This is a genomic window from Enhygromyxa salina, from assembly GCF_002994635.1.
Taxonomy (GTDB): domain Bacteria; phylum Myxococcota_A; class Polyangia; order Nannocystales; family Nannocystaceae; genus Plesiocystis; species Plesiocystis salina_B.
In genome coordinates this window covers 230,686-346,028 of sequence record NZ_PVNL01000135.1, presented here as the reverse complement: position 1 = coordinate 346,028, position 115,343 = coordinate 230,686, and the positions used below count along the sequence as shown (strand labels likewise).

Genomic DNA, 115,343 nt, shown 5'->3' with positions numbered 1-115,343 from the left:
GTGTGGCCCGGGTGGGTTCGCCTTCGACGGCAGCAGCTTCGGCGACACGGGCACCGGGTTCGGCAGCGAGACAGCGACCTCCAGCGACGATCCTGCATCCTCCAGCGCCAGCTCCGCCAACCCCGACCCGGGCACGGACACCGACTCGAGCGACGATTGGATCGAGACCGAGACCGACACAGGCGAGCCCGAGCCGCCCGAGCCGCTCGATCCGCCCGAGTGCGAGCGCACGTGGACGCACCTCGACACCACCCCGACCCACGGCCACCTCGGCAACACGCCGATCGGCGGTCGGTCCGACGGCGGCTTCGTGAGCGTCAACCCGGTCATCGGCGCGGGCAACGACGAGGTCAACGTCGACGCATGGTTTCGCAGCTGGTCCGCGACCGGCGTGCTCGAGTGGGAGCGCTACGTGTCCTGGGCGGATCACCGCGACGACCCGCTGGTGATCGTTCAAGACGACCTCGCGGACCTGTTCATCGGCGGCCGCACCAACGCCAACATGGTGTTCGAAGACGCGATCGTGGCCGCGCTCGACGGGCTCAGCGGTGACCTGCGCTGGACCCACCATCGTGGTGATGGTGGCGCCTACACCTCGCTCCTGCACACTGGCGCGGCGCTGCTGGCCGTGGGGCAGATCGGCAGCTTTGGCGCGCTCGGGCTCGAGCTCATCGCGTTCGATCCGGACACTGGCGCGGTGCTGTGGTCGGTGGCGCCGGAGCTTGATCTTGTCGACGTCGCCACGCGCGGGGTGGTCATGAGTGGTGGTCTGATCGACGTGCTCGTGGCCGACTCGAGCGGCGGCGGTGAGCTGCAGATCCTTCGCTTCGAGCCGCCAAGCACCGCGACCACGCAGCTGGTCAGTCTCGCGACCGGCGACCCGTTCACGCCCCACGCCCTCGCGCAGCTCGACACCGACTCGCTCGTCGCGCTCTACAGCGTCGGGGCGAACGAGACCTCGTCGTTCTTGGCGGTGGTCGAGCGCGACAGTGGGCAGCAGCTCGACAGCCTGGCGTTTGGTGACCTGATCCAGCTGCTCCCCGACGATCTGGGCGAGGCCACGAACGTCGAGGCTACGCAGCTGGTCATCACGCCCGACGGCCTCGGCGTGGCGGGGACGCTGTGGGGGGAAGACAACGAGCGCAAGACCTTCGTGCTGCGCCTGGACTCTGAGCTGAACCCACTGTGCGTGGGTGTGATGGGCAAGGACGACGTTGAGGGCTTGTTTCACCCGCCGCTGCTGCGTGGGCTGACGGTCGGTCCCACCGGGGAGCTGGTCACCGGTAGCTTCGCTAGCAATCCCCGGCGCAGCGTGTTCGCTCGCTGGAACTGAGCGACTCCAGCCGAGCGCCTCGTCTTCAGCGTCGATGCCACGTTAGGCACAACACGGTGCGGACAGTGGGGCCTGATGACGAGCCCACGTCGCCGCGGTGAAGGGGTGTGACGCGGGAAACGAGCCTACATCGGAGCGATCTCGGCCAACGAGCCGGGTGAGAACCCGTGCAGACGCCGATACATGCGCAGCGCCTCGGTGTCGGTCATGTTGGCGATGATGTCCGCTACCGTTCGGACCTGGCGTTGCTTTTGGTCCAGCGGGCCGTAGACTTGATCAGCGAGCGCTCCACTGAGGTAGTCCTGAAACCGGGGCGGGAGCACAGCCGGACGGGTAGATACAGCCTCCAGGTATGCCTCGAACAGGCCACGAATAATCTTGCGATGTCCCATCTGTTGGGTCGCCAGTGTCGGGCTCTCTATCACGTATTCCCACGTTAGGCCCTTGAGCAACTCGATCTCGTGGCGAATGTTGGCCGGAACCGTGAATGCTGGCCGGCCATCGTTCACGCTCACGTCGACTGCCTGCACATAGCGCTGGATCATCTGGGATGTCCAACTCCGGACTGCTGAGCGGTGGGTAGCGGTGCCCGTGTACCGGCGGTCGAATGCAAACGGCAGCGCCGACTCCCACGCGACGACCAATTGTTGCTGCGTAAAGCCGGTCCTCTCCTGTACTCGTTTGATCACTCGGTCGATCTCGGGCCCATCGGACACCAGGAACTCCATTGGGATCAGTCCAGCCCGATAGAAATCCTCGGCGTCGTGGATGGAGTAGGCGACATCATCGGCAAAATTCATCAACTCGGCTTCGAGGGTCCGGTCGCTGTGAGTGTTGCGCCGAGCGAACTCAAAATCATCCTTCTCCTCCGGGTAGGCACCCCACTTCTTCCTGTGTTTGCCGATTGACGCGTATTGCCAGGGGTATTTGAGCACGGCGTTCAACGTCGCCCGCGAGAGGTTGAGACCCGCATAGTTCTCCGACCTAACGGCGAGCTTGGCCAGAATACGAAAAGACTGCGCGTTACCCTCGTAGCCGGCGTCTAGCCCCTGTTCGCGGCATAGCCTGTGCAACTCTTTCTCTGTCACATGACCGAAAGGGGGATGCCCGAGATCATGTGCAAACCCAGCTGCCTCCACGACTTCGGGGTCAAGACCTCCGAGCGCTCGTACGGCGTCGGGGAAGCGTGTCTGGACATGTTCCGCAAGGCGGCGACCGATCTGGCCGACCTTGAGGGAGTGAGTTAGACGGTTGTGAAAGACATGACCCTCTTCGGGTGCAACGACCTGAGTGACTCCCGCCAGCCGTCGCAGCGCGGAACTATGAAGTATCCGGTCTCTGTCGCTCGCTCCTGCGGATCGCTGATCGTCACGCTTGATCAGGCCGTGCCGGCGTTCGTCTCGCATGTCATGCGGTCGCGCGCGCTGCCGGCATTGGCTCCGCCGGCCTAATTTTGCCGTCGATGCCGAACTCCACTGAGCCGTCGTTCATGAGTTGTAGAAGGGTGGTCCGTACGTCTCGAACGGGCTGTGGACCCCTCTCGAGCGTCCGGATCAGCGCCAGTGGTGTCTGGGCCTCGACACCGACAAGCGCGAGGATTCGTTCTCGGGTTGGCACATGGCGATCGTACTCCGGCCGGCTCCGAGCGTCCAGGCGAAGAACTCACGAGCGCATCGGGAGCAAAACAGTGCTGGCGACGACACGCGTGCCAGCCCACGCCAAGCCGGGCTGAAGGCGCTTGGCGCGGTCGATGTGCGACACGGCCCGTCCGGTCGTGCCCCTCCGGCGCGAAATCAAGCTGAGCACCTAAGCCGGCGGATTACAAGCCACGTTGTACAGCGAGCCGCCGGTCATGTCCGAATACGTATACGCCCCAACAAACCCACTGATCGACTGAAAGCTGAGATCATCCGGGTCAACCCGATACGCCCGACTTTGATTATCAGGGATCGCCCAGATATACCCATCCACGTCGACGCTGATCCCCTTCGACTGGATCGTCTCGTTCGGAAACAGCACCTGGGGCCCGAACGCCATGGACTCGGCGTCGAAGGCCTGAATGCCGCCGTTGATGCCGACCCACATGCGGCCCTGCTTGTCCTCGGCGAGACCAACCCCGGAGTTCATGATCGAGCCATTGATGCTCGTCCAACTGTTGAGGTTGGGGTCCCACTTGCCGGGCACACCGGTGCCGCCCCAGATCTTGCCCTGGTGATCAACGGCGATCCCGTAGCCGTAGAACGACCCCATCTCGGTGTGGGTCAACGTGTCAAAGTCGATGCGCAGGCCGCCGGGGCTGCCCTCGAACAACCGCGTGATCCAAAAGTCATTGTTGGCGTCGACGACCCCACCATACACGCCAAAGGTCGTGCACGGGTACATGAGCTCGATCGTGTCCTCGATCTCACCGGTGTCGCCGTCGAGGCGGTGCACGTAGATCCGGTCGTCACTACAAAACGCCCCGCCGTTGCCGCCGCGGCCTTCGGCGGTCCAGATCTTTTGATCGCTCCATTCGCAGGTGACCTCGTCCATCACCCCAGTCGTCCACGCGACCGGGCGCTGGCTCGCGGCCTGCGGGAAGTCGGTGTACCAGGCCACGCAGTCGTCCTGGCCCCAGGGCTTGACGTCGTTGGGCCCGGTCGAGGTGTTGGGGCCGGCGCAGTCGTCCGCGCGCGCCCAGATCTTGATGATGCCGCCGCGGCGATTGGCGACCGCGACGGCGCGGCCGTCGACGCTGACCGAGGTTCGCGAGGGGTTGCCGTTGGCGTCGGCCTTGGTCAGGTAGCGACCCTCTTCCATCATGGTCCGGGTGTTGACCTTGCTGACCGTGCTCTGGCTGCTGTTGGCGATCCAGATGTAGCTGAACTCGGCCTCGCCGCAGCACTCGCCAACGTCGCCGTCGCCGGTGTCTTCGGGGATCACGTCGAAGATCGTGCCGCCGTCTGCGTCTGCGTCGCCGTCGCCCGCAGGGTCGCCGTCACCGTCGCCCTGGTCTGCGTCGCCGTCGCCCTGGTCTGCGGTGTCGCCGTCGCCGTCCCCGGTGGTGCCCGCGGCGCTGGCGCCCTCGCCGTTGAAGGTCAGGCCGTCGCTGTCGGTCGCGTCGACCGAGCACGCGATCGCCATGGGGAGCAACAACACCGCGGGGATCCAACGTCTGCGCGTCAACATCATCGTCACCGGTCCAACGATAAAACCGTCGCACATCGCTGGGGCAATGTCGACGGTGCGTTGCGCAGGTGTGGCCTGCTGCTACTGGGCGAGCTCTTTGCGGAGCAGCTTGATCACCTGCTCGACCTGTCGCTTGCGTCGCTTGAGCTCCGCGTTGCGCTCGCTCTTTGGCAGCCGCTCGACCTGTCCGCAGAACCGCTCGAGGTGGGCCAGCGCCTGACCCTTGCCGCCGACCTCGAGCAGCGCTCGCGCGAGCCCATAGTGAGCCTCTAGCTGATCCGGGTCGTTGCGCAGGACCTGACGAAAGCCGCCGATCGCGAGCACGAAATCGCCGCTGCGCAGGGCCAGCTCGGCCAGGTTGCACTGGGCCTCGGGCTGATCGGGATCGCTGCGCAGGGCCTGGTCAAAGCAGTCGCGCGCGCGGTCGATCTCGGTGGTGAACGCCAGCAAGCTGCCGAGGTTGGTCCACGCGGCCGCGAAGCTGGGGTCGAGCTCGACGGCCTGCTCGTAGTGACTGAGCGCGGCCAGGAACTCGGGGGCGCCCAGGGTGACCCCGTCCCACTGCTCTTCGGCGGCGAGCCCGGCTTGAAACGCCTCGTAGGAGCTGGTCGAGCCCAGCGCGGGGGCGCGGCGATCGGGGTCTTTGCCCTCGACCCACGGCAAGGTCAGGACCTCGGCGACGTGATCGCGCAGCTTCTCGAGGTCGAAGTCGAGCAGCAGCTGACCGGTGGTGGCCTCGAAGGTGTTGTCGCCGTCCTCGACCAAGATCCGGTCGCAGTCGCTGCGGATCCGCAGGCGCGCGAGCGGAGCGTCGACCCGGGGCAGGTGGCCACGCAGGGCGTCGAGGCTTCGACGAACCCGCTGAAGCGGCAGCCCAGCGTCGAGCAGCTCCTTGGCGACCTTGATCGAGATCAGATCCTTGAAGGTGTAGAAGCGCCGGGCCCCGTTGCGGGCCGAGGGCGAGATGAAGCCGGTCTGCGACCAGTAGCGGACCCGGCTCTCGGGCAGCTCGAACAGGCGCGCGACCTCGGCCACGGTGTAGTGATGCTCGGTGCCGGGCTCGGAGCCAGCCTCGTTCAGCTCGAGTTGGTCGTGGGCCTCGTTCATCCGTGCACCTCGTACACCTTCTTGATGGGGGATCGTAGCGAGACGACTGCGTCGCCGTCGATCAAAATTCGTGCGCCGGACACTCGCACGACCGGGAGCAGCTCGATCCTCAGCGAGCGCGGCGCCGCGTCGAACAGCTCGGCGAGCTTGGGGCGCGCGAGCTCGATCAGGCGCCGACGGACCTCGTCGCTGCCGCGCATCAGCTCCGCGACGCGCTCGGCGGTGGCCTCGTCGGGGCGCTCGCGCAGCAGCGCCGCGCTGCGCGACAGGTCCAGGGTCAACATGACCGTGGCGTAGACGCGCTCGGCGTCGCTCAGCGAGGGCCGGGTCTCGAGGTCGCGGTCGCCCTCGATCAACAGCTCGGCCGAGCAAAACAGGATCTCGAGCGCGTTGTCCGACAACGACTCGCGCACCTCCCGACGGATCAGGGGGATGCGTCGAACCCGGGGCCAGGTCGGCTGTAGGAGCTCGCGGGCGAGCGCCGCTGCAGATTTGGGATCAGGTGTAGTCACAGGCCCTACAAGTATGCCTGGCCAAACCCAGGTCCCCCAAGATTTAGAGATCTTGGCCAAGCCCGAGCGCGGGCACAACTACCCGCCGGATTGGGACCGGAGCAAGTGCTCAGGTCGCGATCACGGGGGCGCGCGAATTGTGGTGCGGGGTGCGTGCGAGTCATCCACAGGTCGTCCACAGATCTGCCCACAGGCCCACCCACGGCGCGGCCCGGTTTTCGAAGTACCTTGGCGCCGATGGCCGACGTCCTGTTCGTTCTCGACCCGCTCTCGCTGATCAACCCCCGCGCCGACACCAGCTACGTGATGATCACGGAGGCCCTGCGCCGCGGTCACCAACCTCACTACGTGACCCTCGATGGGTTGTCGCTGTCGGGCAGCGTGGCGTGGGCGCGAGCTCGCCGGCTGGGACCCGCGAGTGACGAGCCGCTCGCGCCCATGGTCGATCGCGGCGAGCCCAACGCCCGGCCGCTGAGCTCGTTCGCGGTGGTGTTCATGCGCAAGGATCCCCCGGTCGATCCGAGCTTCATCGCGGCGACGTGGATCCTGGATCGGGCCGGGACCCTGGTGCTCAACAACCCCGGGGGGCTGCGCGACCTCAACGAGAAGCTCAGCATGCTCGAGTTTCCCCAGCTGATCCCGGACACCCGGCTGCTTCGGAGCATCCCGGATCTTCGTGCGGCGCTCGACGACATGGGCGGCAAAATGATCGTCAAGCCGCTGTTGGGCTACGGCGGCCGTGAGATCCTGCAGGCCAAGCGCGGCGATCCCAACCTCTCGACCGTGCTCGAGATCGCGACCGCGGACGAGACCCGCTGGACAGTGGCGCAGCAGTTCATCCCCGAGGCCAGCGCGGGCGACAAGCGGATCTTGCTGATCGAGGGCGAGCCGATCGGGGCGGTGCTGCGGGTCCCGGCGTCGGGTGAGCTGCGCGACAACTTCCACGCGGGCGGCCAGGGGGTGGCGACCGAGCTGACCGAGCGCGAGTGGTACATCTGCTCGATCGTGGGCCCGTGGCTGCGCGATCGTGGCCAGCTGTTCGTCGGGCTCGACGTGATCGGCCCGTACCTGACCGAGATCAATGTGACCAGCCCGACCGGCATGCAAGAGATCAACCGCCTCAACGAGCTCGAGGGCGACGCGACCATGCAGGCAAAATTTTGGGACGCCGTGGATGCGCGGCTGTCCCACTGACGCGGCCCAGAGTTGTTTCGGCGCGGGCCAGGACGCCTGAACGGAAGGGAGCGTCGGGGTGCAGCAAACAGTGATAGCCTGGACTCCGCATGTCGAGCCCGCCCCAGACCGTCCGCGAGCTGCTGACCCAGGAGCTCCCCAATCTCTACGCCTTCGCCTACCAGATGTGCGGCGCCCGTCGTGACGCGGCCCGCTTCCTGGAAGAGCTCACCCAGCAGGTCGCCAAGCTCGACGATCAGAAGTTGCTCCATGACGGCGACCCCGCGCGCACGCTGCTCGGGATGATGGCGCGGACCATGGAGGAAAACCTGGGGCGTCGCTCTGATCACAGCTTCGAGTCGCTCGACAACGTGCTGCGCTCGGACATCACGCGGCCGATCGATCTGAGCAACGTGGGCATGGGTGACGATCCGACCAAGGTCCACCTGATGCTGTGGGAGCTCAAGCGGACCTGCCTGACCTCGGTGCTGGGCTGTCTGCCGCCGGGCGTGCGGCTGTCGTTCGTGCTCACGGATCTCGCCGGGCTGTCACCGAGTGAAGCGGCGGAGATGCTGGGCATCAAGGAGAGCGCGTACCGGGTCCGGCTCACGCGCGCGCGCAAGCGGATCGAGGACTACCTGGCGCCGCGCTGCTACCACGTGGATCGCGAGAACCCGTGCACGTGCACGGGCCGGCTGATGATCGCCGTCGACGCGGGGTTCGTGAAGCCGCCGACCAACAACGCCGACATCCCGCACGAGCCACACGACACGGGCGGGCCGCAGCGGGATGTTGGGAGCTTGTATCGCGGGCTGCCCAACGTGGTGATGGGCCAAGGCGAGTTCACCCGCCTGCTCGAAGGCTTCTAGCTGGACCGTGTGTGCAGAGCCCCCTCGTAGGGGGCACACATGCGGATGCGAACGAACGGCCCCGAGGAGCGAAGCGACCAGACGCGTCAGCGGCTGCAGTCGGCGAAGGGCCAACGTCTCTGTGGGGGTCAAAGATAGCGGCGCAGCACCTCGCGGTGCAGCGCGGCGTAGTCGGCCCCCATGCGCGCGGCACAAAACGCCTCCCGCGCGAGCGCGACGGCGTCACGCGAGATCCCCAGCATCGCCTCGGGGTGCTCGCACAGCTCGTGGACCGCCTTGACCACGCCCTGCGGGCCGATCGTTGGATCCACGCGCGCGCCGATCTCCCGCCCGCGTCCTGCTGCGGTGGTGAACAGCTCGCGGATCGGCGCACGATCCAGCGCGATCAGGGCCAGCCCCTCGCGCATGCCCTCGAGCAACACCAGCGGGATGTCGAGGCGCCGATGGACCTCGTCGGCCACGAACAGCTGGATCGCGCAGCGGCGCAGCAGCGCGGGCATGTCGTCGACCTCGCCGCGCAGCTCCACCCGGCCCGCACCGATCGCCCCGGCCAGCTCGCGCGACAGCCGGCTGCGCTCGTCATGCTCGATGATCTGATCGGGACGGCAGGCGATGATCAGGGTCCAGCCTCGCAGCGCTGGCTCGCTCAGGGTCCGCGCCAGCTCGATCAATCGATCGGCCGCGCCCGCGTCGAGCTCACCCGCGTAGATGATCGCGCGACGCTGCTGCAACTCGTCCGGGCTCTCGATCGCGGCCGCGGTCGAGACGTCGACGCCCGGGTGGATCATGTGCACGCGCTCGGCCGCGACGCCGCTGCCGATCAGCCGATCACGAGTGTGAGCGGAGAGCGTGACGACGCCGTCGAGGACCTCGAGCATGTGCGCGCAGGCCTCGAGCCCGGTCGCGCAGGTCAGCGTTTGCAGCACCGGAGCCGGCCGCTCGTGGGTGCGCTTGCGGCCGCGCAACACCGACGACGCGACGGTGAAGATCGACCGCGCGCCCGAGGCCGCGCGCCGGGTCAGGCTCATCGTGTTCGAGGCCGGCTCGGGGGTCGCCGCCACGCCCGCCGCGAACCGCTCGGTCAGAGGCCCGGGCGAGAAGAACAGGTGAACCGGCTGGCGCCGATGCTCCCGCGCGATCAAGGCCGCGCCGATCGCCGCGCGCTCGAGCACTTGCGCGCCGCGCCCACCGGGCAAGCGTGGGACCCGAAGCAGACCATCGCCGCAGGTGCGCGCCCGCAGCGGACGGCGGGGATCTCCGAAGTAGTCGCAGGGCTCGGCGGGCAGGGCCGGGATCAGCTCCCGCAACAGGGCCGGCCCGCCGTCGAGCACCGGACCGACGACCGGACGCGAGACCAGCAGCCAGCGGGTGCTACTCGACGACGCCATGTGAGCCGCAGAGTAATGCGAGCGCCTCGCAATTCCCACGCCGCCCGCCAGCGTGCGATGCGCAGCACGGTCTGCTGGCACTGTGTGGGGATCCCGTCGGGAGGTCCCCATTTTTGTTCGCGAGCGCGCGGGCATCGAGGTCAACCCGCGACGGCCGAACGCTGGGGGCCTTCGGACCTCCCCGAAGCACCCAGCCGTGGGCTGATCACCCGCCGCGTTTGACGGGGCCGACCGCCCTCCCTATCGTTCGGCGCACGGGCCCATAGCTCAGTCGGTTAGAGCGGCCGGCTCATAACCGGTTGGTCCCAGGTTCGAGCCCTGGTGGGCCTACTCCCGTCCCAAACCGCGCGGCCGTCCTCTGACGCCGGGTGCGTTGGGAGTGTACCCCCCCCGAGAAAAGGCATTCAAGACCCGATGAAGGATCAGATCGAGGCGCTCCACCGCTTGCAGACGCAAGACCGTCAGCTGGTGTCCATCGAGCGCAAGCTCCGCTCGATACCCCGTCGCAAGCAGGAGATGGACCGCGACCTCGCCAAGCTCGAGGCGATGCTGCAGTCCGAGACCAGCAAGCTCGACGAGAGCCGAGCGTTTCGCATGGATCAAGATCGCCAGCTCGAGGATGAGCGCGATCAGATCCGCAACAGCAAGGCGCGCATCTCCAACGTCAAGACCCCGCGCGAGCTGAACGCGGCCCAGCGCGAGCTCGACGGCACCCGGCGCTTGGCCGAGAAGCGCCAGACCGAGCTGACCAGCATCGACACCGCGATCGCCGAGGCCGAAGATCGGATCAAGGCGATGGAGGGCGGGCTGACCGAGCTGCGCGAGAGCTTCGTCGGCGAGCGCGAGCGCCTCGACGAGGTCGAAGCCAAGCTGACGCGGACCTACAAGAAGGCTCGCAAGAACCGCCAGGGGCTGACCGCGAAGGTCGAGAAGGTCACCCTTCGCCGCTACGAGCGGGTTCGCCAGCGGGTCGGCGGCATCGGCTTCGTGGCCGTGCGCGAGCGCAGGTGCACCGCCTGCAAGATGGCGGTGCCGCACCAGACCTACGTGTCGCTGCGCAACGCCGAGCTCATCGCCCTGTGCGAGAGCTGCGGCCGGATGCTCTACTGGGGCGGCCTGTTCCCCGACGAGAACAAGCCGAAAGAGACCGAGCGCAAAGAAGCGCCGGCCGAAGCCTCAGCCGACTAGCGCCGACTAGCGAAGGCCGCAGCCGCTGTTCTTGTCTTCGGGTGGGTACAGCGGTGGCGGCACCATCGTGACGCGGGGCTCGACGTCTTCGGTGTCGTCGCAGGAGATCCGGCGAAACACGGTGGGGACGTCGATGTAGCGGCCGCCGTCGTTGTTGACTGTCTGGAACTCCTGGATCTCGTGGTCGATCACGCCCGAGAAGCGGTCGAGGTTGTAGCCGAAGCCACCGTCGATCCCGCACAGCGGGTCCTCCATCTTCCAGCTCAGGCCGTGGAATTCGACGGACTCGCCCGCGTCGCTGTAGCTGCCCTCGCCGGGCATCGAGACGATGTACTGCAGCCGCCCGACACACGGGCCGCGCACGTTCTCGGTCTTGGGGCCGTACCAGCTCTCGTTGACGATCTCGCCCTCGAGCAGGGTCGGGCTGTCGGGGACGCGGCGGATCGTGAGCGTGAACCGGCCCCACTCTTGATACATCTCGTTGAACGAGTGTGACTGCCACACGCCCGAGACTGGATCCTTGCACGCGGCTGGGGGCGGCAGGCGGGCGCGCTGCTCGGCGATCGTCGCGCGGCCTCGGCCGGGCGCCAAGGTCAGGGAGATCGTCAGCGCGACCAGCAGCGCTGGCGCGAGCCATCGAGGCCTCGACATGCGCAAGACGATACCAGGAGTAGGTGTTGGATGGCGATGTTTGGAGGCCGACGCCGCTGGTGGGCGCGCAGGTCGTGCACGGCCCCGTGGAGGACACACTCGGTGCCTGCACGATCGTGACCCGCCCGAGCGCGCAGGTTCGGCGCCCCGGATCCGCGCCGGGTCCGAGGCAACTGGCCGAGGTGGCGGTACGCGGGCAACTAGGCGGCCTGCGCTTCATCACGGGGCGCCGGTCGGATCGAGCGGACGCCGAAAATGCGGGGACCCGATATTTGACAATAGGGGGACCCCGAATAGAGTGACAAGGCGAATAGCGCAAGAACCAGGAACTGACCGTAATGACTGCCAATGGACACGCAGGCTCATGACCAAAGGATTCGTATTATGTTGACAATGGTGTCGCGAACATCGGAGTCGGTTCATTTAATCATGTGCCGTGAATCACTGTAATTGCCCCTCGGATACTCCCCGCTGAGCCGCCCGAAAGCCCGATCCATGCTGCCGCAGACCCCCTTACAGACCCCGAGGACGACCCGCTCATCGACCATGCGCGCGGCGGTGCTGGTCGAGCCGGGGCGATTCGAGATCCAGCGTCGACCGATCCCCGAGCCTGGCCCCGATCAGGTGCGTATCCGTCTCGAGGGCTGCGGGGTGTGTGCGTCGAATCTCCCGCCGTTCGAAGGGCGTGATTGGTTCGAGTACCCGTTCGAGCCGGGCGCGCCGGGCCACGAGGGCTGGGGCGTGATCGAGGCGCTCGGGCGTCGGGTCCAGGGCCTGGCGGTGGGCGATCGCGTGACCGCGCTCAGCTACCACGCCTACGCGACCCACGACCTGGCCGCGGCCTCACACGTGGTCAAGCTGCCAGACGCGCTGGCCGACACGCCCGTGCTCGGCGAGCCGCTCGGCTGCGCGATCAATATCTTTCGCCGCGCCGCGATCGAGGCCGGGCAGACCGTGGCGATCGTCGGGATCGGCTTTCTCGGTGCGCTGCTGGTCCAGCTCGCGGCCCACGCTGGCGCCCGGGTCCTGGCCCTGTCCCGCCGACCCTGCGCCCTCGAGGTCGCCCGTCAGTGGGGCGCCGCGGAGGCGCTGCGGATCGGTGATCACTCGGCCCTGATCGCGCGGGTCCGCGAGCTCACGAACGGTGAGCTGTGCGAGCGCGTGATCGAGGCGACCGGCGAGCAGCTGCCGCTGGATCTGGCGACCGAGCTGACTGGGATCCGCGGCCGCCTGGTCATCGCTGGCTACCATCAAGATGGGCCGCGCCAGGCCAACATGCAGCTGTGGAACTGGCGCGGGCTCGATGTGATCAACGCCCACGAGCGCGACGCGGCCCGCTACCTCGAGGGCATGCGCGAGGGCGTGGGCGCGGTCGTCGAGGGGCGCTTCGTCCCGCGACCGCTGCTGACCCACCGGTTCGAGCTCGACGCCCTCGGCGACGCGATGAAGCTGGCGGGCGCGCGTCCACCCGGATTCATGAAAGCGATCGTGACCCCATGAGCGGACCTACGCCGACGAGGACCAGCGCGAGCACGGTTCAGCGATGCACACCTGTGGCGACGAGCCGACCGCGGCTCGGCTGCGTGGGCACCGGGTGGATCGGTCGCCACCGGATCACCAGCCTGGTCGAGGCTGACGCGGCCGAGATCGTCGCGCTGTGCGACGTGGAGCCGCGGTCGCTCGTGGCCGCGGGTGCGCTCGCTCCCGGCGCGGCTCGCTACTCCCTGTTCGAGCAGATGTTGGCGAGCGAGGAGCTCGACGGGGTCGTCATCGCCACGCCCAGCGCCCTCCATGCGGATCAGTGTCTGGCGGCGCTCGAGCGGGGACACGCGGTGTTCTGTCAAAAGCCGCTGGCGCGCACGGCCGCGGAAGCCCGACGGGTGGTCGGGGCGGCCGCCGACGCAGATCGCCTGCTCGGCGTCGACTTCTCGTACCGGCACCTCCGCGCCGCTCGTGAGCTGCGGCGGCTGATCGCCAGCGGCGAGCTCGGTCAGATCTTCGCGGCGGACCTGGTGTTTCACAACGCCTACGGCCCCGATCAGAGCTGGTTCTACGACGTCGAGCGCTCGGGTGGTGGCTGCGTGATCGACCTCGGCGTGCACCTGGTCGACCTCGCGCTGTGGATGCTGGACTGGCCCTCGCTCGATGCGGTGCACAGCCGCTGCTACTTCGAGGGCCGCCCGCTGGACGACCGCTCGACCCACGCCGAGGACTACGCGGTCGCGCAGCTGGATCTGGCTGGTGGTCGCTGCATCCGGATGGCGTGTTCATGGCGCGCGCACGCGGGTCGGGACTGCGTGGTCGAGGCGAGCTTCTTCGGCACCCGCGGCGGCGCTTCAATCAAGAACGTCGACGGCTCGTTTCATGACTTCGTGGGCGAGCAGTTCCGCGGGACCTCGCGCGAGCTTTTGGCGTCGCCACCCGACGCCGCGTGGGCGGGCCGAGCGATCGTCGACTGGGCGACCACGCTGGCGATCGATCCGAGCTTCGACGTGGGGGCCTGGAACGTGGTCGAGGTGTCCGAGGCCCTCGATCGCATCTATGTGGGGGGCGCCGAGGGAACGTCTGAGGGCAGCGCCAAGCGAGAAGGTTCGACATGGCCAGCCGTATATTGATCACGGGCGGGGCAGGCTTCATCGGCTCGCACCTGGCCGACGAGCTGCTGCGCGCGGGCTACCGCGTGCGCGTGCTCGACAGCTTGTCACCGCAGGTCCACGGGGCGGTTGATGGTCCCACGCACCGGCCAGCCTACCTGGCCAAGCGGGTCGAGCTGATCCGCGGCGACGTGCGCGACCCCGCGGCGGTCCGGCTGGCCCTGCTCGACGTCGACGCCGTGTTTCACCTCGCGGCTGCCGTCGGGGTCGGGCAGAGCATGTACGAGCTCGTCCACTACACCTCGACCAACAGCCTGGGCACGGCGGTGCTGCTCGAGGCGCTGCTCGAGCGCCCGGTCGCGGCGCTGATCGTCGCGTCGAGCATGAGCCTGTACGGCGAGGGCCGGTATCTCACCCAGGCCGGGGCCGTGATCGACGACGTGTGCCGGACCCGTCAGCAGCTCGAGCGCGGCGAGTGGGAGCCACGCGACGCCGACGGCGAGGCCCTGCAGGCCACGCCCACGCCCGAGCACAAGCCACCCAACCTGGCCTCGGTCTACGCCCTCAACAAGTACGACCAGGAGCGCATGTGCCTGTTGATCGGCGAGGCCTACGGGATCAAGACCGCCGCGCTGCGCCTGTTCAACGTGTACGGACCCCGGCAGGCGCTGTCCAACCCGTACACGGGTGTGCTGGCGATCTTCGCCGCGCGGCTGCTCAATGATCGCGCGCCGATCGTGTTCGAGGACGGCGAGCAGCGGCGCGACTTCGTCCACGTCCACGACGTGGCCCGAGCGTTTCGGCTCGCGCTCGAGCTCGACGCTGCGGCCGGGCAGACCTTCAACATCGGCAGCGGGCGCAGCTTCACGATCCGCGAGATCGCCCGGCGGGTCGCGACCGCGCTGGGCAAGTCCGGTCGTGAGCCGCAGATCACGGGCGAGTATCGGGTCGGCGACATTCGCCACTGCTTCGCCGACATCTCGCGGGCCCGACGGCTGCTGGGCTACAGCCCCAGCGTCGAGTTTGAAGACGGGCTGGCCGAGCTCGCGGCGTGGCTGCGCGGGCAGGCGGCCGACGACAAGATCGAGCGCATGCGCAGCGAGCTGGCGTCACGCGGGTTGACGCTGAGCCGCTGAGCCGCTGATCCACTGATCCACTGATCCACTGATCATCGAAGGGACCACACACGATGGCGGAGCACGCACCCAAACCCCACGCGAACCACAGCCCGAGCACGCAGTCGATCCAGGTCGGGGTCGTCGAATGGTTCCCGTTCGAGGCCTACGTCGGGGTCGAGGACTCGATCGAACGGCTCGAGCGCCTGGGGGTGTCGCAGCTGCGCACGGGCGTGTCGTGGGCCGACTGGAACCGACCGGGCGGCCCGGCGTGGCTGGAGTGGTTGCTGCCCCGACTGACCGAGCGGTTCGACTTGCTGCCCTGCTTTCACTATGTGCCGCCGAGCCTGGGTGAGGTCCCCTCGACCTCGGCGCCGCCGATCAACCTGGATCTGTTCGCGCACTTCGTCGGGCACGTGATCGAGCAATATGGCGAGTCGTTCGAGTATGTCGAGCTGTGGAACGAGCCGAACAATCGGGTCGAGTGGGACTACACGCGCGACCCCGGCTGGATCAAGTTCTCGGCCATGGTCGGGGCCGCCGCGAGCTGGTCGCGCGAGCTCGGCAAGCGGGTGGTCCTGGGTGGCCTGAGCCCGATCGACCCCAACGTGCTCGAGATCTTGTTCGAGCGCGGCCTGATGCGCTTCATCGACGTGGTCGGCGTCCATGGGTTTCCCGGCACGTGGGACGCGAGGTGGAGCGGCTGGCCGGCCGAGATCCAGCGGATCCAGGCCGTGCTCGATCGCCACGGCAGCGACGCCCCGGTCTGGATCACCGAGGCCGGCTACTCGACGGCGCGCCACGATGAGCCCGCCCAGGTGCTGGCGTTTGTCGACGCGACCGAGGCGCCCGGGGTCGAGCGTCTGTACTGGTATGGCCTGCGCGACCTCGAGCCCGAGCGCTCGGCCCAGACCGGCTTTCACCTCGACGAGCACGACTACCACTGCGGTCTGGTCCGCAACGATGGCACGCCCAAGCTGCTGTATCGCGCGTGGGAGCGCGGTGGGTTCGACGCGGTCCGCGAGCTGGCCGGCTGGCAGCGCGAGCGCGTGTCGGTCGAGGACGGGCAGCCGCTGGTGATCGTGACCGGCGGCGCGGGGTTCATCGGCACCAACCTCGTCGATCGGCTGCTGACCGACGGTCGCGCGGTGGTGATCGTCGACAACCTGGCGCGCAGCGGCGCCGAGACCAACCTTCGCTGGCTGCGCCAGCGCCATGGCGGCCGCGCGCAGTTCGAGGCCGTGGATCTGCGCGATCCGTTCGCGCTGCGCCGCGCGCTCGAGCACGAGATCGACGCGGTGTATCACCTCGCGGGCCAGGTCGCGGTCACGACCAGCCTCGTCGATCCGATCAGCGACTTCGAGATCAACGCCCGCGGTACGCTCAACCTGCTCGAGCTGCTGCGCGCCCGGCCCACGCCGCCGCCGCTGATCTTCACCTCGACCAACAAGGTCTACGGCGCGCTCGAGGATCTGAAGTTCGTGGCCCGAGGGCCGCGCTACGAGCCCGCCGACACCAGGCTGCGCGAGCACGGGATCGACGAGCGCCGCCCGCTGGATCTGCACAGCCCCTACGGTTGCTCGAAGGGCGCGGCGGATCAGTACATCCTCGACTACGCCCGCAGCTACGGCCTACCGACCGTCGTGTTTCGCATGAGCTGTATCTACGGGCCGCGGCAGCTGGGCACCGAGGATCAGGGCTGGGTCGCCCACTTCATGCTCTCGGCGATCGATCGACGCCCGATCACGATCTATGGCGACGGCAGGCAGGTCCGCGACGTGCTGGCCGTCGGCGACCTGGTCGACGCGCTGGTCCTGGCCCGCGAGCAGGTCGAGTCGCTGCGGGGCGAGGCGTTCAACATCGGCGGGGGTCCGAGCCGCACGCTCTCGCTGCTGCAGCTGTGTCGTCGGATCGAGCGGCTGCACGGCGCCGCGCCCAAGCTGAGCTTCGAGGACTGGCGGGTGGGGGACCAGCGCTACTACGTCAGCGACACGCGGCGGTTCGCGGCGCGCACCGGGTGGCGTCCGCGACACAGCCTCGACGCTGGCCTCGAGCAGCTCTACGCGTGGCTGTGTCAGCTGCGTGGGGTGAACGCCAAGCGGCCGCGCGCCGCTGCGTTCGCGGCCCAAGAGGAGGCGGTCCGGTGAGACACCAGACTGGCCAGACCGAGCGCGTGCTGATGACCACCGACACGCTCGGCGGGGTCTGGACCTACGCGCTCGAGCTGTGCCGCGCGCTCGCCCAGCACGGCGTCACGGTCACGCTGGCGGCGATGGGCGGCGAGCCGAGCCCGGCCCAGCGAGCCCAGGCCAACGCGGTCGCGGGGCTCCGGCTCGAGGCCCGGCCCTACAAGCTCGAGTGGATGACGGATCCCTGGGACGACGTGGCCCGCGCGGGCGACTGGCTGCTCGAGCTCGCGGCCGCGGCCCAGCCTGACCTGGTTCATCTCAACGACTACGTCCACGCCAACCTCGACTGGCAGCGGCCCGTGCTGGTCGTTGGTCACTCGTGCGTGTGCACGTGGTTCGAGGCGGTCAGGCGCGAGTCGGCGCCGGCCGAGTGGTCGCGCTACCGAGATCGGGTTGGCGCGGGCTTGGGCGCGGCCAACGGCGTGGTCGCCCCCACCCACGCGATGCTGCGCGGGCTCGAGCGCCACCACGGTCGGCTGCCCGGCGCCCAGGTGATCGCCAACGCGCGTCGAGCTCGAGACTGGCCGGCGGGGGCCAAGGCGCCCTACGTGCTGGCCGCCGGGCGGATCTGGGACGAGGCCAAGAACCTGGCCGCGCTCGCACGGGTCGCCCCGCGGCTGGCGTGGCCGGTCGGGATCGCGGGCCAGGCACGCCACCCCGAGGGCGGCGGTCCGCTGCTCGAGCAGGTCGAGCTGCTCGGCTGCCTGACCCCGCCGCAGCTCGCCGCTCAGATGGCGCGGGCCTCGATCTACGCGCTGCCTGCTCGCTACGAGCCGTTTGGACTGACGGCGCTCGAGGCCGCGCTGGCTGGCTGTGCGCTGGTCCTGGGTGACATCGAGTCGCTGCGCGAGGTGTGGGGCGACGCGGCCACGTTCGTCGACTGCGACGACGACGACGCGCTGGCGGCCGCGATCACGGCGCTGATCGACGCGCCTCCGCGCCGGGCCGACCTGGCTCAGCGGGCGCGTCGCCGGGCGCGGCGCTACGGCCCAAGCGCGATGGCCGATCGCTACCTCGATCGCTACCGCCAGCTGTGCGACGCGCCTGCCCGGACCCAGACCCAGACCCAGACCCAGGCCCACAGGAGCGTGACCTGATGCGCGTCGCCGCGTTCTATCACTCGCTGGTCTCGGACTGGAACCACGGCAACGCCCACTTCTTGCGGGGGGTCGTGCGCGAGCTGATCGCCCGCGGTCACACCGTCGAGGTGTTCGAGCCGCGCGGCGGTTGGAGCCGCGCGAACCTCCAGCGCGAGCCCGGTGGTCCCGCGGCGATCGCGAGCTTCGTGGACGCGTTCCCCGGGCTCGAGAGCCGCGAGTACGCGCTCGAGCAGCTGGATCAAGACGCGCTCGACGACGCGCTCGACGGCGTCGAGCTGGTGATCGTGCACGAGTGGAGCGACCACGAGCTGGTCCGCCGGCTCGGCGCACACCGACGCGCTCACGCCAATTGCCGGCTGCTGTTTCACGACACTCACCACCGCAGCGTGACCCGGCCCGAAGCCATGGCCGCCTACGACCTATCGAGCTACGACGGCGTGCTGGCGTTCGGCGAGGTGATCCGCGAGCTGTACCTTCAGCGCGGCTGGGCCGAGCGCGCGTGGACGTGGCACGAGGCCGCCGACACCCGCTTGTTTCGCCCGATCGCGGGCGAGCGGCGGGCCGGGGATCTGATCTGGATCGGCAACTGGGGCGACGAGGAGCGCAGCCAAGAGCTGCACGAATTCGTGCTCGAGCCGGTCAAGTCGCTGGGGCTCGCGGCGATGTCTCACGGCGTCGGCTACCCGCAGCACGCCCTCGACGCGCTGGCCGACGCCGGGATCCGCCATGGTCGCTGGCTGGCCAACTACCAGGTGCCGCGGGCCTTCGCGCGCTACGCCCTGACCGTGCACGTGCCGCGTCGACCGTACGTGACGCAGCTGCCGGGGATCCCCACGATCCGCCCGTTCGAGGCGCTGGCCTGCGGGATCCCGCTGATCTGCTCGCCGTGGCACGACAGCGAGGGGCTGTTCGAGCCGGGCGTCGATCACCTCGTCGCGCGGGACGGCAAACAGATGGCCGCGCACATGCGGGCGCTGCTCGCCGATCCAGCGATGGCCGCCGAGCTGGCCGCGCGCGGGCGGGCGTGCATCGAGCGGCGGCACACCTGCGCGCACCGAGTCAACGAGCTCATGTCGATCTGCGCCGAGCTCGGGCTCGACACGACCACCCACAACCCGCCGCGCGAGCAGGCGCTGGAGGATCACCCATGAACATCGCGTTTTTTGGCTCGAGCTTGGTGTCGGCCTACTGGAACGGCGCCGCAACGTACTACCGCGGGATCATCCGCGCGCTCGCGGGCCGCGGCCACACCGTCACGTTCTACGAGCCGGACGCCTACGATCGCCAGACCCACCGAGACATCCCGGACCCAAGCTGGGCGCGGGTCGTGGTCTACGGCGCGAGCGACACCGCGGAACTCGAGCGGGCGCTCGACTCGGCCGCTCGCGCCGACCTGATCATCAAGGCCAGCGGCGTGGGGGTGTTCGATGAGCTGCTCGAGGCGGCGGTGCTCGAGCTCCGCCGCGCGTCGAACACGGTGGTGTTCTGGGACGTCGACGCGCCAGCGACCCTCGAGCGAGTCAGTCGCGACGGCCACGATCCCTTCGGCCCGCTGATCGCTCGCTACGACGCGATCTTCACCTACGGCGGCGGACCGCCCGTGGTCGAGGCGTATTTGGCCCTCGGCGCGCGCGCCTGTCACCCGATCTACAACGCCGTCGATCCCGACACCCACCACCGGGTCGCCCCTGATCCGCGCTTCGAGGCCGCGCTGGGGCTGATGGCCAATCGCCTGCCCGATCGCGAGGCGCGGGTCGAGTCGTTCTTCCTCGATCTGGCGCGGGCGCTGCCAGACCAGACCTTCGTGCTGGGCGGCAACGGCTGGAGCGACAAGCCGCTGCCCGACAACGTGCGCGCGGTCGGGCACGTCTACACCCGGGATCACAACGCGTTCAATTGTTCGCCGCAGGCGGTGCTCAACATCAACCGCGAGAGCATGGCGCGGTGCGGCTACTCGCCGGCGACCCGAGTGTTCGAGGCGGCTGGCGCGGGCGCGTGCCTGATCAGCGACGCGTGGGTCGGGATCGAGCAGTTCCTCGCGCCCGGTCGCGAGGTGCTGATCGCCGAGTCCTCGGCGGGTGTCGCCGAGCACCTGCGAAGCCTGTCACCCACGCGCGCGGCGACGATCGGCGAGGCCGCGCGCCGCCGCGTGGTCGCCGAGCACACCTACGCGCACCGAGCCGCCGAGGTCGAGGCGATCTTGGGCGGCCAAGACAGGCTGTCTTCACCGGGGATCAGCTGATGCGCACCGAGCTGGACATCGTGATCCTGGGCCTCTCGATCACATCGTCGTGGGGCAACGGCCACGCGACGACCTATCGCGCGCTGATCCGCGAGCTCGACCGCATGGGCATGCGCGTGCACTTTCTCGAGCGCGACACCGCGTGGTACGCCGCGAGCCGAGATCTACCGACGCCGCCGTTTTGTCGGACCAGCCTGTACGCCAGCTTGGAGGAATTGCGTGACGTCCACGCCGAGGCCGTGCGCGACGCGGACGTGGTCATCGTCGGCTCGTACGTGCCCGATGGCGTCGAGCTCAGCCGCTGGGTGCTCGAGCGAGCTCGCGGGCTGCGGGCGTTCTATGACATCGACACCCCCGTGACGCTCGCCAAGCTGGCCCGGCGTGACTTCGAGTACCTGCACCCCTCGCTGATCCCACGCTTTGACCTGTACTTGTCGTTCACGGGTGGCGAGACCCTGGCGACGCTCGAGCAGACCCACGGCTCACCCTGCGCCCGCGCGCTGTACTGCTCGGTCGACCCCGAACACTACGCGCCTCGGGCCGACGTCGCGACGCGCTGGGATCTCGGTTACCTCGGCACCTACAGCGACGATCGCCAGGTCCGGGTCGAGTCGCTGCTGTGCGAGCCGGCCCGGTCGCTGCCCGATCAGCGGTTTGTCGTCGCGGGCTCGCGCTACCCAGCGCAGCTTCGCTGGCCGAAAAACGTCGAGCGTATCGAGCACCTGCCGCCGCCCGAGCACAGCAGCTTCTACAACGCCCAGCGCTTCGCCCTCAATGTGACCCGCGACGACATGATCCAGGCCGGCTACTCGCCGAGCGTGCGCTTGTTCGAGGCCGCCGCGTGCGGCGTGCCGATCATCAGCGACATCTGGCCGGGGATCGAGACGATCCTGACGCCCAACGAAGAGCTGCTGCTGGTCCGCTCGGGCGCGGAGGTGGGCGAGCTGTTGGCGAGCCTGCGCGAGGATCAGCGCCGCGCGATCGGTCAGCGTGCGCGCGCGCGGGTGTTGAGCGCCCACACTTGCGCGCACCGTGCCCGTCAGCTGCTCGGCTACTGCCGCGAAGCCGCCGCGATAAAGGGGCGTGCGCGATGAGCCCCGAAACCCTGCAGTCGAGCGGCGCGCGAGCCAGCGGACCGCTCGAGCACGAGATCCGTCAGCGCGGGCCATGGTTTCACAACCTGCACCTGCCCGACGGCTCGCGGACCGCCCCCGACCACCCGCTGGGCGACTTCCCGGCCTACAAGTGGCGCCAGCTCGAAGCCAGCCTGCCCGCGGATCTCTCGGGCACCACCGCGCTGGACATCGGCTGCAACGCCGGCTTCTACAGCTTCGAGCTGGCCCGCCGCGGGGCCCAGGTCGACGCGGTCGACGTCGACGAGCACTACCTCGAGCAGGCCCGGTGGGCGCGAGGGCAGCTCGGGCTCGACGCCCAGGTCTGCCTGTTTCCGAGCAGTGTCTACCACCTCGCCCGGCGCGACGTGACCTACGACCTCGTGTTGTTCATGGGGCTGTTTTACCACCTTCGCTATCCCCTGCTGGCGCTCGACATCGTCGCGCGTCGGTGCGCCGACACGCTGATCTTCCAGTCGCTGTCGCTGCCCGACGCCGCCGAGCCGGCCCGCACGAGCGGTCTGCGCTGGCAAGAACGCCAGCTGATGACCCGCCCCGGCTGGCCGAGCATGGCCTTCATCGAGCACGACCTGGCGGGCGACGCCACGAACTGGTGGGTGCCCAACCACGCCGCGATCGAGGCGATGTTGCGCACCGTCGGGTTCCGGGTCGATGCCCGGCCCGGGCATGAATTGTACGTGTGTCGACGCGATCCAGCGCTCACCCAGGCCGCGCGCTGGCTCGACGATGAATACCGAGCGGCCTGCGGGCTCGAGTGAGTCGCGCCAGAGCACGAGGTCCACATGAGCCACAACAACTTCAAGACAGCGAACCAACTCCTGAACCGAGGGCAGGTGAAGGGCCGCGCGCTGGTGACCGGCGCCGCCGGGTTCATCGGCTCGCACCTGTGTGAGCGACTGATCGCCAGCGGCTACGCGCTGCTGGGTCTCGACAATTTCGTGACGGGTCGCCCGGACAACCTGAGTCGGCTGTGGCGCATGCCCCGGTTTGGGTTCGTCGAGCACGACGTGATCGAGCCGCTCTCGCTCGATCTCGAGGGCGCGCTCGGGGGCAGGCTCGACTGGATCTTTCACCTCGCGAGCCCGGCCTCGCCGCCGCAGTATCAGCGCCATTCGATCGCCTGCATGCGCAGCAACGCCGAGGGCTCGTTTCATCTGCTCGAGCTCGCCCGCCGTCACGGCGCGGGCTTCTTGCTGGCCTCGACCAGCGAGATCTACGGCGACCCGGAGGTTCACCCGCAGCGGGAGTCGTACTGGGGCAACGTCAACCCGATCGGTCCCCGCGCCGTCTACGACGAGGCCAAGCGCTACGCCGAGGCCATGACCGTGGACTTCCAACGCCGGTTCGGGGTCGACACGCGGATCGTCCGGATCTTCAACACCTACGGCCCACGCATGGCGCCGGACGACGGTCGGGTGATCTCGAATTTCATCACCCAGGCGCTGCGGGGCGGGCCGTTGACGGTCTACGGCGACGGCACCCAGACCCGCGCGTTCCAGTACGTCAGCGATCTGCTCGATGGGATCATGCGGCTGACCGAGGTCGCCACCCACGAGCCGATCAACCTGGGCAACCCCGACGAATTCACCGTGCTCGAGCTCGCGAAGCTGACCCGGGAGCTCGTCGACGCGCGGGTCGACATCGTGTTCGAGCCGCTGCCAATCGACGACCCCAGGCGCCGCCGGCCGGACATCAGCCGCGCGAAGCAACTGCTGGGCTGGCAGCCGAGGGTCCCGCTGCTCGACGGCCTGACCCGCACGCTCGCGTACTTCAGGGCGCAGCTGCGGGTGCCGCCGATCCCACGTCGGAGTCAGGCGCCGCGCCAGGGTCTGTGACGCCAGCAACCGGGGCCGCGGCGCCATTCGCGACTCGCGACCCTGACGCGCGGCCCCTACACCCGCCCGCCGAGCTGTGCTAGATACCGGGGCGGAAGCGAAAGGGTTCAGAGGCTGAGGTGATCGCGGTCGGAGCTGCTCACGCGGCTCGCAGATCGAGGAAAGTCCGGGCCCCACAGGGCAGGGTGCTTGCGAAACGCAAGTCGGGGTGACCCGCAGGAAAGTGCCACAGAAAGCAAACCACCGGCGTTCGCGTCGGTAAGGGTGAAAGGGTGCGGTAAGAGCGCACCGGGCTCTCGGTGACGAGGGTCGCATGGTAAACCCCACTCGGAGCAAGGCCGAACAGGGACATGTCCGAGACCTTCGGGTCGAAGACGAGGGGTGGCCCGCCCCGTCCCGGGTAGTGCCGCGAAGAAGAATGATCACCACCTGAGCGAGGCAACGAACTCAGGGACAAAACCCGGCTTACGATCCTGTGGGCCCCTTCGTCTTCCGCTTTTTTCATAGACCGATCGCTTCGTCGGTCATGAAGTCCATCTTCCCGGTCGAGACGTCGTAGAGCGCGCCAACAATGGCGATGCGGCGCTCGGTGACCAACCGCGCGAGGGTCTCGCTGGAGCTGACGATCCCCTGGACCACCGCGAGCACGTTGCGGCGCGCGACCTCGTCGATCAGCGCGCGCTGGCGCTCGCTCGACAGCTGGGTGAACCCCTCGATGACGCTTGGATCGATGTTGCGCTGGATGTCGTCGAGGATCGTGTGAAGGTGCTGGCAGTCAGCCGCGTGCTCGGGCGGCGGCGGTGACACGGCCTGGTGGACGGCGGCGGTGACGGCCCCGCAGTGGGTGTGACCGAGCACGACGATCAGGCGTGAGCCCGCGACCCCACACGCGAACTCCATGCTGCCGATGACCTTGGGGCTGATCACGTTGCCGGCCACCCGCACGCTGAACACGTCGCCGATGCCGAGGTCGAACAACAGCTCGGCGGGGGTGCGCGAGTCGATGCAGCTGAGCACGACCGCCAGCGGATGCTGGCCCTGCGCGGTCGCCCCGACCTGGCGCGCGAGATCGCGGTTGAGTCGCTGACCGTCGACGAAGCGGTGGTTGCCCTGACGCAGGATCTCGAGCACCTGCGCGGGCGTGACCTGATCTTGCAGCTCGCGCGTCGAGTAGTCGACGAACAGCACCTGGTCCTCGAGCTCGTACTTGTCAGCGAAGCCGACCATCGACAATTTCACGCCCCGGGCCGGGGCCGTCACGTCGCGATACTCGCGGATCAACGCCAGCACGTCAGGATCGATGTAGGTGCTGGCTTGCGCATCCAAGAGCACGTGGCTGCCGCGAGGGACATCCTCGAGCACGCGCTCGAGCGCGCTCTGGTTGAGAAAGCTGACCTGCTCGGCGAGCTCGATGTGCAGCACCTCGTTGGCCAGGTGCTTCTCCGTGATCTTCCGAACCGGGCGGTGGACCTGACGGTGAAGGACGAACAGCAGGCTGACCCCCATGCCGATGCCCAGACCGATGAGCAGATCCGTGAGCACGATCCCGAGCACGGTCGCCATGAACGGGACGAACTGGTCGCGCCCGCCGTCCCACATCTGCCGCACCACCTTGGGGCTGGCCAGACGAAAGCCTGTGACCAGCAGGATCGCCGCCAGACACGCCAGCGGGATCCGGTTGAGCGCCCACGGCAAGCCAACGACGGTGACCAGCAGCAGCACCGCATGCACGACCGCCGAGAGCTTGGTCTTGGCCCCATACTGAACGTTGACGGTGCCGCGAATGATCACCGAGGTGATCGGCAGGCCGCCGAGTAACCCGGCCACGATGTTGCCGGCCCCCTGCGCGAGCAGCTCGCGGTTGGGCGGCGAGCTGCGCTGCTGCGGATCGATGCGGTCGACGGCCTCGAGGTTGATCAGCGTCTCGAGCGAGGCGACCAGGGCGATCGTCACCGCCGCCACGTACACCGCCGGGTTCGACCACTGCGAGAAGTCGGGCAGGGTCAGGAGATCGACGAAGCCGGTCAACCCCTCGACGACCGGGACCTGAACCATGTGGCTGGCGGAGATGGCCCAGGGGCTGCCGAGCGTCTCGAACGAGAGCGCCAGGCTCACGCCCAGGATCCCGACCGCCAGCGGCGCCGGAAACCGCTTCAGGCTCTCGACGCGACCCCACATGAACATCAGCGCGAGCGACAGCAGGCCGATCACGGCGGCGCCAACGTGCAGATCGCCCGCGATCTCGAGCAGCTCGGAGAAGGTGTTCTCGCGGTCGGGCTGGGCGAACGACATCTCGCCCTCGGGATCGGTGTCGTGCCCGAGCACGTGGGGGATCTGCTTGAGGATCAGGATCACGCCGATCGCCGCGAGCAGGCCCTTGATCACGCTGGTCGGCACAAACGACGCCAGCGCGCCGGTCCGCGCCAGACCAAAGCCGAGCTGCAGCACCCCCGCGATCGCGACCGCGAGCAGGAACGCGTCAAAGCTCCCGAGCGCGGCGATCTGGGCCAGGACCACGGCCACGAGCCCCGCCGCCGGGCCGCTGACGCTGGTGTGGGAGCCGCTGAGCGAGCCGACGACCAGCCCACCGACGATCCCGCTGATCAGCCCCGAGATCAGCGGCGCGCCCGAGGCCAGCGCGATGCCCAGACACAGCGGCAGCGCGACCAGGAACACGACCGTGGCAGCCAGCAGATCGCTGGCCACCGTGGCGCCCAGCTTCGGGGCCGCTGCGGGTGGGTCGCCGTGATTACCCACCGCTCAGGTATGCACGAACTCGTGCACACACGAGGCAGCCCGCGGCCGGTGCCGGCCGCGGGCTCGTGTTGTTCGTCAGCTAGCGCCGCTCAAACGCAGCCAGAGCGCTCGCGGAAAAGTGTGCAGCGTGACCGCGAGCGGCCCGGGGACCCTGACGTCGGCGCGCGCGCGCGGCTGGTTGGGCCGTGGGGGCGCGCGCGACGTCAACCGCCGCGCGCGGCGTCACTCAGCTCGGGCGAGCTGAAAACCCTCGTCCGTGTGAGCGGCGAGGCCGATGGCGTCGTCGACCATGAACTCCATCGTGCCGGTCGACACGTCGTAGAGGACCCCGACAATCGCGATCCGCTGCTCGGCGACCAGCTTCGCGATGGTCTCGCTGGAGCTGACCACCCCCCGCACGGTTGCGAGCACGTTGGCGCGCGCGACGTCGTTGATCATCTCGTCTTGGCGCTCGGACGACGCAGCCTCGAACTCTCGCACGACGTCCTCACCGACGCTGGCCTCGATGTCCTCGAGGATCGTGTGCAGGTGCTGGCAGCGCGGTGGCTCGTCGGCTGGCGGCGGCGAGACGGCCTGCTTGACGGCGGCCGTGACGGCGCCGCAGCGGGTGTGGCCGACCACCGCGATCAACCGCGAGCCGGCGACCTCACACCCGTACTCCATGCTGCCCAGGACCTTGGGGCTGAGCACGTTGCCAGCCACACGCACGCTGAACACGTCACCCAGGCCCACATCGAACAACAGCTCGGCGGGGGTGCGCGAGTCGATGCAGCTGAGCACCACGGCCAGCGGGTGCTGACCCTGGGCGGTCGCCCCAACCTGACGCGCGAGGTCGCGGTTGAGCCGCCGACCCTCGGCGAAGCGCTGGTTGCCCTGCCGCAAGATCTCGAGCACCTGATCCGGCGAGACTTGGTCCTGCAGCTCGCGGGTCGAGTAGTCGACGAACAGGATCTTGTCCTCGAGCTCGTACGCGTCGCGGAAGCCGATCATCGACAGCTTCACACCCCGGGCGGGGGCCACCACGTCGCGATAGTCGCGGATCAACGCCAGCACGTCGGGGTCGATATAGACGCTGGCTTGGGCATCCAGCAGCACGTGGCGGCCGCGTGGGAGCTCCTCGAGCACCCGCTCGAGCGAGGTCTGATTGAGGAAGCTGACTTGCTCGGCCAGCTCGATGTGGAGCACCTCGCCGCTGAGGTGCTTCTCCGAGATCTGGCGAACCGGGCGGCGGAGCTGGCGACTGAGGATGAACAGCAGGCTGACCCCCATGCCGATGCACAGACCCACGAGCAGATCCGTGAACACGATCGCAACCACGGTGACGGCGAACGGAATGAACTGGTCGCGGCCCGCCGCCCACATCTTGCGAATGATCGCGGGGCTCGCCAGCCGATACCCGGTGAGGAGCAGGATCGCGGCCAGACACGCCAGCGGGATCCGGTTGAGCGCCCACGGCAAGCCGACCACGGTGACCACCAGCAGCACGCCGTGGATGATCGCCGAGAGCTTGGTCTTGGCCCCGGACTGGACGTTGACCGAGCCGCGGATCACCACAGACGTGATCGGCAGGCCACCGACCAAGCCCGCCACGATGTTGCCGGCCCCCTGGGCCAGCAACTCACGATTCGGCGGTGAGCTGCGCTGCTCGACGTCGAGCCGATCGACGGCCTCGAGGTTGAGCAGGGTCTCGAGCGAGGCGACCACCGCGATCGTCACCGCGGCCACGTAGATCGCCGGGTTGGACCACTGCGTGAAGTCTGGCCAGGTCAGCAGGCCGACGAAGCCCGAGACACCTTCTACCTCCGGGACCCGGACCATGTGACTGGCGGAGACCGCCCAAGGCCCGCCCAGCGCGTCAAACGCGAAGGTCATGCCCACGCCGAAGATCACGACAGCGAGCGGGGCCGGAAACCGCTTCACCGCCTCGATGCGAGTCCACAGCAACAGCAGCGCCAGCGACAGCACGCCGATCACGGCCGCGCCCACGTGCAGGTCACCCGCGATTGCGAGCAGCTCGGAGAAGGTGTTCTCGTGATCGGGCTGCTCGAAGGCCATCTCGCCCTCGGGATCGGTGTCGTGCCCGAGCACGTGCGGGATCTGCTTGAGGATCAGGATCACGCCGATCGCCGCGAGCAGGCCCTTGATCACGCTGTTCGGCACGAATGATGCCAGCGCGCCAGTCTTGGCCAGGCCCAGGCCGAGCTGCAGGACGCCCGCGATCATGACCGCCAACAAGAACGCCTCGAAGCTGCCGAGCGTCGCGATCTGCGCGAGCACGACCGCCACGAGCCCCGCCGCCGGACCGCTGACGCTCGTGTGTGAGCCGCTGAGCGACCCCACGACGATGCCGCCGACGATGCCGCTGATGATGCCGCTGATCAGCGGCGCGCCAGATGCGAGGGCGATTCCCAGACACAGCGGCAGCGCGACCAGGAACACGACGGCGCCGCTGAGGAGATCGCTGCTCAGCGTCTTGCCGAGACCGGCTGGGGTGGATTCGGATGTGGGTGTGGGTGGAGACGATTGCTTTTTCATGCGAACAACAACAACAGGACTAACGACACGACAGCGGGGGGCTGCGACCCGTGCTCATTGCACGTCAGTGCGTGGGAGCGAGGTGAGCCGCAGCGGCGATGACTAGATCGCGCCGGAGTCGGGGTCGGGGTCGTCGTCTGTTGCTGAGATTCGCCGAAGTCGGCGACTGATCGCAGGCGCACGCGGTGTGGGTGCGATCACCCGTGGCACGAAGAACCAATTGCGCGAGCGCGCGTGGGGTTCGAGGTTGGATCGGGCCCGACGTGCGTCGCACATCTCCAGGGCCTCGTACTCGCCCGACTCCGTGTCGCGCGACGGTTCGGTCAGATCCTCGTGGGACTCCTGACCGTGCTCGCCGAACTCGCCCCGCTCACCCTCGCCCTCACCCTTGACCGATGACGCGTTGGCGGTGCCCACCAGCGAGAGGGAGATCACCACCAAGATCGCGGCATGCAGCACGCGAGCGACGACACGGGCGACCGCGGCGATCCCCGAGGGACGCGAGCGCTGAAGCAGGGGGCCCAAGGAGCGCGGACTGTATCACCAACCGCGAGCTCGAACTACGAGTCGGGGGTTGTCGGCGGCGACAGCCCCAGCGCGACCGCGACCGCGACTCACCGCGCAGCAAACGCTACACGCCAGCGCAGGGCCCAGTCGCAGCTCGATGGGTTCGGACCCCGAGTCGGCACTGGGAACAGAGCCCGACGAGCAAGCTCACGGTGGAGGCTGACCTCGTCGTCGGGCTCGAGCGAGAACTCGAGCGGGCTACGGGCCTGGTCGTCGGGCACGCCAACACACCCAACGGCCTCGACCTCCTCTCGCCCGCGTCGAACTCCGCAAGCGCGCGGATGCGCCGGTTTCGCGCGAGCCCGCGTGGCTTTCGAGGCTGCCCAGGGCTCGAGCCCGAGCATTCGGCAGCTGGCGATCAGCGGCAGCCGGGCCCAGCACCAGAGCCGCCCCTCATTCTTGGCTGCAAGAATGCCCCAGACGGCCCCCAAAAGGGATCCGCGCCGGTATCGGTCTGACCGATGGGAGAGAACAACTCGGTTGAGTGGCCGGCGATACGCGCCCTCCCATACTCCCCTCCTCGACCGCTGAGGCCGACGTTCCGAAGCCACAGCAGACCCATACAAGCCTATGAAGACCTCCACAGAACTTACAAATCGTCACTCGACCAAATTGCTCGGGTTGGTGTGTTTACTCGGCCTCGTCGCTTGCAGCGAGGAGGTGGATACGAGCGAATCGACCGCGTTCGAGTCGGTCGAGATCACCCGTGTCGAGCTCGGACGCGACCTCGAGCCGGCCTTCCTCAACGAGCGAATCCCGATCACGATCGGCATCACGGCACACAGCGGCGTCCCCGGGGAGGAGCCAACCGAATCTGTGCCGCTGGTGGTCACCTTTGTCGACCCGCAAGACCCCGACGAGGTCGGGTGCAGCTCGAACGGGATGCTGTTCGATCTGGTCGGCGACGGCGTCGAGCACGAGTACGAAGGCTTCATCTGGCCACCCAACAACTGCGCCCACCTCACGGGCAAGACCGTGACCCTGCAGATCGAGCTGGACCCGACCGCCGAGCAGCCGTTGATCGAGCCCCTCGTGCTCTCACAAGCGCGGGCGGAGGAGCCTGCAAACGCCGCATGCCGCAACCCGGAGCCGGGTTGTGTGCAGGAGTTCCGCCTCGAGATTCCTGAGTCCAATCAGGTCGACATCGAGTTCGCCGGCTTCGATTCGGAGTCGTCGGTGGGCGTGATCCCGCCGCTCGCTCTCCCCACCGAGGGCACGCCGGAGCGGGCGACGCCTATCCTGGTCGCGCAGAACCTGCTCGTCTTCAACGGACGCGACCCCTACGAGTCGCCGATCGACGCCGACACGATCCCCGCGGAGCTGTTGGCCGCGAACCCGGACATCGCCGAGGAGCTTCGCTTCGGTCGCTCGCCGGACCAGGTCGAGACGCTCGACGATCTGCCGGGTCCGCTCCACCTCAGGTACGAGATCACGGCGGCCGCGGACGGCGAGACCTGGCTGCCCTTGGGCATCGGCGAAGGCGACGCGACCGTCGACGAGGCGGTGCTCACCGAGCTGCTGCCCGGGACGCCCAACGTCATTGCCCATGACCTGTACCTGGAGGGGGCGGCCTACGACGCCGTGCTCGATCCAGAGCAGTGGCTCGGCGAGGAAGCCTTCGTGGTGCGCAGCTGCTTCACCACCGACTTCCCGCAGTTTCGCGCGCTCGCGGACGAAGCCAAGTGCCGGACGATCGACGTGCTGCTGGTGCCGCAGGGCGACGTCGAGAGCGGTGCGACCTCGTTCGGGTTTGACAGGGAGAGCAACTCCAGCCACGGCAACAGTCGAATCAAGCTGGAGTCTCGCTTCGCGACCAGCAACCACGTCGGCCTCGACGGTGTGTTTAGCAACACCGAGGCCAACTTGACCGTGAAGGGCGACATCGGGAAGAGCTTCACGCTGGATCTCGTGCGGGCCAACGCGACGCTCGACGCTCCCCTGCTCGGGGACCGCTCGGTCGACGTGGGCCTGAGGATCTTCAACGACGACGTGTTTAGCTTCGCCGAGCAAGCGTCGGGTCTCACCGTCAGCGAAGACGTGGTGTTCAGCAGGAGCAAGACGATCGTCAGGGCCCGGTTCATGTTCGGCCCGGTCCCAGTCAGCTTCAACCTCGACGCGGGCGGGGCGGTCGGCATCCTCGCCGAGGGCAGCGCGACCTTCCTTCAGGGCGAGGAGGCGTGCCGGCCCCACCTGCCGCTGGCCTCTGCGGAGGACTTCGAGTCTCGCGCAGCGCAGGAGCAGGTCATCGCGAATATCGAGTCGACGATCGAGCAACTCCCAGCCGGACCTGTGAAGACGCTGCTGCGGCAAATTCTTCTGGCCCCGCTACGCAACGTCGTCACCGGCAACCCCTTCGACCCCGGCGAGTCGAGCCTCTCGGAGTGCGTCGCCCTCGAGGCGTCAGTGGGTCCGACGATGAACCTCACGGCCAGCGCGTTTGGTGGGATCGACATCGGCATCGCGAAGGCGGGCGTGCAGCTCGACCTGGTCCTTGCCCAGGTCGACCTGCCGCTGACGGGCAAGCTGAGCCTGGGGCGCAACGAACAGTCCCAGTTTCTCGCCTTCGCCAGCACCCAGCTCGACCTCATCTTTCAACCGCTGGACGGCGACCTGAAGCTCGTCGGCAAGCTCAAGCTCGGCCCCTTCAAGAAATCGAAGTCGGTCTCGATCGTGAAGTTCCGCGTCGACCCGATCGAGAAGAGCTTGCTGAGTCGTAGCACCCTCGCTGCCGAGGTCCTCACGCCATGAAACCCATCGTTGTCGGAGCTCTGGGCTCCTCGATCGTCATGTGCGCGACCGCAGCGTACTTCTTGCTAGCGCCCACGGCTCCCGCGGCTTCCTCTCGGCCCTCCGCCTCTCAGGCGGGGGGCCGCCCCATTGGCTGCACGTTCGAGCCGGGCTCGACCGTGGCCTACGACCTGAGCTCGACGGTGTCGGCGCGTGGCCAAGACGGCGCGCTTCACCCCGAGACCGACGAGTTCTCGGCGGTCGTCAGCGCCCACGTGGTCGCGGCCAGCGAAGCACGAGCTTCCTTGCAGATCGCCTTGTCCGAGGTCGAGCTGCGCCAGAACCTGGCCCAGCCCGAAGACCGCATTCACCAGCCGCTCGGCGATACGTTTGAGATAGACGTCGCGCCCTCGTGTCGAATCGTCGAATTCCGCTTTCCTCAGGACTGGTCGGACGCCGCCCAGCGCCTCGTGGCCGGCGCGCTGCGAACCCACGAGCACGTGCTGCAGTCCGACGCCACCTGGGAGGTCGACCAGACCGACACCCTGGGGCGATACCGGGCCCAATACACACGTACGGACAATGCCGTCAGCCGACGCAAGGTCCTGTATTACGACGACAACGGGCTCGCGGCGTTTGGCATGAAGATCCTGGTTCCGCATGCTTCGGCCCGGGCGAGCTTCGACGCTGAGGGCATCGTTCGCTCCGATGTGCGCGAGCGGGTCCAGATTCGAGTGGGCAGTGAGACCCGCGCGGACCTCGACCAGCGCTCGCTGCTCGTGCGCGACGACTCGAAGTACCAGGCACCCGCCGCGGCCGAGGTGCTCGCGGTGGCCGACCCCTTCGTCGTCCACGAGGCGGGGACCCCCGCTCTGCCCAAAGCACCGGCCAGCCTGGCCGAGGCGCGGGCGCTCTATGAAGCGTTGGCGGCGGTCCTCGATCCCTTCACCGTGAGCCAGGCACGATCGCTGGCCGGGCTCATCGCGGCCTACCCGAGCCTCGCCGACGATCTGGTGGCACGCCTCGAGGGGGACGAGCTGGGCGAGGTGGCCCGCTCGTCGATCTTTTGGGCGCTCGAGCTGGCCGCGACCGACCACGCACGGGCGCACCTGACCTCGCTCGTCGACTCGCCGCGGCCGAACGACCGGATCCGGGCTGCGGTCGCGCTGTCCGCCGTCGCACCGACCCTCGAGGTCGGTCAGCGGCTGCTGGACATGTACTACGAGGACTTGCAGCCGACCGCCGCCACGGCAGGTCTGCTCGCGCTCGGCGTGGTCGGGGCGAACGGCGACGAGTCGGCGCAACGCTTCGCACGCGAGAGCATCGGCGCCGCCTTCGAGGACGCGCAGACCCATGGCCAGACGCTCGCAGCGCTGTCCGCCATGGGAAACACCGGCGATCCCGAGTTCATGCCGCAGCTGGCCATGAGCCTGCACGACGAGGATCCGAGCGTCCGGGGCAAGGCCGCCGAGGCGATGCGCCACCTCGGCGATGACGCCCGCCCGCACCTTCAGGCGGCGCTCGAGATCGAGGTTGAACCGGGGGCGGCGAAATCAGTCATGAGGACGCTGCGCGAGATTGGCCCGCCGCGTCGCGACGATCTGGGTTGGGCGGCCGAGCGCCTCGACGCGGCGCCGTCCATCGCCGTCCGGGGTGAGCTCATCGCGTGGCTGGCCGCGGACCCCACGGCCGAAGGCTCGGCGATCCTCATCGACCGCTTCCACACCGAGCCGTCGAGCGCCCTGCGTCAGCTGATTGGCCGCTACGTGCCGGCCTCGGAGCTGCGATGATGAACGGCGTGATGCGGGTGCTGGGCGTCGTCGCGCTCAGCCTCACATCGACCGGGTGCGACTTTGCCGGGTCCGACGGGGCTGGCGACAGCGAGTCGCAGGCCGACGCGTCGGCCTGGACCTACGTCGGCGAGTTCGCCTACGCCCCGCACGACGACGAGCTGCTGACCCTGCCGGTCGAGCTCGCCGACGCTGGGCAAGGCTTCGCGCTGTTCGCCGAGGTCGACGGGTGTGCCCAAGTCGCGAGGCTCGAGGACGACACGAGCACCTGGGTCAGCGCGCTGGAGAGCGGCGCCTCGTGTGCCGCGTGTGAGGAACGGTTCTCGGTGATCGCGGGGGCCGGGCTGCTGGTCCACGCTCCCCCCGAACCCCGCTCCGGCCCCGCGCGGCTGCGGCTCGGCAAGATCGATTGTGGAACCCTCAGCCGTGTGCGCCCGAGCGCCGACGCACCCGCGAGCAGCGTACGTCTGTGGGTCCGTGAGCTGCCCACGCTACCCAACGAGCTGGTGGTGCCGCTTCGTTTTCATCACGGTCCCTTCTCGTCGCGGGCCTCGGATGCCGAGTCCGAGGCCCTGCTGGCCGAGGTCGCTGCCCTGCTCGCCCCGACGGGTGTTCGGGTCGTACTCGACGGCTCATCCAACGACGACACCCTGCCCGATTCGATCCACTGGTTCGAGGGTGACCCGAGCGCGCTCGAGCCCCACGTCGAGCCCGAGGACGGCGTGGTCGACGTGGTGTTCGCCGGCTGTCTGGAACACGTGCACCCCGAGCTCGGAACCCACACCCTGCTCGACGGCTTGGTCCCGCGAATCCCTGCCCAGGCAGCCCCGGGCGCCGGGATCTTCCTTCGCGGTCGAGCGTGCACCGCAGCCTCGCTCGGCCCCACGTCCGTGTCCGTCGAGGTGCAGGCCCGCGTGCTCGCCCATGAGCTGGGGCACTACCTGGGGCTACATCACGCGGTGACGACCGACGGCCAGGCAGCCACCCTCATGGCCCCCAACCCCTCGCTCGTCGTCGACCCGCGATTCAGCCCCGCGCAGGCCGAGCGCATGCGGCTGCACGCGGCGCTGCTCAGCGAAGCCATGCCCGATCGCTGACGAGCCGCGCGATGAACCATGCGCCGACTTCATCCCGCCAAGACCATCGCGACGATGTGCCCCGAGAGCACGAGACAGACCAACACCCCGACCAGGTAGAAGCGGTTTCGCAGGGGCTGGGTCGGCCGCAGGAAGGTCAGCGTGTGACCGATCCGAGCGAGCACGAAGATCGGAAAATAGACGTGCACGCCTGTCTCCCAGCAGCCGAGTTGCACGTAGGCGAGCGCGAGGAACGAGAACATCGGGATGTTCTCGAGATCGTTGCGGAGCGCTCGCTGGCCTCGCTCGGCGAGCGGATGATCGGCGGCGCCCGCCGTCCCACCGAACGCCGCCGCGTCCTCGGGGTAGGCGAAGGTCTTCGACTTCATCCGCGCGACCCCTTGCACGAACGCGGTGGCGAACATCTTGAGAAACAGCGCGACAATCGTGAGGGCGAAAGCCTGCCAAGGCGAGAGCATCGGCGCCAATCGTAGTCGCTCGAGTGTTCGTCGGCGAGCGCCTCGCCAGTGGGGGCTGCGCAGACCGGATGCGCGAGCTCGCGGGCGATGGAGCGACCGACTCAGCCCTTGCGGCGGCGCAGCGCCAGAATCGGGAGCCCGACGGGCACCGCCAACATGCAGACCCACAGCGACGCGACCGACTGCAGCCTGATCCCGCTGTCGATGCTGACCAACACGGTCGCGAGCAACCCAGCGGCCAGACCCGCGCGCACCCGTAGATGCGAGAGCGGCTGCGCGTCGACGTCCCCGAGCGAGCGCGGGCGTGGGTACAACCCAGCCGCGATCGCGCATAGCCCCGCGATCGTGGCGAACACGGGCGAGTGCGCCGGGAGCCCGAGCGGCGCGATGCCGACGATGATCCGCGCGACGACGACCAGCGCCAGCGCCCCCGCGAAGCCAAGGTGACGTCGGCGTTGCTGCTGCTCGCCGGGGACCGGCAGCAGCGCGTCGAAGCCGAGCGCGAGCACGCCGACCACACCCAGCGTCCAGCTCACCAGCCACGTCCCGGCTGCGAAGCCGATCATCGCGATCACGGAGTCGCCGAGCTCCGCCGGCTTGCCGGTGCTGCGGTTGAGCAACCGCGCGGCGAGCAAGGCCATCGCCAGGATCAACAGCGACTGGGCCCCGACGCGCGGCCACACGGCGAGCGCCAGTCCGACCGCGATAAACGCCGCCAGGTTGTCGTCGGGTGACAGCTCTCGCGTCAGCGCCCAGGTCAAGAACACCGTCAGGGTGACGTTGAACCCGGCCTGCATCGCCTCGCCAACAGCGACACCGTCGAGCAACGAAGTCACCACCCAAAACACCAGCACCAGCGGCACCAACACCAGCACAGCCTTGTTGGTCGCGTAGGCCGGATCGACTGGCCGGGCGATCCCCGACATGCGATAGGCCGGACGCAGCGGCGGTTTCTCGCTCTTGGGCTCGGTCATGGTGGAGCTTAGCTCGTATTGAGCCCGCAGCCGCCGCGCATTTGTTGGACTGAGCCGTCTGAAACGCCGAAATTCTACATTACGTGCTTGGTGCTCGTGGTCGACGCGGCCTGTAGCGGCGTCAATGGGGCGTCGCGTGCGGGTCGGGTCAAGCCAATCGAGTTGACGCCTCGTGGTCGTGATATTCAGATGTGGCCCGTGGCTCCCGTATCATGGCGGCCGGCCACGAACTCGAGGCGGTCGAGCGATTCGTGCACGGCTGGCCTCACTCCCCTTCGCCGCGGCAGCGAGGGATCGTCATCAGGCCCCACTGCCCGCGATACTCGAACACGTCGCTGACCTCGAACCCGGCGACGGGCGCCTCGGGATCATCGCTGACCTCTATCACGTTGATGATCTGATAGATCCGCAAGTCGGGACAGCGGTCGACCCAGTAGGCGATGAAGCCGTCATCGTCCATTGGCGCGTTCTTGCCGGCGACCCGCGCCTTGACCTCGGTGAGGAAGGTGTCCTCGTCGATCGGCGCAAACACTTCCTGACAGTGCGCCGCCGCGGCGTCGAGATTGGTCTCCGTATAGGGCGTGACCCCGACCGTATAATCGTGGCACATCGACTCGATCTGGCCTTCGGTCGCGATCGTCGGCCGGACCGACCCGGGGTCGCCCCTGCGCATCGCATCGAGCACCGTGACGAGCAGCTCGTCGGCGCTCGGGTAGAGCACCATGTTGTCGGCGCTCTGGGGCTCGACGGTCGGCGCGGACGAAGAACCATCACAGGCGGCGATCAGGGGCAGGACGCTGACGAGCGAGAGCAGGCGACGCATGCGCTCGGTGATGCCCGAGCGAGGCTGCGCCCGCAAGCGCGCGGATGCGCCGATGGCCTTCGAGGCTGGATCGGGCCCGACCGCGAGCTCGAACTACGAGTCGGGCGTTGTCGGCAGCGCCAGCCCGAGCTCGTGCGCGACCTCGACTCGCCTCACGGCAAACGCGACACGCCAGCGCAGGTCCCAATCGCAGCTCGAGGCGTCCGGATCCCAAGTCGGCACCGGGATCAGATCCCGGCGGGCAAGCTCCCGGTGGAGGGTGACCTCGTCGTCGGGCTCACGCGAGAACTCGAACGGGTTGCGGGCCTGGTCGTCGGGCAAGCTGGGGTACTTGCCGTCGTCTCGCTCGATCAGCTCGAGCAGCTCGAGCCCACGCGCATGCATGTGCGCCAGGAACTCCGGAGAGAACGGCGTCGGTGGTCGGGCGTGCAGCGAGGGCTCGCGCGCGACCCACTTGGCCCAGTCGAACCCGTACACGAAGTCGTGCACGTACGAGAAGTTGATCGCGGTGGCCTGACCGTACAGATGCTGGAGCGTGGCCATGCGCTGGAACTGATCCTCGACGTGGGCGATCGCGTCTTCAAATTCGAGCGCGCGGGCCTGGCTGACGATCGAGGTCGCGATGAGGTCGAGATCCCAAAATAGGTTGCCAGGGAACGCGTCGAGCTGGGCCAGGGCCAGCGCGCACAGTCCATGCGCGACCGGCCCGGCGAGCCTCTGCGTGAGCGCGTCGCAGCCAGGCCGATCCGCCAGCTCGACCAGCGCCCGTCGGTGGACCTCGAGCAGCGGCGTCGCGTGCTCTCGCTCGGGGTTGAGGCTGCGCAGCGGCCCGGCCCGGCGCTCGAGCGCCTGATTCGTGGCCCGCAGCTTCGCGTGGAGTTCCCGGTTGAGCGGATCGGCGCTCACCCCCATCAGCCACGCCACCCGAGCACGGTCAGGCCGATCAGAGCGATCGAGAGCAGCACGGCGCTGCGCCACTGGGCCTGGTGAAGAAAGTGCTTGTAGCGCCGCTGGGCCGCGAACTCGTTGGTCTTGGCGTCGGGGCTGACCGCTCGCAGCCGCCGCCAGTTGACCAGGATCACGATCACCGCGAGCGCGCCGATCGGGCCCGGGATCACGCCGCTGATCCGCATGCTCACCGCCCAGACCAAGCACGCGGCCAGGACCAGGCGCTCGATCAGCGCGCGGGCGGCCCGGTTGCCGTACTCGCTCGCGTAGGTCCGCTTGCCGCCGCGACGGTCGCTCTGCTCGTCGGCGAGGCCGCTGGCGATCGCGCTGGCGGTCGCCAGCAGGAAGAAGCCCGGCACCAGCCACAGCTCTCGAACCCACACCGACGCGCCGCTCTGCATGAACATGTGAAAGCAGGGCAGCGCGAGCCCGACGCCCAGGCCCTCGAGCCACTCGCCGCCGCCGCGGTAGTTGAGCCGCAGCGGCGCGAAGCTGTAGGCCAGGAACATCGACTGCAGCCCGAGGGCCGCCCAGCCCAAGCTCGGGCGCGCGAGCAGCAGCTCGGCGGCCACGGCCACGCCGACCGCGGCGAGGCCCGCGATCACCCCGGCCGTCAGCAGCGACGAGGCTGGCAGGATCTCGTCGGGGATCGTCTTGGGCGAGCAGTCGTCCGGGAACATCTGCCGCTTGATCCGATCGACGCGGCGGTCGCCCCAGTCGTTGAGGAACACGATGAACAGCAGCTCACAGATCGCGAACGCGAGCCCAAGCCCGAGCGCGAGCGCCGACACGCGGCCCGCCGCCGCGACGCCGAGCGCCTGGCCGAACAGCATCGGCACGAGCAGCTTGGGCCAGCTGTCGAGCTTGGCGGCGTAGATCCAGCGGCCGATCAGGCTGCGCGAGGCTGGGTGCACGCCGCGAAGGTAGCAGAGCCGCCCTGGCCACGGGAAATGTGGCTGCAGCACCCGCTTGGGAGCCCACCCAGATGCGATGACGACGCGGTAGCTGTCGGCGCCCGCGAGACGATCGCCGCGTTGCTCGCCGTGCTCGCGTTGCGCCAGCGCCTGCCACGAGCCGCCGAGTGCGGGTGAACCGTGCTCCGGTCCGGGCAGCTGTGGCGTCGCTCTCGTGTCGCTCGACCGATCCGACCGCGCTCGACCTCAGCGCTCTCTCGGCGTCGGTCCTGCCGGTCCGGCCATCGCGATGCCACTGCAGTGGTCATGGCTGGCGGTGGAGCCGTGCGCACGGCGTGCCGCGACCCCTCAGGCTGCTCACCCGGGATTGATCGACTCGCACCCGAATTCCACGCTGATCGCCCCCATCTCGTAGCCCTGCGCCTTCATGCACGTCTGCGGACACAGGGCAATCTCCACGGGGTCGAGCGGATCGTCGTAGTACCAGCCCTCGGGGTGGTTCACGCAGTCGGCGAGGTCGTCGACGCGCGGGATCACTTCTTGGTTGTTGTTGCCGTCGTCGATGACGACGTTGACCAGGTCCGGATCGAGCATCATGCCCATCGGCGGCGGTGGAATCTGGAACTGGCACGACAAGGGAACGCCCTGAATCACCGCGGCCGCGATCTCATCGAATACGGTCTGGAAATCCTGCGCGCATAGATCGCCGAGCACCCCGCCGGTTTGGTCGATCAGGTCCATGTAGATGTCACCGATATCCGCCGCCTCGGGGCAATCCCAGGGGCAGACGATCGCGTGAAACACGAAGGGATCGTAGCTGGGGTCGAGGTCCAGAAACCCGTTGTTGAAGGCGTTGACGCTCATGTTGGACTCGTCGTCGGAGACGACGACGATGTGCTTGACTGAGTTTGGCCGAATGGAGTCCTGCCAGTCTGAATGGGTTGAAATCAGCTTCGCAAGCGCGTTGCTGCTCCCGATGCGCTCGTCGACGTGGCGGTACACGGGCAAGTTGTCGTCGTCATTGGGGCAGCCACCGCCACCGAGCGGGGGCTCGAGACAGATCCCGTTGCCGTTATTTGGATACGATGAGATCAGAACGACGTGATGATCAATCCCACTATCTGCGATCTGCGCCGAGAAGCCGTTCATCTCCGTCTGTACGAACTCGGCTTCTTGCGACATGCTGCCAGAATTGTCGACGATGAAGATGATATCGGCTGGGACCTCGACGAAATCGGCGAGCTCCGACACCGACGCACAAGCCTCATCGCCGTCGCCATCGCCGGGGCCACCATCGCCGTCGCCATCACCATCACCGTCGCCATCGCCGTCGCCGTCGCCGTCGCCGGGGTCACCATCCCCGTCTCCGTCGCCACCGTCGGCGGTCGTGCCACCATCCCCGTCGCCATCCGCCGAGTTTCCCTCTGCGGTGCCGGTCTCACTATAGCCGGAGCTAACTCCGGGCTCCCCGGCCGAGAACTCGGTGTCGGCAGACGTGTCGTCGGCTCCGCACGCGAGGCCGAGCGTCATGGTCAACGTGAGGGGTACGATGTTGCGCTGCATGTCTGGTCTTTCCACACCCTCAGACGTAGCGATTTGCGCGATGTGAGAGGGGGTGTCTCATCGGTTTCGTCGCGTGGCTCGAATCACTTCGATGCTACACGATCAGGTAGCGCTTCACCACAGCAATGAGTGACCCTCGACTCTCCCGCGGTGCCACCGCAGCGACATATGTCTAACCTGCGATCTCGAACATGTTGCATCGAAATTTTGCAATAGCGTGGATCTCACGCGCGAATATGGGCCTGCGCAACACCCCCTGATACTTCCGGTGGCGAACCAGACACGACTGGCGCGATGTCGGCTCGACGCCCGGCGAGCGCTCGAACGCACCAGCGCGAGCCGCCGGCAACTGGCCGCGCTCGCACCGGTGTCGGTTCGGCATGCAAGCGCACAGAGAGATCCGCTGAGCGGCAGGGATCTGCGCGTACTCGCTCGGGCGGTCGCCAGCAGGAAGAAGCAAAGTGCGAAAGCGAGCCCGAGCCGGAGCCCGAGCGCGGACATCCGGCCCGCCGCCGCTGCGCGAGCTAAGTGCACGCCGCGAGATCGGCGAGGTCCTGGTCGGTCAGCGAGATTCGCGTGCCAGCAATGTTTTCGCGCAGGTGCGCTGCCGACGAAGTGCCCGCAATCAATAGCACGTTGGGCGACCGCTGGAGCAGCCACGCCAACGCGATGGCGATGGTCGTCGTGTTGTGCCGGGACGCGACCTTGCGGAGTGCCTCGGACTGGAGGGGGTTGAAGCCTCCCAAGGGAAAGAAGGGGACGTAGGCGACCCCGTTGTCAGCTAGGCGGTCGATGAGCTCGTCGTCGTGGCGGTGCGCGAGGTTGTACATGTTCTGCACGCAGACGATCGGCGCGATCGCCTGCGCTTGTGCGACCTGAGCTGCCGTCGCGTTGCTCACGCCGAGATGTCGAATCAGGCCTTGTCCCTGCAACTCGACGAGCGCCTCGAACGGCTCCGCGAGCGACTCTTCCCGAGGACCCTCGGCGTCGCCGAGCCGGAGATTGACCACGTCCAGAACATCGAGCCCGAGTGACTCGAGGTTGTCGTCGATCTGCCGGCGCAGCTGATCGGGCTGCCGAGCGGTGGGCCAGCCTCCTTGCGCATCCCGGTTCGCGCCGACCTTGGTCACGATGCGCAGTGAAGCTGCGTACGGGTGCAGCGCCTCACGGATCAGCCGATTGGTGAAGCGTGGGCCATAGGCGTCGCTCGTGTCGATGTGCGTGATTCCGAGGCCAACGGCGTCACGGAGAAGCGCGCGCGCACCGTCGGGGTCGGCGGGTGGCCCCATGGCCCAAGGACCCGCGAGTTGCATCGCACCGTAGCCAAAGCGAGTGACGGGCTGATCCCCGAGCGTCCAAGAACCGCCAGGAAGTGATGATGGAGGAGTACTCATGTTGACCTTTCGTGTCCAGCCGGGTGAATCTCGGCTCCTTGCAACATCATGACGAGCGACTCCCGAAAGGGAAGACGGCACCTCAAAGTGGGTTGGGCACCTCCGGGTACGTGGATCGAAGCATGGCAACCAAGACAGCAGCACAGAAACGAGCACAAGCCAAAGCGCAGTACGACGCGTTCCTCGCAGTGTGCCCGAGCCGGAAGTTGCTCGAGCGCATCGCTGGAAAGTGGGTGACCTTGATCCTGTGCGCGTTGGGTGGATCTCATCCGCCGAAGACTGCACCTGCCAACGGATCACGCCCGATGCGCCACTCCGAGCTGACCCGCCAGATCGCAGGCGTCAGCCAGAAGATGCTCACGCAGACCCTCCGTTCCCTGGAACGCGATGGCCTCGTCACGCGCACGGTGACGGCCACCGTACCGGTCACGGTCACCTACGAGCTGACAGACCTCGGAGTGTCCCTGCACCACACGGTTCGCAGCCTCAAGTCGTGGGCCGAGACACACATGGGCGAGATCGACGCGCATCGCACGGCCCAGGACGCCAGTGACTGACCAATATCAGGCCGATCGAAGCCCTCGAGCGCCGGCGCCGAGCCGCCCTCGGCGATCGCGGCAGAACCCCCTGGTGCGAGCGCGGGGTTGGCAGCGGCCGTCTGTGTATGCACCCTGCGCGTGATGAGCACCTCCACTGCACGCATCCTGCACGTCAGCATCGAACGCCCGTGGCGCGAGGTCTATCGCTTCGCGGCCAATCCCGAGAGCATGCCGCAGTGGGCGTCCGGTCTCGCCGACGGGCTCACCCGTGATGGCGACGAGTGGGTCGCGGGAGGTGGACCTCTCGGCCCCGCCCGCGTGCGCTTCACACCGGTGAACGAGCTCGGCGTGCTCGACCATCGCGTCACGCTGCCCGACGGCACGGTGGTACACAACGCGCTGCGCGTCGTGCCCAACGGCGACGGCGCCGAGGTCATGTTCACCTTGATCCGCCAGCCGGGGCCTGCCTGTCGAAGCGCGTCCCTTCGTTCCTTGGCCAGCTGCGCGCGGAGGGTGTCGACCACCTGATCGATGCTGACGCTATCGACGTGCTCGTCCGCGAGTGGGCCGACGCGCAGGCCTGCCCACTCCACGAAGCATCCGTGTTCGGCGGCACGGACGATGTCCACATCGAGGCCGGTGAAGGGCTCGGGACCCAGGCTTCGTACGATCGACATGCGCGTGACTCTACTACATGCCCGCGTCGTTCCTGACCCCGGACCGGATGCTCCGTTGCGCTGGCCAGACCGCAAACTGATTGGTGCTCGAGGGAGCGCCGATCAGAGCCAGTCATGATCCTCGGGTGGCGGCGTGCCTTCAGGCACTCCGTTGGCGTGGCAGTTCGTGCACGCCTGGCCGCCGCCGGGAGGGGGGGTGTCTTGGCACGAGGGATTGGTCCAGTCGGGCATTGTCCAGTCGCAGGGGAGGGTGCCCCCATCCGAGCAGGCCGGGTCGTCCCAGTCGGGCATTGTCCAGTCGCAGGCGCCGTCGTCCGGCTCATCGTTGGTACAGTTCCCCCATGAGCCGTTCGGCTGGCACTGGCAGTATCGCCATACACAATGGCCGCACTCCAGCCACGCCCCCTCTTCTACGCTCGCACCTTGCCAGAAGCAGGTGCCAGACGCCAGCGGGGTCACGCCGATAGCCTGGCTCGGCCCAGCTGGCGCCGGTCCAGAACACGCCGGGAGCAACAGCGCCCAGCCCAGTATCAGCAACGCGCTTGCATTCGCATATAGATTGTTCACAGTGCCACTCCTTGCTCGGGTAAGCGGAGAAAAACCACGACTCCTCGTCAATAGCTCGTGCATGCTTCGGCGGAACCCGAACAGCTTGCGTTTGCGCTTTTTGCTCGGTTTCGCCGTACGGCGTGCGCCCGTGGACACAGGAAAGTGTGCTCGGAGCCCGCTCCCACGCGTCGCGATTCTCGCGGTCGACACCAACCTCGGTCGAGCGCCGGCTGATCTCGTGGGCGCGCGCGCGAGCGCGATGGCGAGCGTCCCCCGCACTTCGGGCGAGGGGTGCCCCTGGCCCGGAGTCACGCCGGGACAAACTGATGATCGGATCCTGGGGTGAAGGTACCTCCCCACTGAACCACTCCAGAGCGCCATGAACACCAAGCTAATCGCTTCCACAATCGCTGTCTGTACCCTGCTGCTCCCCGCCACGGCACTCGCAGCGCCCGATCTCATCGTCTCGGATATCGACGCCAACTACGACGCCGCGACCGACTTGATCACCTTCGAGATCACGGTCAAGAACAACGGCACGAGCGTGGCTGCCAGCTCGTTCTGGGTTGACATATTTGGGGCGGAGAAGGGTAACTGGGACGAGTGCGCCGAGGTCGACTGGGACTGGGCCCTGGTCCAGCCCGGCCTGGCCCCCGGCGCCGAGGAGCAGGTGGTCGTGGAGATGGATCGCGACTACACCACGCTCGGCGCGGTGTACTTCTTTGTCGATATCGATCAGCGTGTCGTCGAGGCGAGTGAGATCAACAACGAGGGACAGGCCCTGGTCTTGGCTACGGACCCGAACGAGCCGCGGGTGGCGATCGGCAACTTCTTCAAGCCCAACCCCGAGTGTCTTCAAGACGCGGTGTTCGACGCGCTCGGGATCGTGATCCCGGACTGGGCACAGATGTTCTTCGCCAAGCTGCGCATCATTTGACAGGTTCGCCGTCGGCTCGCGAGCTGAGCGACGCGACCCCGAACAGGTCGGAGTGGCGTCGCCGTGGCTCGAACCGTGACGATCACGCGGGAGTGAGGGGGCGGCTCTACTTCTTGCCGTCGCAGGTCTCGAGCGCAGCCATGGTCTCGGCGTCGCGCATGCACTTGAGCTTCTTGACCCAAGGCCCGCGGCCGAACTCCGGCGGCGTGCCGGCCCGCTTCTCGCAAGTCTTGCGCAGCTCGGTCTTCATCGCGTCAGTCGCCTCGACGCCCTGCGACTTCAGCTCGGCGAGTGTCAGCTTCTCGACGTTGTCACAGACCTTCTCGGGCGCCGGGGGCCGCAGCCAGCCGAGGTAGAACACGACGATCGCGAGGACGATCGTTGCCAGGATTCCGCCGATGATCTTCATTGCCTTCATGGGGTGTTTCGCTTTCACCCGGCAAGACGAGCCGTCCTCGCGGTTGTCGGGCGCCCCGACGAACTTTTTTCGAGTTTTTTCTCAGCGCCGCGAGGCCGCGCGCGCGCTCGCCGGATCGTCGGCGCCGCGCTGCGCGACGAGCTGGCGTTGAACGGCGCCGTAGAGCCCCGCGGCGTAGCTGTGGTCGCCGAGCTCCCAGGCCAGGTCGGCGCGGGCCAGGCACAGCTCGACGACGTCGGGGTGGTAGAGGCCGAAGCCGGCGACCAGGCCCACGTAGGCGTCGTCGAGCAGAGCCAGGGCCGCCTCGCGGTTCCCGGCGGCGCGCTCGAGGTAGCCCAGATCGGCCTGGGCGCGGGCGAGCTGCGGGCCGAAGCCGAGCTGCTCGTCGGCGAGGGTCCGGGCGCGCTCGAGGGCCGCGCGAGCGAGCTGGAGCTCGCCGGCTGCGAGCGCGGCCAGACCGACGAGGCGCAGGCCGGCGAGGCGGCGCGGCTCCTCGGGCTCCCAGACCGCATCGATCCGGGCCCAGCCGGCCTCGGCGAGCGCACGCCCAGCCTCGAGCTCGCCCGCGCGTAGCTGCGTCGCCGCCTGGTGTAGGAGCGGCAGCGCGGCCTCGGCCCCGTCGTGCAGGAAGGTCTCGGCCCGGCGGTGGTGCTCGAGCGCGCCCGCGTGATCGCCCCGGGCCTCGGCGATGTCTCCGAGCAAGACCAGATATCGGCCGCGATCGAGATCATGCCGACGCGAGCGGCCGACCCCGGGGATCTTGCTGGCCGCGCGCGCGAGCGCTTCGGCGGCGTCGAGCTGACCGCGGGCGAGCGCGGCCTCGGCGAGCGCGGCCTTGGCCCGCGCGGTGATCAACGCCTCGGGCCCGAGCCCGGCGAGGGCGAGCTGCTCGGCGCGCTTGGCCGCGGCCTCGGCCGCGTCGGGCTCGGCGGTGGCCAGGCTCGCGTCGGCGCGGGCGAGCTCGAGCTCGATCGCAATCGGGTGGTCCGCGGCCAAGCGCTCGCGCAGCAGCGGCTCGGCCTCGGCGAGCTTGTCGAGCGCCTCGCGGTGCTCGGCCACGGCCGCGAGCGCCCGGGCCTCGGCGAGCAGCGTCTGCCCGCGAAAGCTTGGATCGCCGATTCGATCAGCCAGCGCCGAGGCGGTCCGCGACCATCGCTTGCCGTCCTCGAGCTGCAGCTGCGCGGCGCCGCGCTGGTCGATCAGGGCCAGCGCCGCGAGCCCGACCGTGCGCTCGTGGCCCGCCGCCTCGCCGGTCACGGCCGCCGCCTCGAGCGAGGCGACGGCGAGCTCGGGCTCACCTAGCAGCGCATACAGCCGCCCCTGAGCGAGCTGGGCCTCGGCGAGCAGCGGCGCGTAGGCGAGCGCCTCGGCGGCCGCGACCGTGCGCTCGGCCTGCTCGCGGGTCCCGACCCAGCGCTCGAGATCGATCGCGGCCTCGAGCGCCGCGAGCTCCTTGCCGAGCAGCGTGGCCCGGGCGGCGAGCTCGACCGGCGGCGCCACCCGGTGCAGGCGCAGCCAGCCCTCATGCTCGCAGCGGGCGAGCTCGGGCAGGCGATGGGCCGCGGTCTGCAGCGCGCCGGCGACCTCGAAGCCGTCGAGTTCGCCGGCGAGCGTCACGGTCGCGTCGAACCGGTCGAGCGCATGGTCGAGGCAGCCGCGCCTCGCCTCGCGCGAGCTCGACTCGGTCGCGGCGTCGCACAGCCGCCCGGCCTGCGCCGTCCAGCTCGCAGCCCAGCCGTCGAGCACGGGCAGCAGCGCGGCGATGATCGCTTGCCCGCCGTCCATCGCCGCGACGTGGGTCCGCAGCGCGTCGCGGCGCGCCGCCGTCCAGCGTCCGCGCGCGTCGGCGATCGCCGCGGCGCCGCAGCCCTCTTCGGTCGCAACGGGCTCGACCCGATCGGGCGAGCTCGAGCTGGGCTCCGGCGCGGCCGCAGCCGCCGGCTCCGGGCTCGGCGATCCCGTCGCCCATGCGAACACGCCGACCGCCGCCGCGGCGACGAGCCCCATCGCGCCGACGAACGCGAGCGCCCGGGCGGGCGCGCTGCGATCACGCTCGAGCGCGGCGAGCAGCTCGGCCATGCTCACGAACCGTGCGGCCGGCTCGCGGGCGAGGCCCCGCGTCAAGACGGCCTCCAACCACCGCGGCAGGCGACGCGGCGGCGCCCGCAGGCGGCCCGCGAGCACGGTCTTGGCGAGCGCCGCGACGCTGTCGCCAGCGAACGGCCGGACCCCGAGCAGCGCCTCGTAGAGCGCCACGCAAAACGAGAACTGATCGCTGCGCGCGTCGGCGGGCTCGCCCTGCCACTGCTCCGGCGCCATGTAGGCCGGGGTCCCGACGATCGCCCCGCGCTCGCTCGGCAGCTGCGTCGACGCGAGCAGGTCGGCGGACGCCGCCGCGCCGTCGGGCTCGGCGACGCGGCGGGCCGCGAGCGCGAGCCCGAAGTCGGTCACCCGGACCCGGCCGTCGCCGCCGACGAGCACGTTGTCCGGCTTGAAGTCGCGGTGCACGAGCCCGGTCGCGTGCGCGGCCTCGAGCCCGCGCCCGGCCTGCACGAACGCAGCGAGGATCTCGGCGCGCCGACGCTGGCTCGCGAGCCAGCGCGTGAGCGTCGCGCCCTCGACGAACTCCATGGCCAGGAATACCTGCTCAGCGACGCGGCCGACCTCGTAGACCGCGACCACGTTGGGGTGGGCGGTCCGAGCCATCGCCCGAGCCTCGTGCATCAGCCGGGCCCGGGTCTGCTCGAGCTCGGCGCCCGGGTCGGCGTAGAGGATCTTGAGCGCGACGCGGCGATGCAGCTCGAGATCCTCGGCCTCGAACACCATCCCCATGCCGCCGGCGCCGAGCCGCGGACCCAGGCGGTAGCGACCGAACTCGGCCGAGTCCGGCCCGCCGCGCGCACCCGTCGAGCCGCCGGAACCCAAGCCGGAACCCAAGCTCGAGCCCGAGCCTGAGCCCGGCCCCCAGGTCGCCGAGCCGAACAACCGCGCGAGCTCGGCGACGGTCACCGAGCAGCGCTCGCACCCATCGATGTGGCGCTCGACGGCGCTCCGGTCCTCGCGCGTGAGCGTGGCCTGGAACAGGCCCTCGAGCTGCCACGGCTCCGGACACGGGCTCACACGCGCGAACCTACCCGACGGCGTCGCCCGGATCCAAACCCGGCCGTGGTACATAGCGTTGATGCGCGCCCCGCTGCGCGAGCTGCTCGTGTCCGCACTCGAGCCCTCGGCGAGGGCCGGCGAGCTCGCGGCCGCGCCGGCCCTCGACGAGCACCTCGCCCGGATCGTCGCCGCGCTCGAAGCCGACGTGGCCTTCGATCCGAGCCCCGATCTCGCGCTGCTCGCCGCGACCCTCGCGACGGTCGTCGAGCAAGCCGAGACCCTCGAGTCCGCGCTCGCGTCATTGGCCAGGCTCGCCGTCGCCGACCTCTACCTCGCGGCCGCCTGCGCCCGCGGAGATCGCAAGGCCCTGCGCTGGTTCGAGCGCAGCTGCGGGCCCGAGCTCGATCGCGTGATCGCCCGCAGCCCGGGCCTCGGCCTGAACGCCGACGAGTTTCGCCAGCTCGTGCTCCTGCGCCTCGTCGTCGCCGAGCCCGAACGCCGGGCCAAGATCCTCAGCTATCGCGGCCAGGGCTCGCTCAAGGCCTGGGTCCGGGTCACCGCCGCGCGCATGGTCATCGACCTCTCGCGCCGCCCGTCCAAGCTCGACAACGCCGGCCCTGCCTTGCTCGACCAGATCGGCGATGGCGACGATCTCGAGCTCGACTACCTGCGCGGCGCCTACGGCCCGCAGCTGCAGGCAGCCTTCACCGCCGCCGTCGCGGCCCTCAGCGCCCGTCAACGAAACCTCCTGCGCCAGCGCTACCTGCATCAGGTCTCCGCCGACGCGCTCGCCAAGCTCTACGCCGTCCACCGCAGCACCATCTTCGTGTGGCTCGAGCAGGCCCGCCTGACCCTGCTCGGGGCGGTCCGCGAGGCCCTCGCCGCCCGCGTGCCCGGCCACGAGCTCGACAGCGTCGTCGGTGCGCTCGGGAGCCGGCTCGACCTCAGCGTCCGCCGGCTGCTCGACTCGCGGCTCGAGCTCGAACTCGAGGGGTGATTCTCCATCCGCTTCGACTCCGTCGAAGGTCCATGGAATCGCTCGAGCCATGCCGACCGTTTGTGAGCTGGCAGGAGCCTATCGCCGCCTATCGCCGCCTATCCATTGTCTCTTTTCATGGTGACCGCCTGTACCTGCAGCCCTCCCTGAGGAATGCCCTTGCGAAGGAGCAGGCGCAACGCTTCCCTCAGTCGCCAAAAATACGTCTCCCGAATCGTCCGGTTCGAGACGAGAAGCGCCGGGACGAAGACGAGAAAGACAAGGTCGAGGCGCTGGTGCGGGGTCAGCTCTCTCTGGTTCTTCAGCAGCAGATATACGTAGAACAACGCGTTCATCATGCCGCCGCGATCCATGTTGTCCTTGCAGACCAATGAGAAGTGGTCCGACCGGCCGCTGGTCAGTAGTTCATCAATCAGCAGGCAGTAGAAAAGTACCACAAACACCTTCCTCTCGTCCCTGTTCAGCTCATTCTTGGTGTCATAAAAGTGCCGATGGACGGTGTTGAACAAGTCCGCGCAGCGTTCTCGCCACGTCCTGTGCAGGGCGGCGATGGACACATGGAAGGTCTTCCCCGCTATATGCCGCAAGAATCGCCTGCGGAATTGCGCTGCGCTCGAGGAGCGCCGGAACTGCCTTCTTTGATGGAAGAGCGAAGAATTGCACGCGAGCGAGCAAGGGAGAAATGTGGGCTGCGCATGATGATGTCGCTCAATGCATGCGCTTCGGAATGACTCGGACACATCAGGCACTCGCCTCTTCATCAAGTTGACATACAGATACCGCTTGTCCGCCAGGTAGCGCTGGAATTCTTCAGCAATGCACCCGTCGACAAGCTCACCTCTCTCCCCCTGCCTCCTGTCGCTGACAACGCAGGGGAGTCGTACGTTTGTCAGTGATGCGCCCGAGGAAAGGGCGCAGGTGTAGTACGAAAAAGTTGGATTTCCCAGCAGCAAAGGGTCATAGAGGCCGGTGACGGTTCCAGAGTGTTGACAGCGATCATTGACGCTCTCCCAGACGTCACACAGCCGATCCACGATGTCGATGTCGCAGTCGAGGTCCAGCAGGTGTCGCTTTGAGGGAGCCATCTTCTGCCTGAGAAACTCGAGGCCAGGGCGATATAGGGAGATGCGCTCTATTTTGGCAGCAAGGAAGCTGTCAATGAAGGCAAGGCACTCCCTGGTCAGCGTGTCACCAGGTGGCGCTGGAAGATGGCGCAGCGCTTCACGCAAGAGGGAGATTGTCGTGCTGAAATACCGGCGATTGACCTCTCGCTGGTGGAATGACGGCGGGCGCTGTCGGTGAATGTGGCGTAGTAATGATAGAGTTTTTCGTTGAAAGGGCGTTCTGCCTTCCCTGCCTTGATCGTGAGCATGTTTCAGCGCCGGGCAGTCGTCGAGGGACGAGGCAACAAACGAGGCGATGCCACGTGCAAACGGCTCGAAGACAGTGGACCTGAAGAAATTGTCAACTCGACCGCTCCTGTAGCGCACAACAACCTTCTTTCTCACCCAGTCTCACGCGCTCATCTTAGTTGTGTGTGAGGTATGTCTCCATGTTGCCCTTTTGAATTTCTAGCAATACATAGTTCAGCCTGGCGCGCGCCTCCTCAAAGACGCACTCGTGAGGATCTGTGTCATGTGCGAAGTCAAGGAGGCTTCGGAAGCTCCACTTTCGCAGCATGAACTCCTCTGGGTTGTCGGTCATTTCGCCGATGAGATCTCCATGCGTGCCGTTGTCGACAACCTCCGAGGAGGGGACGAGGCGATCGCCGCGAGGCAAGAGCGTGCGCGCGCGCTTCTTGTTGGTCTGATGGGTGTCCTCGAGCCAGTAGTTGGCTTGTTTTGCCATGGGGAAACAAATCCCTGGAAGGGCGTAGGAATTTGAATCCAGGAATCCGTTGATCGTCGAATTTCTCGATGTCAAAAATTCATAGATAAACGTTGTGTTGTAGAAGTCGAGGCCAAGCATGTCGAGAATTTTGTGCCTGCGGGACGCCGTGCAGCCGGTGTCGATGTATAGCCAGGTGTCGGCGTCGTCAATGCCGACTTGTCTGAGATACCTCTTTAGAATTGACTTCTTGTATTTTTTCTCTTTTCCATATGCTCTGTCGACCACCTCGCGCGAGATCCATAGTAGTTTGCAGTGATCCTCTGTTGTCTCTGGGTAGCGCTCAGGGTATTTTTTCAGCAGGATCTTCGCCACTTCATAGGGTGGGATGCCATCGCGGGCGAGGAAGCATAGCTTCCTTTTTTCTAGCGATGCCTTCTTCAGGAGGTAGTCGGCCCACAGCAAAAGGACGGGGGCATAGTACCTCTTGCTTCGGCAGTAGTAGCGAAAGGTGCGGTCCAGGGTTCTCTTTTTGCAGTCCGCGGTCAGATACCATTGGTGCCTTTGTGAGCACGCCTCGAGCGAGTCCTCGATGGCTTGCTTCAGGGCGGCCTCTTCCTCGGGATCCATGTTGTAGCGCTCTGGTGGCGCAGGCGGCCGCTTAACTGGTGACAGCTTGCCTGCCACCACTCGCGGCACGAAGAGTAGAATGTCAAATATCACCGCTGCAACATAACACGCGGTCATCATCATGCGTGCAATTGCTTTGACTGGCTCATTGGCTCGCACATTGACGCGTGCTTTCTTTATTCTCTGCAAATTGCTGTCGCTGTTTTTCAAGGGGAGCATCGCGGGGGACCACCGCTTGGTATAGGGGGTGTAGTAATGGGAGACCTTGCGTGTCGCAAGAAAATAGGTCTGAAGGCAGGATCGAGAAAACATCGCATATCCCTTGCGTCATCTGTGGCATTATACTTCCACTCCTGATCGCTTGCAAACGCCTCAGGGCTTGCCGCCTTTGCATCGGCGGGCGTCATCCTCGACACCGCGGTGCTGGCGGCGACCGGTGTGCAGGCCAGGTGAAGCCTGTGGGTGTGGCTGCTGCCATTCACTCGAAGGCTTCGCTGCGCCATTCGTCGATCGTCTCCGTGGCCGACCTGACACACGACGTGCAACCGTCGTCGAGTCGCTCGGTCTTCGGCCCCGCATGGAGCGGCCCGAACTCGAGGGTGAACACCTCGTCGAGCCCACGCACGAGCGCGAGTGAAGCTGTCGTCCAACAGCCGAAGAGCGCCATCGAGATCGCGCTCGAGGTTCAATTCGTAGCCACGCTCGCCGTGCTCGAAGCGACCGGTGGCTCGTAGCGCACCTCGGCTCTAGAAGGTCATCCGATCACGCCGAGGGCTGAAGTCGAGAGCTCTGCTTCCCCCCACCCTCGAACATCAGTAGTATCGCGGAATGTCTCGCTTCACTTGGTCGGTCCGCGCGTCCTCGCCCCTCCTTCTGCTCGCCCTCGGTTCGGGTTGTCACGACGACGGGACCGCCGACGAGGGGAGCGAGACGAGCACCGAGACGACCGACGACCCGTCGACCGTCACCGAGACCGACGGGGATGGAGATGGCGATGGGGATGGAGATGGCGATGGGGACGGAGATGGAGATGGGGATGGAGATGGAGATGGGGACGGAGATGGAGACGGGGATGGAGATGGAGACGGGGAAGGCGACGGGGATGGGGACGGCGATGGAGATGGAGATGGAGACGGAGATGGAGACGGAGACGGAGACGGAGACGGAGACGGGGACGGGGACGGCGATGAGGCGCCCTTCGTGGTCGCGGTCACCCCCGCGCCGGGCGAGGTCGTCAACCCGGCTGTCGGCGTCGAAGTGATCTTCAGCGAGCCCATGGATCCGCAGACCGTCACGACCAACACGGCGGACGACAGCTGCTCCGGCACAATCCAGGTCTCGCGCGATGCGTTCGCAACCTGCGTTCAGATGCAGGCTCAGCCGAGCACCGGGGACGATTTGAGCTTCACGGTGTACCCCGCCGACGGCCTCCAACACAGCACCGAGTACGGCATTCGGGTCCTCGCCGACGTGACCGACGCCGGCGGCGCGCCGATGCTCGCGCCCTTCGACAGCGACACCTTCGCGGTCATCTACGCCCACACGATCGTGATCGACGGCATCAACGACTTCGCCGTCGGCGAGACCTTCATGAGCTCGACCCTGGGCCACACTGGCTACATCGCCTGGGACGCGACCTACCTGTACCTGGGCATGGACAGCCCCGACCTCGCCGGCAACGATTCAAACACCTGGTTCGTCGCCTATGTCAGCGGCGAGACCAGCACCACGACCGGCGTGGTCTACAACACGCAGCAGCCGACGCTCTCGTTCGACGCCGCCTGGCACCTGCGCTGGAAGGCCAGCGACGACTACGGCGGCGCGCTCGGGTTCGACGGCGACGCCTGGGTCGACGCTGGCTTCGGCCCGATCGCCGGCAGCGAGGACGTCGCCAGCGCGGGCGGCTTCGTCGAGATGCGCGTCGCCTGGGCGAGCCTCGGGTTTACCGACAGCTTCGGGGTCCACCTCGGGATGCTGCGCGAGCAGGCGCTCAACGAGGCGAGCTGGGCTGCCGTGCCGGCGCTGTCCTACGTGGATAGCTACGATCCGGACTACTCGCTGTACTACCAGTTCCCGACGGATCGCTGGGAGCTGCCGAGCAGCTACGATCCATCCTGAGCGAGGCCTCACGACCTACTCGAACAGGATGCTCGCGGTCACCGGCGCGAGGTTGAGCAGGCGAATCGGGTCGACGGGCTGGGTCGTGCCTCGTGGTGGACCTGGTGCGGCGTCCTACCGCCGAGCTCCGGTCGCGCGGTCGTGTTCCAGGCGTCCATCAGGACCGGGAACAACCGCTCCACGGACGCCTGTTTGGGTGGCCTGGCGAGTCCTTCGAGGACCGTGTTGATCACGGCCATCGGGCTCTCGGCGGTCGAGATCATGTGGCGCAGCTCCGAGGCCCTCATCGAGGAGCCGATCGCCGCCAGCACCGAGGCGAGTGGGTCATCCTCGACCGGGTCGGTCATTTCAGACACGCGCTGGGCCGGCTGATCCCGCGGGTCGGTCACCGACTCCTGCGAGACCCCGAACACCTCTTCGACCGGTACGGGCTCCATCGGCCCGCCCGCCCAGTCCGTCTCTTGCCAGTTGTGGATCAAGAACTCATCCGCGTGGCAGCTCGGGCAGAACGCATGGATGGACTCGCTCACTTCCTTGACGACCCACAGCAGGCCCGGGCAAGCGTGTCCATCTGGACGCCGACGACAAGGGATGACGGTCTGGCGAGTGTGTCCCACAGGCAGCGGGCCGCCCGCCTCGATGCACTGCGCGACCCGAAGGACCCGCGACCGCAAGCGGGGCTCGAGCGGCAGCGCGCCCGTCTCGGTCAGCCAATGCCAGGGGTCCACGATTGTGATCTGCGGCGGCACGGTGGTGATTCGTCGCCCGAGCTCCCGCACCCGTCAACCCCCCGGCAGCGGGCGATGTCGCAGGCTCGGCGAAGCGATTGGACGGCAGGTCTTCGATTGGCGTCTACGTCGCCCCATGGGGGGGCGGCGGAAGCAACCTCGAGCGGGTCGCGCTGGCCTTCGGCGACGTCGACTGCCGGACGGTGGCTACGGCCAGGTCGCGGGCTTCGAGGTCTGGGTTGGCCGGGCGGAGCGGATCCACTGCCCGCCGACCGACGGAGAGGTGGCCGCATACGAGTTGTTCGTGGCGCGCGAAGAGCAGCAGCCGGCAAAGCGCATCGAGGCTACCGGCTCGATCCTGATCATGGCACTACGCAGATTCCGACGTCTTCGTAATTCGGCGGTGGGTCTACGTCGAAGAAGGGCACACAGCTGGTCCCGGGCACCGCCGCGCACGATGCGTCGCCCGAGCTGAGGGCACAAAATGGCGAGCAGCAGGCCGAGCCCGCGCAATCTGGGAGCGACTCCCCAGACACACACATCAGGCCGAGCGCACAGTCGTTGATGAAGCCGCAAGGTTGACCGGCCGGAATGTCTCGTGTGGTGAAGATACAGTTGAAGTCGTCGTTGGCCCAGTAGCACGCCAGGCCCTGGTCGCAGTCCTGGACCAGCGGATCACACGTGAAGATACACAGCGTGATCGTGCTATCGCCCGAGATCAGGCACGCGCTCCCCGGCGGGCACTTGGGGTCGTCGGGCGTGCCCGTGCAGAATGCAGCGCAGGTCCCGACCGGCTCGCCGTCCACCAGTTGGACGTCCCAGCAATAGCTGATGGCGTCGCAGTTGTCGGTGGCTTCCATGATATCACTGAGTGTGCATGACTCACCCGGCGCTTGATCGCCCAGAATCGGCACGCACTTGTGATCGTCCCAGCTGCCGCCCGTGCTGCTATAGGGCACACACTTCTCGCCGTCGGGACAGTCTTGCATGAACATGTCGCACGACGCCGGGCTCGTCGCGCCGTCGTAGTCGGGCACGAATCCGAACGTCTCGGTGCCGTCGTCCGTGGACGAGGTCTCGGTCGTGCTCGTCGGCTCCGGGTCCGTGCTGCTCGACTCGGCGGTGACTTCGGCGGAGCTCGTGTCCGTCTCGTCCGTGCTCGTCTGCGCGGTGATCCCCGCCGGCCCGCAGGCGATCCCGGTCAGCAGCGACAGCAAGATGAAGCTAGCGTGGGTCTTACTCATGGCAATACGCGCGTTTGGATGGATTCGTAGCCCGGCACGCAGCTGGTCCCGGGCACTGCCGCACACTGGGCGCTGTGCTGGCGTGCCGCTCGTGGATTAGTTCTTCTCGCACACGCTGATGCGCGTGTAGTTGCCCGTGTAGGCGTTGTTCCAGTAGGTGCAGTTGGCGGCGCCCTGACAGCCGAGGCACGGACCCGTGTAGTAGTTGCTATTTCCGTTCATGAAGTGCCAGGCATTGTCGCCTCCGCCGCAGTTGTTCTGGCCTTCGCAGCAGCTGGCTCCGTTGCCGCACGCGGTCGCGTAGGCGTACTCGTCGCGGTACTTGGCGATCACCTCCTCGCAGTAGCCCTGGTTGAGCCACTGATCGTAGGTGACCTCGTTCCAGCCCATGCAGCTGTCGCACCAGTCGGCTCCGTCGTCGCCGGCCCGGCACGAGAACCGGATGCAGCGGCCGCCGTCGGTCAGGCAGCCGAACTCGCCCCAGCAGTCCATGCCGCACTCGGCGATACACATGGCGTCGCAGCCGTCGTCGCTGACGTTGTTGCCGTCGTCGCAGCTCTCGAAGCCCTCCTGCACGAAGCCGTCGCCGCAGTAGGCGTCCTGGCAGCTGCCCGGGCAAACATCGGAGTCGTCGAAATTGCCGTCGTCGCAGCCCTCGACCCCCTCTTGCAGGTGACCGTCGCCACAGATCGCGTTGGTGCAGGTCACGGAGATGCAGCTGTCATTGTCGAGCATGTTGCCGTCGTCGCACTCCTCGACGCCGGCCTTGGTGAAGCCGTCGCCGCAGAACGCCAGCTGACAGGCCGGGCAGTCGTCGGTCGTGTCGCGGTTGCCGTCGTCGCACTGCTCGCCGTCTTGGACGACCCCGTCGCCGCAGCTGCCGGGCAGGCACATTGAATTGCAGCCGTCGGCGTCGTTGTCGTTGCCGTCGTCGCACTCTTCGACGCCAGCTTGGACGAACCCGTCGCCGCAGGTTGCGACCGCGCAGCCCTGCACGCACGCGTCGGTGTTGTCGGTGTTGCCGTCATCGCAGGCCTCGAGGCCCTCGTAGACGAAGCCGTCACCACACGCGGCGATCGTGCAGTTGGGCGTGCAGTTGGCTGACTCGGCGTTGCCGGCCCCGAGGTCGCACTCCTCGCCGGGATCGACGACGCCATCGCCACAGCTGCCTCCGGTGTCGGTGCCGGTGTCGCTGGTCGCCGTGGTGTCGCCGTCGCCGTCGCCGTCGCCGTCGCCGGTCGTGTCACCGGGGAAGGTCGCGAAGGTGTTGAATCCTTCGCCCCCGTCGCTCGAGGGACACGCGGTTGCGAGCAGCGGAAAGCACACAGCGAAGACCAGCGAGCGAACACGTCCCATTGGCGCATTTTATCATCAGCGGCCACGCGCAAACCAAGGATCTGTAGCGGCGCGCGGGTGCCCTGCGACAGTGCCGCCGGTCGTGTGTTGCGGTCGACCGGTCTACCAGCGTAGCTTCGCCGCCATGCGATCGAAGAAGGCCCTGTGGCCGCTGCTGCCCGCGCTCACGCTGGCGCTCACGCTCGGCTGCGACAAGCCGAGGAGCACCACCACGGCGCCCACCGACCCCAGCGAGGGCGCCGACGAGCAAGCTGCTAGCGATATCGAGCAGCCCGACGAGCCAGGCGAGGCCGTGCTGCTGCGCGCGGGCAAGGTCATGAGCGGGACCGGAACCAGCTACTCGCCCGGCGCCGTGCTGTTCGTCGGCGCCGATCTGGTCGCGGTCGGCTCCCCCGACGACGTCACCGCCCCCAAGGGCGCGACCGTGATGGAGCTCGGCCCCGACGCCGTGGTCACCCCGGGGATCATCGACACCCACTCGCACATGGGCGTGTACCCATCCCCGAACCTGTCGGGCCTGAGCGACGGCAACGAGATGAGCGCCCCGATCACCGCCCACGTCCGGGCCGAAGACGGGTTCTGGCCGCAGGATCCTCAGCTCGCCCACGCGCTGGCGGGCGGCATCACCACCGCCCAGATCCTGCCCGGATCCGCCAACCTGATCGGCGGCCGCAGCTTCACGATCAAGCTGCGCCCCGGCGCGCGCTCGGCCGAAGACATGCGCTTCGAGGGCGCACCCGCCGGGCTCAAGATGGCCTGCGGCGAGAACCCCAAGCGGGTCTACGGGCAAAAGGGCGGCCCGGTCACGCGCATGGGCAACGTCGCCGGCTACCGCAAGGCGTTCGAGGAGGCGGTCGAGTACCAGCGCAAGTGGGACACCTACCGGCGCAAGCTCGCGCTGTGGGAGGTCGGGGAGACCAACTCGCGCCGCGCCCCAAAAACCCAGGACGGCGAGCCCGAGGTCAAGCGCGACGAGAAGCAGCGCCCCGAACCACCCGCGCGCGACTTCGGGCTCGAGACCCTCGTCGGTGTGCTCGACGGCGACATCCTCGTTCACATGCACTGCTACCGCGCCGACGAGATGTCGCTGATGCTCGAGTTCGCGGCCGGCTACGGGTTCGAGATCCGCAGCTTTCACCACGCGGTCGAGGCCTACAAGATCGCCGACCGGCTCGCCGCAGCCGACACCGCGGTCTCGATCTGGGCCGACTGGTGGGGCTTCAAGGTCGAGGCCTACGACGGGGTGCGCGAGAACGCGGCGATGGTGACCCAGGCGGGGGCCCGGGCGATCATCCACTCGGACTCGGCGACCGGGATCCAGCGACTCAACCAGGAGGCCGGCAAGGCCCTGTTTGCCGGGCGCAAGGCCGGCGTGGAGATCAGCGACGAGGAGGCGCTGCGGTGGCTGACGATCAACCCGGCGTGGGCGCTGGGCGTCGACGATCGGACCGGCTCGCTCGAGCCGGGCAAGGCCGCCGATCTCGTGGTCTGGAACGGCGACCCGTTCAGCGTCTACAGCCAGGCCCAGCTGGTGTTCATCGACGGCGAGCAGGTCTATGAGCGCGGGCCCAACAGCCGCCCGCGATCCGACTTCGACCTGGGCCTGCGCGACGAGCTGCGAGGTGCGCCATGAACCGCGCGATCAACCTGAGCCTCGCGCTCTCACTACTGGTCGTGCCCGCGCTGACCCCGGCCGCGCTCGCGGCCGCCCCACCTGCCGACCCCGCCCGCGCCGAGCAGCCGGAGGTGTCCAACAAGCTGATCCTGTCCAACGCCAGGATCGAGGTCGGCGACGGCACCGTGATCGAGGGTGGATCGATCCTGATCGAGGACGGCAAGATCGTCCGGGTCGAGGCCACCGCGATCACCAACGTCGCCAAGTCGGTGACCGTGGATCTGCAGGGCAAGCTGGTCACCCCCGGGCTGATCGCCGCGGACACCTCGATCGGCCTGATCGAGATCGGCGCCGAGGACAGCACCCACGACGACGCGCGCACCGACTCCAGCCCGATCAAGGCCGGCTACGATCCGGCCCCGGCGGTCAACGCCGACTCCAGCCTGATCTCGATCCAGGCGATCGAGGGCGTGACCACGGCCGCCGTCGCGCCCCAGGGTGGGCTGCTCTCGGGCCAGGTCGCGTGGATCGATCTGCTCCCCGGGGATCACGCCAACATCGTCGCGGCCGCGGGCGTGTCGGTGGCCGCCAACTTCGGTCGGGCCTACGCGGGCTCGCGCGCGGCCTCGCTCGCGCAGCTGCGCCAGGCGTTCGAGGACGCCAAGTGGTACCGCGACAACCAGCGTAATTATGAGCGCAACCAGTCCCGCGAGCTGGTCGCCCATCCGCTGGATCTGCGCGCGCTGTGGCCCGTGCTCGACCGCGAGATCCCGCTGGTCGTGCGCGCGCATCGGGCCAGCGATCTGCTCGCGCTGATCGAGCTCGGCGAGTCGCTGTCGATCTCGATCACGATCCTGGGCGCCGCCGAGGGCTGGAAGGTCGCCAGCGAGCTCGCCGCGGCCAAGGTCACCGTGGTGATCCAGCCAACCGACAACCTGCCCGGCAGCTTCGACACCCTGGGCGCGCGGCTCGACAACGCGAAGCTGCTCGACGATGCGGGCGTGATTGTCGCGATCGCGCACTTTGACAGCCACAACGCCCGCAACGTCACCCAAGAAGCGGGGATCGCCGTCGCCAACGGGCTCTCGCACGCCGCCGCGCTCCGGGCGATCACGCTCAACGTCGCCAAGGCCTACGGCATGGACGGCGAGTACGGCACGATCGCGGTCGGGAAGGTCGCCAGCCTGGTAGTCTGGGACGGGGCCGATCCGTTCGAGCTCTCGACCTCGGCCGAGCGGGTGTGGGTGCGCGGGCACGAGCTCGACATGAAGTCCCGGCAGACGCAGCTGCGCGATCGCTACATGGATCTCGAGCCATTTCAGCGCTGAGTGAGCGCCGTCCGCCAGACCGGGGCGGCCCTGTTCCCGGTTGGACACCGACTCGACCCGCGCTCGCACGCGCGGGCGGACTGTCGGACGTCGTGCTTGATCGACGGTCGTGAGCAGGTGATGCTTGGCGCACGCGCCGGTCATGCCCCCCGACTCACCATCGCCCTCCGGGGACAAGCCAGCGCGGGGCCAGCTGCCAACGCTGGGCTACGAGCTCGAGAGCGGCACCGGTACGCTGCCCGCCGACGTTCGGGTCCACCGGTTTCGCATGACCGAGGCGGTGTCCGAGCCCTATACGATCGTCGCCGACATCGTGACCGCCGACGTCGACTACGCGTTCGAGGGCCTGCTCGGTCACGACGCGCAGATCAACCTGGTCCGCGAAGAGTTCATCCGCTCGGTCTACGGGATCATCACCGCGATCGACTGGCTCGGGCTCTCGGGCGATCACCTGATGTTGCGCCTGACCATTCGTCCGGCGTTCGCGTTGCTCGATCAGCAGATCCACACCCGGATGTTTCAGGATCTGAGCGTGCTCGACATCGTCGAGCAGGTGCTCGGCGCCGAGCTCGGCGTCTACGACCGTACTTATGATCCGGGCTCGGTCCAGCGCGGGTCGACGCCGCGGGAGTACTGCGCCCAGTATCACGAGTCCAACCTCGCGTTCGTCGTGCGCCTGCTCGAAGAAGAGGGCATCTCCTATATCTTCGTCCACGACGACGAGCTCGACGCCGAGCAGCTGCGCCTGATCGACGATGGCACCCAGCTGCTTTCGGCCGCCAACATCGACACCAGCGACGTGTTTCCGATGATCGTCCACAACCCGGGCGAGGCCGACATCGAGTCGGTCCAGGCGATCGAGTGGCGCCGCCGGGTGACCAGCACGGGGGTGCTGCGGCGCGACTTCGACTGGCGCACGCCTACCCAGCTGCTCGACAGCGAGACCGACGCGCCCGACGAGCTGCAGCGCACCCGCCGGGTGTACCTGCACGGTGGCCGCCGCTACTTCAACGACGATCTCGCCGATCGTGCGGCCGACCACCAAGCCGCGCTCACGCGACCGGGGCGGCGTGGGTTCGGCCGCGGCAACGCGATTGGGTTTCGCGCCGGGCTCAAGTTCATGCCCGACGGCCACGTGCTCGAGCAGCTCGACGAGGAGCTGCTGCTGATCCGCGTCGAGCACGAGGGCCACGATCCCTCGGCGTTGCCCTCGCTCGAGGCCCAGAGCGGCGCGCACGGTGGCTACAGCAACATGTTCGAGTGTGTGCCCGCGAGCGTCGTGCTGCGCCCGGCCGCGCTCACGCCCAAGCCCCACGTGCGCGGCCCCCAGACCGCGATCGTGACCGGCCCCAGCGGCGAAGAGATCCATGTGGACGAGTCGGGCCGCGTGTGCGTGCAGTTCTACTGGGACGAAGACCCGCCCTACGACGACACCTCGTCGTGCTGGATCCGCGTGGCCCAGCGCTGGGCCGGACCGGCCTGGGGCGCGCAGTTCATCCCCCGCGTGGGCATGGAGGTCGTCGTCGAGTTCCTCGAGGGCAACCCCGACCGCCCGCTGATCACCGGCTGCGTCTACAACGGCGACAACGCCTCGCCCTACTCGCTGCCCGACAACAAGACCCAGAGCGGGATCAAGACCAGCTCGTCACCGGGCGGCGACGGCAGCAACGAGCTGCGCTTCGAGGACGCCGCGGGCAGCGAGCAGATCTACATCCACGCCCAAAAGGACTGGCAGATCGCCGTCGAGAACGACAAGAGCCAGACCGTTGGCCACGACGAGACCCACGAGGTCGGCAATGATCGCAGCAAGCACGTCAAGCACGACGAGACGATCAACGTCGACAATGACGAGACCATCACGATCGGCCACGACCACAAAGAGACGATCGGCAACGACATGAGCGTGACGGTTGGCAACAACCAGACCGTGGTCGTGGGCAAGGATCACACCGAGACGATCGGCAGCAACCGGACCGAGACCATCGCGACCAACGCCAGCGAGACCGTCGGCTCCAACAAGACGATGACGGTTGGCGCGGTCATGCAGGTCAGCGTGGGTGGGGCGCTCAACGCCAGCGTCGGCGGGGCCGCGGGCATAGAAGTCGGCGGCGCGATCGCCATGGCGGTCGGCGGCGCGGCCAGCGAGACCGTCGGCGGGAGCAAGCAGATCGATGTCGGCAAGGAGCTGGTCATCAAGGTCGCCGAGGCCGGTCAGGTCACCACGGGCAAGGCCCTGGGGATCACCAGCGAGGACGCGATGACGATCAGCGCGACCAAGGACCTCTCGATCGGCGGCAAGGCCAAGGCGCTGCTCGAGGCCGCCGATGAGCTCACGATCAAGTGCGGGAGCGCGACGATCGTGCTCAAGAAGAGCGGCGACATTGCGATCTCGGGCGCGAAGATCGACATCAAGGGCTCGGGGCCCGTCAACGTCAAGGGCTCGAAGGTCAACAACAACTAGGGTCGTCGCCGTGGGCGGACAAACGCCAGCAGCAGCGGCAGCAGGGCGAAGGCACCGGGAGCGCGCGAGGGTTTGACCGTGCAGGCGCAGCCGGGCGTCTCGCCGTTGGCTTGGCCGGCGTCGGTCTCGTCCGTTGCGCCTGTGTCCGCTCCGGTCTCGCCGCCTGGATCGCCGTCGCCGTCACCGCCTGGATCACCGTCGCCATCACCATCGCCGTCCCCGGGGGGCGCGGCGCAGTCTGGATCCTGCGCGTCGATCAGCGTGTCGCAGTCGTCGTCGACCTCGTTGTCACACAGCTCCGCAGCGTCGGGGTGGGTGCCCGGGGCAGCGTCGTCACAGTCACCTGCGCAGATCAGGAACCCGTCCTGGTCGGCGTCGATCTCATCGGGGCCGAGCAGGTCATCGCAGTCGTCGTCGATCCCGTTGCACTGCTCCGACGCGCCCGGATGAATCGCTGGATTCGCGTCCACACAGTCGTCGCCGCCACACGCCACGTCGAAGAAGGTGTCCGCGTCGGCGTCCGTGCAGGTGCAGTAGAGCTGCGCGGCCGCGACCGCGTCGATGATCCCGTAGCCGTTGTCGCTGTCGGGCGCGTCGGCCCCCAGCGCGGTCGAGCGCAGCAGCTGGGCCATGTCGGCCGGCGTCAGCCACGGGTAGGCCTCGAGCAGCAGCGCGCCCACGCCAGCGGCGAGCGGCGTCGACAGGCTCGTGCCGCTCACCTGCGTATACGTGTCGAGGGTCCCGGGGTCGACCGTCGACACGTCGTGGCCAGGCGCGAGCACGTCCGGCTTGATCCGGCCGTCCGCCGTTGGGCCCCGCGAAGAGAACCCCGCGAGCTGTCCGCCGAGGTCGACCGCGCCCAGCGTGATCGCCCCGGCGGCGTCGGCCGGGGCGCCGAGGGTCGTCGGCGCGGGTCCAGTGTTGCCCATGGGCGCGAACACGATCAGCCCGTTGGCGACCGCCGCCTCGACCGCGACCGTCGTGACCGCCGACGCGCCGTCGAGTTCGTCGGCCGTGTACCAGTCAATGTAGTTGAGCGACGCCGTGAAGATGTCCGCGCCCATGCCCTCGATCCACTCGAGGCCCTCGACGTAGATGTCCTCTTCAAACGGCTGCTCGATGTCGACGTGCTCGGTCTTGGCCAGGATCACCGACACCCCAGGCGCGGCCCCGCGGAAGCTGCCGGGATCCATTCCGGTGATCGTTGCGAGCACGACCGTGCCGTGGACGTGCTGCTCGGGGTGATCGCTGCCCTCGATCCCGACGTTGTCGTCGTCGTTGACGAAGTCGTGGGCCGCGAGCACCTGCGTGGTCGCGTAGGCCTGGTGATCCAGGACAAAGCCGAGGTCTTGCACGCCGACGACCACCCCGGCTCCCGTCAGCCCGCAGTCGTGCAGGGCGGGGACGCCGAGCAAATTCAGCTGCTCCCACGCGAGCCCGTAGTCGTCGGGGTTGGCGGCCAGCGGAGGCGCGTCGAGCTCGAGCACGAGCTCATGACCCGCGCTGCGGCCGACCGGATACAGCCCACGCACGAACGGCAGCGCCGCGATCTCAGCCTGGGTCTGGGGATCGGCGTCGATCGAGACGGCGTTGAGCCAGCGCGATTGGACCCGGGTGTCGGCGCCGATCTGCTCCACGGCCGCGACGTAGGGCGCGGCCGGGAGCAGATCCCACGCGTCCACCAGCTGATCGCCGCGGACCTTGGCCCGGCGCGCGAGCGTGCGCGGCCCCAGCTCGGCGGCGCGCAGCTTCAGCTCGATCTCCAGCTGCGTGTCGCTGCGGCCGTGATCCGCGAAGAACACCCACACCCGCGTCGGCTGCTGCGCGTCCGCGAGCTCGGGGGTCAACAACAGCGGCAGTCCGAGCGCGAGCGCCAGGCTCCTGGCCCGCGTGCGGGCGGTCGTGTCGATGGGTTCGGCCGCGGGAAGCCAGCGCATCGTGCAGCCTAGCACCGGGGAGACTCTCGACACGACCCAGAGCACGCTTGCGTCTCGTTTCCCAAGCTACGTACGCTCTACCTCGACTTTGCATCGTCGAGTCAGGCCGACATCGAGCCGACGCGCTGGACACCCGAGACGCTCGATCGGCCCGATCGACATGCCAAAACTCGGCCTGCAGATTTAGATCGCGTTTGTAGAACGCGTGGGAGTAGTGTGCCGACCTCCTCCGACGCTACACGGCGGAGCCAGCCGTCGATCCAGTTGGCCCAGTTGGCCCAATTGACCCGATCGCACCGTGCAAAGTGTTTCGGGGCGGTTGCTGGGAGACGAAGAGCGACGACTTGCGCGAGCCCGGCCGCGCCGCCATCTCGCCCGGATTTAGGGCCGACACTTTTGGCTTCCGCCTGGCGCGAGGATCGGGCAGCGACGGTGGTGTAGTGCAGGAACCGTGACTCACGGCGTCCATCCGACGGCTGGCCAGCGTCCTTCGCGGCCGCGCATCTCTCGTCGCCCCGGCCACCGTTTGGAAGTCCTTCCATGGTGCCAGTCCAGCGGAGCAGGGGCGGATGACGCGCCCATGTTAGACTCGAACCATGCCCGCGCCCGAGCCGACGCGCACGACCTACGCGGCCTATCTCGAGGCCGAGCAGCGCAGCGAGATGAAGCACGAGTACCTCCGCGGTGAGGTCTACGCGATGGCCGGCGGCACGCCCGAGCACGCGGCGCTATCGATGGCCGTTGGCGCCGCGCTCACGGCCGCGCTCGCGGGCCGACCGTGCCGCGTCTTCAGCTCCGATCTGCGGATCCGCGTCGAGTCCACGGACCTCAGCACCTACCCGGATCTCACCGTGATCTGCGGCAGCTTCGAACACGCCGCCGCCGACCCCAACGCAGCGACCAACCCCACCCTGATCGTCGAGGTGCTCTCGGACTCGACCGAGGCCTACGACCGGGGGGAGAAGTTCGCTCACTACCGGCGAATCCCGAGCTTGCGCGAGTACCTGTTGGTATCGCAGCGCGAGCCGAGGTTGGAGGCGTATCGCAAGAACGCCACGGGGGAGTGGGTGCTCAGCGAAGCTGGCGCTGGCGAGCTGCTGAGCCTCGCCTCACTCGAAGGTGTGCGGCTGGATACCGACGCGATCTATCGCGACCCGCTGGCCGCGGGCGGCTAGCCAAGATCAGGAGCGGCCCCAGACGCACACCGAACTGATCGGCGCTCTAGCACTCAGCCCCGCCGCCGGGGTGCCCGCTGGAACCACGCCAGCCCAAACAGCGCAAACATGGTCAGCATCGCCTCCGGCCGCAGCCGGGAGATCGAGCAATTCCACGGCGCCGGCCCAACCAGCTGATCGTGGTTGGACGCCTCGATCAGGTCGTTGATCTCGTCGAGGTTGTCGGCCTCGACCTGGGCCGGCCCGACCATGGGCACCCGCTCGATCCGCTGGGCGCTGGGCATGTCGGCGAACTGCGGGTAGACGCCGGCCTCCAGCGCGACCTGGCGACCGTCGTCGAACTCGATCCAGTCGGGGCCCTCGTCGCACGAGAACACGCGCGTGGTCGTGATGTTGTTGTCGACGGTCCCGAGCGAGCTGGTCTCGTGGAACAGCGGGTCCTCGATCATCTCGTGGGGCGAGATCAGCGTGAACATTCGGGTCAGGTAGGTCGCGTCGACCAGCATGTCGACGGCGTGCTGACCGGGGACGAAGATCCGCTCGTCGAGCTCCGCGGCCAGGCCGGGCTGGGTGTCCCAGGCGACCGGATCGATGCTGTCGATGTTGCTGAAAAGATCGGACCAGAACGCCTCTTCGTCCATGCCTTCGGGGGCGGGCAGGTAGCGCTGCAGGACCGGCCGCACCTGCGGGTGGAAGAAGTCGCAATTGCCGTTGCTGCACAGCAGCAGCTCCTGGTCGGCGAGCGCCGAGACCACCTCGACTGGCGGCAGGTCGACGAACACCGACCCGTCCCACTTCGCGCCGTTGATGCCGCTGGTCGTCACGACCGCGTCGGTGCCCGCGTACTCGGTCACGAACGCCCGGCCGCCAGCCTCGTCGATCGCCAGCCCAACCAGCTCGAGGTAGGAACTGGCCGCGGCGCCGAGCCAGTCCAGCTTGGCCAGGTTCAGCTCGACGTGCGGCCAGTTCTGCGGGACCGCGCGATCACTGCCCAAGAAGAACGCTCGGATCGCCATGTCATCGGTCGCGGCGATCCGCGTCAGCCGGATCGGGATGCAAGGCTCGACCCCGGGGTAGCGGATCGCCAGCGGGTGGATCTCGTCGACCCCAACCCCGCTGCGCAGCTTGAACGCCACGAACACGAAGTCGTCGTCCAGATACTCTTGCAGGATCGGCGGCGCGTCGGGGTCTTGCGCGTAGCCGGCCGCGTCCAGCCAGTCGACGATCACGTCGACGTTGTCGCCGGTCAGGACCACGTACTCGAACGCGCCCGCAAACCCGCGGTCGAGGATCTGTGGCCCTTCGCCGCCGTCTTCTTCACCCCCGAAGGTGCCAGCGCCGCTGTCTGCAAACCCAACCGAGGAGTCCAGCGACACCGCCCCGCACCCGAGGCCGACCCCGGCGAACCCGCAGTCGCCGTCGAACCGGGTGTTGACGGTGATCGTGGGCCCGGTGCCCGCGAGCATGTTGCTGAACAGCGCCTGCGAGCCGACGAGCACCTCGGGGACCTGCGAGACCGGCACCAACCATGCGAAGCGATCGGGATCGCCCTCATATTGGATCTGGATGTGCGCCTCGGTGTGCGGCCCGCCCTCGCCGTTGTCGATCCAAAACAGGATGTTCTCGCCAGATTGGTCGACCGGCATCACCTGCGGGCCGGCGTCACAGAAGGTCCCACCGCACGCATTGGCGACGATCGGGACCATGGCGAGGCTCGCAACCGCGGCGGCGGCGAGGGACACGGCGAGGGGCTTCAAGCAAGGGTATGTAGAATTCATGAGGTCATCTCGCGAGGTGGATGGGTCTCGCGATATTCATTCTTGCAGGTGGCGGGCCGACTCGCCAGGCACGAGTTTGCGCAGCGATTACGGCCCAGAACCATGGTCTGGGCCGTGATCGCAAGTTGGCGGCCGCTGACATGCCCCAGGAGCGACGGCGGCGTCGCTGATCCCCCCGGCGGTCACGACATCGGTGTCAGGCGAGCCCCACCGCTTCACCGCTGCCCATCCGCCGCAGCCAGCGGTAGTGCGAGCGGAGGGCGGTCCACAGCTTGGCGGTGGCGCGGTAGCGAACCCCAAACTCGGCGGCCGTCTGCTCGACGATCTTCGCCAGCGCCGGGTAGTGCAGGTGGCTGACCCGTGGAAACAGGTGGTGGACCGCCTGAAAGTTGAGCCCGCCGACGTACCAGCTCAGCAGCTTGTTGTCGCGAGCAAAGTCGACCGTGGTCGCGAGCTGGTGGGCCGCAAAGTCGCGGGTGTGGGCCTGCGCTTCGGCGACCGTGGGAAACTGCGCCTCTTCGACGCAGTGCGCCAGCTGAAACACGACCGACAAGGTCACGCCGCACGCGATCGAGAGCGCCGCGTAGAACACCAAGCCCTTGCCCAGGCCAAACACCAGGATCGGGATCAGCAGCGCCCAGGTGAAGTGCGCGAGCTTGCCAGCGATGAAGATCGCCAGGTCGGCGCCCCGCGGTCGGCGGATCCGGTGGTCGCCGAGCCGACCGCGCGCGAGGTTGCTGAAGTCGTCGAACAGGAACCACTTGGCGGTCAGCAGCCCGTACAGCGGCCACATGTAGAGGTGCTGAAACCGATGGAGGCGGCGGTGCGGCTGACCGGGGGCCATGCGCGCGAACGGGGCCGCGTCCAGATCATCGTCGACGCCCTCGATGTTGGTGTAGGTGTGGTGAATGACGCCGTGCTTGACCCGCCACACGTAGGAGCTCGCGCCGAGGAGGTCGAGCACCGTCGCGGCCGCGCGGTTGACCCCGCGGTGCTCGGAGTAGGCGAGGTGACCGCCGTCGTGCTGCACCGCCATGCCCAGCCCTGCGGTGGCCAGCCCACAGCTCAGCCCAAATACGACCACTGCGACCCATGAACCACCCAGCGCCAGCAACCCGGCGTAGCTGGCGAACAGCCACGCGAAGATGATCGCGGTCTTCACCATCATCCGCGCTCCACCGCCGCGCGAGCGCCCGGTGGCACGGAAGTAGGCGTCGACGCGACGTTTGAGCTCGAGCGAAAATTCGGTGCGTGTGTCGAAACGAATTCGAGTGTCTTTCACTGGGGGGTAGAAGAGCACCAACGTCCTGCACGCAGTAGTGGTCGCGCTGGGTTACGACACAACAAAGACAGCCCGCGACCAGCTGCGGACCGGCACTCGAGCGCGATCGCGCTTGCTACTGCGGCGGCGGTCCCGGCCCCACTGATCGGGCTCAGCGCGACCAGGACAGCTCGACGCGGACGTCGACCAGACCCATGTCACCGCGCCGCCCCTGCGGGATCAGGCGACTGTTGAGCTTAGGTTGCTTGCCACCCGCGTTGCTGATCGCCACGCTCGCGTGGCCGTCCAAGCTCGCGATCAACCACGCGCCCAGCGGCTGCGGGACCTCGTGGTAGGCGACCTTCGACAGCCCCCGCCCGGTCTCGACGATCTCCGCCTGACCAAAGTCGAACCGCTCGAGCGCCGCGAGCTGCAGCTTCTCGGCGATCTTCTCGGGCGACGACGCGATCATGCGCACGCGGCCCAGCACCCCGTGCTCGCGCCGGGCGAGGTCGCTGGCGCGGGCACGCAGCGAGTCCTCCCAGCTGCGTTGCTCGAGCTTGGCGATGATCTCGGTGAGCGGCCGGATCGTCAGCGCGTCGTACCAGCCGTCCGCGGTGAAGGCCTGCTCGACGAAGCTGCGGTGGGGCCCCTGCGGCATCGCCTCGAACACGGCCTCGAGCCCACCGGGGAGCGTGGCTTTGACGTGGTCGCGGATCCCCAGGTAGGTCGACCCGCGCACGTGAAAGGGGCTCTCACCAGGGGCGTACACGGGCCTACCCTGGCATGGAACCGCAAAAACCGCGAAAAAACGACACCGGAGCTGGCGCCGCGCTCGCAAGACAACGACTGCGGGCGCGCGGGCTGGGTCTGGAGATTGTTGCTGACAGCGACGCCAACCCAGCGCTAATGACAACTCACCAATGAACGCCTCCACCCATCGCCAGCACCACGTCAAGATCGTGGAGTCCTTTGATCTCGCGCAGTTCGAGCTGGGCTCGACCACCAAGCTCCGCGTGTCCATGGTCGGCAATGGGATCGGCGGGCTGATCAGCCTTCCGGTCGTGATCTTGCGCGGGGTCGAGCCCGGTCCCGTCATGGGTCTGACGGCGGCGATCCACGGCAACGAGCTCAACGGCATGCGCGTGATCCAGAAGGTCATCGCGCACGTCAAGCCCACGCGGCTCAAGGGCACCGTGATCTGCGTGCCGGTCGTGAACGTGCCCGGGTACCTCAACAACACGCGGCACTTCAACGACGGCTATGACCTCAACCGCGTGATGCCGGGCAAGCGCAACGGGACCAACTCGCAAGTCTACGCGCACCGGTTCATGACCCGCATCGTCGCGCACCTCGACTACATGATCGATCTGCACACGGCGAGCTTTGGCCGCATCAACACGCTCTACGTGCGCGCCGACATGACCAACCCCGACAGCGCATGGATGGCGCTGTGCCAGCAGCCACAGATCGTCCTGCACAACACTGGCGCCGACGGGACCCTGCGCGGCGCCGCCATGGATCGCGGCGTCAAGTCGATCACCGTCGAGGTCGGCAACCCCAACGCGTTTCAGTCGGAGATGGTCGACGATGGCACGACCGGGGTGCTCAACGTGCTCTCGCGCCTCAAGATGATCGAGGACGACGAGCAGCAGCACCCCGGTGAGCCGGTGGTCTGCGTCAGCTCGTACTGGATGTACACCGAGGTCGGCGGCGTGCTCGAGGTCTACCCGCAGCTCGCCGCCCGGATCCGCACGGGCGAGGTGGTCGCGTGCGTGCGCGACATCTACGGGGACCTGATCGAGGAGTACCGCGCGCCCGAGGACGGGATCATCATCGGCCGCGCGACCCACCCGGTGAACCAGACGGGGTCGCGGGTGATCCACCTGGGGATCGAGGGCACGATCGATCCAACACGACCCGCGCCCGCTGCCGGGCCGGTGGATCCCGACGTCCCCAACGGGGTCGACTGACCAGCGCTAGGGAACCGGCTCGGGCTCGGTCACCTCGACCTCGAACCAAAACCAGTTCACGCCCTGCCGGCCATCCCGGACCACGTAGTACATCCGCGCCCGGCCGTCCGCGGGGGCCTCGGTCTCGTCCTGCTCGTCCTGGGTCAGGACCCACTGGTTGTAGCTCATCGGGTCGTCGCTGGTCCCCGACAACAGCCGCCCCCAGGTCCGGTACCAGTCACCCTGGTACGCCTCACTGCGCTCTTCGTAGCTCTCGCCGTTGTTGACCGGGATCGAGTAGGTCTGCAGGTCCTCCTTGGGCGAGTCGACCTCGACCTGCAGCCTGACCTCGCGCGGGGCCGAGACCACGCCGCCGAATGGGACGATCTGCGCGTTGCCGACCTGCTCGCCCTCGTCGTTGATGATGCCCACGCGGACCTGGCTGATCCGCGGGTTGTGGTCGGGCTCGGGGATGTCCTCGGGGTCGGGGATCTCGAAGCCGGGGATCTCCAGGCCAAAGCTGGCCGCGATCGAGAGCAGCAGCTCGACCGGTCCGATGTTGAGCCGCTGCACGGCGTACAGGCAGTCATCGGGCAGGTCGTACTCGCCGCGCAGCAGCTCGGCGGCGCAGGTGTCGGTCGAGGTCCCGCCGGGGACCCCGGCGATCATCGTCAGCTCGATCGCGCCGCTGACAAACACGTTGGCCGACAGCGGCGCGACATACTCGGGCGTGCCCTCGCGGCCGATCACGCACGGGCTGACCAGCTCGGGCAGCTCGTCGCCCATCAGCGCGTCAAAGCTGGGCGCCGTGCACTCGGGGATGTCCGCGAGCGCGACTGGGGTGGCCGCCGAGATGCACGCGAACAGCCCCAGCCCCGGGGTGAGCTCGCAGGCCAGCCACACGATGTCGAGCGTGTCCGGGTCGACGATCCCGGCTTCGTTGACGATGTACGGCGTGATCGTGACGGTCTCGAACGGCAGCGCCTGGGCCTTGGGTCGCTCGGGGTCGGGAGCCTGATCCGGGAACGGCGACGCGGTGACGCCCGTCTGGATCGCTAGCACCCGATGGTTGATGATCAGGCGCGGGTCGGGCAGGTCCTGCGCGCAGCCAGCCATGATCAACGAGCTCAGGCAGATCGAGCTCGACGCAGCGAAGCCAACGAGCGAGGCGAAGGGGTGGCCGGAGGCAGACATGACGCTCACAGCTCCACGCGGAAGCCGATCGAGGGAATGATAGGCAGAGAGTTCACCGTAGAGAAGCTCTGATAATCGTAGGCGTAGTTGATGAACTCGGGGTTTTGCTTGTTGTAGACGTTCTGCACGTCGGCGTAGAGGCTGAGCTGCAGCGCGGGCAGCACCCAGGTCTTGTCGAGGCGCAGATCCAGCTGGTGGAAGGCCGGCAGGCGATCGCCGTTGACCGGGCCGGTGATCGGCGAGTAGACCCCGGACTGTGCGTCGAACACGCCGTTTTGAATCGCGGTGTAGGGGTTGCCCGAGACCAGGCGAAAGCGGGCGCCAAACTGCCAGCCGCGCGGCAATTTGTAGCTGGCGATCACCGTGAGGATGTGGGTCTGGTCGTAGTCGACGAGCTTTCGCTGCTGGCCGGGGGCGTCGATCCTGGTGCTGCGCGAGAGCGTGTACGACACCCAGCCGAACAGGTTGTCGCTGAGGCTCTTGCGCAGCAGCAGCTCGAGACCGTAGATGCGGCCGACCCCGGTGTTGGCGTACTGCTCGGGCCCGAGCTCGCCGCTGGTCCGCGACACCAGCTCCGCCGACGGCGAGATCAGATCCCACAGGTCTTTGTAGAAGCCGGTGACCTCGATGAAGCTGTCCCACGGCAGGTCCTGGGCGACCGCCAAGCTGGTGTGCACAGACTTTTGGAGGCCGAGGCGCGGGTTGCCGAACACGTCGTCGAGCTGCACGGGTTGCTGGACACCCTGGCTGTAGATCCCGACCGCCCCCTTGAGCGCGGTCGTCTCGGTCAGCTTCCAGACCCCGCGCAGACGCGGGTCCACGGCGGCGCGGTTGACCGTGGCGAACCACTCGGCGCGCACGCCCGGGTACAGCAGCACCCTGTCCGTGACCGCGAGGGTGACGGTGGAGTAGAGCGCCCCGCGAAACGTCGATCCCGAGAGCCGCCGGACCAGCGAGTCAGCGCCGCTAAAGCCCGGCCCGCCGCCGATCCCCGTGGCCGGCGGCGCGGTCACGTCGATGTCGAACAGGGTGCCGTTGAGGTCGGTGCCGATCCGCCAGCGCAGCCCCTTGGAGATCTGCCGGCTGAGCTCGGCGCGGCCGGTGAAGTCCTTGGTGCGCACGTCCAGATCGAACACACCGCCAACGCCGATCTCCGTGAACCCGGCCCGAAACGAGGGCGTGATCAGAAACTCCCACGGCCCGAGCTGCTTGCGATAGACCAGATCAACCCGCGAGAAGTACTGCGAGGTCTCGACCTGGTTGCGGACGTCCTCGGTCGCCTCGGGGTCGTCGTTGGGCCCGCTGAACGCGAGCCTGAGCTGGTCTGAGCTGCCAAACGCGCGCACGCTCAGCTCGCCGCCCGAGACCGGGTAGTCGAACAGCATCTGGTAGTCCCAGTAGCGCGGCGCGACGCTGAAGTTGATGCCCGCGTCGGACGGCAGCGCCTGGCCAAGCACGAAGTCGATGTAGCTGCGGCGTCCGGCCAGCGCGAAGCTGCCCTTGCCGATCGGACCCTCGGCCAGGACCCCAGCGTCGAACGCGTTGACGTCGACGTAGCCGTGGTAGCCGTCGCGGCGGCCGGCCCGGGGCTGGACGTTGACGATCCCGCCGATCGCGTCGCCGTAGCGGCTGTCGAAGTTGCCCGGGATGAAGTCGATCTGCGCGAGGATCTCCGAGGCGAACACGCTGCGCAGCCCACCAAAGTGAAACAGCAGCGGGATCTCGTGGTAGCCCAAAAACACCGCGGAGTCCTCGGGCGCCGCGCCGCGGATCGCCAGTAGCCCCGAGCCAAACGGCGCACGGGCGACCCCAGGAAAATTGAGCACGGCCTTGAGCGCGTCGCCCTGCGAGCCGGGGACCTTCTGGATCTCCTCGAGCTCGAGCGTGCGCTCGACGACCTCGGGCATGGTCTCGCGCTCGACGACGACCTCGGTGCGATAGGGGTTTTGCGCCTCGCGCCGCGGCCACACGTTGATCTCGAGCTGCTTGTTGGGCTCGAGCTCGAGCACGCGATCGCTGCGGAGGTAGCCGGCGGCCAGGATGATCAGCCGGACCCTGCCCTCGGGCACGCCGCGCAGCTCGTAGTTGCCGGCCGCGTCGGTCTGGGTCTGAACGGTCCACGCTGGCTCGCCGGGCTGCTCGTAGAGCGTGCCGCGGATCTCCCCGACCGGGAGCTCGCCCGCGGGGATCACCAGGACCGAGGCGCCCTCGATCGGGGTCCGGTAGCCAGCCTCGCGGACCCGCCCCAGCATGCGGATCGGCGCCTCGGCGGCGTCGGAGCTGGGCTGCGCCGGGTCCTCGTCGGTGTTGGTGTCGGTGTTGGCCGGGGAGGGCGGCTCGGGCTCGGGCGGACGCGGAGGCGCGACCACGAACGCGAGCGAGAGCTTGACCTCGACGAGCTCGCCCTCGTAGCTCGCGGGCTCGTAGCGCAGGTTGGCGACGATCTCGATCGCGGCTGGATCGAGCCCCGGGTCTGGGCTCTCGAGCACGGTGATCTCGAACGGGACGCCGTCGGTCCCGACCACGTACTCGAGCGTGATCTGCCCCGCTGGCGGCTGCTCGCGCTCGAGCAGGGCCGCCGGGTACTCGAACGCTCGCGGGCCTGTACCCGCGACCAGCTTGGGTGGGACCAGGGCGCTTGGGGCCGCGGGAGCAGCCGGCGGCTCGGCTTCGCTCGGCGGGCCCGCGATCGCGCTCGACCCACACAGCAGCGCAGCCACGAACACGGCGACCTCGCGCGACCGCAGCCGCCGTCGATACATTCGACTCAATCGCCTCAGTCCTCAGTTGTTGACGGTGAACGCGTACTCGTAGCGCAGCTCGAAGTCCACCGGCTGACCGTTGGTCCCGATCGCGGCCTTGAAGCGCGCTTGCTTGAGCGCCTTGACGGCGATCTGGTCGCACCCTTGACCGATCCCGGTGAGCACGCTGACGTCGCGGATCTTGCCGTCGCGCCCGATCTGGACCTTGAGGATCACGTCACCTTGGACCCCGAGCGAGGCGCTGGCGGGGCACTCGATCTTGGGCACCTTGACCGGCTTGGGCAGCTCCTTGATGAACAGCTCGCTGCGCGGCTGCCAGACGCTGGCGGTGCCCTTCTCGTCACCCTTGGGATCGCCGGCGGGCTTGCCTGGACCCTTGCCCTTGCTGTCGGCGTTGCCGGCCCCGCCATACTCGCCGCCGCTCCCCGGCGGGACCACGACCGGCCCATTGCCGTTGGCCGCCGAGAGATCCCAGCGCTTGGGTGGCGCGGGATCCTGGTTGATCGGCTCTTGCTTCTGCTCGGGCGCCTTCTTGGTCTTCGGCTTGGGCTGCTTGATCTGTTCGGGCTCGACCTCTTTGGGTTGCTCGGGCTCGTCGGGCTCGGGCTCGGGCTCGGGCTCGGGCGGCTTCTCTTTGGGCTTGGGCTGCTCGACCTCGGCGACCTCGAATTCGATCAGCGCGAGCCCGTTGTCCTGGACGCCGCAGCCAACCCGGCCGGCGATGTCGAGCGACAAGAACAAGAGCAGCAGCAGGTGACCCGCGACCGCGCCGACCAACGCGATCCCCGAGCGGCCCCTGTTGTCGCGGATGAACTCGTAGACGAGGTAGCCGGCGATCGCGGCCAGGACCACCAAGATGCCGGTGGTTGCATCGAACCCGCTCGACTCTGGCCGGGCGGCCAAGCCCAGCACCGAGCCCGTCCTCAGCGAGACGGGCGCGACGAGCTGGATGCAGGGCAGACCCATTGACGTTGCTCAGCCTTTGACCGCGGGGGGCTGCTCAGTCGCAATCGCGTACTTTGTCACGCCGTTCTCACGGAGCAGATCAATCAGGTGGACCATGGCGCCAACCTGAGCCTTGGTGTCGCACTGCACGATGCCCTGCAGCTCGGCGTTCTGGCTGACCCGGGCTTCGATCTCGCGGGCCATGGCCTGGTCGATCTCGGCCTGGGTGCCCTCGACTGGCTGACCGTCGATCGCAAACTCGCCCCCGCCATCTTGGCCGCGGCACATCAGGACGATGCTCTGGGGCAGCTCGTCGATGTTCTTGCCAGAGCTGGCGTCGGGCTTGTCGACCTCCATGCCCTCGATCTTGTTGATGGTGGTGGTCGTGACCATGAAGATCACCAGCAACACCAACATGATGTCGACCATCGGGGTGATGTTGATGCCCGTGATCTCCTCGTCGTCGTCGAGTCCGCCCGCAGCCATGGTCTAGTTCGCCTTCTCGTTGCGCTCGGCGAGCTGGGAGACGACCATGCCCGTGAGCGCGTCGGCCTCGGACAGGACCTGCTTCACGCGCCGCTGGAACGCGTTGTAGGCGATCACGGCCGGGATCGCGACGAGCAGGCCGATCGCGGTGGCGACCAAAGCCTCGGAGATGCCGTTCATGATCCCGCTGGCGTCCTCGCCGGTCGTCACGCCCTGCTCGCCGAGCAGGTGGAAGACCCGAAGGATCTCGAGCACGGTCCCAAACAAGCCGATGAACGGGGCATTGGAGCCGACGGTGCCGAGGAAGCCCAGGTGCTTTTCGAGCCGGAGTTTCTCCTGGGCTCGGTTGCCCTCGGCCACTGCGCGGGCCGAGCCGGGCCCCCGATCCGCGACCTCGAGCATGGACACGAGCATTCGCGCGCCCGGGGACGTGCCGTTCTTGACGACCCCGGCGGCCCCCTCGATGTCATCCTTGGCGAGCTTCTCGGACAGCGGCTTGAGCAGCGCGCTGTCGCGCCCCGCGACCCCGCGGAAGAACAGCCAGCGCTCGATCACGATCGCCACGCTGGCGACGCTCAGCGCGACCAGAATCCAAAGCACCCAGTTAGCACCGAGCAGCGCGAGTTGAAGGAAGGCTTCTTGCAGATCCATGGACTTGCTTGGGATATCACGGGTGGCGACGGAGCCCGGAGCTGCGGGTGTCGCAAACGCGCGAAAGGTAGCCGAAACATCGTTGCTCGGCCAGGCTGACCACTCCAATCCAGCATCCGCGCGGTGTTCGGGCCAGTTTGCGCCCGGAGGAGAACGCCCGCGGATTGGCGCACGACGCGTGCCTTTAGGTCTGGGCGCGAAGCGGCGAGCCGGCCAGACTGGTCAACCACACAGCTCGCGTAACAACACTGTTGCGTAGCTGCCGGCCGGAAGCGAGAACCGCAGCGCGAGACCGGGTCCGAGGCTGGGCCCGGGATCGGACCCGGTCGCGGGTGCACGCGCGACCTCGACCTGCGCGGGCCAGACCAGCAGCTGGCGACGCGTGCCGGGGGCGCTGCGGCCCAGCTTGGTCAGCTTCGCCGGGCTCAGACCGACGCTGGCCAGCACGGCTTGCTCGAGCTCGTGGGCCGGTGTTCCGGGGGTGGGCGCTCGCATCTTGCTGCCGAACATCGGCCCGGTCACGACGAGCTCGCCCGCGTCGAGGCGGGCCTGATCGGCGGCGGGATCGGTGGACTCGAACATCCCGCCGGTCTCGCGCTTTTGCAGGATGTCCCCGGCGAGCACGGTGCGGCACAGGCCACGCTCGGCGCGGGTCGCGAGGTACAGGTTGAACAGCGCAGACTGGCCGGCGCTGACGATCAGATCACCCTTTTGCTGACGCCGTCGCCGGCCCGCGAGCGCGGCGAGCCCGGGCTCGAGGTTGCGCAGATCCTTGCCGAATCGCTGGGCACCATAATAGTTGCGCAGGCCCTGGGTCGCGAGCCGCTCGAGCATGGCGTGGGCGTGGGCCTCGGCTCGAGCGAGGTCGAGCTCGGCAGGCAGCTGGCGCACGACGATGCAGAATCGATTGCCGTGCAGGTGCCCGCGACGGAGCTTGTGCGAGTGCGGGCGGGGGTCGCTCAGCTCGATCGCGCCGTGCTCGAAGCGAGCCAACGACGCGGCGACCCGATCGGGCACGCTGATCTGCTGGCGCGTGACGGCGTCGCGATCTTTGAGGCCCGCGACGCCGATCTCCACCTGCGCCACGCCGAGCTGGCGGCCGACCTCGCGGACCGCGTCCTGGGTGGTGAACGAGCGCTTGCGCAGCCACACGAGCAGGTGCCCGGGCCGCCCGTCGGCCGCGTACGCGGGCAGCTCCTCGACCTCGAAGTCCTCGGGTCGCTGGCGCAGCACACCGCCGATGCTCGCCAGGTCCTCGCAGTCACGCGGTGGATCACGGACCGCGCGGATCAGCGGCTCTGGAGGCCGCATGCGTCAACCCTCGCTGGCCATGCGCAGGTACATCCGCGCGCGGGCGTTGTCGGGCTCGAACTCCAGCACGGAATTCCACTCGGCCCGAGCTTCGTCCTTGCGCTCGGCCGACCAGAACGTCACGCCCAGGTGCAGCCGCGCCGACACATACTCGGGCTTGGCGTCGCGGACCGCGATCAGCTCGTCGATCGCCTCGTCGACGTGACCGGCGTCGCGCAGCGTGGTCGCGAGCTTGGTGCGGATGTCGACGAAGGTCGGGCACAGCTGCAGGGCGCAGCGAAATTGCTCGATCGCCTGGACCAGCATCCCGACCCCTTCGTAGGCCACGCCGAGCTCCCGGTGCAGGTTCGCGAGCTTGCCGCGCACGTAGCCATCGAGGTTGTCGACGGCCGTCGCCCGGCTCTCGCGCCCCTGCGCGGCCCGCTCGTACACGGCCTTGGCGTCGTCGTAGCGGCCCAGCTCGTTGTAGCAGACCGCGAGGTTGAGGGCGGCTTCCGTGTATGCCGGGTTGAGCTCGAGGGCGCGCTCGAAATTCAGGCGGGCTTCGTCGGTCCGGCCCAGGTGCTGCAGGCAGATCCCGAGCATGTTGTGGATGTCGGCGAAGTCGTCGTGGTGCTCGAGGACCTTGGTGAGATGGGGGAGAGCTTTTTGGTACTCGGCGGCGAGGTAGTGCTCGCGACCTGCGTTGATGTGGACTCGGATCTCGGACTCCATGGTGGCCTGTGGAGATTGTACTCTCGCGATCTCGTGCGCAGGGCGTCGGGTCCAATGCGGACAGGGCTGGCGTCGATCCGAGGGTTGCGGCCGTTGACCAGTTGGTCGTACGGGATGACGCGCCGCGAGTCATCGTTCGCCGCGCCGCGCTCGGGTGATCAGCCGCCCGGCGGGGACGAGGTCTCGGCTTCGGGTTCGGGCTCGGCTTCGGGCTCGGGCTCGGGCTCGGGCTCGGGCTCGGGCTCGGGCGGCTCGGTCTCGGCTTCGGGCTCGGCCTCAGGCGGCTCGGCCTCGGGCTGGTTGCCAGGCTTGGCCGCGGGTGGCTTCGCGGCTGGCTGAGCTGGAGTCGCACCGTCCGTCGCGGGGGCGGCCGGCTCGGTTGGCTCGCCCTCGCGCTTGCGGCGGCGCTGCTCTTGCCGCCAGCGCCAGTCCTTGAACTCGTCGGGCTTGGCCTGCGGCGGGGTCTCGGGCACGGGCGGTGAGCGATCCGGGCGCGGCCGGTTGGGATCGGGCGGGCCGTAGCGATCCGTCATGTACTTCAGGTACAGGCGGGCCTGCTGACCGTGGTGGTGCTCGGGGTGCTGCATCTGCAGCTCGCTGAAGATCTCGCGCGCGAGCTCGATCTCCTCGATCCGCAGGTAGGTGATCCCGAGCAAGAACAGCACCTCGGCGTCCAGACCGATCCCCGGGAATCGGTCGTGGGCGGCCTCGAGCCGCATGATCGCCGCCTCAGGCCGATCCGAATCGAGGTGAAACCGGGCGACGTAGAGCTCGTGCTCGAGCAGCCGGCGCTGGACCTCGGCCTCGAGCTTGCGGGCCAGCGGCTCCATCTGTGAGCCAGCGTGGTGATCAAAGAAGTAGTCGAGCTCGATCACGGTCTCGCGCAGCAGCGATTGATCTCGCTGGTAGTGCGGCGGCAAGAACGGGACGTTGCTGGGCGCGGCCATGTACGCGCCGACGGCCGCCATGTACGCGACCCAGCCGTTGCGCACGTGCTTGTGCGTGGGGTGCAGCCGCAGGAACTGGCGAAATGCGTCCTGCGAGGTGACGTAGTTCTTGAGCTCGAATTCGGCGCGGGCGATCAGCAGCTCGGCCTCGACGGCGTAGCGCGAGAACGGGAACCGGATCCGGACGAAGTCGGCGTAGGCGATCGCCTCTTCCCAGTCCTTGTCACCAAACTCCGCGACGGCGAGCTCGTAGTTCTCGCGCGCGGTCTGGCCGTACTCGTCGGACAAGTTGGGCCCGCTCGCGCAGCCCGTGCCGACCCCAGCGATCGCGAGCACGCCGACGAGCGAGAGCGTTTGAAGTCGCCGGCCAACTAGCAAGGCGCGTTCGCTGCCCACGGTGAACCGGTCTACGAATCGCGCGAGCGCACGCATCGGGCGAGCAACGGATGGCCGGGCCGATCCTTGCGAGCTCGGCGGACGTGAATCCGTGCCCTGAAGCCGATCAGCGTGAAGACCGCTGTGCACGGCCGCGAAACTAGCCGGTTTTGCCCCCCGGAGCCACCGCAGCGGCGCTCGTCACAAACGCGACAGCCTGACCGGGCTGAGATACGCTGCGCCGGATCGTGAGTGAGGCTGGCCAGAGCTCGGGCGACGACTCGCCGACGCGCCCGGAGCGGACCCTCGGTGGGTTGCCGGCGCTGGCTCTGGTCGCGGGCTCGATGATGGGGATCGGGATCTTCATCAGCCCGCCCGAGGTCGCGGCCCACGTCAGCGGCGAGGGCTCGTTCATGCTGGTCTGGCTGCTCGGCGGGATCGTGGCGCTGTTCGGCGCGCTGAGCCTGGCCGAGCTCGGCGCGATGATGCCCCGCGACGGCGGTGACTATGCGTACCTGCGCCACAGCTGGGGCCCAGGGATCGCGTTCGCGGCCGGGTGGTTGCAGCTGTTGGCGATCTTCCCGGGCTCGCTGGCGGCGGTCGCCGTCGCCACGTCCAAGTATCAGCTCCCCGCGCTGCTCGGGCCGGGGTTCGCCGAGCCCCTGGTGCTCGGGCCGGTGGCGATCCCGGCGTCGCACCTGTGGGCGGCGGTGATCATCATTGGCCTGACGCTGATCAACCATGTCGGCGTGAAGGTCTCGGGGGTCGTGCAGGTGCTGGTGACCTCGGTGCCACTGGCGGTCCTGCTGATCGCCACGTTGTTCGTGGTGTGGCAGCACGAGCCGGGCCTGGTGACGCCGGTGTTGGCGGAGACCGGGACCGAGCCGGCGACCCCGCTGACGCTGGCCCGCGCGTACCTGCCGGTCTACTTCGCCTACTCGGGCTGGAACGCGGCGATCTACGTCGGCGGCGAGATCAAGAACCCCGCGCGCAACCTCCCGCGCGCGCTGATCGGCGGGACCGCGGCGGTCACGGCGCTGTATCTGATCTTGTGCGTGGGGTTCCTCGAGGTGTTCTCGCTCGATGGTCTCGCCCATGTCGGCGAGGCCGGGACCGCCGCCGCGCGGGCGATCTTCGGGCCGCTCGGTGTCACCGTGATCACCGGGCTGATCGTGCTCGCCATGATCGGCTCACTCAACGGCTCGGTCCTGACGGGCTCGCGCATCGCGTTCGCCATGGGCAAGCAAGGCGACTGCGCCCGCGCGGCCGGGCAGCTGCATCCACGCTTCGCAACCCCGGCGGTCGCGCTGTGGCTGCAGTGCGCCATCGCCCTGGGCTTGCTGTTCTTCGATCTCGCCGCGTTCGGCGACGGCCTCGACACGCTGATCGCCTACACCTCGAGCGCGATGCTGATCACCGGGACCTTGACGGTGCTCTCGGTCATGATCTTGCGGCGCCGCCAGGCCGACCTGCGCCGGCCCTACAAGACCTGGCTGTACCCGCTGCCGCCCGTGCTCTATGCCGCGTCGAGCCTGATCGTGCTGGTGGTGCTGGCGCAGCAGGGCGACCTCTCGGTCTGGATCGCGGTTGCGTGGTTTGCGGCCGCGCTGCTGTTTCATCGCCTGGTCCATGGGGCTCGGGCCCGGGCCCCGGGGCGAGATCAAAATTGCTAGACTCGGGGTGTGCGAATGATCGAACGCGGCCTCGCTGGTCTGATCGCACTATTCGCCGTCAGCGCATGTGGTGAGCGCGACGGCCTGGTCGAGGTCGCGTGGCAATTCGACAACGCCAAGCTCGAGCGCATCTACCCGGTGAGCGACATCCCGGACACCTGCGGGCTCGAGAGCCAAAGTGGGATCCGCTACGACCTGCGGGTGCGGCTGTCGATCATCGAGAACACGCCCGCGTGCCTGAGCGATCCCACGAATCCTGATTGTCTGGTGCTCGCGCCGTCGCTGTTCCCCTGCAACCGGTTCCGCGGCACCGTCAGGGGCGTGCCTGTGTCCATGCTCGACGACGGCACCGACCCCGGCTACCTGATGGTCGTCGAAGCCGAGATCGATCCCACCGACACTCCGTCGTTTGTCCCCAACGCGAGCTGCCTGTCGGCGCCAGGCCCCCGCGTGCGCGCCGTCAGGCCCGGGCGCATCACCGACCTCGAGGTCTACCAGTTCATCGTGTCGGGGATCGAGAGCCAGGGCGCGCTGCTGGATATCGACATGTGCCGGCCGACCGAGGATGGCGGCGACGGCGACGGCGACGGGGACGGCGACGGGGACGGGGACGGGGACGGGGATGGCGACGGGGATGGCACCGGCACCGACAGCACGACCTGAGACCTGAAGGATCCGGTCTGCTTGACGTCGGACGGGCCACGGGTGACGCTGGTCCCCGATCGGCGATCTCATGGCCTGGAAGACCCCGCTGCGCACCGTCCTCACCGCTCTGGCTCTGGTTGGCCTGGCCGCGGATGTCGCGCTAGCTCCCGCCCCTGCCGAGGCCCACCTGGCCAAGTGGGGCAGCTGGGAGGTCACCCACCGCAACTTGATGCGCTTGTTCCCCGACGCGGATCCAAACGCGTGGCGGATCAAGCGGCACCAGTTCTCGCAAAAAGAGGTCGAGCAGCTCGAGCGTGAGCTCGGGTTCGAGCTGTACCCCGAGGACAAGACCCCCGAGTTCTACGTGGCCCACGATTCGGCGGGGCAGTTTTTGGGCGTCGCAATCTTCATTGATCCGCGGACCAAGCCCAAGATCCTCGATGGCAGCGTGCTGACCCTCGAGATCGGGATTGGCGTCGACGCCCGCGGCACGATCAATCGCATGCGTGTGTACGACTACCGCGGCGATCTGCGGCTGACCAAGGACCCGTTCCTCAATCAGCTCGCGGGCCGCGGTCTGGACTCGGAGTTTCGCATGGGCAAGGGCGGCCTGGTCCCCGTCGCCGGCGAGGACGAAGAGAGCCAGCTGGTCGCCAACGCCGGCCGCGAGGCGCTGCTGCTGATGAAAGTGGCGCTCGGGCGCGGCTGAGCCTGCGTAGGCGCACTTCGGCTAGATCGGGCCAGATCGGGGCCAGATCGGGGCCACAGCGGCGGGCTACAGGCCCAACCTGGCCCGCGGCCATGCCAGCCGGCTATCCTCGAGCGGTGCCGACTCACAATTTCACGCGCCCGCGCGGCCGCCTGGTCGAGATCACGATCGACTCCAAGGCGCTGCGGGGCAATCTGCTCGGTGATCCTCATGAGCGAAGCGCAGCCGTGTACCTGCCGGCCGAGTACGACGAGGGCGCGGGCGAGGGCTACCCGATGTTCGTGGCGCTCGCTGCGTTCGGTGGCAGCGGCTACAAGCTGCTCAACTGGCAGAGCTTCGGCGAGAGCCTGCCGCAGCGGATCGATCGGCTGATCAGCGAGGGCGAGATGGGCCCGGCGGTGGTCGTGATGCCCGACGGCTTCACCCGGCTCGGCGGCAACCAGTGGATCGACTCCCCCGTGCTCGGGCGCTGGGAGGCGTTCGTGCTCGACGAGCTGGTCCCCGAGATCGAGGCGCAGTTCGACGTCAGGCAGGGCCCCGCGCACCGGGCGGTGTTCGGTCACTCGAGCGGGGGCTACGCCGCGCTGATTCACGCGATGAAGCACGGCGATCGCTGGGGCGCGGTCGCATCGCACAGCGGCGACGTCGGCTTCGAGCTGCTCTACGGTCGCGAGCTGCCCAGCGCGCTCGCGAGCCTGGCCGCGTGTGACAACGATCCGCAGGTGTTCATCGACAAGCTGTGGGCGGCCGACAAGCTCGGCGGCAGGCAGTTCAACACCTTGATGATGTTGGCGATGGCGGCCACCTACGCGCCCGAGCCCGGCGCGCCGCTGGGCATCCGGCTGCCCGTCGACCTCGAGACTTGCGAGCGCGACACCGAGCGGTGGGCCCGCTGGCTCGCCCACGATCCGCTCGAGCTGGCCAAGCTGCCGGCCTCGCACGCGTCCATGCAGCAGCTGAGCGGGCTGTACCTCGACTGTGGATCGCGCGACGAGTACTTCACCCAGTTTGGCAGCCGGGCGCTGGCCCGTCAGCTGGTCGACGCGCAGATCAATCACGTCTACCAGGAGTTCGAGGGCGGGCACTCGGGCGTGAGCCACCGCCTCGATGTCTCGCTTCCGTTCTTGTACCGAGCGCTGAACGGCCGTGGCGCGGCGTGATACGGTCGCGGCCATGAGCGACGAGAGCAGCGCTGATCGCTCGGCAGGCAACGCCGAGACCCGGGCCGCAAACTGGGCCGAAATTTGGGAAGGTGGCCTGCGCGCCGACCTGCGCGAGGTCCTGTTCGATGCCCCCACGATCCACGATCGCGTGGTCGAGATGGGTCGAGCGATCACCACGCACTACACGGACAGGGCGAACATGGCGAACATGGGGGACAAGAGCCCGCTGCTGTTGCTGGGCATCCTCAAGGGTTCGTACCCGTTCCTCGCTGACCTCGCGCGCACGGTCAACCTGCCGCTGACGGTCGACTTCATGGCCGTGTCCTCGTACGGGGCCGGGACCAAGTCGTCGGGCGTGGTTCGGATCCTCAAGGACCTCGATCGCTCGATCGAGGGCCGTCACGTGCTGATCGTCGAGGACATCATCGACACCGGCCTGACGCTCCACTACCTGCGCGAGAACCTGCGTGGGCGGGGCCCAGCGTCGGTCGAGATCGCCGCGCTGCTGGACAAGAAGTCGGTGCGCAAGGGCAAGGAGCTCGAGGACATGAACGCGCGCTACGTCGGCTTCGAGTGCCCGAACGAGTTCGTCGTTGGCTACGGGCTCGACTACAAGGGCCGCTACCGGAACCTGCCCTTCATCGGCGTGCTCCGCCCCGAAGTCTATAGTTAGCCTTTGCTGTAGCAGGCATCCATGGATTTTTGGGTCGGCGGCTACGTTCAGGATCTGCTGATCATCATCTCGCTGCTCGCGGTCGCGGCGGGGCTGCGCCGGGTGATCCGGCCGCTGCAGACGCTGGGGATGCCCGACGCGTTGATCGCTGGGCTGATCGGGGTGGTGCTGGGGCCGGCGGTCGCGGGGCTGCTGCCGTTCTCGGCGGCGCACCTCGAGGTCGTCATCTATCACGCGCTGGCGCTGGTGTTCATCGCGGTCGGGCTGCAGGCGCCACCGCCAGGCACGCGGACCGGGACGGCCCGCTCGATCGCATTCGCAATTCCAGTGATCGCAACCGTGCAGGCGATCGTCGGGATCGGCTGCGTGCTGGCCTGGAACGCGACGCGGGGCGGTCCCGAGCTGCACACTGGATTTGGCGTGATGCTGCCGCTCGGGTTCAACCAGGGTCCGGGGCCCGCGATGACCTTCGGCGCGGCCTGGGAGCGACAGGCTGGGATGCGAGACGGCGCGCAGATAGGCCTGATCATGGCGGCGCTCGGCTACACCTGGTGCTGTGTGGTCGGGGTCGTGCTCGTGGCCTGGGGTCGTCACCGCGGCTGGGATCGGGCCGAGGGCGAGACCGCGGTGGCGGCCGCATCGATGCCCGCGCTGGCTGCCCAACTGGCTGCACAGTCGGCCGAGACAGACGCCCAGCAGCAGCGAGCGCCCGCGCGTCGGGCCAAGCACGGCGGCCTCGAGCCGCTCACCGCTCAGCTGGTTGCGATCGCGCTGGTGTACCTGGCGACCTGGGTGTTCCTCGAGCTCATGACCCCGCTGCTGCCCGCGCAGCACCAACCCACGCTGTGGGGGTTTCACTTTCTGATCGCCACCGGGTTCGCCCTGATGCTGCGCCCGCTGGCCGCTCGGCTGCCCGGCGGCTCGCCGCTCGACAATGATCTGCTCGCGCGGACCAGCAGCACGATCGTCGATCTCGCAACCTGTGCCGCGCTCGCGGCTGTCAGCGTCTCGGTCCTGGGCCAGCACCTGGCTCCGGTCCTGGTGATCTCGACCGTCGGCGGCCTGGCGACCCTGTTCGCGTGCGTGTGGATGGCCCGGCGCGCGTTCCCGTCTCGCCCGTTCGAGCACGCGATCGTCACCTACGGGTCGCTCACGGGCACCGCCACGACCGGCCTGGCGCTGCTGCGCATGCTCGACCCGCAGCTGGAGGGCCCCGCCGCCCGCAACTACGTGCTCGCGGTCCCGCTGTCGGCGCTGCTCGCCTTGCCGCTGCTGATCGTGATCCAGATTCCGGTCAGCGAGTTCCCGGCCGACTACCCCGGGACCGCGCTGACGGTGCTGGGCATGTTGGTTGGGTATGCCGCGATCTTGCTGCTCGCGTGGCGGTTCATGGCGCCGCTGCGGTTCGGCGAGACCCCGTGGAAGCTGTGGCCTTCGGACTGAGCGGCTCGAGTCGGGCTTGCGTCGCTCTGTGGGGCCTGAAATCCTCATCCCACGCTCGTGCCAGTGATTTCGCCCGGCCTCCCATGATCCCGCCTGCTCTCCGACGCTTCGTCCCTCAGCTGCTGGCGGCGCTGGTGCTGTGGTCTGCGCCTGCGTACGCGCAGTCGCCAGGCTCGGACAGCGCGGGCAATCCAGACATCCGCGCGCTGTGGTCGGACGGCGGCGAGCTGTTGCTCGCGGGTGGTCGCCAGGCGATCTACCTGTACGGGCGCAGCGGCGAGCAAGAGGCGACGGAGTCGGTCGATGTCGAGCTGTTCGTCGACGCCGCGGGGACCCGGGCGGCCGGGAGCGTGCTCGCGGTGTTCGCCGCGGCCGACGGGCGGATCGTGTCGTGGCGACCTGGCGCGGTCTCGCAAGAGCGGGCGCCGCTGCTGGCGGGCGACGAGATCGTTGCCGTGGTCGTGGACGCGAGCGGCACGATCTACGCGATCGGCCGCGAGCACGCGCTGTACGAGCGCAGCACCCGACGCTGGCGCGTCTATCCCTACCCAACCAAGATGCGCCCGCTCGCGGCGGCCAGCAGCCCGGGTGGTCGCGTGCACATCGTCGGGCGCGACGGGCTGCTGGTCCGGTTCTTGGACGGCGAGTGGGACCGGCCGCTGGTCCCCGGGCTCTCGCCCGAGACGATCCGGGCGCCGTGGTACGACGCCTGGTACAGCGCCGTGACCGAGTCTCTGTGGGTTCGCGTGGGCCGTGACCGGCTCGTCCAGGTCGAGTTTGGTCACCAGCGCGCCGCGACCCAGGCCGAGATCGAAGCCCAGCCACTCGTGCGCGAGTTCGAGTCCGAGTCCGAGTCCGAGGCCGAGGACGCGCGCGATCCCGAGGGCGAGACCCAGGACGCAGACCTGCACGTGTCTGGCTCGGTCCCAACACGCGAGCTCGCGATCCCGATCGACGCGCCGGCCGAGGGCGAGCCGCCGCCCGGGTTTACGGCGATCACGGGGGTGTCCTCGGCGGCTGGCGATCGCGTGGTCACGACCGCTGGCGGCCGCGTGTGGCTGTGGGATCGCGAGCGCTTCGTGCTGGTCGGCCGCGACGTTGGCCTGGTCCACGATCTCGTCCTCGATGAGGGCCAGGACGTGGCGTGGGTCGCGACCCTCGACGCGCTCGAGCGCGTGCCGCTTGTCGCGATCTCGGCTCAACAGGCCGAGCAACCCCTGGGCGAGTCCGACCAAAAGCTGCTCGAGCGGCTGCGACGGCGCGAGGCGTGGCAGCTTCGCAACGCCGACGCGCCGCGGTTTTTTTGGATGCCGACGGTCCGGGTCGACAACGGCGTCGTGTTCCCGCTCGGCGCCACGCCGGTCGCGGGCTACTCGCTCGAGATCGGCGCAGGCGCGATGCTGCAGCCGCTGGTCAAGGAGCGCGGCCCCACGTTGTGGGTCTGGCCCGAGGTCGGCTACCGGTTCGAGACCCACCCGAGCCGCGGCGGCCACCTGTTCGATCTTGGCGTCGGCGTTGGGTTTGGCACGCACATGGTGGCCGGGTTCTATCGCCCGCGGTTGGTGCTGGGCGGGATCGATCGCCCAACCGACGATGGCCCCGCCGTCTACGGGCTCCGTCACGGGGTCGCGCTCGAGGCCCTGTGGGGAGTGATCGGCGTCGAGTTCAGCCATCAGTACCTCGGCAGCAACGAGGGCGGTCTCAACGACGTTCGCCTGGGTTTGAGCATCAACCTGGCACCGCTGATCTGGATCGGGATCCTGTGGGCCACGATCCCGACCGGCGATTGACTGGCCGACCCATCGTGGTAACTCGGAGCTGTGAGCGGCACCGAACCCCAAGTCCCGGAACTCGACATCCGTCGCTTTGATCAAGGCAGCGACGCGGACCGTGAGGCGTTCGTCGCTGATCTCGGCGAAGCGCTGCGGGGCTACGGCTTCGTCGGCATTCGTGAGCACGGCCTCGACGATGCCCTCGTCGCCCGCGCCTACGGGGTGCTCAAGCAGTTCTTTGCGCTGTCGACGGAAGCCAAGATGAAGCTGCACATCCCGGGAGGCGGCGGCGCGCGTGGCTACACGGCGTTTGGGGTCGAGACCGCCAAGGACCACACGGTCGCGGATCTCAAGGAGTTCTGGCACGTCGGCCGCACGTTCACCGCCGACAGCGAGTGGGCCGGGACCCTGCCCGACAACCTGTGGCCCGCCGATCTGCCCGACTTTCGCGAGACCCTCGAGGCCCTCTACGCGGCCCTGGATCAGCTCGGCAACCGGATGCTTCGGGCGATCGCCATGCACCTCGAGCTCGGTGAGCAGTGGTTCGCCGACAAGGTCGACCACGGCAACAGCATCTTGCGCCCGATCCACTATCCGCCGCTCGCGGGCGCCCTCGGTGCCGACGGCGCCGTCCGGGCCGCCGCGCACGGCGACATCAACCTGATCACGCTGCTGGTCGGCTCGGGCGAGCCTGGCCTGCAGGTGCTCTCGCGCAAGGGCGAGTGGATCCCGGTCTCGACGATCGAGGGCGTGGTCGTCTGTAACGTGGGGGACATGCTCGAGCGGCTGACCAACAACGTGCTGCCGTCCACGATCCACCGGGTGGTCAACCCGCCCGAGCCGTGGCGCAGCCAGCCGCGCTACTCGATCCCGTTCTTCCTGCACCCCAACTCGGAGTTCTCGATCGAGACGCTCCCGGAGTGCGTCTCGGAGGCCAACCCCGATCGCTACCCGGAGCCGATCACCGCCGACGAGTTCTTGCAGCAACGTTTGCGCGAGATCAATTTAGTTTGAGGCGTCGTGCAAACGACGCCTGCGCGGGCCGACAAGCCCGTCAATGTCGGATCCTCGCTGCTTCCCCATCCTCTGCGCCCCCGTCCCCAACCCCGCTGTGACGGGTGAGTCTCAGCGTCAGCTCACCGGCTTCACGGTCGAGCTCGCGCTCGAGCTGGGCCCCCAGGTGCTCGCCTGCACCAACGACCCTCTCGCGGGCGCGACCCGTGCAGGCGGGCCCCCCACCGCCGCTGCGCCGCATCCCGCCGTCGCCCGTGCGAGCGACTGGGCCAGCGCCATTCCACCGCGTCGGCGGGTGGCCCGGATCCGGGCCACTGTCGGCAATCTTTATGTGGGAAAGCCGATCACCGCTCATGGTAGGGTCGATGGATCGGTCGTTGCCCCCACACGGCATGACACCGCGTACGCGCCCGGCGGTTGTTCCCTGTCCGTTCGCTTCGCTGTCCACGAAACTGGGCGCAACTTGGATACCGGTCGAAACTTTGGTCGCCATGTACGCAGCCTGCGCCGTGCGCGAGGGATGACCCAGGAGGTCCTCGCGGAGCGCAGCGGGCTCTCGCCAGATACGGTCCGGCGTCTGGAGCATGGCAGCTTCTCCCCCAGTCTCGACACGCTCCGCAAGCTGTGTGGTGGCCTCGATCTGATGCTCAGCACCCTGTTCGAGAGCTACGAGCTCGGCTCGCGCAACGAGACGCGCGAGCTCATCGATCTGCTCGCTGCCCGCGGCACGCGGGAGCTGGTGTTGGCCACTCGGGTTCTGCGCGCGCTGTTCGAAGAGCTGGACGGCATCGCGGCCGAGGCCGAGGAGAGTGAGTCCGATACCCAGGACAGTGACGAGTCTTGAGCTGTGTGAGGCGCTAGCCAGGTTGGATGCAACATTTGCCTGCAATCACCATGCACATTTGCCGGGCTGCGATCGATTTGGCGTGAGACCCGCTTGATTGCGAAGGGCTAACTGATGGCACTGGAGCCCCCGCGAATCAGCACACCGTGACCGGCCCCCGGACGTGACCGACTCGCTCAGGCGGCCTGCCCACCCTCGACCTGGTGCGGCGCGTCGTCGTCGGTGTGATCGAAGTCGTTGGCGGCGGGCTCGACAGTCTGCGACCTCGACCGCGAGCTCTGCCGCGGAAATTCCCGAGTCCGAAGCAGGCGCCGAAGCGCGGGCAACGGTCGATCCGGCAGGCTCGCAAAGTACCCGATCGCCGAGGGTAGGTCGCCGAACGTGCGGGCGATCTCGGCGAAGAAGGGGTTGCTGACGACGTTGTCGCGCTGCATCGGCTTGCAGCGGGTCGGGTCGAGCATGAACTCGCGGACGTGGGCCAGCAGCCGCTCGTGGTACTCGGGATCCTCGATGATTGCGCCGATCGACGCCGCCCGCGGATGGGTCCCGTCGAGGATCTGGACCAGCTGCGACTCGAGCTCGACGAGCCCGTCATCGATCGCGGCGAGCAACTGGAGATCGTAGATGGGATCCGCGTGGGTCACCTGCATCAGGTGACCGATGATCGCGTCGCGGTGGCTCATGAACCCGGTCGGGTCCATCATGCTCGCCGGGTCGTCGAGGAACCGAAGCAGCGCATGAAACGCGAAGGTGATGTTCTTGCTGCGGTAGTAGTCGGCCGCGCAAGGGACAATGAAGAAGCGAAACATGTCCATCGAGCCAAAGATGAACTGGGTGCGGTTGGGTCCACCCCCGATGTAGCCCAACGCCCGAAGCCGCTCGAAGCGCGCCTCGACCCGCTTGGGGTTGGCGTAGTTGGCCAGGGTGTGGCTCGCCCGCTCGACCTTGCCGCGGATCTCCTGGCGGGTGCCCAGGGTCCTGCGAAGCAGGGTTAGCGGTCGCTCACTGAAGCGTGCAAGCTCGGTGTCGATCATGGTGTGCAACACTTAGCACATGTGCACGCTTCGACGCAATGGGATCACGTGAAATCAGTTCACGCGCAGTGTGAACGACGTTCTAGAAGATTCCAGCGGGCTCGGCTCCGGGATCTGAATGTCATTCATTCGTTGTTCTGAAGCAGCAGCATCATCATACCACGATATGCGCATGGCGCGCTTGACGTGATCGACCGAGTGACCGGCATCCCGTAATCTATGCACCGTGATCGTCGACCCGTGCATGTTCTTGCACGACAAAGCCCTCGAGCGAGCGCGCTCGAGGGCTTGTTCAGCCAGCGGTCTTCACGCAGCCTGCTCAGCCACCGGCGCCGCAGGTCCACTTGCCCAGCGTCTTGGGGCTGTCCTGCAGCTGCACGATGCGCTCGCCGGCCCCGCCATCGAAGCTGATCCCAGTCCACAGCTCGCGCTTGCCGTCACCGTCGAGATCCACGGCCCCAAACAGCTTGATCACGTCCGCCCCCTTCTTGGCTTGGTCGATCAGCTGCAGCTTGGTGAGGTCGCCCCCCGGCGCCATGAACAAGCCCGAGAACAGGTAGGTGTCCGGGTCATTGGGGTTGATCAACACCGCCGACGCGAACCACTCGTCTTTGCCGTCACCATCGATATCGATGCTGGCCTTTTGCTTGGGCTGAAACTCCCCGGCAGACTTCTTGACCTGGGCGATCGCCGCTTGCACGGCCGTGCTCTCGGCTTCCTCGAGGCGGGCGCCGCGGTCGGACCACGTGTCGGGGCTGATCTGCGTGAACTCGGGCGCCAGCGACTTCGGCCAGACCGCCCAGTCGTAGTCCGCGCCGCTCGACAGATTGGCCACCGGGATCGCCCCTTCGTCCGCACACATCGACGTCGTCGTACCCGCGCCAGTCTTCTCGAGCGCCTTCTTGCCGAAGCTCGACTCCATGTAGACCTCGGAGCCCTCGGCGACCAGCCCGACACAGTCCGCTCCGCTGGCCAGCGCCCCCTTGTCCTTGTTGAAGCAGGCCAGAGGCGTCAGGGCGCCATCGACCGAGAACACCACCGTGCTCGTCTCGGGCGGCTTGGGCCCCGTCAGATCGAAGCGAGGCTCGACCGGCCCGGGATCAGGCAGCACCACCGGCTCGGGCGCCGTCTTCACTTCTTTCTCGGGCTCCGGCTCAGGATCTTTCTTGCAGCCTGGCAGCACCAGTGTGATCAGGGCGAGGACGGACAGGTGCCTAGCAGCGCGGGTCATGGCGGGAAGTTCTATCACGCCCCCCAGCCCCCCTGCACGGTGTACCCACCACGGACTCTCGGACGGGAGGCGGACCCTTCCCAGGCCACCCCCCGTCCTCATCCGGGGCTCCACCGACCACCACCATTTGAAATCGGGCAGTCACGCGCCGCAGGGTTCCTGTCCCCGACGCACGCCCAACATAGACGCCTCCGCCCCCCCACGCACTGGCCGTTTTGGCCACGAGAGCCACCCCAGCCCAGCCACACCCCATGTGGATGAACTGCAACACCCCCCGCCCACAGCCCTGAAAGCAGGACCGCCCGCTCACAACCAGCAGAGCCTCAAAGGAGAACCGGAGAACGGCCCGCTCACAACGAGCAGAGCCCTCTCAGAGGAGAACCGCCCGCCCACAGCAAGCAGAGCCAGAGGAGAACGGCCCGTTCACAGCGAGCAGACAGACCCCTCAAAGAAGAACCGCCCGCTCACAGCGAGCAGAGCCCCCTCGGGGGCCAATCATACCCCCGCGCACAAATTAACCACGCAGCGAGCGAAGCGAGTGGAGGAAGTGCGAAACCCTATGTGGGGGGCTGAATCAAAACGAGATGTCGAGGTAGAGGTTGCCGATCGTCAGCCACTGCTTGTAGATGCCGTCAGCGCTAGCCTGCCGGGTGGGCGGCTGAAACTCGTTGAACACGTTCTGCCCCTTCGTATCCAGGGTCAGATAGATGATCTGCCCGACCGTCGCGCCCACCGCCACGTGCTCGTGCGCTTGCCACAGGGCCCCGAGCGTCACGGCGATCTTGTCCATGTCGAACAACACCGGATCGACGGTCTGAGCGGGGATCGCCGAGCTGTCGTAACCAAGCCCGATGTAGGTCTCGAGCTCGTCGATGAACCAGTAGCCAACGCCGACTCGCACGCCGCCGGCGTCCTTCCAGAACCGCGGCAGGTGCTGGGTCACGTCAACGACGTTCTCGTCGCCCGCGCCGAAGTTCGACGGATCCTCGAGGGCGGTGTCGGCGTTGGGGAAGTCGCACTTGCGGGTGTCGGCGTTGGACGGGTCCTCCTTGACGATCAACACGCACTGCTTGTCGAACACGGACCAGCGGGTGTAGTCGGCGAACACCCGCAGCTCGAGCTTGGGGATCGGTCGCACGCGAAACCCCAGCCGCACGATGTCGGGGTAGGTCTGGGTGACCTCGACGTTGGTCACGGCGGACTCGCCGGTCGTGAAGATGTTGGTCAGCTCGCCCTTGAGCGCCATCCCGCCCGTGACGTTGGGCTGGCTGGTGTAGGAGCCGCCGATCCAAAACACGTCCTTGACCGGCTCGACGGTGAAGCCGGCGGCGAAGCCACCTTGCCAGCCCCCAGCCTTGAGCCAGCTGCGGCCTTCCTTGAGCCGGAAATTATCGGGATCGGTGCCCGAGACCAGGTTGTCGGTGCCGTCGGCGTTGCGGGCCCGCACGGTGTCGATCGAGCTGTAGATCGCGCTGCCGCTGAAGCCGAGGGTGAGGTTGGCCGCCGCCTTGATCTTGAACGCGAGCGCGCCGGTTATGTAGAAGGAGCGCAGGTTTCCGTCGATCGCGTACCAGCGCTGCACGCCGTCGTAGGCGCCGGGAAAGTCGGGGTCGTCCTTGAACTGATCGTTCTTGCCCCACGCCGCGCCGCCACCAAACGGCACGTACACAGCGGCGCCGCCGTAGATGAAGTCGGTGCCAAAGTCCGAGGTCGCGCCCAGGAACGGCGCGCCAGCCACGTTGAACAGGTTGGCGGTGCCGTTGTTGGCCCCGTTGGCGTAGTCGAGGCTGACGTTGGGGCCCATGGCGCCGGGCTGCGGGTTCACGGCGCTGTCGGGCCGGGTGTACTGAACCTTGCGAAGCGCGATCAGACCGTCGACGAAGATGTGAGTGCCCTTGGACAGGGCGATCGCGCCGGGGTTGTAATAGATCGTGGTCGCGTTGGTGCCGGTCGGGTGACCGTGCTCGCCGCCGAACCGCGCGGTGCCGATGCCGGACGCCTCGGCGCTGGACGACCACAGCCCAACGCCGAGCAAGCCGGCGAGCGCAGCGGCGAGCGGGGCGCTCAGACCAAGACGGGGAGTAGCGGAGAAGCGGGGGGTGCTCATGATGAAATCGCGTGAGATCGGGACAGGGGAGGAGAGGGGCACCTGGCTTCAGCTCAGAGCTGACCGCACTTGTAGGGGAACTCGGTCGGCAGCGTGTTCGGGTCCGAGCCGTCGTCGGCGAGCCGCTTGGCGGCGAAGGTCGAGCCCGCCAGATCGGCCTCGAGCGGGCTCATCAACATGCCCGTGAGCGTCCCGCACATGCTGTTGAAGTCACGGATCTCGCCGTCGACGACCAGCGAGGCCGTGATGTCGCTGCCCGTGATCGGGTTGGCGCCGCCTGCGACCGAGACCACGCCCATGTCGATCACGTACTTGCCGTCGGCGTCGATCGGGATGTCCGGGAACACGAGCGGATCGCCGATGAACTCGCGCGGAGTCAGGGTCTCGTTCTGGCCGAGGCTCAGCGGCTGGAAACTGAAGTCCGCGGTGTCGCCGAGCCCGTCGGCCGAGGCCGTGAAGGTCACCGTCGTCGCAAACTGCAGCGGAAGATCGGGCCCGAGCGAGGTCTCGAGCGCCCACAAGAAGGTGCCCGAGAAGTCTGGCTCCTCCATCTCGGGGACCATGTTGCAGCGGTACGGGAACTCGATCGGCAGCGTGCCTGGGTTGGAGCCGTCGTCGGCCAGGCGCAGGGCGGCGAAGGTCGAGCCGGCGAGGTCGGACTCGAGCGGGCTCATCAGCATGCCGGTCAGATCACCGCACAGCGCGTCAGCGTGGGCGATCTTCCCGAGCACGACGAGCGAGGCCGTGATGTCGCTACCGGTGATCGGATTGGCGGCGCCGTCGACCATGACGATGCCCATGTCCAGCTCGTAGTTGCCGGTCGCGTCGAACTCGACACCGGGGAACACCAGGGGATCACCCACGAACTCGCGCGGGGTCAGCGACTCGTTCTGGCCCAAGCTCAGCGGCTGAAACGCGAGGTCAGCGACCGCACCCGAGCCATCTTCATTGACCGTCATGTCGACGGTCGTCACGAACTGCAGCGGCAGATCCGGCCCGAGCGAGGTCTCGAGCGCGAACAGGTACGTGCCGGTCATGTCGGGGATGCCGTCGGCGTCACCATCGCCGTCGCCGTCGCCGTCGCCGTCGCCGTCGCCGTCGCGGTGATCATTGCTCGCCTCCAGAAACTCGTTGAAGGAGCCCTCGGGATCCGGGCAACCGCTGGCGAGCAGCATGAGCGCTCCCAGGCCAGTGGCCTGAAGCGTGACGACAAATTTAGTTTGCAGGGCCATGGATCGTGTCCTCCAGCGAGCAGACCGTTGCTCGCTGAGGATGGTACACGACCTGGCCGTTAGGTCGGTAGCGCTCGTAGCTTGGCCACGGCCGCAACAATCTCGTCGGGCTTGGCTTGAACATCTGCCACTTTGCACAGCCAGTCCGCGGCTTCCTCCAGCTCGCGGATTGTGCGCATCGGAATGCCCGTTTGGCCCTGGAAGATCTGCGTCATGATGCTCGACATAATTGACGCCCCGAGTCCCACGAGCCCGCCGACGACCGTGGCCATGGCCTCGACTCCGGGGTCACTCGTCGTCGCGGTCCGATAGTACGTCCGCACCTCCTGGCCCATGGGCGGCAGGATCTTGTCGGGCACCATCAACATCGGCGCGCGGCCGACTCGCTGGACGAGGACCTTGTAGAGATCGATCTCCGCCTTGGCCTCGTCGAGGTCTGGAGGCTCGGCGTGGTGGATGATGAACAGCCGCCCGACCTCGGCGACCCGCGGCACTCTCTCTGTCGACATCTGGTTTTTGTCTACCACGAACAGCGGCCGGACCGCGGGCCGCTTCTGCAGATTGTGGCCAGTTTGTGGGCAGACTCAGGGGCGCGTTCCGCTGCCTGCGAGCTGACTCATGAAGGCGTCCGCGAGCTCCTCCATGGTCTGGGTCGTCAGCTTCTCTTGATCGCGCACGTCGTACTGCTCGATCACGCCGCTGTCTTCGTCGGGAAGCTCGTTCAGAAACCGGCTGGGCAGCACTTCGAGCTCACGCCCGCGATCGACGCGAGTCGTCGCGCGCGTAAGCCACAGTCGATCGCGCGCGCGCGTGATGCCGACATACAGGAGTCGGCGCTCCTCTTCGATGTCGCCCGAGATCGCGTCGGACAGGCGCGGGGCCTCCGTGCGCTTGTGTGGCATGGTGCCCTCCTCGACCCCTAGAATGAACACGTTTCCCCACTCGAGACCCTTGGCCGAGTGAAAGGTCGAGAGCGTGACGAGGTCCGGTGGCTCCTCGTCCTCGTCTTTCTTCTTGAGGTTGAGGTTGCCCAGATACTCGTTCCACTTGGGCTTGGCCTGCTTGTCCCAGGCCCGGCGCTCGAACTTGTCGACGCTGTTGAGCAAGAATTCCACGCCGCTCCAGCGGTTCTGGGTGGCCTCGCCCGAGCCGGTGTCCTTGAGCACGTTGTCGCGCAGCCGGACCTCGACCAACAGATTGCGCAGCGCCTCGGCGGCGGTGGTCTGGTGGAGCTGGCCCTGGGCGTGGCGGATCTGCTGGGAGAAGCGCTCGATCGCGTGGCGGGGTCGAGCGCCGATGCCGTCGATCTCCGCGACGTGATGCACGGCGTCGATCAGGCGCTTGTCGTGAGACTCGGCCCACATCCCCAGCCGCTCGACGGTCTTGCGGCCGATTCCCTTTGACGGGGTGTCGAGGGCCCGACGCACGGCGATCTCGTCGGACGGCATGACCAGACACTTGAGGTAGGCCGTCGCGTCCTTGACCTCCTTCTTGTCGTAAAAGGGCTGGCCCCCGAGCACGCGAAACGCGATGCCGTGCTCTTGCAGGTTCTGCTCGACGATCCGGGCCTGCCGAGTCGAGCGATACAGCACCGCGATCTCGCGGCCCGGGATCCGCTCTTTGTGGACGAGCTCGTAGATCTTGTCGGCGACCCAGCTCGACTCCATGGGGCCGTCGCGGGTGACCACGATCTGGACCTTTTCGCCGCCCCGACGGGCCGGGACCAGCTCCTTGTCGTGCCGCGAGGTGTTGTGGACGATCAGCGCGTTGGCGCAGGTGGTGATCGGCGGCTTCGAGCGATAGTTGGCCTCGAGCCGGATCACCTTGGCGTCGCGGAAGTAGACGTCGAAGCCCAAGATGTTGGCGACCTTGGCCCCGCGCCAGCCGTAGATCGCCTGATCGTCGTCGCCGACCACACACAGGTTGCGCTCGGGCCCGAGCAGCTCGAGCAGCATCTGAAACTGCGCGGTGTTGGTGTCCTGGTACTCGTCGACGAGCAGGTAGCGGAACCGCTCGCGCCAGCGCTGCTGGCAGTCCGCGTCTTCTTGCAGGTGCGACGCGATGCGACACACGAGGTCGTCGAAGTCCACGCACGCGAGGCTGCGCAGGCGATCTTCGTAGCTGTCGTACAGCTCCGACGCGATGTCGTCGTAGTCGTTGGACGAGATGATGTTCTTGACCTGCTCGGTGCTCAGGAAGTCGTTCTTCCACAGGCTGATGCGCTGGACGATCGCGCCCAGGTCGAACCGCCGCTTGCTGGCCGGGCCGTGGTAGCCATGCTCGCGCAGCAGCGAGCGCACGACCCCGTAGACGTCGCCCTGATCGAGGATCTGGAACCGCTTGGGCACGTCGAAGCCCTTGGGATCCTCGCGCATCATCCACGCGCCGAGGCTGTGGAAGGTGCCGAGCACCAGCTCGCCCGCGCGCTTTTTGCCGACCATCTTGGCGATCCGCTCGCGCATCTCGTCGGCGGCCTTGTTGGTGAACGACAGCGCGACGATCTGCCCGGGCTCGACGCCGCGCTCGAGCAGGTGCGCGATCCGGTGGGTGATCACGCGGGTCTTGCCCGAGCCCGCGCCCGCGAGCACCAACAGCGGCCCCTGGACGTGGAGCACGGCTTCACGCTGGGCAGGGTTGAGGGCAGACAGGTCCATCGCGGCGACCGGCCGGGACTTTTACTGGGTGGACCTGTCGGGCGCAAGCGAAGCGAGGTGTGCGGGGCGCCGCCACCCGCCGCCACAGGTTCCGAGTCTCGGGCGACTGGGGTATGAACGCCCCGCCGTGACCCGCACCTGGCACCACGCCCACGCAGCGCTCTCGCTCGACCGGTGCCTGGTCATGGCGGTGGTCAACGTCACGCCGGACAGCTTTCACGACGGCGGTCGCTGGATCGTCGAGTCGCGCAGTCGACCCAACGTCTCGGTCGTCGTGGGTCAGTGTCGGCGCTGGGTCGAGCAGGGCGCGGACATCCTCGACGTCGGCGGCGAGTCGACGCGACCGGGGGCCGATCCGGTCGACGAGGCGACCGAGCTCGCGCGGGTGCTGCCGATCATCGAGGCGCTCCGCGCCGACCCTGCGCTCGCGTCGGTGCCGATCAGCGTCGACACCCGCCACGCCGTCGTCGCCAGGCAGGCGCTGAAAGCTGGGGCGGCGATCGTCAACGACATCAGCGGGCTCGCGGATCCAGCCATGGCGGAGGTCGTGGCCGCGACTGGGGCGGGGTTGGTGATCAGCCACCTGCGCGGCGAGCCGGCGACGATGCAGGCGCGGGTTCAGTTTGATGATCTGCTCGGAGAGATCGCCGACGAGCTCGAGCAGGCGGTCGCGCGCGCGCTCGCGGCTGGGGTCGCGCGCGAGCAGATCGTGCTGGACCCGGGGATCGGGTTTGGCAAGACCGGCGCGCAGTCGGCCGCGCTGGTCGCCGCGAGCGAGTTTCTCGAGGCGCGGTGTGGGTTCCCGGTGTTGATCGGCGCGAGCCGCAAGCGGTTCTTGGGCGTGCTCGCGGGGGACAAGCCGGTCGAAGAGCGGGAGCTCGCGAGCGTGGTCGCGGCGGTGGTCGCTGCGGCGCACGGGGCCGCTGTGGTGCGGGTTCACGATGTCGCGCAGACCGTGGAGGCGCTGCGGGTGGCCTCGGGGATCTCCGCTGCGCTGGCCGACTCGCGCTCGAAGCTGCGCTGAGAAGCTGTACTGAAATCAGGGCTCCGCCAGCTCCAAGACCTGCCCAACATTCACGTCGTCGATCGAGCTCTGGGCACCGCTGGCCCAGATCACCCGCACCCGCGCGACCGGCTCATCGCCAGGGCCAAGTCCGAAGTGGGCTCGGTACTCGCCGTGGCCGAGAAAGTGGCTGTTCACCCCAATCACCCGCACTTGCACGGGCCCGCCGACTTCACGCTGCAGCTCGACTCGCGCGCCGACTCCGTGGCGATTGCCCGCGTGTCCGTCTAGCTCCACATCCAGCCACGCGTTGGGGCTGTCGGCCTCGTCGCTGCGGTTGCGCCACAGCTTGGTCCCGCTCCCGTACTTGCCGCTGTTGTCGACAATCAGCAGGTCTTCATCGCCGTCGCGGTCGTAGTCGAACGCGACGAGTCCGCGGCCCTGGCCGGTGTCGCTCAGGCCGACCTGGCCCGACTGCTGGGCGAACTCGAGCTGGCCAGCCTGCTCCGAGCCGTTACGCCAAAATCGCAGCGGATGTCCGGTGAAGGCCGTGTTCGGCTGGCCGTGCGGCACTTGAAAGCCGTTGGTCTCGACGATGTCGAGGTCGCCGTCATTGTCGGGATCGAACATGGTCGTGCCCCAACCCCAGCCGCCGACGTTGAGCCCGTATGCCTCGCCGAGCTCTTCGAAGCAGCGCGGGCCAATGCTGCGATACAGCCGGTTGCCGCCGGTGCCACAGATCGGGTTGCCGCACTCGAGCTCCGAGTTGGGCGAGAAGATCGCGCTGACGTACCAGTCGAGGTGACCGTCGCCGTCGACGTCGCCGAAGGTCGAGCCCATGCCGTTGCGCTCGATCGAGACGCCGGCCTTGGGCGTGCCGTCAACGAAGCTGGGGTCGGCGCCGTCGTGGCTGGCGCGGTTCCAAAACAGTCGGCTGGTGGCGTTGTCGCTGACGAACGCGAGGTCTTGCCAGCCGTCTTCATCGAGATCCACGAAGGTCGGCGAGAACGCGTGGAGGCCCGCGGGGTTGAGCATCAACATCGAGGCGCCGCCGACGAGGGTGAGATCCTCGAAGCTGCCGGGTTGGTCGGGGCCGAGGTTGCGCAGCAATCGAGCGTGGTGGGTGGTGGCCGTCGGGCTGCCGCCGGGCCACCACTCGCTGGTGTGGAGGTCGAGCCAGCCGTCGCGGTCGTAGTCGCCCACGCCGATCGAGAACCCAAAGTGGGGGAGCCCGTCGTCGAGCGCGAGGCCCCGCGCTGCCGCGTCCTCGACGAACCTGGCCTCGCCGGTCTGGGCCAGCTCGTTGCGGTAGAACCAAAACCGGCCGGGGATCGCCATCGAGGTCACGTACAGATCGAGATCGCCGTCGCCGTCGACGTCGACCCACGCGGCTCCGTTGCCGCCGAACTCATCGACCAGGCCCACGCTGGCGCCGATCTCGAGGAACGCTGGCTCGCCGCCCTCGCCGAGCATGTTGCGAAACAAGAGATCGCGGCCGACCAGCCGGGTCAGGTAGATGTCGGGCCAGCCGTCGTCGTCGAAGTCACCGACCGCCGCGCCTCCGCCCTGCACGTACATCTTGCACGGGGTGCCGACCCAGCCCTCGCCGTTCGGGTCGCAGGTGGGGGGCCAGTCGCCGGGGAAGTACGCTGTGTCGAGCAGGCCGACCGCGCTCGTCACGTCGGCGAAGCTCAGCGTGGTCGGCTCGCCGAGGCCCAGCGCGGGTGGGGACGCGGGCCATGGCACGCACTCGAACGGGTCATCGCCCCCGGTGTCGTCGGTGCCCGTGTCCGCCTGGGTGTGGTCGCTGTCGCTCGTGTCGCCGGTCGCGTCCTCGCCAGCGGGCAGCGGCCCGCGGCAGCTCGCCATCACCATGAGCGCGAGCGGCAGCAAGGCGTGGGTCCGACGGCTCACGCAACCAATCTACACCGACCCCGGAGCGAGGCGAGTCCAGGTCGTGCAGACGAGGCGCCTGCGGTCCCCCCACCGTCTGGCCGCTGGTATCTTGGCGAGCGTGAGCGCTGAGCCGTCGAGCGAGGTCGAGCCCCACCAGGCCCCCAGCCTGCTGCGCAAGGTCGTGCGGTGGAGCCTGCTGGCGACGGTAGGCCTGGTGCTGGGGCTGATCGCGCTGTTGTTGCTCCGGCCCGAGGGGCTGTTGTTCTACCCGAGCCCGCACCTCGGCAGCACGCCCAAGCAGATCGGCTGGGACTACGAGCGCGTCGAGATCACCACCGAGGACGGCCAGACGCTGGTGGGGTGGTTCCTGCCCGCCGAGCCAGCGCCCGGGGTCGAGCGACCGGCGTGGGTGGTCCTCTATTGTCACGGCAACGCGGGCAACATCGGCGGCCGCATCAACGTGCTGAGCGGGCTGCGTGAGCTGGGCCTGGCGGTGCTGATCTTCGACTACCGCGGCTACGGCGAGAGCACGGGCCGGCCCACCGTCGACGGCACGCGGCTCGACGTGCTCGCGACCTGGCGCTACCTGGTCGACGAGCGCGGCTACGACCCCAGCGAGATCGTGATGTGGGGGCGCTCGCTGGGCGGGGCGGTGGCGATCGACCAGGCCGCGCGGGTCAGCAAGGCCGGCATGCCCCCGGCCGCGCTGATCGTCGAGTCGAGCTTCACCTCGACCATGGACATCGGCAAGCAGGTGTACCCATGGCTGCCCGTCGGGTGGTTCGAGCGCAAGCTCGACTACCCCTCGCGCGAGCTGATCGCGACGGTCAACTCGCCGGTGCTGATCGCCCACTCGTCAGCTGACGAGCTGATCCCGGCGAGCCACGGTCAGGCCCTCGAGGCCGCCGCGGAGGCCGGAGCCGCGACGCGGATCGCGTTCGTCGAGCTCGATGGGGGCCACAACGACGGGCACCTGACCGAGCCGCGGTTCATCCCCACCGTCGCCGAATTCTTGGGTGCGGGGCGCTAGATAAAGCGCAGCTTGAGCCACGCCAGGCGCAGCAGCTCGCCGCCAAACTGCAGGCTGCCGCCGAGCTCGGCGACCAGCTGATCGTCGCACAGCTCGCGGACGACCCTGCGGATCGCGTCTTCGTCGATCGTGGTCTCCATCGCCAGTTGTCGACGCAGGTCGCTCACGGTCAGCGCGTGTTCTTCGGCGAGCGCGAGCTGATCGAGGATCGACAACGCGATGCCCTGCTTCGGCTGCTCGTAGTCGTCGAGCACGGGCGCGAGCTCGCGGCGCAGCGCCCACGGCTCGCGGTCGAGATCGGCGACGGCGGCGACCATGCAGCGCTCGAGATCACCGTCGACGATCGGCTTGCGGCGCTTGACGAAGTGGGCGACGGCGCAGTGGATCCAGCGCGGCACGTGGTCGCAGTCGTCGGCGAGCGAGCGGGCCAGCGCGGCGCGATCTCGGGCGGTGATGCTCTCGCCCAGCAGCAGCGACGTGACAAGCCGAGCGCCGGCCTCGGGCCGCAGCTGCTCGAGGGTCACGCGAGCGCAGCGCTCGAACAGTGAAGTAGACAGCGACGGCCGGACCCGCGCGAGCGTGCGATCCAGGTGCGTGTTGCTGATCAACAACAACCGGACCCGCGTGTCCGGGCCGCTGAGCTCGGCGAGGCTCTCGGTCAGCGCGAGCAGGTCGTGACTCTCCGCGGTGGCGGACGCCGACAAGAAGCGATCGACGTCATCGAGGACCAGCATCAAGCCGACCGCCCGGTCGTCGAGCTGGGCTTCGATCGCCGCGCGCAGGGCCGAGGTTGGATCACCCTCGAGCTTGGTGGCCGACACCTGGCCCTTGCCGTCGAGCACCGACGCGACCGCGGCACGAAGTGTCTCGCCCGCGTCGGGGTCCCGCGCGAGCGACTCGATGATCGCAGCCGCGGCCGCGGCTGGACCTTTGAGCTGGCCAAGCGAGATCCGCCGACCCGTCCACCCGGTCGGGGCGTCGGCGATCGCTAGTCGGGCGACCGTGGTCTTGCCGACCCCGGGGCGCGCGGTGAGGATCACGTTGCTGGTGACCAGCGCGGTCCAGAGCCGATCGACGTCGGCCTCGCGACCGATCACCTCACCGAGTTCCACCGCGCCGCTGGGATCCGCTTGCACGCAGTGACGATACGATCCGCGGCGGCCACGAGGGTGACGTTTTAGCTGCGCCCGCCCAGACTTCTGGGGTGTCAGGGAAGCAGCTGGGCCAGGCGCACGAATGCCTGCTCACGCGCGGCCTCGCTCGGCATCAGGCTGTGCTGCATGGCGGCGATGTAGTCTGGGCGCGAACCGCAGCAGGCGCCCGCGATGATCAGTCGGGGGCGTACCTTCATCCATGCCTGGATCTGCGCCGCGAAGACTTTGGGTCCAATGATGCGGTCGATCCAGACCCCGTCGTAGCGGCGCCGGCCAAGGTGCGGGCTGAAGCCGAGCGGGAGCTCGAGCTCGGCGCTCGCGCGGATGAGGGCATCGAGCGCGGCCGGGACCGCGTCGATCTGTGTGCAGTTGATCAGCAGCGCGTCAGGCACGCGGTGGGTCTCACTGCGCAGCAGCTGACCGAGATCTTCGAAGCTGTCCCCGCTGATCAGCCGGGTGCCGTCGGGGGCTGATTGGCCGGGAGTGGGGAGCCCGGCGACGACCGACAGCCACACCGGCAGCTCGACACCCGCGAGGCCCTCGAGCGCGAGGCGGGCGGCGTCCACGTTGGTGAAGGTCTCGAGCAGCAGCAGATCCACGCCCGCGTCGGCCAGTCCGTCGGCGTAGGCTCGATACTCGGCCCGGGCCAGCGCTCGCTCGCCACCGGGCGGTCGCGGCGGGATCGAGCCGGCGATCCGAAACCGCGTCATGTCCGATCCGCGCGCGCGCGCCCGGGTCCGAACCTGCTCGAGCACCTCGACGCTGCGGCGCGCGAGCTCGGCCTGGCGCTCGGCGACCCCGGCTTTCGCCAAGCTGGCGGCGTGGAGGCCAAAGCTGTTGGTGGTCAACACCTGGGCGCCCGCGCACAGGTAGTCCCAGTGGATCTGCTCGACCAGCTCGGGGGCGTCGAGCAGCGCCCGCGCGCTGAACAGCGGCCCACGCAGCTCGAAGCCTCGCTCGGCGAGCTCGGTCCCCATCGCGCCGTCGAGCAGCACGGGCGGACCTTGCTCGAGCGTGTCGGTCATCCCCGGCTCAACACTCGCCGGAGTCGGTCGTGCAACAGTCGACCGTGTTCATCAGGCAGAAGGTTGGATCACCCTCGGACGCCAAGGTCGGCATCGTGCGGCAGCCGTAGCCCTCACGCCCGCACTGGCTGTCGTTCTCACACGGGATGATGCAGGCCGTGAACAGATCCTTGGCGCCGACACAGGTCACGCCGCCGGCCGGGTCACAGTCGGCCGCGTCGTGGATGTAGGTCGTCATCGTGTCGGGCAGCTCGCAGTACTTGGTGCAGAAGCCCCCCGGCAGATCGTAGACGCCCAAGATATTGGTCACGCACTCGGCGTCCTCACCCAGCACGGGGGTGCAGTCGGACTTCTGCATGCACGGCGCTCCCCAGGCGTCCATGATCGACTCGGTCATGCCGTCCTTCTCGGCCCACTCGGTTCCGCAGGGCATGGCGCCGGTCGTCGTCGTGGTCGCGTCGGCGTTGGTGTCGGCCGAGTCATCACCGCCGTCGCAAGCGGGCACGAAGCAAGACAGCACGAGAGCGAGGCAAGCGGTGAGCAAGGCGGGGCGCGTCATGGCGGGCAGGCTAGATTCGTGTCGCTTCGATCGTCAAACGCGAAGCGGCTCAAAAACCGCGCACGAGCGTGCGCAGCGGGATTTGCGGGGAATTGTCAGCGGCCGGTTCGTGCGGCAACGGTCGCAGATCCGCTCGCTGGCAGGGCGCATCGAGTGCTGCCGTCACCAGACCGGACCGCGACGACGTCGACGCCGGCCTGACGCGAGTCGCTCAGCCTGTGCGCTGGAGCACAATCGCGATGCCCTGGCCCACGCCGATGCACATGCTCGCCAGACCCCAGTCGCCGCCGGTCCTGCGCAGGTTGTGGATCAAGGTCGTGGTGATGCGGGCGCCCGAGCAGCCGAGCGGGTGACCCAGGGCGATCGCGCCGCCGGAGGGGTTGACCTTCTCGGGGTCGAGCTTGAGCGCGCGGATGCAGGCCAGGGTCTGGCTGGCGAACGCCTCGTTGAGCTCGATCGAGTCGAGCGCGTCGACCTTCAGGCCTGCGCGCTGCAGCGCCTTGCGGCTGGCGGGGATCGGCCCGATGCCCATCACGTTGGGGTGCACGCCCGCGTGACCCCAGCTGACGATCCGGGCGATCGGCTTGAGCCCCAGCGCCTCGGCCCGGGCTTGGGACGTGATCAGCAAGGCCGCGGCCCCGTCGCTGAGCGGCGACGAGTTGCCGGCCGTGACGCTGCCACCCTTGCGGAACGCGGCGGGCAGCTTGGCCAGCTTGGCCAGCGAGGTGTCGCGGCGGACCGACTCGTCGAGGGTCACGCGCAGCGGATCTTTCTTGCGCCCCTGCGAGACGGTGACGGAGATGGTCTCGTCGTCAAACCAGCCGTCGTCTTGGGCCCCGGCCGCGAGCTCGTGGCTGCGCAGCGCCCAGGCGTCTTGATCTTCGCGACTGATGTCATGGCGCGTGGCCACGTTCTCGGCGGTGCCACCGAGCGACTCGATCGGGTACAGCGCGTCCATCTTGGGGTTGATCATCCGCCAGCCCAGCGCGGTGTCGAAGATCTGCGGCTTGTTGTCGAACGGTTGATCGCCCTTGGGCATCACGTAGGGCGAGCGGGTCATGCTCTCGACGCCACCCGCGATGTAGACCTCGCCCTCGCCAACCATGACGGACTTGGCGGCCTGAATGATCGCCTCCATGCCCGAGCCACACAGCCGGTTGACCGTCATGCCCGGCACCTCTTCGGGCAGCCCAGCGAGCAGCGCGGCCATGCGCCCGACGTTGCGGTTGTCCTCGCCGGCTTGGTTGGCCGCGCCGAAGTACACGTCCTCGAGATCTTCGAGCGCCGCGGGGTAGCGCTCCTTGAGCGCCTGGATCACGTGGGCCGCGAGGTCGTCGGCGCGCATCGACGCGAGCACGCCGCGGAGCCGGCCCATTGGCGTTCGCAGGGCGTCGACGATCACGGGCGTGCGGGCGGCATCCAGAGCTTCGGCCATTGCTCGTGCGTACCACGGGCTCCATGGGCGCCGCGTTCTCGACTGTTTGCGGACCCTCACGGGGCGGACCTCGCGTCGTCAGAACGCGCGCGTCGCGAACTCACGGGGGGTACTCTTCCCCCACATGTCCGCGCCCTTCTCCCTCATGACCTGGAACGTCAACTCGATTCGAGCCCGGCTGGACAACGTGCTGACCTACCTCGACGAGCACCAGCCGGACGTGGCGTGCCTGCAAGAGACAAAGGTCGAGGACCAGCTGTTTCCGCGCGTCCCGTTCATGGAGCTGGGTTACCAGGTCGCGCTCAACGGTACGAAGGGCTACGCCGGGGTCGCCACCTTGACCAAGCGCGCCAAGCCCGAGGACGTCCAGCTCGGGTTCGCCGAGGGCAAGCCCGACAAACACCGACGGATCCTGGCCTGCACGTTTGCGGGCGTGCGTATTTACAATCTGTATGTGCCCAACGGGACCGCGCTCGGGACCGACGCCTTCACCTACAAGCTCGAGTGGCTCGAGCGGCTGCGGGTCGAGCTGGCGACCCGGTTTAGCGCGGGCGACTCCGTGATCCTGTGCGGTGACTTCAACGTCGCCCGAGACGAGCGCGACGTGTGGTCGGTCGAGGCGATGGCGGGCTGCACTCACTTCACGCCCGAAGAGCACGCGGCGCTCGATGGCTTCGAGCAGCTCGGGCTGCGCGACTGCTTTCGCAAGCACGACCAGGCCGCCGGGCGCTTCACCTGGTTCGACTACCGCGACGGGTGCTGGGAGAAGAAGCACGGGCTGCGGATCGACTATGTGTACGCGAGCGCGCCCATGTACGAGCGGTGCGCCGAGGTCGTGCATGACTGGGAGCCGCGCGAGTGGGACACGCCCTCGGACCACGTCCCGGTCACGGCGAAATTTTCCTAGCGCGGGTCCGCGAGCAGGCGACCGTTCGCCAGCCGTCGGCGCGGCTCACCGCCGCAGCGGGTTGGCGTCGGGATCGACGTCCGGCGGCTGCAGATCCAGCTCGCGCATCAGCGACTTCATCTGGGCGTAGGCGTCGTTCATGAGCGCGCGCTCGGTGGGATCCCCCGCGTCGGCCCAGGCCGAGAGCGCGGTGAACGAGCCGGTCGCGCGGTTGTAGAGCTCAGCCTCCTCGCGCGGGCTGAGCTTGCGATCGTTCTCGACCGCGGCCTCGAGCTCGTGGAGCACCTCTTTGAAGCTGGCGATCGCCTGGTCGGCGTCCAGATCACCGGGGTCGCCCTCGGGCGGCGGCTGCGGGATCGCGACCTGCCGGCCGTCGTCGTAGTCCCGGCCGCTGCTGTGCAACGGACGCACGAAGCGAGGCGGGCGGGCTCGGGCAGTCTGGCCGGAGCGATCTTTGTTGGCCATCCGCTCGAGGCCCTGCTCGAGCTCGGCCTGGGCGGGGTCGGGCCGCAGCGCCCGCCAGGTCAACAGCGCGGCGACCAGCGCGACCACGCCGCCGACCGCGATCAGCAGGTGGTCGACGCGGATCTTGAGGTTGCTGAGGCGGGGTGAGCTCATGGCGAACGGTCGGGCACGGACCAACTCGTGAGGAGCTGAAGCCTATCAGTCTGACGAGTCGAGTACAGTCGCCGCGCGCTGGCCGGCTCGCTGGCGGCGTGCTCTCATCCTGCCGCGAGCCTGGGACCAGGCTTTGTGCCATGAGCGCCTCGACGCCCGAGACCGAACCAACCGCTGCGCCCCAAGCCGCGCTCGCGCGGGTCGTCGGTGTTCCCGGCGCCGTGTTGATGGGGCTGGGCTCGATCCTGGGCACGGGGATCTTTGTCAGCATTGGCATCGCCGCAGGCATTGTTGGGCCGTGGGTGGTGCTCGCGGTCGCGCTCGCCGCCGTGGTCGCGCTGTTCAACGGTCTGTCGAGCGCCCGGCTCGCCGCGAGTCACCCGGTCAGCGGCGGCACCTACGAATACGGCTATCGCTACCTGAACCCGACGTTGGGGTTTAGCGCCGGGTGGATGTTCCTGTGCGCCAAGTCGGCGTCTGCGGCCACGGCGGCGCTGGGCTTCGCTGGCTATGCGCTGATCAATTTCGGGATCACCGATGACCGAGCCCGCGTCGCGCTGGCGGTTGGCGTGGTGGTTGGCTTGACCGCGATCGTGGCCGGCGGAATCCAACGATCGAACCGGGCGAACACGATCATCGTGCTCGTGACGCTCGGCTCGCTGATCGTGTTCGTGATCGCCGGCCTGCCCAGCGCCGTGTCCGGGTTCAGCGGGCAGTTCACCGCGTGGGACGGCGACTCGCTCGAGCCGTCGAGCTTGCTGCACGCCACGGCCTTGATGTTCGTCGCGTACACGGGCTACGGCCGGATTGCGACGCTGGGAGAGGAGATCCGCGAGCCATCGCGGAGCATTCCGCGGGCGATCGTGGTGACCCTGATCGTGAGCATGGCGTTGTACGTCGCGGTCAGCTTTGTCGCGGTCGGCAGCTTGGGCGCGGGCCCGCTCGCGGACGCGACCCAGGCCGCCGCCGCCCCGCTCGAGCTCGCGGCGCGAGGGTTTGGGCGGACCAGCGTGGCGTGGCTCATCGCGCTCGGTGGCGTGACCGCGATGTTGGGGGTGCTGCTCAACTTGCTGCTTGGGCTGTCGCGCGTGGTGCTCGCAATGGCGCGACGTGGCGACATGCCGAGCGGCCTCGCGGTCGTGTCCGCGCCGCACAGCTCTCCCCGGCGGGCGGTGATCGGCACGGGTGTGCTCATTGCAGCGATCACCCTGGTCGGCAGCGTGAAGCTGGCCTGGTCATTCAGCGCCTTCAGCGTGCTGGTCTACTACGCGCTCACCAACCTCGCCGCGCTGCGGCTGCCCGCGGACGCGCGCGGCCATACCCGGTGGATCCCCGGTCTGGGCCTGATCTCATGCCTTGGCCTCGCGTTTTGGGTTGAACCAATGATCTGGGCGACCGGGCTGGGCCTGATCGCCGTCGGTCTGGTGTGGCACACGATCGGGCAGCGCTACCGGGCGCGGGCCGGTACTTAGCCAGCCCAGCCGTTTTTCCACGCCCGAACCCGGCCACGATGTTGGTATGCTGGGCGCATGCGCAAGCTTGCCCTGGGTTTCGCCGGATTGTCTGCGTTGTTGGTTGGCCTGACCCTCGAGGGCTGCAAGGACGCCTGCGTGATCGGGGCCGAGGGCTGCGAGTGCACGGGCGGGGGCGCCTGCGACCCGGGCCTGACCTGTCTCAGCGGGCTGTGTGTCAACGCGGGGCCCAACCCCGATGACCAGAGCGGCAACGACGAGACCAGCAGCAGCAACACCACCGACCCCGGCGACGGCGACCCAACTGGCGACGGTGACCCGAGCGGCGACGGCGACGGCGACGGGACCAAGCTCGACACGCTCGATAGCGAGACCGGCGGTCCGTGCGTCGATACCGGCTGCAAGAAGGTCGACATGCTGGTTGCAATGGACGGCTCGCTGTCGATGCTCGAGGAGATCAACGCGCTCAAGGATGGCCAAGCGTTCTTGTCGATCGTCAACACCCTCGAAGGCCTCAACTGCGGCGGCATCGACTATCGCATTGGCGTGACCGGCGACAACAACAACGGCTGGGTGGTCCCCAACAATTGGGCGGATCCCAACCCCTGGTTCGACAGCGACACGTATACGCCCGCGCAGATCTCCGTGCACTTTCAGGCCGCGGCGACCAAGGTCGGAAACAGCGGGGGCGCGGCGGTCGGGTGCGAGCACGTGCTGACGACAGCCGTCGACTTGCTGGGCAACGACAACAGCGGGTTCTCGCGCGACGACGCGCTGCTGGTGGTGGTACTCATGAGCGACGTCGACGACTACGGCTGGTACGATCAAATGGGCGGCAACATCTGTGGGGTCGGCTGCAACGTGGCCGGCCAGCCGGTACCGGTGCTGTATGACACGCTCGTTGCGCTCAAGGGCGGCGACTCAGCCGGGGTTGCGGCGATCGTGATCGCGGGGAACCCCGCGGCCAACGCAGGTGTGAACTTCTGTCAGCAACCGCAGAGCTGCGGGGCGCCCGTCGAGGCGTACCACGCCGAGCGACTCTACGAATTCGCGGATCTGCAGGCCGGCATGAACGGCTTCACGGCGGATATCTGCGACGGGCCAACCGCGGTGCCCGACGCCGTTCAGACCGCGCTCGCAGACAACATCGACCTGGCGTGTCAGGAGTTCCAGCCCGAAGGCTGAGCTCGACGAGTCAGTCTGGCAGGGGACGGCGCGCCTTGATCAGCTCGCCGTCCTCGCCGTACGACCAATCGCGCTCGTAGTCCCACTCGGCGGGGGCGAACACGTCCCACAGCGCTTGGGTCAGGGCCAGCGCGACGTCGGCCTCGCGCGAGCCTTGCTCTTCGCAGTCGCGGTGGTAGTAGCGTCGCAGCCGGGCCGAGTCGCGCAGCTCGACGAGCAAGACTTCGTAAAAATCGGGATCGCTGGGATCGCTGCCGAGCTCGGACACACCGCGCAGGGTCCACAGCTCGTGGGCTTCGAAATTGGCGAGCGCGGTGTCCCAGGTGTGGCCGGCGGGGAAGTGGACGCGGCAGCCCTCGACGTCGCTCTCGCCCGCGCGCACGGCCTCGGGGCAGTCGACCCAGTCGTCGATCTCCATGTGGACATAGTGCGAGTTGTCGGACTCCGGGGCCGCCGTCCACCACACCCACGCGGCGCCACGCAGCGCGCCAGCTTCGGTCCACAGGCGCAGCGCGAGCCGGCGCTCGGGTCGGCGGTAAAACACCCGGACTTCGTAGTTGTCGGGTGCGATCGTCAGATCTTCGAGGGCCGGGACACCGAACGCTTCGAGCAGGAGCGCGCGCTCCTCGAGGATCGTCGCAATCCCGGGCGCCGACTCGCTGGCCGGCTGCAGACCGGGGCTGGCCTCGGCGGGGATCTTGGTGACGGGCTCGGGGATCGGCTCGGGCGTGACCGGCGGAGGCGGGGGCGCGCACGCGAACACGAGCGGGAGCACGAGGAGCGAGGCGAGGGGGGCACGGGACACGGTGAGCTACGGTCGCTGAACCTCGCTGCGCGATCAAGTCACGGCTGCGGCTCGATCACAAACGACTCTTTGTGGGTCATCAGCTGGGCCCCCACCATGTCGCGGATCCTGAGCTCGAGCTGATAGTGCCCCGGCCCCGGCACGGCCACGTGACCGGTGATCCGCCCGCCGCCGCTGCCGGACTGCGCCTGCGGAAACCGAATGTCATCATCCTCGGTCTGCCGGTACACCTCGTTGCCCGCGGCGTCCCGCACGGTCTTCGCAATCATCACATGGTGCTCACGCAGCAGCGCCTCGAGGCCCTCGAGCGCCAGCTCGTACGAGACCTTCGCTGGATCGAGCGCGCCCTCGACGGGCTGCCCCTTGGCGTCGAGGTAGCGAAACTCGGCGACCCGCAGCGAGCCAGCGGCGGCCTCGGCTGCACGGTCCACGAGCACCTGCCACTGTCCGCGGTCAAACTCGAAGCCCTCGAGCTTGCCGTTGACGGCGGTCACGCTCAGCCCCACTTCGCCGTGGCCGAACCGGACCAGGTACCGCCGATCTACGCCACCCGCGACCGGTTGCTCGGACTCGAGCTCGAGCGACTCGACGGCGCCGAGCCAGTCGAGCGTCGCCGTGATCACGGCGAGCTCACTGGCGCCGCGGCGCTCGAGATCACCAGCGAGCGCGGCATTGCACAAGCCGAGCGCGGCCTCCAGATCACCCGCTCGCAGCGTGGCGAGCAGCTCCCCGGTCAGCTGATCCGTGGGATCCTGCGCGGCCACGGGCGCACGGGTCGAGCCAGACCGCTCACAGCCAGCCACGCACACCAGCGAGAGCGCGAGCACCAGCGATGAGATCCCCCGCGGCATCACTCGTCCGGCCCGCGCCCGTGCTGCGCCGCGACCAGATCCGCGACCGACATGCCCGCCCGATACTGCTCAGCCCATGGCACCTTGCGATGCCAGCCCTGCTCCGCGGCCGCGTGCAAGGTCAGGTAGGGGTCGTAGAGGTGCGGGCGAGCCAGGGCGCACAGATCCGCGCGACCCGAGACGATGATCGTGTTGATGTGATCCCACCCCTGAATGTTGCCGACCGCCATGGTTGCGACGGTGCGCAGCTCGTTGCGGATCCGATCCGAGAACGGGGTCTGAAACATTCGCCCGTAGATCGGCTTGGCGCCGGGGTGGGTCTGGCCCGCGGACACGTCGATCAGGTCGCAGCCGTGCTCGTGGAACATGCGGGCGACCGCGACGGCGTCGGACTCGGACAGGCCATCGGGCATCCAGTCGGTCGCGGAGATCCGCACGGACATCGGCTTGGTGCTGGGCCAGACCTCGCGGCAGGCGTCGAACACCTCGAGCGGGAACCGCATGCGGTTGGCCAGCTTGCCGCCGTACTCGTCGGTCCGCACGTTGGTGAGCGGTGAGATGAACCCGGACAGCAAGTAGCCGTGGGCCGCGTGGATCTCGATCAGATCGAACCCGGCCGCGAGCGCGTGCTTGGCCGCGCGCACGAACTGTCCGCGGATCTCGGCGAGGTCGGCCCGGGTCAGCTCGCGGGGGGTCTGCGAGCTGTCGTTCCAGGGGATCGGCGAGGGCGCGACCAGCTCCCACGCTCGCTCGGGCGGGAGCGGGCGCCCGCCCTTGGCCAGGATCTCGGTCGCCCCCTTGCGGCCCGCGTGGGCCAGCTGAATGCCGATCTTGGCCCGGCTGTACTCGTGCACGTAGTCGACCACGCGCTTCCACCCGTCGCTCTGGGCCTGCGTCCACAAGCCCGTACACCCGGGGCTGATCCGGGCCTCGGCGGACACGTCGGTCATCTCGCACATGACCAGCCCGGCGCCACCGGTCGCGCGGCTGCCAATGTGGACCAGGTGCCAGTCGTTGGGCACGCCGTCGTGGGCTGAATACATGCACATCGGGCTGACCACGACGCGATTGTCGAGGGTCATGTCCTTGAGCGTGAAGCTGTGGAACATCGGCGGCGGCGCGGGCTCGGTGTCCGCGACCGGCTCGCCGACGTGGGCCGAGAACCACCGATCCAGGCCGTCGACATAGGCCGAGTCGCGGATCCGCAGGTTCTCGTGGGTGACCCGCTTCGAGCGCGTCATCATGCTGGCGACGAATTGCTCGGGCTCGAAGTGCTTGTAGCGCGAGATGTCCTCGAACCACTTTTGACTGACCGACGCGGCCCGCTGCAGCTTGGCGACGTCCAGCCGTCGGCGCCGCTCGTAGACGATCAACGACTCCTGGGCGCCGCGGCTGGGCTGCTCGGTCAGCGCCGCGACCAGGTGGATCGCGTCTTCCATCGCCAGCTTGGTCCCCGACCCGATCGAGAAGTGTGCGGTGTGAGCCGCGTCGCCGATCAAGACCGTGTTGCCGTGGTGCCACTGCGCGCACGAGAGCGTGGGGAACGACAGCCAGCGCGAGCGGTTGCCGAGCAGCTTGGCGCCGCCGAGCTCCTCGGCGAACAGCTGCTCACAGTAGGCGATGCTCTGGGCCTCGTCGGCCTCGTGGAGGCCGGCGTTGCGCCAGGTCTGATCGTCACACTCGACGATGAAGGTGCTGGTGTCGACGTCGAACCGGTAGGCGTGGACCTGGAACAGCCCGTGCTCGTTCTCGCGGACCAGGAACGTGAAGGTGTCCCACAGCTTGTCGCTGCCCAGCCAGATGAACCGCGCGGTGCCGGGGACGATCGTGGTCTGAAACGTGTCCTCGTAGCGGGCCCGGATCCTGGAGTTGATCCCGTCGGCGGCGACGACCAGGCCGCAGTCGTCGAACCGGCTGATGTCGTCGTCGATCTCGGTGTCGTACTCGATCGTGACGCCGAGCTGCTCGGCGCGCGCCGCCAAGATGTCGAGCAGCTTGACCCGCCGGATCCCCGCGAAGTCGTGGCCGCCCGAGTTGATCACGCGGCCCTTGAAGTGCACGTCGATCGCCTCCCACCGGGCGAACGCGTCGCGGATCGCGTTGAAGCTCTCGGCGTCGGCGTCGGCGAAGTGGCCCATGGTCTCTTCCGAGAACACGACCCCCCAACCCCAGGTGACCCCGCGCGGGTTCTTCTCGACCACGGTGATCTGCGCGGCTGGGTGGGCCTTCTTGAGCAAGATCGCCGCATACAGCCCCGCGGGTCCCGCTCCGATGATGCCGACTTTCGGCGGATCAGACACTTCACTCATCGCCGCGCAGTCTGCCATGAGCGGGCCGCGGATCGGCGAGCTAATTGTGTGATGCATGCGATCGCGTCAGTTGGCTCACGGGAGTTCGAGCGGGCTGCCGGGTAAGCTCTCGTCGATGGTCGGCCGAGCCCGTCGAGCCCACGCGAGGCGGGCTGGTCCGCGCCACGATCGCTCGCTGATGGCCGCCGCGGCGTTCGCTGGTGCGGCCGCGCTCGCGTGCGAGACCTCGTGGACGCGCCTGCTCGGGCTCGCGCTCGGGCATGAGCAGCTGGGCGTGCTGGCGGTGCTCGCTGGGTTCTTTGGCGGCATGGCGCTCGGGGCCGCGCTGGCGCACGCGCGCGCGGACTCGGTGCGGGCGCCAGCGCGCAGCTTCGCGCTGCTGCAGGTCGGCGTGGCCGCGTATGCGATCGCGTCGCCGTGGTCGCTGACGTGGTTTGGCGGGTGGCTGCCGGGTGCGCTCGGGCTCGCGGCGCCGGCTGTGCTGTCGGTCGTGGCTGCGGCGGTCATCTTGCTGCCCGCGACGCTGGCGCTGGGGGCCTCGCTGCCGCTGTTGGTCGCCGCGCGTCGACAGGTTGCGACCGACGACGCCCGCGGGCTCGCCCGGCTGTACGCGCTCGACACGATCGGCGCGACGCTGGGCGTGCTCGCGATGATCCACCTGCTGCTACCGGCCCTGGGTGTCCCGCGCGCGACGGCGGTGGCTGCAGCGCTTGCGCTCATCAGCGCCGGCTTGGCGAGCGCG

94 protein-coding genes, 1 tRNA gene and 1 other RNA gene (2 of these 96 only partly in view) are annotated in these 115,343 nt (G+C 68.1%); 45 read left to right on the top strand and 51 right to left on the bottom strand.

From position 1 onward, the window contains the following. Positions 1 to 1,333: the 3' portion of an outer membrane protein assembly factor BamB family protein gene (locus ENSA7_RS35650; RefSeq protein WP_106093872.1), read on the top strand. It extends 26 nt beyond the left edge of the window; 1,333 of the gene's 1,359 nt are visible here — the last part of the coding sequence; the start codon falls outside the window, past its left edge; its stop codon occupies positions 1,331 to 1,333. A gap of 125 nt (positions 1,334 to 1,458) precedes the next feature. Here ENSA7_RS35650 and ENSA7_RS35645 read toward each other — a convergent pair whose 3' ends face one another. The 4 genes from ENSA7_RS35645 to ENSA7_RS35625 form a co-directional block, all read right to left on the bottom strand. Next, entirely contained in the window at positions 1,459 to 2,739 is a 1,281-nt protein-coding gene (locus tag ENSA7_RS35645) for a deoxyguanosinetriphosphate triphosphohydrolase family protein (protein WP_106093871.1), read from the bottom strand. A gap of 400 nt (positions 2,740 to 3,139) precedes the next feature. Next, positions 3,140 to 4,471, bottom strand: coding sequence for an NHL repeat-containing protein (locus ENSA7_RS35640; protein ID WP_181234431.1), 1,332 nt, complete (start codon positions 4,469 to 4,471; stop codon positions 3,140 to 3,142). Positions 4,472 to 4,582: 111 nt separating this feature from the next. Further along, the gene (locus ENSA7_RS35630; RefSeq protein WP_106093869.1) at positions 4,583 to 5,608 is read right to left on the bottom strand and encodes a helix-turn-helix domain-containing protein; all 1,026 of its coding nucleotides are present in this window, start codon (positions 5,606 to 5,608) and stop codon (positions 4,583 to 4,585) included. Next, a complete protein-coding gene (locus ENSA7_RS35625) occupies positions 5,605 to 6,120 on the bottom strand; it encodes a hypothetical protein (RefSeq protein ID WP_146158521.1) in 516 nt (171 codons plus the stop codon). The genes ENSA7_RS35630 and ENSA7_RS35625 overlap by 4 nt, the downstream gene beginning before the upstream one ends. Positions 6,121 to 6,357: 237 nt before the next feature. On the opposite strand from ENSA7_RS35625, the gene gshB reads away from it, so the two are divergent. Together gshB and ENSA7_RS35615 are read left to right on the top strand one after the other, a co-directional pair. After that, on the top strand, positions 6,358 to 7,314 hold the full coding sequence (gene gshB, locus ENSA7_RS35620) for a glutathione synthase (RefSeq protein WP_106093867.1): 957 nt from the start codon (positions 6,358 to 6,360) through the stop codon (positions 7,312 to 7,314). Between the two features lie 89 nt (positions 7,315 to 7,403). Continuing rightward, a complete protein-coding gene (locus ENSA7_RS35615; protein ID WP_106093866.1) occupies positions 7,404 to 8,162 on the top strand; it encodes an RNA polymerase sigma factor in 759 nt (252 codons plus the stop codon). A 128-nt stretch (positions 8,163 to 8,290) separates the two neighbouring features. On the opposite strand, the gene ENSA7_RS35610 is transcribed toward ENSA7_RS35615, so the two are convergent. Next, the gene (locus ENSA7_RS35610; protein ID WP_181234430.1) at positions 8,291 to 9,550 is read right to left on the bottom strand and encodes a glycosyltransferase; all 1,260 of its coding nucleotides are present in this window, start codon (positions 9,548 to 9,550) and stop codon (positions 8,291 to 8,293) included. 256 nt (positions 9,551 to 9,806) lie between these two features. Here ENSA7_RS35610 and ENSA7_RS35605 point away from each other — a divergent pair. Together ENSA7_RS35605 and ENSA7_RS35600 are read left to right on the top strand one after the other, a co-directional pair. After that, a tRNA-Ile gene (locus ENSA7_RS35605) sits at positions 9,807 to 9,880 on the top strand. Between the two features lie 84 nt (positions 9,881 to 9,964). Further along, positions 9,965 to 10,738: a zinc ribbon domain-containing protein gene (locus tag ENSA7_RS35600; RefSeq protein WP_106093864.1), complete on the top strand. Its 774-nt coding sequence runs from the start codon at positions 9,965 to 9,967 to the stop codon at positions 10,736 to 10,738. 6 nt (positions 10,739 to 10,744) lie between these two features. On the opposite strand, the gene ENSA7_RS35595 is transcribed toward ENSA7_RS35600, so the two are convergent. Then, a complete protein-coding gene (locus tag ENSA7_RS35595) occupies positions 10,745 to 11,389 on the bottom strand; it encodes a hypothetical protein (protein ID WP_106093863.1) in 645 nt (214 codons plus the stop codon). 495 nt (positions 11,390 to 11,884) lie between these two features. Between ENSA7_RS35595 and ENSA7_RS35590 the strand changes: the two genes are divergently transcribed. The 11 genes from ENSA7_RS35590 (at position 11,885) to rnpB (ending at position 24,081) form a co-directional block, all read left to right on the top strand. Next, a complete protein-coding gene (locus tag ENSA7_RS35590) occupies positions 11,885 to 12,889 on the top strand; it encodes an MDR/zinc-dependent alcohol dehydrogenase-like family protein (RefSeq protein WP_219908117.1) in 1,005 nt (334 codons plus the stop codon). 53 nt (positions 12,890 to 12,942) lie between these two features. Beyond that, positions 12,943 to 14,004 (top strand): Gfo/Idh/MocA family protein, encoded by a 1,062-nt coding sequence (locus ENSA7_RS35585; protein WP_244924019.1) that lies wholly within the window; start codon positions 12,943 to 12,945, stop codon positions 14,002 to 14,004. After that, positions 13,986 to 15,119 (top strand): NAD-dependent epimerase/dehydratase family protein, encoded by a 1,134-nt coding sequence (locus ENSA7_RS35580; protein ID WP_106093860.1) that lies wholly within the window; start codon positions 13,986 to 13,988, stop codon positions 15,117 to 15,119. Before ENSA7_RS35585 ends, ENSA7_RS35580 begins: the two co-directional genes overlap by 19 nt. A gap of 53 nt (positions 15,120 to 15,172) precedes the next feature. Beyond that, positions 15,173 to 17,245: an NAD-dependent epimerase/dehydratase family protein gene (locus tag ENSA7_RS45925; RefSeq protein WP_106093859.1), complete on the top strand. Its 2,073-nt coding sequence runs from the start codon at positions 15,173 to 15,175 to the stop codon at positions 17,243 to 17,245. After that, positions 17,242 to 18,384, top strand: a complete 1,143-nt coding sequence (locus tag ENSA7_RS35570; RefSeq protein WP_244924018.1) for a glycosyltransferase family 4 protein — start codon at positions 17,242 to 17,244, stop codon at positions 18,382 to 18,384. The genes ENSA7_RS45925 and ENSA7_RS35570 overlap by 4 nt, the downstream gene beginning before the upstream one ends. Then, on the top strand, positions 18,384 to 19,538 hold the full coding sequence (locus ENSA7_RS35565) for a CgeB family protein (RefSeq protein WP_106093858.1): 1,155 nt from the start codon (positions 18,384 to 18,386) through the stop codon (positions 19,536 to 19,538). The genes ENSA7_RS35570 and ENSA7_RS35565 overlap by 1 nt, the downstream gene beginning before the upstream one ends. Beyond that, positions 19,535 to 20,629: a CgeB family protein gene (locus ENSA7_RS35560; protein ID WP_106093857.1), complete on the top strand. Its 1,095-nt coding sequence runs from the start codon at positions 19,535 to 19,537 to the stop codon at positions 20,627 to 20,629. Before ENSA7_RS35565 ends, ENSA7_RS35560 begins: the two co-directional genes overlap by 4 nt. Next, positions 20,629 to 21,723, top strand: a complete 1,095-nt coding sequence (locus ENSA7_RS35555; RefSeq protein WP_106093856.1) for a CgeB family protein — start codon at positions 20,629 to 20,631, stop codon at positions 21,721 to 21,723. Before ENSA7_RS35560 ends, ENSA7_RS35555 begins: the two co-directional genes overlap by 1 nt. Then, on the top strand, positions 21,720 to 22,520 hold the full coding sequence (locus ENSA7_RS35550) for a TIGR04290 family methyltransferase (RefSeq protein ID WP_106093855.1): 801 nt from the start codon (positions 21,720 to 21,722) through the stop codon (positions 22,518 to 22,520). The genes ENSA7_RS35555 and ENSA7_RS35550 overlap by 4 nt, the downstream gene beginning before the upstream one ends. Positions 22,521 to 22,544: 24 nt before the next feature. After that, positions 22,545 to 23,597: a UDP-glucuronic acid decarboxylase family protein gene (locus ENSA7_RS35545; protein WP_106093854.1), complete on the top strand. Its 1,053-nt coding sequence runs from the start codon at positions 22,545 to 22,547 to the stop codon at positions 23,595 to 23,597. A 106-nt stretch (positions 23,598 to 23,703) separates the two neighbouring features. After that, positions 23,704 to 24,081, top strand: an RNA gene (rnpB, locus tag ENSA7_RS35540) — RNase P RNA component class A. A 17-nt stretch (positions 24,082 to 24,098) separates the two neighbouring features. Here rnpB and ENSA7_RS35535 read toward each other — a convergent pair. The 3 genes from ENSA7_RS35535 to ENSA7_RS35525 all read right to left on the bottom strand — a co-directional run bounded on the left by ENSA7_RS35535 (position 24,099) and on the right by ENSA7_RS35525 (position 29,414). Continuing rightward, complete coding sequence (locus ENSA7_RS35535; protein WP_219908116.1) at positions 24,099 to 26,354, bottom strand: SulP family inorganic anion transporter; 2,256 nt, start codon at positions 26,352 to 26,354, stop codon at positions 24,099 to 24,101. Between the two features lie 222 nt (positions 26,355 to 26,576). Further along, positions 26,577 to 28,889, bottom strand: coding sequence for a SulP family inorganic anion transporter (locus ENSA7_RS35530; RefSeq protein ID WP_106093853.1), 2,313 nt, complete (start codon positions 28,887 to 28,889; stop codon positions 26,577 to 26,579). 102 nt (positions 28,890 to 28,991) lie between these two features. Next, complete coding sequence (locus ENSA7_RS35525) at positions 28,992 to 29,414, bottom strand: hypothetical protein (protein WP_106093852.1); 423 nt, start codon at positions 29,412 to 29,414, stop codon at positions 28,992 to 28,994. Between the two features lie 702 nt (positions 29,415 to 30,116). Between ENSA7_RS35525 and ENSA7_RS35520 the strand changes: the two genes are divergently transcribed. The 3 genes from ENSA7_RS35520 to ENSA7_RS35510 all read left to right on the top strand — a co-directional run bounded on the left by ENSA7_RS35520 (position 30,117) and on the right by ENSA7_RS35510 (position 35,070). Further along, positions 30,117 to 32,204, top strand: coding sequence for a hypothetical protein (locus tag ENSA7_RS35520; RefSeq protein WP_146158519.1), 2,088 nt, complete (start codon positions 30,117 to 30,119; stop codon positions 32,202 to 32,204). A 158-nt stretch (positions 32,205 to 32,362) separates the two neighbouring features. Next, on the top strand, positions 32,363 to 33,973 hold the full coding sequence (locus ENSA7_RS35515; RefSeq protein ID WP_106093850.1) for a HEAT repeat domain-containing protein: 1,611 nt from the start codon (positions 32,363 to 32,365) through the stop codon (positions 33,971 to 33,973). Continuing rightward, positions 33,973 to 35,070: a M10 family metallopeptidase domain-containing protein gene (locus tag ENSA7_RS35510; RefSeq protein ID WP_106093849.1), complete on the top strand. Its 1,098-nt coding sequence runs from the start codon at positions 33,973 to 33,975 to the stop codon at positions 35,068 to 35,070. The genes ENSA7_RS35515 and ENSA7_RS35510 overlap by 1 nt, the downstream gene beginning before the upstream one ends. 29 nt (positions 35,071 to 35,099) lie before the next feature. Here the strand turns inward: ENSA7_RS35510 and ENSA7_RS44570 are convergent, their stop codons facing one another. From ENSA7_RS44570 to ENSA7_RS35480, 7 genes are all read right to left on the bottom strand, one after another. Next, the gene (locus ENSA7_RS44570; RefSeq protein WP_181234429.1) at positions 35,100 to 35,528 is read right to left on the bottom strand and encodes an MAPEG family protein; all 429 of its coding nucleotides are present in this window, start codon (positions 35,526 to 35,528) and stop codon (positions 35,100 to 35,102) included. Between the two features lie 101 nt (positions 35,529 to 35,629). Further along, positions 35,630 to 36,502: a hypothetical protein gene (locus ENSA7_RS44565; RefSeq protein WP_181234428.1), complete on the bottom strand. Its 873-nt coding sequence runs from the start codon at positions 36,500 to 36,502 to the stop codon at positions 35,630 to 35,632. 265 nt (positions 36,503 to 36,767) lie between these two features. Then, the gene (locus ENSA7_RS42775; RefSeq protein ID WP_146158518.1) at positions 36,768 to 37,361 is read right to left on the bottom strand and encodes a hypothetical protein; all 594 of its coding nucleotides are present in this window, start codon (positions 37,359 to 37,361) and stop codon (positions 36,768 to 36,770) included. Between the two features lie 57 nt (positions 37,362 to 37,418). Next, entirely contained in the window at positions 37,419 to 38,237 is an 819-nt protein-coding gene (locus ENSA7_RS35495) for a hypothetical protein (protein WP_181234427.1), read from the bottom strand. Then, entirely contained in the window at positions 38,237 to 39,187 is a 951-nt protein-coding gene (locus ENSA7_RS35490) for a prenyltransferase (RefSeq protein ID WP_244924017.1), read from the bottom strand. The genes ENSA7_RS35495 and ENSA7_RS35490 overlap by 1 nt, the downstream gene beginning before the upstream one ends. 357 nt (positions 39,188 to 39,544) lie before the next feature. Beyond that, positions 39,545 to 40,750 carry a vWA domain-containing protein gene (locus ENSA7_RS44560; protein ID WP_181234426.1) on the bottom strand — a complete coding sequence of 402 codons (1,206 nt, stop codon included), beginning with the start codon at positions 40,748 to 40,750 and terminating at the stop codon, positions 39,545 to 39,547. 524 nt (positions 40,751 to 41,274) lie between these two features. Beyond that, positions 41,275 to 42,144 carry an oxidoreductase gene (locus ENSA7_RS35480; protein WP_106093846.1) on the bottom strand — a complete coding sequence of 290 codons (870 nt, stop codon included), beginning with the start codon at positions 42,142 to 42,144 and terminating at the stop codon, positions 41,275 to 41,277. 122 nt (positions 42,145 to 42,266) lie between these two features. Here ENSA7_RS35480 and ENSA7_RS35475 point away from each other — a divergent pair, with 122 nt between their 5' ends. The 3 genes from ENSA7_RS35475 to ENSA7_RS35465 all read left to right on the top strand — a co-directional run bounded on the left by ENSA7_RS35475 (position 42,267) and on the right by ENSA7_RS35465 (position 44,846). Beyond that, a complete protein-coding gene (locus tag ENSA7_RS35475; protein ID WP_106093845.1) occupies positions 42,267 to 42,701 on the top strand; it encodes a winged helix-turn-helix transcriptional regulator in 435 nt (144 codons plus the stop codon). A gap of 123 nt (positions 42,702 to 42,824) precedes the next feature. Beyond that, positions 42,825 to 43,211 (top strand): SRPBCC family protein, encoded by a 387-nt coding sequence (locus ENSA7_RS35470; RefSeq protein WP_219908115.1) that lies wholly within the window; start codon positions 42,825 to 42,827, stop codon positions 43,209 to 43,211. Between the two features lie 1,077 nt (positions 43,212 to 44,288). Continuing rightward, positions 44,289 to 44,846: a CARDB domain-containing protein gene (locus ENSA7_RS35465; protein WP_106093844.1), complete on the top strand. Its 558-nt coding sequence runs from the start codon at positions 44,289 to 44,291 to the stop codon at positions 44,844 to 44,846. Between the two features lie 106 nt (positions 44,847 to 44,952). Here ENSA7_RS35465 and ENSA7_RS35460 read toward each other — a convergent pair whose 3' ends face one another. Both ENSA7_RS35460 and ENSA7_RS35455 read right to left on the bottom strand, forming a co-directional pair. Then, positions 44,953 to 45,264, bottom strand: coding sequence for a hypothetical protein (locus ENSA7_RS35460; protein WP_146158516.1), 312 nt, complete (start codon positions 45,262 to 45,264; stop codon positions 44,953 to 44,955). A gap of 81 nt (positions 45,265 to 45,345) precedes the next feature. Continuing rightward, the gene (locus ENSA7_RS35455; RefSeq protein WP_181234425.1) at positions 45,346 to 48,384 is read right to left on the bottom strand and encodes a serine/threonine-protein kinase; all 3,039 of its coding nucleotides are present in this window, start codon (positions 48,382 to 48,384) and stop codon (positions 45,346 to 45,348) included. 61 nt (positions 48,385 to 48,445) lie between these two features. Here ENSA7_RS35455 and ENSA7_RS35450 point away from each other — a divergent pair, with 61 nt between their 5' ends. Next, entirely contained in the window at positions 48,446 to 49,363 is a 918-nt protein-coding gene (locus ENSA7_RS35450) for a hypothetical protein (RefSeq protein ID WP_106093841.1), read from the top strand. Between the two features lie 98 nt (positions 49,364 to 49,461). Here the strand turns inward: ENSA7_RS35450 and ENSA7_RS42770 are convergent, their stop codons facing one another. The 3 genes from ENSA7_RS42770 to ENSA7_RS44555 all read right to left on the bottom strand — a co-directional run bounded on the left by ENSA7_RS42770 (position 49,462) and on the right by ENSA7_RS44555 (position 52,445). Next, positions 49,462 to 50,592 (bottom strand): hypothetical protein, encoded by a 1,131-nt coding sequence (locus ENSA7_RS42770; protein WP_146158514.1) that lies wholly within the window; start codon positions 50,590 to 50,592, stop codon positions 49,462 to 49,464. A 298-nt stretch (positions 50,593 to 50,890) separates the two neighbouring features. Beyond that, positions 50,891 to 52,039, bottom strand: coding sequence for a hypothetical protein (locus ENSA7_RS35440; protein ID WP_146158513.1), 1,149 nt, complete (start codon positions 52,037 to 52,039; stop codon positions 50,891 to 50,893). A 259-nt stretch (positions 52,040 to 52,298) separates the two neighbouring features. After that, positions 52,299 to 52,445 carry a hypothetical protein gene (locus ENSA7_RS44555; protein ID WP_181234424.1) on the bottom strand — a complete coding sequence of 49 codons (147 nt, stop codon included), beginning with the start codon at positions 52,443 to 52,445 and terminating at the stop codon, positions 52,299 to 52,301. A 203-nt stretch (positions 52,446 to 52,648) separates the two neighbouring features. On the opposite strand from ENSA7_RS44555, the gene ENSA7_RS35435 reads away from it, so the two are divergent. Continuing rightward, complete coding sequence (locus ENSA7_RS35435; protein ID WP_106093838.1) at positions 52,649 to 53,938, top strand: Ig-like domain-containing domain; 1,290 nt, start codon at positions 52,649 to 52,651, stop codon at positions 53,936 to 53,938. A gap of 38 nt (positions 53,939 to 53,976) precedes the next feature. Here the strand turns inward: ENSA7_RS35435 and ENSA7_RS35430 are convergent, their stop codons facing one another. The 3 genes from ENSA7_RS35430 to ENSA7_RS35420 all read right to left on the bottom strand — a co-directional run bounded on the left by ENSA7_RS35430 (position 53,977) and on the right by ENSA7_RS35420 (position 57,266). Further along, positions 53,977 to 54,468 (bottom strand): hypothetical protein, encoded by a 492-nt coding sequence (locus ENSA7_RS35430; RefSeq protein WP_146158512.1) that lies wholly within the window; start codon positions 54,466 to 54,468, stop codon positions 53,977 to 53,979. Positions 54,469 to 55,028: 560 nt separating this feature from the next. Beyond that, positions 55,029 to 55,910, bottom strand: coding sequence for a hypothetical protein (locus ENSA7_RS35425; protein ID WP_106093836.1), 882 nt, complete (start codon positions 55,908 to 55,910; stop codon positions 55,029 to 55,031). A 96-nt stretch (positions 55,911 to 56,006) separates the two neighbouring features. Next, complete coding sequence (locus ENSA7_RS35420) at positions 56,007 to 57,266, bottom strand: DUF4215 domain-containing protein (protein WP_106093835.1); 1,260 nt, start codon at positions 57,264 to 57,266, stop codon at positions 56,007 to 56,009. A 124-nt stretch (positions 57,267 to 57,390) separates the two neighbouring features. Between ENSA7_RS35420 and ENSA7_RS35415 the strand changes: the two genes are divergently transcribed. The 3 genes from ENSA7_RS35415 (at position 57,391) to ENSA7_RS35405 (ending at position 62,670) form a co-directional block, all read left to right on the top strand. Next, a complete protein-coding gene (locus ENSA7_RS35415) occupies positions 57,391 to 58,899 on the top strand; it encodes an amidohydrolase (RefSeq protein WP_181234423.1) in 1,509 nt (502 codons plus the stop codon). After that, positions 58,896 to 60,209, top strand: a complete 1,314-nt coding sequence (locus tag ENSA7_RS35410; protein ID WP_106093834.1) for an amidohydrolase family protein — start codon at positions 58,896 to 58,898, stop codon at positions 60,207 to 60,209. The genes ENSA7_RS35415 and ENSA7_RS35410 overlap by 4 nt, the downstream gene beginning before the upstream one ends. Positions 60,210 to 60,351: 142 nt before the next feature. Then, positions 60,352 to 62,670, top strand: coding sequence for a type VI secretion system Vgr family protein (locus tag ENSA7_RS35405; protein ID WP_146158511.1), 2,319 nt, complete (start codon positions 60,352 to 60,354; stop codon positions 62,668 to 62,670). Here the strand turns inward: ENSA7_RS35405 and ENSA7_RS35400 are convergent. Continuing rightward, positions 62,667 to 64,607 (bottom strand): S8 family serine peptidase, encoded by a 1,941-nt coding sequence (locus tag ENSA7_RS35400; protein WP_106093832.1) that lies wholly within the window; start codon positions 64,605 to 64,607, stop codon positions 62,667 to 62,669. The genes ENSA7_RS35405 and ENSA7_RS35400 overlap by 4 nt on opposite strands. 305 nt (positions 64,608 to 64,912) lie before the next feature. Between ENSA7_RS35400 and ENSA7_RS46400 the strand changes: the two genes are divergently transcribed. Next, the gene (locus ENSA7_RS46400) at positions 64,913 to 65,062 is read left to right on the top strand and encodes a hypothetical protein (RefSeq protein ID WP_504823328.1); all 150 of its coding nucleotides are present in this window, start codon (positions 64,913 to 64,915) and stop codon (positions 65,060 to 65,062) included. A gap of 141 nt (positions 65,063 to 65,203) precedes the next feature. Next, the gene (locus ENSA7_RS35395; RefSeq protein WP_106093831.1) at positions 65,204 to 65,782 is read left to right on the top strand and encodes a Uma2 family endonuclease; all 579 of its coding nucleotides are present in this window, start codon (positions 65,204 to 65,206) and stop codon (positions 65,780 to 65,782) included. Between the two features lie 53 nt (positions 65,783 to 65,835). Here ENSA7_RS35395 and ENSA7_RS35390 read toward each other — a convergent pair whose 3' ends face one another. From ENSA7_RS35390 to ENSA7_RS35380, 3 genes are all read right to left on the bottom strand, one after another. After that, positions 65,836 to 67,539, bottom strand: a complete 1,704-nt coding sequence (locus ENSA7_RS35390; RefSeq protein ID WP_244924016.1) for a DUF2330 domain-containing protein — start codon at positions 67,537 to 67,539, stop codon at positions 65,836 to 65,838. 217 nt (positions 67,540 to 67,756) lie between these two features. Then, on the bottom strand, positions 67,757 to 68,842 hold the full coding sequence (locus ENSA7_RS35385; RefSeq protein ID WP_244924015.1) for a fatty acid desaturase family protein: 1,086 nt from the start codon (positions 68,840 to 68,842) through the stop codon (positions 67,757 to 67,759). A 151-nt stretch (positions 68,843 to 68,993) separates the two neighbouring features. Further along, a complete protein-coding gene (locus ENSA7_RS35380; RefSeq protein ID WP_106093829.1) occupies positions 68,994 to 69,593 on the bottom strand; it encodes a hypothetical protein in 600 nt (199 codons plus the stop codon). Between the two features lie 151 nt (positions 69,594 to 69,744). On the opposite strand from ENSA7_RS35380, the gene ENSA7_RS35375 reads away from it, so the two are divergent. Beyond that, positions 69,745 to 70,794 carry a succinylglutamate desuccinylase/aspartoacylase family protein gene (locus ENSA7_RS35375; RefSeq protein WP_106093828.1) on the top strand — a complete coding sequence of 350 codons (1,050 nt, stop codon included), beginning with the start codon at positions 69,745 to 69,747 and terminating at the stop codon, positions 70,792 to 70,794. 6 nt (positions 70,795 to 70,800) lie between these two features. Here the strand turns inward: ENSA7_RS35375 and ENSA7_RS35370 are convergent, their stop codons facing one another. The 8 genes from ENSA7_RS35370 to ENSA7_RS35335 form a co-directional block, all read right to left on the bottom strand. Next, positions 70,801 to 71,967 (bottom strand): hypothetical protein, encoded by a 1,167-nt coding sequence (locus tag ENSA7_RS35370; protein ID WP_146158510.1) that lies wholly within the window; start codon positions 71,965 to 71,967, stop codon positions 70,801 to 70,803. Between the two features lie 5 nt (positions 71,968 to 71,972). Beyond that, positions 71,973 to 74,729 (bottom strand): energy transducer TonB, encoded by a 2,757-nt coding sequence (locus ENSA7_RS35365; protein ID WP_244924031.1) that lies wholly within the window; start codon positions 74,727 to 74,729, stop codon positions 71,973 to 71,975. Positions 74,730 to 74,750: 21 nt separating this feature from the next. Beyond that, positions 74,751 to 75,695: an energy transducer TonB gene (locus ENSA7_RS35360; protein WP_106093826.1), complete on the bottom strand. Its 945-nt coding sequence runs from the start codon at positions 75,693 to 75,695 to the stop codon at positions 74,751 to 74,753. Positions 75,696 to 75,704: 9 nt separating this feature from the next. Continuing rightward, positions 75,705 to 76,160: an ExbD/TolR family protein gene (locus ENSA7_RS35355; RefSeq protein ID WP_106093825.1), complete on the bottom strand. Its 456-nt coding sequence runs from the start codon at positions 76,158 to 76,160 to the stop codon at positions 75,705 to 75,707. 3 nt (positions 76,161 to 76,163) lie between these two features. Next, a complete protein-coding gene (locus tag ENSA7_RS35350; protein ID WP_106093824.1) occupies positions 76,164 to 76,811 on the bottom strand; it encodes a MotA/TolQ/ExbB proton channel family protein in 648 nt (215 codons plus the stop codon). A gap of 222 nt (positions 76,812 to 77,033) precedes the next feature. Further along, the gene (gene truD / locus ENSA7_RS35345) at positions 77,034 to 78,122 is read right to left on the bottom strand and encodes a tRNA pseudouridine(13) synthase TruD (protein WP_106093823.1); all 1,089 of its coding nucleotides are present in this window, start codon (positions 78,120 to 78,122) and stop codon (positions 77,034 to 77,036) included. A gap of 3 nt (positions 78,123 to 78,125) precedes the next feature. After that, the gene (locus ENSA7_RS35340; RefSeq protein ID WP_106093822.1) at positions 78,126 to 78,836 is read right to left on the bottom strand and encodes a tetratricopeptide repeat protein; all 711 of its coding nucleotides are present in this window, start codon (positions 78,834 to 78,836) and stop codon (positions 78,126 to 78,128) included. Positions 78,837 to 78,994: 158 nt separating this feature from the next. Next, entirely contained in the window at positions 78,995 to 80,179 is a 1,185-nt protein-coding gene (locus ENSA7_RS35335; RefSeq protein WP_181234422.1) for an outer membrane protein assembly factor BamD, read from the bottom strand. 227 nt (positions 80,180 to 80,406) lie between these two features. On the opposite strand from ENSA7_RS35335, the gene ENSA7_RS35330 reads away from it, so the two are divergent. The 9 genes from ENSA7_RS35330 (at position 80,407) to ENSA7_RS46235 (ending at position 90,094) form a co-directional block, all read left to right on the top strand. Then, positions 80,407 to 81,831 (top strand): APC family permease, encoded by a 1,425-nt coding sequence (locus ENSA7_RS35330; RefSeq protein ID WP_106093820.1) that lies wholly within the window; start codon positions 80,407 to 80,409, stop codon positions 81,829 to 81,831. Between the two features lie 9 nt (positions 81,832 to 81,840). Beyond that, entirely contained in the window at positions 81,841 to 82,494 is a 654-nt protein-coding gene (locus ENSA7_RS44550; RefSeq protein WP_181234421.1) for a hypothetical protein, read from the top strand. 70 nt (positions 82,495 to 82,564) lie between these two features. After that, positions 82,565 to 83,185, top strand: a complete 621-nt coding sequence (locus tag ENSA7_RS35325) for a hypothetical protein (protein WP_106093819.1) — start codon at positions 82,565 to 82,567, stop codon at positions 83,183 to 83,185. A 116-nt stretch (positions 83,186 to 83,301) separates the two neighbouring features. Beyond that, on the top strand, positions 83,302 to 84,345 hold the full coding sequence (locus tag ENSA7_RS35320; RefSeq protein ID WP_219908114.1) for an alpha/beta hydrolase: 1,044 nt from the start codon (positions 83,302 to 83,304) through the stop codon (positions 84,343 to 84,345). Positions 84,346 to 84,442: 97 nt separating this feature from the next. Next, positions 84,443 to 85,021 (top strand): hypoxanthine phosphoribosyltransferase, encoded by a 579-nt coding sequence (hpt, locus tag ENSA7_RS35315; RefSeq protein ID WP_443655671.1) that lies wholly within the window; start codon positions 84,443 to 84,445, stop codon positions 85,019 to 85,021. Positions 85,022 to 85,042: 21 nt separating this feature from the next. Then, positions 85,043 to 86,464 carry a sodium/glutamate symporter family protein gene (locus ENSA7_RS35310; protein ID WP_106093817.1) on the top strand — a complete coding sequence of 474 codons (1,422 nt, stop codon included), beginning with the start codon at positions 85,043 to 85,045 and terminating at the stop codon, positions 86,462 to 86,464. An 83-nt stretch (positions 86,465 to 86,547) separates the two neighbouring features. After that, complete coding sequence (locus tag ENSA7_RS35305; RefSeq protein ID WP_106093816.1) at positions 86,548 to 88,254, top strand: hypothetical protein; 1,707 nt, start codon at positions 86,548 to 86,550, stop codon at positions 88,252 to 88,254. Positions 88,255 to 88,284: 30 nt separating this feature from the next. Then, positions 88,285 to 89,250 (top strand): isopenicillin N synthase family dioxygenase, encoded by a 966-nt coding sequence (locus ENSA7_RS35300; protein ID WP_106093815.1) that lies wholly within the window; start codon positions 88,285 to 88,287, stop codon positions 89,248 to 89,250. 520 nt (positions 89,251 to 89,770) lie between these two features. After that, entirely contained in the window at positions 89,771 to 90,094 is a 324-nt protein-coding gene (locus ENSA7_RS46235) for a helix-turn-helix domain-containing protein (RefSeq protein WP_181234420.1), read from the top strand. A 176-nt stretch (positions 90,095 to 90,270) separates the two neighbouring features. Here ENSA7_RS46235 and ENSA7_RS35290 read toward each other — a convergent pair whose 3' ends face one another. The 6 genes from ENSA7_RS35290 to ENSA7_RS35265 all read right to left on the bottom strand — a co-directional run bounded on the left by ENSA7_RS35290 (position 90,271) and on the right by ENSA7_RS35265 (position 98,352). Beyond that, on the bottom strand, positions 90,271 to 91,128 hold the full coding sequence (locus tag ENSA7_RS35290; protein ID WP_146158509.1) for a hypothetical protein: 858 nt from the start codon (positions 91,126 to 91,128) through the stop codon (positions 90,271 to 90,273). A gap of 319 nt (positions 91,129 to 91,447) precedes the next feature. Continuing rightward, positions 91,448 to 92,359 carry a hypothetical protein gene (locus tag ENSA7_RS35285; protein ID WP_146158508.1) on the bottom strand — a complete coding sequence of 304 codons (912 nt, stop codon included), beginning with the start codon at positions 92,357 to 92,359 and terminating at the stop codon, positions 91,448 to 91,450. Between the two features lie 574 nt (positions 92,360 to 92,933). Then, positions 92,934 to 94,466, bottom strand: coding sequence for an OmpP1/FadL family transporter (locus ENSA7_RS35280; RefSeq protein WP_106093812.1), 1,533 nt, complete (start codon positions 94,464 to 94,466; stop codon positions 92,934 to 92,936). A gap of 53 nt (positions 94,467 to 94,519) precedes the next feature. Beyond that, entirely contained in the window at positions 94,520 to 95,698 is a 1,179-nt protein-coding gene (locus tag ENSA7_RS35275) for a hypothetical protein (protein WP_181234419.1), read from the bottom strand. 59 nt (positions 95,699 to 95,757) lie between these two features. Further along, positions 95,758 to 96,207, bottom strand: a complete 450-nt coding sequence (locus tag ENSA7_RS35270; protein WP_106093810.1) for a hypothetical protein — start codon at positions 96,205 to 96,207, stop codon at positions 95,758 to 95,760. Positions 96,208 to 96,282: 75 nt separating this feature from the next. Next, a complete protein-coding gene (locus ENSA7_RS35265) occupies positions 96,283 to 98,352 on the bottom strand; it encodes an ATP-dependent helicase (protein ID WP_106093809.1) in 2,070 nt (689 codons plus the stop codon). Positions 98,353 to 98,479: 127 nt separating this feature from the next. On the opposite strand from ENSA7_RS35265, the gene folP reads away from it, so the two are divergent. Continuing rightward, entirely contained in the window at positions 98,480 to 99,376 is an 897-nt protein-coding gene (gene folP, locus ENSA7_RS35260; protein ID WP_244924014.1) for a dihydropteroate synthase, read from the top strand. Positions 99,377 to 99,391: 15 nt separating this feature from the next. Here folP and ENSA7_RS35255 read toward each other — a convergent pair whose 3' ends face one another. Beyond that, positions 99,392 to 101,269: a CRTAC1 family protein gene (locus tag ENSA7_RS35255; RefSeq protein WP_106093808.1), complete on the bottom strand. Its 1,878-nt coding sequence runs from the start codon at positions 101,267 to 101,269 to the stop codon at positions 99,392 to 99,394. A gap of 100 nt (positions 101,270 to 101,369) precedes the next feature. Between ENSA7_RS35255 and ENSA7_RS35250 the strand changes: the two genes are divergently transcribed. Continuing rightward, positions 101,370 to 102,281, top strand: a complete 912-nt coding sequence (locus ENSA7_RS35250) for an alpha/beta hydrolase (protein WP_146158506.1) — start codon at positions 101,370 to 101,372, stop codon at positions 102,279 to 102,281. On the opposite strand, the gene ENSA7_RS35245 is transcribed toward ENSA7_RS35250, so the two are convergent. The 4 genes from ENSA7_RS35245 to ENSA7_RS35230 form a co-directional block, all read right to left on the bottom strand. Then, entirely contained in the window at positions 102,278 to 103,417 is a 1,140-nt protein-coding gene (locus ENSA7_RS35245; RefSeq protein ID WP_181234418.1) for an AAA family ATPase, read from the bottom strand. The two genes, ENSA7_RS35250 and ENSA7_RS35245, sit on opposite strands and share 4 nt — an antisense overlap. Before the next feature lie 71 nt (positions 103,418 to 103,488). Beyond that, positions 103,489 to 104,460: a homocysteine S-methyltransferase family protein gene (locus tag ENSA7_RS35240; RefSeq protein ID WP_106093805.1), complete on the bottom strand. Its 972-nt coding sequence runs from the start codon at positions 104,458 to 104,460 to the stop codon at positions 103,489 to 103,491. 7 nt (positions 104,461 to 104,467) lie between these two features. Further along, a complete protein-coding gene (locus ENSA7_RS35235) occupies positions 104,468 to 105,019 on the bottom strand; it encodes a hypothetical protein (RefSeq protein WP_106093804.1) in 552 nt (183 codons plus the stop codon). A 211-nt stretch (positions 105,020 to 105,230) separates the two neighbouring features. Then, positions 105,231 to 106,454 carry a thiolase family protein gene (locus tag ENSA7_RS35230; RefSeq protein ID WP_106093803.1) on the bottom strand — a complete coding sequence of 408 codons (1,224 nt, stop codon included), beginning with the start codon at positions 106,452 to 106,454 and terminating at the stop codon, positions 105,231 to 105,233. Between the two features lie 124 nt (positions 106,455 to 106,578). Here ENSA7_RS35230 and xth point away from each other — a divergent pair, with 124 nt between their 5' ends. Beyond that, on the top strand, positions 106,579 to 107,361 hold the full coding sequence (xth, locus tag ENSA7_RS35225; RefSeq protein WP_106093802.1) for an exodeoxyribonuclease III: 783 nt from the start codon (positions 106,579 to 106,581) through the stop codon (positions 107,359 to 107,361). Between the two features lie 45 nt (positions 107,362 to 107,406). Here the strand turns inward: xth and ENSA7_RS35220 are convergent, their stop codons facing one another. Then, positions 107,407 to 107,979, bottom strand: coding sequence for a hypothetical protein (locus tag ENSA7_RS35220; RefSeq protein WP_106093801.1), 573 nt, complete (start codon positions 107,977 to 107,979; stop codon positions 107,407 to 107,409). A gap of 140 nt (positions 107,980 to 108,119) precedes the next feature. Between ENSA7_RS35220 and ENSA7_RS35215 the strand changes: the two genes are divergently transcribed. Next, positions 108,120 to 109,451, top strand: a complete 1,332-nt coding sequence (locus tag ENSA7_RS35215; protein ID WP_106093800.1) for an APC family permease — start codon at positions 108,120 to 108,122, stop codon at positions 109,449 to 109,451. Between the two features lie 57 nt (positions 109,452 to 109,508). Then, complete coding sequence (locus ENSA7_RS35210; RefSeq protein ID WP_146158505.1) at positions 109,509 to 110,636, top strand: hypothetical protein; 1,128 nt, start codon at positions 109,509 to 109,511, stop codon at positions 110,634 to 110,636. Positions 110,637 to 110,646: 10 nt separating this feature from the next. On the opposite strand, the gene ENSA7_RS35205 is transcribed toward ENSA7_RS35210, so the two are convergent. The 3 genes from ENSA7_RS35205 to ENSA7_RS35195 are packed head-to-tail and all read right to left on the bottom strand — an operon-like array spanning position 110,647 to position 114,601. Next, positions 110,647 to 111,441, bottom strand: a complete 795-nt coding sequence (locus ENSA7_RS35205) for a hypothetical protein (RefSeq protein ID WP_146158504.1) — start codon at positions 111,439 to 111,441, stop codon at positions 110,647 to 110,649. 38 nt (positions 111,442 to 111,479) lie between these two features. Then, positions 111,480 to 112,292 carry a hypothetical protein gene (locus ENSA7_RS35200; RefSeq protein WP_106093797.1) on the bottom strand — a complete coding sequence of 271 codons (813 nt, stop codon included), beginning with the start codon at positions 112,290 to 112,292 and terminating at the stop codon, positions 111,480 to 111,482. Further along, on the bottom strand, positions 112,292 to 114,601 hold the full coding sequence (locus ENSA7_RS35195) for a bifunctional salicylyl-CoA 5-hydroxylase/oxidoreductase (protein WP_181234417.1): 2,310 nt from the start codon (positions 114,599 to 114,601) through the stop codon (positions 112,292 to 112,294). Before ENSA7_RS35195 ends, ENSA7_RS35200 begins: the two co-directional genes overlap by 1 nt. A gap of 115 nt (positions 114,602 to 114,716) precedes the next feature. Here ENSA7_RS35195 and ENSA7_RS35190 point away from each other — a divergent pair, with 115 nt between their 5' ends. Further along, a protein-coding gene (locus ENSA7_RS35190) for a spermine/spermidine synthase domain-containing protein (protein ID WP_106093796.1) crosses the window boundary here: on the top strand, positions 114,717 to 115,343 show its 5' portion. Its footprint extends 2,142 nt past the window's final position; 627 of the gene's 2,769 nt are visible here — the first part of the coding sequence; the start codon lies at positions 114,717 to 114,719; its stop codon lies off the right edge, out of view.

Excerpts from the sequence above, each read along its gene's own strand:
- ENSA7_RS35615 (WP_106093866.1), top strand. The coding sequence starts at position 7,404 with ATGTCGAGCCCGCCCCAGACCGTCCGCGAGCTGCTGACCCAGGAGCTC.
- ENSA7_RS35400 (WP_106093832.1), bottom strand. The coding sequence starts at position 64,607 with ATGCGCTGGCTTCCCGCGGCCGAACCCATCGACACGACCGCCCGCACG.
- ENSA7_RS35365 (WP_244924031.1), bottom strand. The coding sequence starts at position 74,729 with ATGTATCGACGGCGGCTGCGGTCGCGCGAGGTCGCCGTGTTCGTGGCT.
- ENSA7_RS35580 (WP_106093860.1), top strand. The coding sequence starts at position 13,986 with ATGGCCAGCCGTATATTGATCACGGGCGGGGCAGGCTTCATCGGCTCG.
- ENSA7_RS35215 (WP_106093800.1), top strand. The coding sequence starts at position 108,120 with ATGAGCGCCTCGACGCCCGAGACCGAACCAACCGCTGCGCCCCAAGCC.
- ENSA7_RS44560 (WP_181234426.1), bottom strand. The coding sequence starts at position 40,750 with ATGCAGCGCAACATCGTACCCCTCACGTTGACCATGACGCTCGGCCTC.
- ENSA7_RS35440 (WP_146158513.1), bottom strand. The coding sequence starts at position 52,039 with ATGCTCCCCTTGAAAAACAGCGACAGCAATTTGCAGAGAATAAAGAAA.
- ENSA7_RS35280 (WP_106093812.1), bottom strand. The coding sequence starts at position 94,466 with ATGAGCACCCCCCGCTTCTCCGCTACTCCCCGTCTTGGTCTGAGCGCC.
- ENSA7_RS35375 (WP_106093828.1), top strand. The coding sequence starts at position 69,745 with ATGAACGCCTCCACCCATCGCCAGCACCACGTCAAGATCGTGGAGTCC.
- ENSA7_RS35200 (WP_106093797.1), bottom strand. The coding sequence starts at position 112,292 with ATGCCGCGGGGGATCTCATCGCTGGTGCTCGCGCTCTCGCTGGTGTGC.
- ENSA7_RS35415 (WP_181234423.1), top strand. The coding sequence starts at position 57,391 with ATGCGATCGAAGAAGGCCCTGTGGCCGCTGCTGCCCGCGCTCACGCTG.
- ENSA7_RS35285 (WP_146158508.1), bottom strand. The coding sequence starts at position 92,359 with ATGACCCGCGCTGCTAGGCACCTGTCCGTCCTCGCCCTGATCACACTG.
- ENSA7_RS35595 (WP_106093863.1), bottom strand. The coding sequence starts at position 11,389 with ATGTCGAGGCCTCGATGGCTCGCGCCAGCGCTGCTGGTCGCGCTGACG.
- ENSA7_RS35235 (WP_106093804.1), bottom strand. The coding sequence starts at position 105,019 with ATGACGCGCCCCGCCTTGCTCACCGCTTGCCTCGCTCTCGTGCTGTCT.
- ENSA7_RS35210 (WP_146158505.1), top strand. The coding sequence starts at position 109,509 with ATGCGCAAGCTTGCCCTGGGTTTCGCCGGATTGTCTGCGTTGTTGGTT.
- ENSA7_RS35240 (WP_106093805.1), bottom strand. The coding sequence starts at position 104,460 with ATGACCGACACGCTCGAGCAAGGTCCGCCCGTGCTGCTCGACGGCGCG.
- ENSA7_RS35395 (WP_106093831.1), top strand. The coding sequence starts at position 65,204 with ATGCCCGCGCCCGAGCCGACGCGCACGACCTACGCGGCCTATCTCGAG.
- ENSA7_RS35530 (WP_106093853.1), bottom strand. The coding sequence starts at position 28,889 with ATGAAAAAGCAATCGTCTCCACCCACACCCACATCCGAATCCACCCCA.
- ENSA7_RS35425 (WP_106093836.1), bottom strand. The coding sequence starts at position 55,910 with ATGAGTAAGACCCACGCTAGCTTCATCTTGCTGTCGCTGCTGACCGGG.
- ENSA7_RS35355 (WP_106093825.1), bottom strand. The coding sequence starts at position 76,160 with ATGGCTGCGGGCGGACTCGACGACGACGAGGAGATCACGGGCATCAAC.
- truD (WP_106093823.1), bottom strand. The coding sequence starts at position 78,122 with ATGCGGCCTCCAGAGCCGCTGATCCGCGCGGTCCGTGATCCACCGCGT.
- ENSA7_RS44565 (WP_181234428.1), bottom strand. The coding sequence starts at position 36,502 with ATGACCGAGCCCAAGAGCGAGAAACCGCCGCTGCGTCCGGCCTATCGC.
- ENSA7_RS35340 (WP_106093822.1), bottom strand. The coding sequence starts at position 78,836 with ATGGAGTCCGAGATCCGAGTCCACATCAACGCAGGTCGCGAGCACTAC.
- ENSA7_RS35590 (WP_219908117.1), top strand. The coding sequence starts at position 11,885 with ATGCTGCCGCAGACCCCCTTACAGACCCCGAGGACGACCCGCTCATCG.
- gshB (WP_106093867.1), top strand. The coding sequence starts at position 6,358 with ATGGCCGACGTCCTGTTCGTTCTCGACCCGCTCTCGCTGATCAACCCC.
- ENSA7_RS35560 (WP_106093857.1), top strand. The coding sequence starts at position 19,535 with ATGAACATCGCGTTTTTTGGCTCGAGCTTGGTGTCGGCCTACTGGAAC.
- ENSA7_RS35360 (WP_106093826.1), bottom strand. The coding sequence starts at position 75,695 with ATGGGTCTGCCCTGCATCCAGCTCGTCGCGCCCGTCTCGCTGAGGACG.
- ENSA7_RS35435 (WP_106093838.1), top strand. The coding sequence starts at position 52,649 with ATGTCTCGCTTCACTTGGTCGGTCCGCGCGTCCTCGCCCCTCCTTCTG.
- ENSA7_RS35550 (WP_106093855.1), top strand. The coding sequence starts at position 21,720 with ATGAGCCCCGAAACCCTGCAGTCGAGCGGCGCGCGAGCCAGCGGACCG.
- ENSA7_RS35555 (WP_106093856.1), top strand. The coding sequence starts at position 20,629 with ATGCGCACCGAGCTGGACATCGTGATCCTGGGCCTCTCGATCACATCG.
- ENSA7_RS46235 (WP_181234420.1), top strand. The coding sequence starts at position 89,771 with ATGACCCAGGAGGTCCTCGCGGAGCGCAGCGGGCTCTCGCCAGATACG.
- ENSA7_RS35565 (WP_106093858.1), top strand. The coding sequence starts at position 18,384 with ATGCGCGTCGCCGCGTTCTATCACTCGCTGGTCTCGGACTGGAACCAC.
- ENSA7_RS35460 (WP_146158516.1), bottom strand. The coding sequence starts at position 45,264 with ATGAAGGCAATGAAGATCATCGGCGGAATCCTGGCAACGATCGTCCTC.
- ENSA7_RS35290 (WP_146158509.1), bottom strand. The coding sequence starts at position 91,128 with ATGATCGACACCGAGCTTGCACGCTTCAGTGAGCGACCGCTAACCCTG.
- ENSA7_RS35545 (WP_106093854.1), top strand. The coding sequence starts at position 22,545 with ATGAGCCACAACAACTTCAAGACAGCGAACCAACTCCTGAACCGAGGG.
- ENSA7_RS35480 (WP_106093846.1), bottom strand. The coding sequence starts at position 42,144 with ATGAGTACTCCTCCATCATCACTTCCTGGCGGTTCTTGGACGCTCGGG.
- ENSA7_RS35475 (WP_106093845.1), top strand. The coding sequence starts at position 42,267 with ATGGCAACCAAGACAGCAGCACAGAAACGAGCACAAGCCAAAGCGCAG.
- ENSA7_RS35270 (WP_106093810.1), bottom strand. The coding sequence starts at position 96,207 with ATGTCGACAGAGAGAGTGCCGCGGGTCGCCGAGGTCGGGCGGCTGTTC.
- ENSA7_RS35305 (WP_106093816.1), top strand. The coding sequence starts at position 86,548 with ATGATCCCGCCTGCTCTCCGACGCTTCGTCCCTCAGCTGCTGGCGGCG.
- ENSA7_RS35370 (WP_146158510.1), bottom strand. The coding sequence starts at position 71,967 with ATGTCTGCCTCCGGCCACCCCTTCGCCTCGCTCGTTGGCTTCGCTGCG.
- ENSA7_RS35630 (WP_106093869.1), bottom strand. The coding sequence starts at position 5,608 with ATGAACGAGGCCCACGACCAACTCGAGCTGAACGAGGCTGGCTCCGAG.
- ENSA7_RS35410 (WP_106093834.1), top strand. The coding sequence starts at position 58,896 with ATGAACCGCGCGATCAACCTGAGCCTCGCGCTCTCACTACTGGTCGTG.
- ENSA7_RS35275 (WP_181234419.1), bottom strand. The coding sequence starts at position 95,698 with ATGGCCCTGCAAACTAAATTTGTCGTCACGCTTCAGGCCACTGGCCTG.
- ENSA7_RS35600 (WP_106093864.1), top strand. The coding sequence starts at position 9,965 with ATGAAGGATCAGATCGAGGCGCTCCACCGCTTGCAGACGCAAGACCGT.
- ENSA7_RS45925 (WP_106093859.1), top strand. The coding sequence starts at position 15,173 with ATGGCGGAGCACGCACCCAAACCCCACGCGAACCACAGCCCGAGCACG.
- ENSA7_RS35465 (WP_106093844.1), top strand. The coding sequence starts at position 44,289 with ATGAACACCAAGCTAATCGCTTCCACAATCGCTGTCTGTACCCTGCTG.
- ENSA7_RS35420 (WP_106093835.1), bottom strand. The coding sequence starts at position 57,266 with ATGGGACGTGTTCGCTCGCTGGTCTTCGCTGTGTGCTTTCCGCTGCTC.
- ENSA7_RS35220 (WP_106093801.1), bottom strand. The coding sequence starts at position 107,979 with ATGAGCTCACCCCGCCTCAGCAACCTCAAGATCCGCGTCGACCACCTG.
- xth (WP_106093802.1), top strand. The coding sequence starts at position 106,579 with ATGTCCGCGCCCTTCTCCCTCATGACCTGGAACGTCAACTCGATTCGA.
- ENSA7_RS44570 (WP_181234429.1), bottom strand. The coding sequence starts at position 35,528 with ATGCTCTCGCCTTGGCAGGCTTTCGCCCTCACGATTGTCGCGCTGTTT.
- ENSA7_RS35470 (WP_219908115.1), top strand. The coding sequence starts at position 42,825 with ATGAGCACCTCCACTGCACGCATCCTGCACGTCAGCATCGAACGCCCG.
- ENSA7_RS35510 (WP_106093849.1), top strand. The coding sequence starts at position 33,973 with ATGAACGGCGTGATGCGGGTGCTGGGCGTCGTCGCGCTCAGCCTCACA.
- ENSA7_RS35350 (WP_106093824.1), bottom strand. The coding sequence starts at position 76,811 with ATGGATCTGCAAGAAGCCTTCCTTCAACTCGCGCTGCTCGGTGCTAAC.
- ENSA7_RS35325 (WP_106093819.1), top strand. The coding sequence starts at position 82,565 with ATGGCCTGGAAGACCCCGCTGCGCACCGTCCTCACCGCTCTGGCTCTG.
- ENSA7_RS35310 (WP_106093817.1), top strand. The coding sequence starts at position 85,043 with ATGGATTTTTGGGTCGGCGGCTACGTTCAGGATCTGCTGATCATCATC.
- ENSA7_RS35450 (WP_106093841.1), top strand. The coding sequence starts at position 48,446 with ATGCGCGCCCCGCTGCGCGAGCTGCTCGTGTCCGCACTCGAGCCCTCG.
- ENSA7_RS35230 (WP_106093803.1), bottom strand. The coding sequence starts at position 106,454 with ATGGCCGAAGCTCTGGATGCCGCCCGCACGCCCGTGATCGTCGACGCC.
- ENSA7_RS35645 (WP_106093871.1), bottom strand. The coding sequence starts at position 2,739 with ATGCGAGACGAACGCCGGCACGGCCTGATCAAGCGTGACGATCAGCGA.
- ENSA7_RS35405 (WP_146158511.1), top strand. The coding sequence starts at position 60,352 with ATGCCCCCCGACTCACCATCGCCCTCCGGGGACAAGCCAGCGCGGGGC.
- ENSA7_RS35610 (WP_181234430.1), bottom strand. The coding sequence starts at position 9,550 with ATGGCGTCGTCGAGTAGCACCCGCTGGCTGCTGGTCTCGCGTCCGGTC.
- ENSA7_RS35195 (WP_181234417.1), bottom strand. The coding sequence starts at position 114,601 with ATGAGTGAAGTGTCTGATCCGCCGAAAGTCGGCATCATCGGAGCGGGA.
- ENSA7_RS35265 (WP_106093809.1), bottom strand. The coding sequence starts at position 98,352 with ATGGACCTGTCTGCCCTCAACCCTGCCCAGCGTGAAGCCGTGCTCCAC.
- ENSA7_RS35495 (WP_181234427.1), bottom strand. The coding sequence starts at position 38,237 with ATGGGGGTGAGCGCCGATCCGCTCAACCGGGAACTCCACGCGAAGCTG.